Source organism: Streptomyces sp. NBC_00376 (genome assembly GCF_036077095.1).
Classification (GTDB): Bacteria; Actinomycetota; Actinomycetes; order Streptomycetales; family Streptomycetaceae; genus Streptomyces.
In genome coordinates this window covers 2816722-2932064 of record NZ_CP107960.1, presented here as the reverse complement: position 1 = coordinate 2932064, position 115343 = coordinate 2816722, and the positions used below count along the sequence as shown (strand labels likewise).

Below are 115343 nucleotides of genomic sequence, written 5' to 3'. Positions count from 1 at the left end.
GGGCGGGCGCCGACGCGCTGGCCGCCACCTGCCGCGCCTGCCCGCTGCTGACCGTCTGCGGCGGCGGCCACTACGCACACCGCTACCGCGCAGAGAACGGCTTCGCCAACCCGTCCGTCTACTGCGCCGACCTCGAACGGCTGGTACGCCATGTCGCCGCCCGGCTGTCCGACGCAACCGCAGGAGAACGCCGATGATCCCCCCACTCCCGGACCACATGCTGCGTCAACTCGGCCGCACCGAGGGCGATGCCGACACCCTCGGCGTGCTCGTACGCGATCAGGACACCCGACGGCTCCTCCTGCTGCGGGCCCTGCTCGACGCGGCCGGGGCGGCACCCGCCGACGTCCTCCCGCCCCAGGCGCTCGACCGCCTCCGTCAGGACTGGGCGCTGCTGGAGAGGGCCGAACGCGCCGACCGGACCGCCCTACGCACCGTCCTGCTGCACCCCCTCGTGGGCCCCTGGGCGCAGCGCTGCCTGCGCGGTCTCTCCAGCCCCGGACCCGCCACTGGCCCCGGTCCCGGCCCCGAACTCCGGGCCGACCTGGACCACTTGAGCGCCCTGGCCGCCGCGGCCGCGATCCGCGCCGGAATCCCGTTCACGACCCGGCTCACCGCGCACGGCGGGCTCCTGTCCCTGCCCACCCTGGGTGCCCTGCGCACGGAAACCGAAGCATCCGCGCCGGTCGACATCGCCTTCTCCGGCGACGAATTGACGATGCGTGAGACCGGGCAGGAATCCATATCGGCACACACCCACCCGGACGGCACGACCGGCTCGGGCGACCCGCGCTGGCTGCCGGTGCTCGCCCTGCCCGCCGTGCAGTCGGGCATCGGCCCCGTACCCCTGGACGACGTCGACCCGTACCGCACCGACGGCCGCGGACTCCAGCGGCACGGCCTGAGCGCCGCCACCCATATCGACGACCACGAACGCAAGGCCTGGGCCGAGTCCTGGGCCGGTGTGGCACCCCTGCTCGCCATCGGCGGCGAGCACCGCCTCACCGAGGCGGCGGTCCTGCTCCGCTGCCTCGTCCCGCTCGGCCCGCCACCCGGTTCCGGGCCCGCCGGCGAGGGCACGGCACACTGCAGCGGCACCAGGCGGGAAGCGTTCGGTGCCGTCCTCAGCAGCAGGCCGGCCACCCCCGCCTACTTCGCCTCCACCCTCGTCCACGAACTCCAGCACACCAAGCTGTCCGCGCTCTGCGCCCTCCTGCCGCTGCACCACGAGGACGCGACCCCACGCCACTTCGCCCCCTGGCGCTCCGACCCCCGCCCCTTCGACGGCCTCCTCCAAGGCGCCTACTCGCACATCGCGCTCGCCGATTACTGGCAGCGGTTCGCGCTCTCCGCGCGCCGCGTCACCCACCGCGACCTGGCCTGGGCCGAGCACGCCCGCTGCCGCGAACAGGTCGGAGCCGTACTCCCCGTGCTGGCCGGATCGGCGGAGCTGACCCGCGAGGGCCGGGTGCTGGTCAACGAGATGATCGCGCTCTACCACCGTCTGGACGATTGTCCGCCTCCTGCGGGGCACCTCGCGCGTGCGGAGGCATACGTGGCCACCGCGAAGGTGATATGGCAGCAGAGGAACGGCCCGCACAGGCCGTGAGAACCCCCGGGATTGTCCGCCGGAGCGACCAGGCTCCGGTGTATGTTGACAAGGCTCGAATCGAGGCAGGGAGACGGTTGAATGCCCGGAACGCGTAGGCAAGTTGGAGCAACCGGGGCGCAATCCGTCACCATCAGTTTCGCCGGTTTCAATCGCGCCTGGGCGACCTGGATCGGGGACCGCCTGGAGCGGCGCGGGGTGACGGTCGTCCAGCAGCGCTGGGACCCACCGGTGGAGGTGCCGCTCGAGGAGTCGCTGCGCGACCTGACGCTCTCCAGGGGCCGCGTCCTGCTGGTCCTCAGCGACTGGTACTTCCAGCTCGGCCCGCGCACGCACGACGAGTGGAACAGGGCGCTGCGCGAGGTCGTCGCCCCCGACCCCGACCGCTTCGCCGCCGTCAGCCTCACCACTTCGGCACTGCCCGGCGCCACCTCGGTCCTCGGCACCGCCGACCTCACCAACGTCGGTGCCGACGAGGCCGAGCGACGGCTCCTCGTCCGCCTCGGCCTGCCCACCGAACCGCTTCCCGAGCCGGTCGAGCACCGGCCGGGCCCCCGCTACCCGGCCGACACCCCCGAGGTGTGGGGCGGGGTACCGCGGCGCAACACCCGGTTCACCGGTCGTGAGGAACTGCTCAACAAGGCGTACCAGGCTCTCCAGGACGCCGGGTCGGGCGCCGGGGTCGTGGCGCTGTACGGCATGTCCGGTGTCGGCAAGACCCAGCTGGCCGCGGAGTACGTCTACCGCTTCGGTTCCGAGTACGACGTGGTCTGGTGGGTGCCCGCCGACCGGCGTGCGCTCTATCGCCAGCGGCTCGCCGAACTCGCCCCCGAACTGGGCCTGTCCACCGGTGTCGAGTACGGCGAGCGGCTGCGCGCGGTGCGGGACGCGCTGCGCCGCGGTGAACCGCACTCCCACTGGCTCCTCGTGCTCGACGGCGCCGACGAGCCCGAGAACATCTGGGACCTGGTGCCGACCGGCCCCGGACACGTCCTCATCACCTCGCGCAACCCGGAGTGGGGCGAGCACAACAGCAACCTCGTCGAGGTGCCCGTCTACAACCGGGACGAGTCGGTCGCCTTCGTCCGGCGCCGCGCACCGCGCCTGAGCCCCGCCGAAGCGGACCGGCTCGCCGAGGCGCTCGAAGACCTTCCGCTCCTCCTCGACCAGACCGCAGGCTGGCTGAACGACTCCGACCTGTCGGTCGAGGAGTACATCGAACTTCTCGAAGGCGGCATCGACCAGGACGTCGTCAAGGTCTCCGCCGACTTCCCGCTCGCCTTCCAGACCGCATGGTCGATACTGCTGAACAAGCTCAAGGACACGGTCCCCGAGTCCGTCGATCTGCTCCGCCTGTGCAGCTTCTTCGCGCCCGGCTCCATTCCGGTGCGGCTGCTGAAGGAAATGCCCGCGGGCGAGCTGCCGGAACAGGTGTCCGGCCTGATGAACGACCCGCTGCTGTGGAACAAGGCGATCGCACAGCTGCGCCAGTACTCCGTGGTCCGGCTGGAGTCCCACGAGTCGGTCCTCGACGAGGCGTCCCCCGGAGAATCGCTCTACATGCACCGGATGGTCCACCAGATCGTCGGCCACGACATGACCGAGCGGGACCGCCGGGAGTTCATCGACGTGGTTCGCCGGGCCCTCGCCGCCGCGGACCCCGGCAGGCCCAGCGACACCCGCCTGTGGCCCGCCTACGCCGAGATCACCCCGCACCTGAAATGGGCCGACGTGCTCAGGAGCACCGACCCGGCGGTGCAGTCCCTGGTGCTCAACTGCCTGCGCTACATGTACCTCTCCGGCGAGTACCGGGCCGGCATCAAGCTGGGCGAACGCGCCATGAAGGCCTGGCGGGAACTCCTCGGCGAGGACCACCCCAGGATCTGGGACCTCAGCTACCACTACGCCAACCTGCTGCGGGCCGTCGGCGACTACGCCGGTACGGAAGTGATCGAACGTGCCGCGGTGGACCATCTGCGCGCCGAGCGCGGCGTGCAGGATCTGGAGCATCTGCGCGCCGCCGGAGGCCTCGCCGCCGATCTGCGCGGGCTCGGCCGGTACGAAGAGGCGCTGGAGATGTCCGGCTGGGTCCTCGCCGCCTACCGCGAACTGCTGGGCGACCAGGACTCGCGCACGCTCAACGCGCAGAACAACCTGGCCGTCTCGCTGCGGCTCCTCGGCCGGTACCAGGAGTCCCTGGAGCTCAACCGGCGGACCCTGGAAGCCCGTCGGCAGTTCCTGGGCCAGCGGCACAACTGGACCCTGGCCTCCCAGACCAACTACGCCACCGACCTGCGCCTGCTCGGTCGCTACAGCGACGGGATGTCGCTCCAGAACCAGAGCGTCGGGGTGCACCGGCGGGTCCTCGGCAACGACAACCCGCAGACGCTGCGGGCCGAGTACAACCTCGCGCTGTGCCACTACCGCTCGGGAGATCGCGCCAAGGCCTCGACCCTGTTCACCCGGGTCCTGGAGCGGTGCGAGCGCGTGCTGGGCGAGGGCGACCCGCTGACCATGATGTTCGCGGCCGGGCAGAGCTGCTTCGCCCGCGAGCACGCGGACATCGACCAGGCCAGGGGCATAAGCGAGAAGGTCATCGACGGCTATCTGAGCATGCTCGGCGAGGAGCACCCCTTCGTGGCGGGAACGCGGGGCAACCACGCACTGATCCTGCGCAACGTGGGCGAGCGCGACCAGGCCCATACGCTCCTGGAAGGGGCCCTCGCCGCGTTGACACAGGCCGTCGGCGAGTACCACCCCTGGACCCTGGGGTGCGCCATCAACGCCTCGGCGCTGCGCAACCTGGTGGGAGACCCGGAATCCGCGGCCTCGCTGACGGCCGCGGTCATCGCCAGGGCCACCGAGACCCTCGGGCGGACCCACCCGCTGACCCTCTCCGCCCGGATCGCCCATGCCGCGGACCTGCGTGGCGTACGGGAGCGGCAGCGGGCCGAGAAGGTCGAGAACGAGGCGCTGGGCGACCTGGTGGCCACCCTCGGTGCCCAGCACGTCCATACGGTCTCGGCCCGCTCGCGCAACCGCCCGTACTGGGACTTCGAACCCCCGGTCGTCTAGCCGGCGCCCCGCACCACCGGCCACGAAAACCGAGGGGCCCGGCCCCGCGAGCAAGTCGCGGGGCCGGGCCCCTCGGTTCGTACGGCAGCGGGTCAGGCCTCGAAGACCTCGGCGACCAGCTGGGCCTGCTCGGCCTGGTGGCGCTTGGCCGAGCCGACCGCCGGGGACGAGCTGTGCGGACGCGAGATGCGGCGCAGGCGCTCACCGTGCGGGACGTCGGCGCCGACGGCCAGGTCCAGGTGGTCGATCAGGTTCAGGGCGATGAACGGCCAGGCGCCCTGGTTGGCCGGCTCCTCCTGGGTCCAGAGGTACTTCTCGGCGTTCGGGTACTTGGCGATCTCGGCCTGGATCTCGGCACCCGGCAGCGGGTACAGGCGCTCCAGACGGATAATCGCCGTGTTGGCAGCCTCAGCGTCCGTGGCGCCGCGCTTCGTACGCTCGGCCTCCAGGTCGTAGTAGACCTTGCCGGCGCAGAAGACGACCTTGCGGACCTCGGCCGGGTTCACCGAGTCGTCGCCGATCACCGGGCGGAAGCCGCCGGTGGTGAACTCCTCCACCTTCGACGCGGCCGCCTTGAGGCGGAGCATCGACTTCGGGGTGAAGACGATCAGCGGCTTGTGGTGCGGGTTGTGCACCTGCCACCGCAGGAGGTGGAAGTAGTTCGACGGCAGGGTCGGCATGGCGACCGTCATGTTGTTCTGCGCGCACAGCGTGAGGAAACGCTCCGGGCGGGCGGACGAGTGGTCCGGGCCCTGGCCCTCGTAGCCGTGCGGCAGCAGCAGCGTGACGCCGGAGGTCTGGCCCCACTTCTGCTCGGCCGAGGAGATGAACTCGTCGACGACGGTCTGCGCGCCGTTGACGAAGTCACCGAACTGGGCCTCCCAGACGACCAGCGACTCCGGGCGGGCCAGCGAGTAGCCGTACTCGAAGCCCATCGCCGCGTACTCGCTGAGCAGCGAGTCGTAGACGTTGTAACGGGCCTGGTCGTCGGAGAGGTAGAGCAGCGGGGTGTAGTCCTCGCCGGTCACCTGGTCGACGAGGACCGCGTGGCGCTGGCCGAAGGTGCCGCGGCGGGTGTCCTGGCCGGCGAGCCGGACCGGGGTGCCCTCCATCAGCAGCGAACCGATGGCCAGGGTCTCGCCCATGCCCCAGTCGATCGTGCCGTTCTCCACCGAGGCCGCGCGGCGCTGCATCTGCGGCATCAGGCGGGGGTGGACGGTGATCCGGTCGGGGATGTTGACCTGGGACTCCGCGATGACCTTGACGAACTCCGGGGAGATCGCGGTGGTCACGGCGACCGGGAACTCCGGCTGGACCTCGGGGGTGTGCGCCGGGGCCGGCAGCGAGGTGGCCTCGCGGACCTCGGCGAAGACCTTCTCCAGCTGGCCCTGGAAGTCCTGGAGCGCCTGCTCGGCCTCTTCCAGCGTGATGTCGCCGCGACCGATGAGGGACTCGGTGTAGAGCTTGCGCACCGAGCGCTTCTTGTCGATCAGGGTGTACATCTGCGGGTTGGTGAACTCCGGGTTGTCGCCCTCGTTGTGACCGCGGCGGCGGTAGCAGATGAGGTCGATCACGACGTCCTTGTTGAACGCCTGGCGGAACTCGAAGGCGAGCCGCGCGACCCGGACGACGGCCTCGGGGTCGTCGCCGTTGACGTGGATGATCGGCGCCTCGATCATGCGCGCCACGTCGGTGGCGTACATCGAGGAGCGCGAGGACTCCGGGGCGGCGGTGAAGCCGACCTGGTTGTTGATCACCACGTGCACGGTGCCGCCGGTGCGGTAGCCGCGCAGCTGCGACATGTTGAGCGTCTCGGCGACGACGCCCTGGCCCGCGAAGGCCGCGTCGCCGTGGAGCGCGATGGGCAGGACGGTGAAGTCCGTGCCGCCCTTGTTGATGATGTCCTGCTTGGCGCGGGCGATGCCCTCCAGGACCGGGTCGACCGCCTCCAGGTGCGAGGGGTTGGCGGCCAGCGAGACCTTGATCTGCTCGCCGTCCAGACCGGTGAAGGTGCCCTCGGCGCCCAGGTGGTACTTGACGTCGCCGGAGCCGTGCATCGACCGGGGGTCGAGGTTGCCCTCGAACTCGCGGAAGATCTGGGCGTACGACTTGCCCACGATGTTGGCGAGGACGTTGAGCCGGCCGCGGTGGGCCATGCCGATGACGACCTCGTCGAGGCGGGCCTCGGCGGCGGAGTCGATGACCGCGTCGAGCAGCGGGATGACGGACTCGCCGCCCTCCAGCGAGAACCGCTTCTGGCCGACGTACTTGGTCTGCAGGAACGTCTCGAACGCCTCGGCGGCGTTCAGCCGGCGCAGGATCCGCAGCTGCTCCTCGCGCTCGGGCTGCTGGGCGCGCGGGCGCTCCACCCGGTCCTGGAGCCACTTGCGCTGCTTCGGGTCCTGGATGTGCATGAACTCGATGCCGGTGGTGCGGCAGTACGACTCGCGCAGCACACCGAGGATGTCGCGGAGCTTCATCATCGACTTGCCGGCGAAACCGCCGACCGCGAAGTCCCGCTCCAGGTCCCACAGGGTGAGGCCGTGCTCGGTGATGTCCAGGTCGGGGTGCTTGCGCTGGCGGTACTCCAGCGGGTCGGTGTCGGCCATGACGTGGCCGCGGACCCGGTAGGAGTGGATCAGCTCGAAGACCCGCGCGGCCTTGGTGACGTCGCTGTCGTGCGAGGCGTCGATGTCCGTCAGCCAGCGGACCGGCTCGTACGGGATGCGCAGCGACTTGAAGATCTCGTCGTAGAACTCGTTCTCGCCGAGCAGCAGCTGGGCGACGATCCGCAGGAACTCGCCGGAGGCGGCGCCCTGGATGACCCGGTGGTCGTACGTCGAGGTCAGCGTCATGACCTTGGAGATGCCCAGCTTGTTCAGGGTGTCCTGGGAGGTGCCCTGGAACTCTGCCGGGTAGTCCATCGCGCCGACGCCCATGATGAGACCCTGACCGGGCATCAGGCGGGGCACGGAGTGGACGGTGCCGATGCCGCCGGGGTTGGTCAGCGAGGCGGTGACGCCGGTGAAGTCGTCCATGCCGAGCTTGCCGTTGCGGGCGCGGCGGACGATGTCCTCGTAGGCCTGCCAGAACTCGAAGAAGTTGAGCGTCTCGGCCTTCTTGATGGCCGCGACGACCAGCTGGCGGTCGCCGTTCGGCTTCACCAGGTCGATGGCCAGACCGAGGTTGACGTGGTCCGGCTTGACCAGGGTCGGCTTGCCGTCCTTCACCGCGAAGGAGTGGTTCATCGCCGGCATGGCCTTGAGGGCCTGCACCATCGCGTACCCGATGAGGTGCGTGAAGGAGATCTTCCCGCCCCGGGCGCGCTTGAGGTGGTTGTTGATGACGATGCGGTTGTCGAAGAGCAGCTTCACCGGGACGGCGCGGACGGACGTGGCCGTCGGCAGCTCCAGCGAGGCGTTCATGTTCTTCGCGACGGCGGCCGAGGGGCCACGCAGAGTGACGTACTCGGGTCCGGCCGGGGCCTCGGTGGCCGGCGCGGCCTTGGCCGGGGCGGGCTCGGCGGCCTTCGCGGCCGGAGCCGGGGCGGCCTTCGCCGGGGCTGCCGGAGCAGCGGCGGGGGCGGCCTGTGCGGGGGCCGGGGCCGCGGGGGCCGGAGCGGGTGCGGCCGGGGTGGCCGGCGCGGGCGCGGGCGGCGCGGCCGGGGTCACCGCGGCCGCTGCGGCCGGGACGCCGGGAACGGGCTTGTCCGCCGTGCCGGACGTACCCGGCTTGTAGTCGGCGAAGAAGTCCCACCAGGCGCGATCGACCGAATTGGGATCCTGGAGGTACTGCTGGTAGATCTCGTCGACGAGCCACTCATTGGGCCCGAAAGCAGCGGCCGGGTTCGAACCCGGGCTGGCTTGGTCGGTCGAGATGCTCGAGTTACTGGGGGACTGAGACGACACGGCGGCAACCGCCCTCTTCCGCTTCACAAGGTGATGGACAGCGGAAATCAAGGCTACGCCTCCCCGGCCGTTCCACGCAGGCCGGGCCGGTCTTCGTCGCGCAAGTCACATCGGAAGGCGGGTTTCGGTACGGGAATTGGCGGGAAACAAGCACGGTTCCGCTGCTTTTTGGGTACGTGGGACCGCGGCTACGGCCCCCTGGACCGCACCCCTTGAACGGAACACGCAGAACGCGCCCTTCCGGTTCGAACCCTATGTCAACCTCGCTGCTGAGGGATCCCCGGAAGAGTGACCTGAATGCGGCAGCCGCGAACGGATTCGGCCACGCCGATGCGTCCGCCGTGCAGATCCACCGCCCAGCGGGCGATCGCCAGCCCGAGGCCCGTGCCGCCGTCGCTGCCCGGACCGTGCGGGGAGGGCACCTCGCCGCGGTTGAAGCGCTCGAAGACCCGGTGCCGCTCGGACTCCGGAATGCCGGGACCCTCGTCCATGACTTCGAGGGTCAGGGACTCCGGGGCGGCCCCGCGCCGGGCCAGCACGGTGACCCGGCCGTGCGGCGGGCTGTGCTTGACGGCGTTGTCGATCAGATTGGCCACCACCTGGTGCAGTCGCTCCGCGTCCGCGTGCGCGGTCAGCTCCGGCGGCGACACGTCCAGGTGCAGATGGACGTCCTTGCGGGTGTGGTTCCCGGAACCGGACGGCAGCCGGCGGTGCCCCGCGGCGAGGTTCGCCTCCTTCAGCACGCCCGACAGATACGGCCACACCTCGAAACGGCGGGCCTTGAGCGTGACCACCCCGTTGTCCAGCCGGGACAGGTCCAGCAGCGTCTCCACCAGCCTGCCGAGCCGCTCGGTCTGCTTCAGCGCCGTGCGCATCGTCTCGGGATCGGCGGTGGACACCCCGTCCACGACGTTCTCCAGCACGGCTCTCAGCGCCGCGATGGGTGTTCGCAGTTCGTGCGAGACATTGGCGACCAGCTCCTTGCGGTGCCGGTCCACGGCCTCCAGATCGTCCGCCATGCGGTTGATCGTCTGGGCCAGGTCGCCGAGTTCGTCGCGCCGGTCGGCGCCGCTCACCCGTCTGGTGTAGTCGCCGTGCGATATCGACCGGGCCACCGTGGTCATCTCGTCCAGCGGCGAGGTCAGACCGTGCGCCACGAACTGGGTTATGAGCAGGGTCGCGATCACCGAGAACACCGTGATGAACCGCAACTCGGTCCTGGTGCGCACGGCCACCATCAGCAGCCCGGTGGTGATGAACACCGAGACCACGACGAGCGTGCTCATCTTGGCCTTGACCGAGAAGGGACGCAGTCCGGAACCGGGCCGGGTCATGGAGCCGGCGTCTCCAGGGCGTAACCGACACCGTGCACGGTACGGATCCGCTCCGCGCCGATCTTCCGGCGCAGCGCCTTGATGTGGCTGTCGACCGTACGGGTGCCGGAGGCGTCCGCCCAGTCCCAGACCTCCGCCAGCAGCTGCTCCCGGGAGAGCACCGCGCGCGGAGTATTGGCCAGACAGACCAGCAGGTCGAACTCGGTCGGCGTGAGGTGGACGTCGTCGGCGCGGACCCGGACCCGGCGCTGCGCGTGATCGATCTCCAGCTCGCCGAGGCGCAGTATCCCGCTGCGCGGCGTCACCGCGGCCAGCGCCGCGCGCTCGACCCGGCGCAGCAGGACATGGACCCGCGCCGCCAGCTCGCGCATCGAGAACGGCTTGGTCATGTAGTCGTCGGCGCCGACCCCGAGGCCGACCAGCATGTCCGTCTCGTCGTCCCTGGCGGTCAGCATCAGCACCGGCACCGGCCGCTGGGCCTGCACACGGCGGCAGACCTCCAGGCCGTCGAAGCCGGGAAGCATGATGTCGAGCACCATCAGATCGGGCTGCCACGCCTCGGCCGCGTCCACCGCCGCGGGACCGTCGAGTGCCGTCTGCACCAGAAAGCCCTCGGCCCGCAGCCGGGCGGAAATGGCATCGACGATCGTGGCGTCGTCCTCGACCACCAGCACCCGGCGCTGCGCGCCCGGGGTGGCCGCGACACCGTTGTGGGTGGTGTGTGTCTGTTCCATCGCCCCGCCCCTGCCCGTTCTCGCGGGGGCCATTCCCCCGGACGCACGGTCTTCGCTTGTGGATTTCGTCGGTGATCCCGTTACCGGTCAGCAGCGTAAAGGCAGCGGACTCCTCTCGGCTACGCAGGGTGTAACGCCTCGGACGCGAAGAGGTGGCGGAGTGTCGGTCTTGTGGCACTTGGCCCCCGGACTTCCGGGGGCCGGGGATACCCGGTGGGGGGTCTCAGCCTGTCCGAAGTGCGAGATGCACCACGTCGGGCACACCTCGGGCAACGCTTACCTCTTCGGTTCTTACCCCATCGAATCCGGCATTCCGCAGGGCCTGTTCGAAGTCGGCGGACGGCTGTGCGGACCACACTGCGAGAACGCCGCCCGGCGTCAGCCGCTCCCGGCAGTCCGCCAGACCGGCGGGGGAGTACAGGCTCGTGTTGTCCTCGGTGACGGTCCAGTCCGGCCCGTTGTCGATGTCCAGACACAGGGCGTCGTAACGGTCCGTAGTCGTACGCAGGTACTCGACGAGATCCGTCGTCAGGATCCCGGTCCGCGGATCGGCGAGCGCCGCACCGGAGATCGCGGCCAGCGGCCCCTGAAGATGCCAGTCCACGATCGCCTGCTCCCGCTCGGCCACGACGATCCGCCCCCACCTCGGCTCGGCGGCGGCCCGGACGAGCGAGAAACCGACGCCGAGACCGCCGATGAGCACCGACGGAGCGGTCCGGCCGGTCGGCAGCGCGGCCAGCGCCGCGTCGATCAGCAGCCGCTCGGAGCGCCCGTCCGAGGTGTCCATCAGGAAGCACCCGTTGGCGATGATCTCGAAGTCGTCACCCCGCCTCCGCAGCACGACCTCGCCGTACGGGCCTTCGCGGCGGTCGAGCGTGACGGGGGCGAGGGTGTCGGAGTGGTACGTGTCGGGCATGGCGCGGGTCTCCGGTGGATGGCGGGCGGGTTCCCCGCCATCCTGTCCGGTCGGCGCGGCCCGGGGCCAGTGGATTGCCGGATCCGCCCCGCGTGCCGGGAGGGCGACGGCGATTACCCGCGCTCCGGGCGTGCGCCGCGCACCGCGAGGAGCGCCGCCCCGGCCACGTACGCCGTCACGGCCACCGCCCACGCCGCACCCTGCGGACCCGGCTGCATGGGCCAGGCCCACACCGCCGCCGCGCCGCCCGGGGTGCGGGGCGCCGCCAGGTAGACGGCGCCGCCGTAGACCGTCATCGGCAGCCAGCTCAGCCGGGCACCGAGCAGCGCGACGGAGGCCGCGGCCACCCCCGTCGCACCGAGCACGTTGCGCACCATGGCCGGTACGCCGAACTCCTCAGGGTGACCCGGGACGGCTGCCGCGAGCGCCCCCGCCGTCACGGCGGTCAGCACCAGCAGATGCAGCAGCCGGCGCGGCCACCACCGGCCCACGGCGGTCCGGTCCAGCTCGTCGCTGTGCGAGTGCAGGCTGGTGCCGATCGCGGCGGAGGCGAGCAGCGGGGCCAGCACGACGACCGGGACGCGGGCGGTGTGGTCGAAGTACGGCCGGCTCTGCAGCCAGTGGGCGGCCCATGCCGCGACGAGCGTGATGCACGTCAGGGTGGTGGCGGTGAGGGGGAGGGCGCGGGAGCGGATGTAGAGGAGGGGGAGAGCGGCACGGGCCGGCTGAGAGCTCACAGGGCAGGCACCTCCGCGGCCGTGCAGCTCTCCAGCGTGGCCAGGAAGCGGCCGAGCCAGGCCCTGCGGTCGGCTTCGGGCATGGCATCGAGGCGGGCGACGAGGGGGCGGGCCTCCGGGTCCCAGGTGGAGTCGTCGCCGGCCAGCCAGGCGCGTACGGCGTCGTCCGTGAACTGCACCCGGTCGGCCGGCTTGCGGTCGCTCGTCCTCATGCCGTCCGGACAGTCGCGGTCCACCAGGCTCAGGGCGGTGTTCGAGGCATACGCCTGAGGGTCGGTCAGCTCGTTCCGGGTGAGGTTCCAGCCGCGCGTCGCCGAGCCGAGAGCGGCTTCGCCGTCCTTCGGGTCGAACCCGGAATCCACGTACCTGACCGGTGCGCCCGGTACGCCCTCCAGGCGCGAGAACATGCCGGCCAGGGCAGCGGACACGCTGGGCAGCGCCGGGGCGTCGGGCGCCTTCACGCAGAGCTGAGGCACGCCGGGTTCCGGTGCCGAGCAGACCTTGCGCGTCGCGTTCGGGTCGTCCCGGAACAGGCCGGCGCCCGTGTGCACGATCACCGCTCCGGCCGCTACCGCCAGCGCGAGCGGTACGACGGCCGGCAGGCGCCGCCGTGCCGCGTACGCCAGCAGCACGGTGGCGGCGATGCCGCCCGTCCAGGCCAGCAGGACCGGCGCGAACCACCACACCGGGACCCACGACGACAGCGCGTACTCCTCGCCGGGGCTCAGGAACCGGGCATCCGCCTCCATGTAGCCCGGGGCCCCCAGGAGCAGGTACAGCACGACCGCGAGCACCGGGGCGGTCAGCCGCCACCGCACCAGCCGCCCGGCCACGAAGCCGACGAAGCCGATGGACAGCAGGATCCCGAGGTCCGTGACGACGACCGAGAGGGACGGGGCGCCCGCCCCGGTGTACGGAGCCGTCGCCGCGAACACCACGGCCAGCGCTAGCAGGTACCCGGCCGCCGCCCACAGCGCGATCGGCGTCGCGGCCGTCGTCACCTGCGCCAACCGGCTGCGCGGCACCGAGAGCAGCAGTTCGGCGGTGCGCCGGCGGTGCTCCCGGCCGCCTTGCCAGCAGGCGGCCGCGGCGACGAGCGGGCCGCCGAGCAGCGCCGCCGCCGCGTGCAGCTGGGACTGTGTCTCGCCCCAGCTGCCCTGCCACTGTGCCGCCTTGCTCCAGAGCGGAACGAGGAGGGTGACGGCGACGGCGAGCCCCGTCCAGGGGGCGATCCCGCGCCGGAGTTCGATGCGCAGGGCGGTGTGGGCCGGGGGCTTCCCGGCCGTGGTCTTCCCGGATGCTGCGGATGCGGTCATCGGCTCGCCACCGCCGCCCGGTGCGCCCGCAGCGCGGCGGTGTAGCCGCGCTCGATCGGGTTTCCGTCCGGCCGCTCCGCTCCGCCGTCCCCGGCGTCGCCGAGCTCCGTCAGCTCCCGTGTCGTGCCCCGGTACGCGATCCGGCCCGACTCGATCAGCGTGACATCGGTGCAGGCGGCGGCGACGTCCTCGACCAGGTGGGTCGAGACGATCACGGTGGTGGTGCGGCCCAGCTCCCGTATCAGCGCCCGGAATTCGACCCGCTGCTCCGGGTCCAGGCCGGCGGTCGGCTCGTCGAGCAGCAGCAGGTCCGGATCGTTGACGATCGCCTGGGCGATGCCGACGCGCCGCACCATGCCGCCCGACAGGGTCTTCACCCGGGCGTCGATCCGGTCCGTCAGCCCCACCCGGTCCACCGCGCGTTCCACCGCCTCCGGGACCGCCGCCGCGTCCATCTCCTTGAGCCAGGCCACGTACGAGACGAACTCGCGGACCGTGAAGCCCGGGTAGTAGCCGAACTCCTGCGGCAGATAGCCGAGCCTGCGCCGGACCGCCGCCCGGCTGCGGTGGTCCGACCCGGCGCCGACCTCGCTGCCGAGCAGCTCCACCCGGCCGCCGGAGGGCGCGGCGACGGTGGCGAGCACCCGGATCAGCGAGGTCTTGCCCGCCCCGTTCGGCCCGAGCAGCCCGTGCACACCGGGCGCGAAGTCCAGGTCGACGGCGTCGAGCGCGGTCGTCCTGCGGTGCCGGACGGTCAGTGCCCTGACCTCGACCGTGTTCACGGCCTCGGTGCCGCTCATGCGTTCACGCTCACAACGTCTCCAGATGGTCGAAGGATCTACGGCGTACGGCGAGCAGCGCGGCGCACACCAGCGCGCCCGCCGCCCAGCCGGCCTGTGCGGCGGGGCCCGCGAAGTACCGGGCGGCCGAGGCCGCCGCGGCGACGGAGGCCGGGGGCGACGCGGCGAAGGCGGGCAGGACGACGGCGGCCGCCCAGGCCACGGCGACGGACGTGGCACCGGTGCGGCAGCCGACGTACGAACCGAGGGCGAGCGCCGCCAGCGTCATCGCGAGTCCGGGCAGCAGCCAGGCCGCCGCGCCGGGCCGTCCGGCGGAGGCCGGCAGCGCCGCCCCGGCGAGGGTGAGCGCCGGGATGCTCACGGCGAGCACCGCGGCGGTCCTGGTCAGCAGCAGCCGCACCCCGCCGGACGGGGTGGCGGCGGTGATCTCGTGCATCGGGTCCGCGTGCCGGCCGTAGGAGAGGGCCACCCCGGCGAGCGGCAGCACCGGCGCGACGACGAGGAGCAGCGGGCGGACGGCCTCACCGGCCCCGGCCCCCGCCCCGTACGCCAGCGCGACGGCCCCGACGGCCACCAGCACCAGCGCCAGCAGCCATGGCCCGCGCAGCGCGGGCCCGGCGGCCCACAGCAGCCGCCCGGCGCGGGTGGCGGCCCCGGGGGAGCGCCGCCGGACTCCGCGGGCAGGCTCCCTCGGGGACGCCCCTTCAGCCGAGACCTCTTCCTCCGAGACCCCTTCCGCCACCACCGCGGCCAGCACCCCCGCGCGTACCGCGTCCAGTGCCGCCCCCGCCTCCGGCCGTGCCCGTACCGCCGCCGAGAGCCGGGCAGCGCACCCCCCGCAAGCCTCCACGTGCTTCTCCACGGACCAGGCGTCCGTCTCCGGCACCGAACCGGCGGCGTACCGCCCGGCCAGCTCCTCGCTCACGTGCCAGTGGGGCATGCCGTCACCTCCCATCGTGGTCATGCCGTTCCTCCCAGCGGCCGGGCCGCCGGGGCCGGCAGCTCCAGCGCGGCCCGCAGTTCGCGTCTGGCACGCATCGCCCGGGTCTTGACCGTGCCCTCGGGTATGCCGAGGAGCCGGGCCGTCTCGCGGGTCGTCAGCCCGTCGATGACGGTGGCGCGCAGGACCTCGCGCAGCTCGGGCGAGATCCGGTCGAGCGCGGCGCCCACATCCCCGTACTCCAGCCCGGCGAGCACCCGCTCCTCGGCGGACGGCGCGGTGGCCGCCCACTCGTTGTTCCCGGTCCGCTCCGCCCGGTCGGCGAGATCGGTACGGGCACGGGCCCGCTGGGCGTCCACCAGCCGGCGCGAGGCGATCACCCACAGCCAGCCGCCGACCCTGGCCCCGCGGTGCGACGCGGCGGAGCGCCAGACCGTCACGAAGGTGTCCTGGAGGACCTCCCGTACGGTCTCGGCATCCGTGCACCGTCTGCTCAGCCGGGCCAGCAGCCAGCCGGCGTGCCGGTCGTAGAGCGTCGCCAGGGCCTGCGTATCGCCCTTCGCGACGGCACGCAGCAGGGCGTCGTCGTCGTCCGGGTCCTCCCCCGAGGGGCGCAACAGCTTCACACCTCTTCTATCGGGCGACGCGCCCCGACCGGTTCACGGGCGGCGTGTGTGGCTCACGCCATGGACGGCGCGGGGGATGATCACAGAGGGTAGGGCGTTGCTTCGGGGGGCTTGTCAGGGAAAGGGGCCTCGCGCGGTGCATCAGCGTACGGACCGGGCGGTCCGCGAAGAACCCTTCGCGGCTCCGCTGCTCGACGCCGTCCCGCGCCAGCCCGGCCCGGCCGCCCCGCCGCCGTCCCCGCCTCCGCACAGCGGGGCCCGCCGATGGCTGCGGCTGCTGCCGACACCCACCGGTACCCCGTTCACCTCCGGGTATCTGCTGGTGCTGGTCGGCACGTCCCTCTTCATGGAGTTCGCCGATCCCGCCACCGTCGCCGCCGTGCTGCGCGAATCGAGCACGGACGTCGCGCACCTCCGGGAGACCCCGCTGCTCGTCCTGACCGCCAGCGCCCTGTGGGCCGTCGGCGGGCTCGGCTCCCCGGTGGTCTTCGTCCTCGCGCTCGTACTGACCGCGCTGGAACGCCGCATCGGAGGGTGGCGGACCGCCGCGGTGTTCGTGCTCGGCCATGTCGTGGCGACGCTCGCCACGGAGATCCCGGTCGCGATCTCCGTGGTCGTCGGGCATCTGCCGGAGTCGTCGCTGCACCGTCTCGACTACGGCATCAGCTTCGGGCTGATGGCGAGCGTGGGCGCGCTCACCGGGCTGTTCACCCCGCTGCTCCGGACGCTGGTGCTCGGCGGACTGGGCGTGATGCTGGCGAGCGATCTGGTCGAGCTGAGCAACCCGCTCACCGACTGGGGCCATCCACTGGCGCTGCTGCTCGGCGTGGCCTGCTGGCCGCTGCTGCGCCGGGCCGGTGCGGTCAGGGACGCGGTGAGCAGGGGGGTGGCGGAGCGGGGCGAGGTGATCAGGGGCGCGGTGCCTTCTCGCCGTGCACCGCGAGATACTCGGCCGCCAGCCAGGGCGCGAGGTCCTCGATGAGCGTGGTGAGGACGGCAGGGTCGGCGGAGGGGCTGCGGCCGACGCGGGCGGCCAGCCGCATCTGCTCGATCCGCTCCGGACGGCCCGGGTAGTAGCGGGCGAACACCTCGGCGGACTCGGCCAGGTCGCTGGTCCAGCCGCGCCACCGCGGCATCACCAGGGTGAAGCCGGACCGGACGATCCGGCGGGCGGCCCCGCGGCAGAGGCTGCGGCGTTCGGCGTCCGTGGCCGCCTCGGCGGCCCTGCGCCGCCAGCGGGGCAGAGCCAGCACCAGGTCCCCGTTGGTCTCGCGGGCGAGCAGCGGGGTCGGGCGGTAGCGCGGCAGCCGCCCGGCGAGGTCCTCACCCAGCAGCGGGGTGCAGAGACAGGCGAGGAAGAAGCCGAGATCGTGCCGTTCGAGCTCGCTGGTGACGCTGTCGGTACTGGTCAGGAGGGCACCCACGCCGTCGATCTGCCCGAAGTCGGCGTCCAGACCGGCTTCGACGGCACGGGCCGCGGCCTCGTCGGCCCCGGTCGGCCGGGTACGCAGAACCAGCAGCAGATCCAGATCGGAGACACCGGGAACGGCCGTGCCGCGCGGAATGCTGCCGTAGACGTACGCGCTGTGCAGCCGCGTGCCGTCGAACGCCCCGGTGATCCGGGACCGGGCCGCCGCCACCACGGGGGCGAACGCCGCGGGCACCCGGCTCAGCGAGCCCTCCCGCCGGATCGTCCCGGCCCGGTTCAGCCCCCGGCCACCGCTGTCGTCGTCCATGGGGGCACTGTGCCCGCACTCGTGCGACGGGCCGAACGATTTTCGCGCCCGCCGAGGGCCACGGAGCACCCCCTCAGCTCTCCTGCTGCTGTCGGCGGCGCACCAGCTCGGCGATCCAGACCGGCGCGAACGGGGACGTGCAGTTAGGGGGAGTCGGGTAGTCCTTGAGCACTTCCAGGCGCTCGCCGATGCCGATCGCGCGGGCGCGGTACTCGGCGTGCTCGATCCCGATCTGCGCCAGACAGTGGTTCATCGCCCACTGCAGACGGTCCGGGGCGTCCTTCATCTCCGCCTCGATGACATCGAGCAGCCCCGCGATGTCGAGACCCTCGGGCTTCTTCGCCACCCGCTCGGTGGTCAGCGCCCAGCCGGCACTCGCGACCACCGGATCCGGGTCGGCGGCCCAGGCCAGGCGCAGCTCCTCGGCGTGCGGGCTCTTCTTCACCGCGTAGTTGACGAGCCAGTCGTGCACCTTGGGGGCGCGCGCCTCGCGCACCATGGCGTCCAGCTCCTCGCGCCCGAACGCCTTCGGGCGGCAGACCAGGATCGCCAGGAGCCTCGCCGCGGTGTCGCCCGTCGCCCAGAGCCCGCCCGCGAGCTCCTGCTGAGTCCCGAGCCGCTTCGCGAGCGCGCGCAGCTTGCCGAGGTTCACCCCGTGATCGTCGCCGCGCTTCTCGTTCACCTTGCGCGCCTTCGGGTCATCGAGCTCGGCGAGCTCGTCCATGACCTGCGCCACCGTCGTCGTCCCGGCCACCTCGGTCTCCTGCCCTTCGCGCGTGAGAATCCAGCGTACGGGCGACGGCCGCCGGCCCACGTGATCCGAAGTTGGCCGAATATCAAGGCGATGTGCAGGTATTGCCGCTTAGATCAGCGATCCCCGATCAAATGGAATGCCTGTCCGGCCATGGGCTGAAGGGGGGAGGGGTTTGCATATCGCACGGGAGGGCGGGGCGACAGCGTCTGACATGGGGAAGTCGTCCGTGCGTGGCCGGTTGGGCGCCGCGGGGTTCGGTGAGGCACAGCCTGTACGTAACCGCCGCCGCACAGCGCTGCCGACACCGGTTGCTGCAGCACCGCCCCCGTACGGATCGAGCCAGACCCACTGCACGCAGCAGCCATCGCCGCCGAACGCCGCACCACACAACGAGAACTGGTCGAATGGGAGCGCATGATGGCCTGGAACGAGTGGGAACAGGTCAAGGGCCGAAGCCGCTCAGCGGCAATCAGCTCAGATGCAGCTGAATCGAGCTGATGAAGGTCCTGGAGCTTCAGGCGGTGCGGCTGACCTGGTGGTGAACCAGGACGACCTCGGGGCGGTCGGACACGAGGCCTACCTGCTGCGCGGTCGGCTCTCCCGGGACGGTGACCACGCCCGTCCTGCCACCTTCGATGCGGCGATCGCCCTGACGAACAGCAACTTCACCAGCGGGCCGGTCGCGGCCGCCCCCGGGTGCGAGCGCTGCTTTGTATGATCGGCCGGTGAACGCCTCCTTCGTGCTCCGGGCTGCCGCGACGCCGACTGCTCCGGCTCTTGTCCTTCGCCCCTGGTCCGTGGAAGACATTGCTGCACTGGTCGAGGCCCACAAGGATCCCGATCTGCGTCGTTGGGCGAGCTCTCCGATGGACAGTGAGGCCGACGGCCTGCGATGGGTGCAGACGCATGAGCGGGGATGGGCAGCGGGTGACCGGTTCGGCTTTGCCGTCCTTGAAGCGGCCTCGGACGCGGCGCCGCCGCGGTTGGTGGGCAACGTGGTGCTCAAGGAAGTGGCTTCCGGCAAGCCCTCCGCCGAGGTCGGCTACTGGACGGCGGCATGGGCTCGCGGGCAGGGCGTGGCTCCCCGCGCCCTGGAGGTTCTCACCGCCTGGTCTCTCGACACTTTCCGGGCCGATGGCCTGGAAAGCCTCGAACTTCTCCATCAGGTGGACAACCTGGCGTCCTGCCGCGTTGCCGAGAAAAGCGGCTACGCGTTCGACAGGATCCTGCCGTCCGCGCCGCCTTCTTACCCTCTCGATGGTCATCTGCACATAAGGCGCACGGCTGTGTGACCCGGTCCCGTTCCGTCGTGGCCACGGCGAACGCGGCCTCGGTCACCGTCTCGTACAACCGCTCGGCCTCCCGGTCCCCGCCGTCCGGCTTTCGGCGGAGCTGCAACAGGGCCGTTGACCGGATGGTCCCGCCTCATGTGCTGCAGAACGGGAAGAGCCGCACATGTCCATGTGACGAGCTCCGGGTGAGGAAGCGGGTCAGGTGAGATCGGAGACGATCTGCGATGTGGCTTCGGCGATCAGGGAGTTCTTGGGCGGGGTGCGGTATCCGGGTCGGTCGGTCATGACGGCCACCACGAGCGGGGCGGTGCGGGGCGGCCAGATGACGGCGATGTCGTTGGCCCTGCCGTAGTTGCCGGTTCCGGTCTTGTCAGCCACCGGCCACCCGTGGGGAAGCCCGGCCCGGACGTTCGGCGCCGACGGCGGCGGCGTTGCGTCGGAGCCAGTCCTTGAGCAGCGCGCGTTTGTCGGCCGTCAGTGCGTCGCCAAGCACGAGCTTGTGGTAATCGTCGGCGATCGCCCGGGGAGTGGTGGTGTCGCGTGGGTCCTGCGGGCGGTCCTCGTTCAGCTCGGGCTCGTACTGGTCCATGCGGCTGACGGCGTCTCCGAGTCCGCGCAGATAGGCCGTCAGCTGGGCCACTTGACGCGGCTGCCCGCGACCTGGGCACGGTCCTCGGCTTCCGGGCTGCGGGCCCTGCCGCGCGCGTAGAGCTGCTCAACCCCCGCGAGGTACGCCTCGCGCTGGTCGCCGTCCCCCCGCACGGGGCCACCTGGGCCGTCCCCCTCGGAGTGGCCACCGCCCTCGGCACCGATACCCGGCCACTGCACATCGAGACGCTGCGTCCCCGTCAACCACAGCGCCCGTTCCAGCGGATCTGGATCCAACCGGAGGACGACCTGCCCCACATCCGGGACCGTCTGGAACAGCTCGGCCACCGCGCCGCCCTCCTGCCCGCGCAGATAACGGTCGCGGCCTCGCTGACCGCGGCTGTGTCCGAAACCCTGTGTACCGGGGCCCTGTTGCTCTGCTCGGCCACGCAGGCGGACGAACTGGACCTGTACTGGCGTGCGCTGGCAGGTACGCCCGTCGCCCGCGGGTACCACCTGCGCGCCGGCAGCGGCGACGACGCACGACGCGTGGGCGAAGGGCTCCGGGAGCCGATCGCGCGCTGCCTGGGTGTGCCGGCCGATGGGCAGGAGCGGCCATGAACGTCCAACGGGTCATCCGGGAGCTGCGGGCCATGCTCAAGGACGCGGGACTGTCCGGCTCGTTCCTGGTCCGGGACCTGGCCACCGGTGATGAACTCGGCATCAGCCCGGATGTCGAGTTACCGATCGCATCGCTGGTCAAAGTACCGCTCGCGGTAGCCGTGCTGGAGCGTATCCAGGACGGGCGGATCGACGGAGCCGACGTGATCGACCTGCCGCCCGGGCTCATCGCATCGGCAGGTCAGGTGGGACTGAGCAGGTTCCACCACCCGGCCCGGATCGCCGTCGAGGACCTGCTCTACCTCAGCACGGCGCTCAGCGACAATGCCGCGGCGGACGCCCTCTTCGGCCTCGTCCCACCCGCCGAGGTCAACCACGTGCTGGTGGACGCCGGTTGCACCGGTATCACCGTCCGCCACACGATGCGCGAGCTCACCCGGACCCCTGCGCGGCGTTTCGAGCCCCGCGAGGCCCATCTCGCCCACTCACTGGCGATCGGCTCCCGCACCGCGGGGCATGGGCACCCGATTCCTCAACTGGACGTCAGCCGCGCGAACTCCGGGACCGCCCGGGCCTGTGTCGACCTCCTCCAGGCCCTATGGCTTCCCGCGCGTATCCCGGTCGCCGTCGCCGCGCAGGTGCGCTCGCTCATGGGCGAGAACGTCATCCGGCACCGGCTCACCCCCTACTTCAGCTCGGATGCCTCACGGTGGTCGTCCAAGACCGGCACACTGCTCAATCTGCGCCACGAGATCGGGGTGGTCGAACACGAGGACGGCTCGAAGTACGCCATCGCGGCCCTGACGGAATCCACCGTGCCGGCAGCCGTCCAGCCGACGGCGGAGGCCGCGATGGCGCATGTGGCCCGAGCTCTGCACGATCAGCTGCGGGCGCGGTGAGCGAGGAGGACGGCGGGCCTCGGTCGACCGATCGCCCCTGCGTGGATCACGCATGAGCGCCTGGCCGATCCGGTCGGCCACCGGAAGGGGGCGCGGCATCGGAGCGTTCCATGGGCGACCTGTCACTCGCAGGGCAGATCTGCACGGGCACGGGTGAACGCGTCCGACGCGAGCCCGCACCCTGCATCCGCCGGGTCGCCGGAGGACGGACCGACAGGGCGCACGTCCAGGATCTCGCAGGCTTCAGCCGCATGCCCCGAGATCATTCGCACAGCAGCCCCGCACCTCGCAGGGCTCACCTGCACAGGGCAACAGTGTCCTTCCCGGGCCGAGCCCGCGCGCGGGGTGCCTGATGACCTGCGGCTCGCAGATTTCGTGCGGCCGGGCCGGAACCCGCACGGTTCACCGCTACGGGACAGCATCCGCGCGATCGCTCACAGCGAACACGCCCCGGGGAACAATGAACGGCTCAGGAGCATTGAGTCTGCATAGCTCAACTTGACTGCCGAAGGGGAGATCATGGCTACCGATTCCGATGCGGTCACTCCGCTCGCCCTGCCCGTGCTGCCGCTCGACGACGAGGTCGTGCTGCCCGGGATGGTGGTGCCTCTGGACCTGTCCGACACCGATGTACGTGCTGCCGTGGAGGCCGCGCAGGCCGCGGCCCGTGACGGTGGCGGCAAGCCCGAGGTGCTCCTGGTGCCGCGGATCGACGGTACGTACACCGGTACCGGTGTCATCGGCACCGTCGAGCAGGTCGGACGGCTTTCGGACGGGGATCCGGGCGCGCTCATCCGCGGCCGGGGCCGGGTGCGGATCGGGGCCGGGACCAGTGGGCCGGGCGGGGCGCTCTGGGTGGAGGGGACCCGGGTCGACGCGATCGTCCCCGATCCGCTCCCCGGAGCCGCCGCCGAGCTGGTCAAGGAGTACAAGGCGCTCGCCACCAGCTGGCTGAAGAAGCGCGGCGCCTGGCAGGTCGTGGACCGGGTCCAGCAGATCGAGGACATCTCCGCGCTCGCCGACAATTCCGGATACTCGCCCTTCCTCACCACCGCCCAGAAGGTGCAGCTCCTGGAGACCACGGACCCGGTCGCCCGGCTGAAGCTCGCCATCCAGTGGCTCGGCGAACACCTCGCCGAGCAGGACATCGCCGAGTCCATCGCCAAGGACGTCCAGGAGGGCGTCGACAAGCAGCAGCGTGAATTCCTGCTGCGGCGCCAGCTCGAAGCCGTCCGCAAGGAGCTCTCCGAACTCAACGGTGATCCGGAGGACGAGTCCGACGACTACCGGGCCCGCGTCGAGGCCGCCGACCTTCCCGAGCATGTCCGCGAGGCCGCGCTCAAGGAGGTCGACAAGCTGGAGCGCTCCTCCGACCAGAGCCCGGAGGGCTCCTGGATCAGGACCTGGCTCGACACCGTCCTCGAACTGCCGTGGAACGAACGGACCGAGGACGCGTACGACATCCGGGGCGCGCAGCAGGTGCTCGACGCCGAGCATGCGGGGCTCCAGGACGTGAAGGAGCGCATCACCGAGTACCTGGCCGTCCGCAAGCGGCGCTCCGACCGGGGGCTCGGCGTGGTCGGCGGGCGGCGCGGCGGTGCCGTGCTGGCGCTGGTGGGGCCTCCGGGCGTGGGCAAGACCTCGCTCGGCGAGTCCGTCGCGCACGCCATGGGCCGCAAGTTCGTCCGTGTCGCCCTCGGCGGTGTGCGGGACGAGGCGGAGATCCGGGGCCACCGGCGTACGTACGTGGGCGCCCTGCCGGGACGCATCGTGCGGGCCATCAAGGAGGCCGGCTCGATGAACCCGGTCGTCCTGCTCGACGAGATCGACAAGGTGGGATCCGACTTCCGGGGCGACCCGGCCGCCGCCCTCCTCGAAGTCCTCGACCCGGCGCAGAACCACACCTTCCGCGACCATTACCTGGAGGTCGAGCTCGACCTCAGCGACGTCGTCTTCCTGGCCACGGCCAATGTGCTCGAAGCCATCCCGGAGGCCCTGCTCGACCGCATGGAGCTGGTCAGGCTCGACGGCTACACCGAGGACGAGAAGGTCGTCATCGCCCGGGACTACCTGCTCCCGCGCCAGCTGGAGCGGGCCGGCCTGGAGAAGGACGAGGTGACGCTCGACGAGTCCGCGCTGCGCAAACTGGCCGGCGAGTACACCCGCGAGGCGGGCGTACGGAACCTGGAACGGGCCGTCGCCCGGCTGCTCCGCAAGGTCGCGGCCCAGCACGAACTGGGCGACCGGGAGCTGCCGTTCACGGTCACCGAGGCGGATCTGCGTGCTCTGATCGGGCGGCCGCACCATGTGCCCGAGTCCGCCCAGGACCCGGCCGAGCGCCGTACCTCGGTGCCCGGCGTGGCCACCGGACTCGCGGTGACCGGCGCGGGCGGCGACGTGCTGTTCGTGGAGGCGTCGCTGGCCGACCCGGAGACCGGGGCGTCCGGACTGACCCTCACCGGCCAGCTCGGCGACGTCATGAAGGAGTCCGCGCAGATCGCGCTGAGCTTCCTGCGGTCGTACGGCGCGGAGCTGGAGCTGCCGGTCGCGGACCTGAAGGACCGCGGCGTGCACATCCACTTCCCGGCGGGCGCGGTCCCGAAGGACGGCCCGAGCGCCGGCATCACCATGACGACGGCGCTGGCCTCGCTGCTCTCCGGGCGGCTGGTCCGTACGGACGTGGCGATGACCGGTGAGGTCTCGCTGACCGGCCGGGTGCTGCCGATCGGCGGCCTGAAGCAGAAGCTGCTGGCCGCGCACCGCGCCGGGATCACCACCGTGGTGATCCCGAAGCGGAACGAGGCCGACCTGGACGATGTCCCCGCCGAGGTCCTGGACACGCTGGAGGTCCACCCGGTGACCGATGTCCGCCAGGTCCTGGAGATCGCCCTCGCCCCGGCCGCCGCGGCCAGGCCCGAGGAGAGGATCCCGGCCGCGGCGTGATCGCCACGGCGTGACGGACGTGGCACCGCGTACGCGACCGGTACGGACGGCCCGCCTCCCCGGCAACGGGTGGGCGGGCCGTTCCGCGTCCGCGACACCGCGCGCCGGGGTCCCGCTGCGGCTCAGGGGCGGTAGATGGTCCCCGGGACCGGCTCGGCGGGCGCCATCAGCTGCGGGACGGTGACGAAGGTGTAGCCCTGCTTCTTCAGCTCGTCGATGATGCCCGGCACCGCGGGCACCGTGCCCTTGTAGATGTCGTGCAGCAGGATGACGCCGTCCTTGCTCGCCTGGTCCAGGATGCGCTTCTTGATCAGCGCCGAGTCGGTCGTGGAGTAGTCCTTCGCCGTGGCGCTCCACAGGATCTGGGAGAGCCCCAGGTCCTTGCTGATGTCCGAGACGGTGTCGTCGGTGCGGCCCTGCGGCGGGCGCATCAGGCGCGGCTTCTTGCCGGTTATCTCCGCTATCGCGTCCTGAGTCTTCTTCAGCTCGGCGCGTATGTCGGCCGGCTTGCGGTCCGTCAGGATCTGGTGCGTCCAGGTGTGGTTGGCCACCTCGTGTCCCTCGGCGGCGATCCTGCGCACGGTGTCGGGGTGCTTCTTGACGTGGTTCTTGCCCAGCAGGAAGAAGGTCGCGTGCACCTTCTTCTCCTTGAGTATGTCCAGCAGGTGCGGGGTGTCCTCGCCCGGTCCCGCGTCGAAGGTCAGCGCTATGCACTTCGCCTTGCGGCAGTCCACCGGGCCGAAGGAGCCCTTGGCGTCGGAGCCGGCGTCGCCGCGCGCCGAGGCGGGAGCCGTGGTCTGCATGGAGCACCCGCTCAGCGTGAGGGTGAGCGCCGTCACAAGGGCGGCGGCCAACCCCGTACCGATCGACTTCGTCTTCATGGACAAGGCGGGTCACTCCTCCGTTGCTGAACAGCTCGACACGGCGCACGGTGTGCGGCAGAGAAGGACTATACATAGCGTGTATACAGCGCGTTTATAGGGGGTCGTTCCGGGGGTGGAGGGCGGAAATCCCTGGTCGCGAGGGGTGAAGTCGCGGGGGCGGGGGACAGGCGAGAGCCCCGGCGGGTGACCAGCCGGGGCTCTGCGGTGTGAAGCGGTGGGCCGCGAGGACGCGGCGGGCGGACTCAGCCGTTGGCGAGGGCCTGTACGCGGTCGAGGGCGCCGTTGAAGCGGTCGTGGTCGCCGACCGTGGGGCCGGACGAGGTGTACTGCCACATCGTGTAGAAGCCCCAGCCGGCCGGGAGTTCGCCGACCGTGGAGGCGTAGCGGGCCACCCACAGCGGGTTGGTCGTGCCGAAGCTCGCGTTGTTGCCGGTGCAGGTCTTCCACCAGCTGGTCGCGGTGTAGATGACCGCGTCGCGTCCGGTGCGCGCCTTGTACGTGTTCACGAAGTCGCGGATCCACGAGACCATGCCGGCCGCGGTCTTGCCGAAGCACTGGTCGCCGTACGGGTTCCACTCGATGTCGAGCACGCCGGGCAGCGTCTTGCCGTCCCGCGACCAGCCGCCCCCGTTGTCCACGAAGTAGTTGGCCTGAGTGGCGCCGCTCGTGGTGTTCGGGGTGGCGAAGTGGTACGCGCCCCGGATCATGCCCACGTTGTAGGAGCCGTTGTACTGCTGGGCGAAGTACTCGTTCTTGTAGTACGTGCCCTCGGTGGCCTTGGTGTAGGCCCACTTCACCCCGCTGTTCCAGAGCGTCGACCAGGCGACGTTGCCCTGGTGGCCGGAGACGTCGACGCCTTCGGTCTGGACGGCGAGGGTTTCCCGCGGCATGCCGTCCTGGCCGTCATGGGCGATGACACCCATGCCCATCGTGGCCGTGCCGCGGGCGGGCTTCTTGGCGGCCGTCGCGTCCTGGCCGGCGGCGGCGCTCGCCGCGCCGGGCAGGGTGAGGAGCAGCGAGAGGGCTGCGAGCAGGGTCCCGGCCGCCGCGAAGCGGGAGCGGCGGGATGTCTTGGAAGTGGATCTGAGCACCGGCATGGGAGTGCCTCCGAGGACGTGGTGGGGGGACGTGCTGATCCCAGGGGGACGCGGAGCGCGCCCCTGTCGGCATGTAATGGTGTGAACATGCCAGGACTGACGCTACGCACGTAGACCCGTGCTGCGGAAGGGGGCCTGGTAGCTGCCGTTGGTCTACGCCTGCGAAATACTGGCGGAGCTGCGGCGATGACCAGCGGCGAAAGAAATTTTCAGCGACAGGAAAGCTCACGAGGGGTGTTGACGTGCACGGGAGCGAAAGCGGTAGTGAACCCGGCGCGACCGGCGGAAGTGGTGTGGACCACGCATTCCTCGCTCTGGAGCGGGAGTTGGCCGTCTTTCTGCGCCGGGCACGGTCCAATTCCGGCGAGATGGCTCGCGAGGTCCATCCGGATCTGGAGGCCGCCGCGTACGGACTGCTCGTCCGGCTGGAGTCGGCCGGGCAGCAGCGGGCCACCGATCTGGCAGCCTACTTCGGGGTGGGCAAGGCGACCATGAGCCGTCAACTGCGCGCCCTGGAAGACCTCGGACTGGTGGCCCGTGAACCCGATCCGGCCGACGGCCGCGCCTTCCTGGTCCGCCTCACCGCCGAGGGGCTGGCCCGCTACCGCAGCGTGCGCGACGCCCGCCGTGAGCGCTATGTCCGCAAGCTCGACGACTGGGACCGGGCCGAGGTGGCCGAACTGGCCCGGCTGTTGCACCACTTGAACGAGCGCGCCGAGGGCTGAGCGGGCTGGGGGGATGACGCGCGCCGAGGGCTGACTCGCGCCGGAGTGCGGCCTTTTGGTGCGCCGCCACAGCGCCGCGCAGGCCGCCGCCGGGGCGCCGCGCGGGCGCCCGTCACAGCACCGCGTAGACCGCCGTCGCGTCGTCGTGGGTCTTGCTGCGGCGCAGGTGCCTGCGCCCGGTGTCCGCGTCCTCCAGAGCCCTGACCCGGTCGATCAGCCCCTGCGTCCCGTCCTTGTGGAGAACCCCGAGGCAGTCCGCCCAGTCGCCCTCGTGGAACATCTCGGTCCAGCGGGACGCCCCGTCGGTCAGCGCGGCGATCGCCCGCACCCGATCGCGCGGGGTGCGCCCGGTGATCGCGCGGGCCGCCACGGAAGGGTCGGCGGCGGCGGTGAAGAAGCCGCCCTCCTTGTTCCGGAAGGAGTCGGCGAGCGCCTCGGTACGCAGCGAACCGGGCGGCAGGCGGTCGAGCCGGTCGTCGAGCAGGGGGCGCACGCTCCCGTCGTGCGACTCGAACAGGAGTACGGAGTCGGAGAGCACCAGATGCTCGACCCCGTGGTCGTCCCAGCGCGCCATGACGACCGTCGCCTGAGGTGTACGCACGTGAGAAAGGTCACACAGGGAACGGTGCGTGTCGGCGGTGCGTCGGATGGACGTCTCCAGGATCTCCTGAAGGGTCAGATCCCGCCGCGAACCGGACAGTTCGATCAGCGAGCCGCCCAGCCGGGCGGTGAACCAGGCGACCGAGTGCGCACAACCGTCGTCGCCCCGGGGTGGCGTCACCCCGTCGAGCACGACCAGTGCCCCACCCTGGCCGGAAGCGGGAAGCGAGGTGGCGGCCCAGTCCTCGTTCGGGCGTTCCGGGCTGCCGGCGGCGGTGGCCAGTTCGATGCGCATGCGACCAGTCTGCACGGCGCCTTCACGAGCCCTGCACCCGGCCGGAATTGGTTTGTACCAGCAGGTCAGGCGAGCGCCTTGAGCGGAAGGAGTGGCTCCGTTGGGCATGCGGGCGGGCATCCTGCCAAAGCCTGCGCGGAAGTTCCAGCCCAAGCGCCAGGTGTGGCCGAGGTGCCACCGGGGCAAACTTGTTCGCCAACTCTGGAGTGATGTTCACTCGTTCAGGTGGCGGAGTGGTTGATGCACGCCCCCCTCTCAAAAGCACTGGAATGGTCAGAAGCCGTACCAGGGGTCGGGGCGCTCGTTACATGTGACCGTGCGTCACCTCTGCTTCAAGGGCGGACGAGTCAAGATTGCGAGCACCGGTGCAGAAGAAGCGGCCTCGGAGCAAGGGCGGCAAGCAGAGCGGTTCCGGGGTGACGCCACCGGCACCTGCCGAGAGCGGGAGCACCCGGCGCCCCGTGCGGGTGCGTAGCCGGCTGGTCGCCGGTGTCGCGGTGGTCGGCATCACGGTCATCGCCGCGGGCACCCCCGCGATCCTCGCCGCCTCCTCCGAACTGAACGAATCGCAGCGGCTGGTCACCCTCGCCGAGCTGAACCAGCAGGCCATCGCCCTCGCCCACGCACTCGCGGACGAGCGCGACGAGGTCACCGCCCGGATCGCGTCCGGAAGTGACGAGGCGTCCGGCGGCAAGGGCGACTCCCGCAGCCGGAGCGCCCGCGTCGACCAGCAGGTCGACGAGATCCGGCCCACGGCCCCGGCCGCACTGCGCCGGGACCTCTCCACCATCCCGTCCCTGCGCCGCGACGCGCTCAGCGGCAAGGGCACGGCACTGGAGGCCCACCAGGCCTACTCCGAGGTCATCGCCAAGCTCCACGCGCTCGCGGACGAACTCGCCGAGAAGACCCCGCCGCGCGCGGCCGAGGCCACCCGCGCCCCGCTCGCCCTCGGCCAGGCCACCGAGCAGGCCTCCGCCACCCGCGGGCTGCTGATCGCCGCGCTCTCGGTACCCCGCAAGGTCACCGTCCCGCAGCTCGACCCGGTGACCGGACTGCCGGTGCCGCCCCAGGACGGCGGCAGCGACAAGGACGACCGCACCCGTGACGAGCTGAGCGCCGCCGCCCAGCAGACCCGGGTCCGCGAGCTCGCCGCCCTCGCCGACTTCGACCAGGCCGCCGGCTCCACCGCCCGCGACAAGCTGTCGTCCACCGTCACCGGGCCCGAGGTCAACAGCGCGGAGAAGTACCTCAACACCCTCACCGACCGCCCCGAGCTGTCCGACTCCGACCAGCGGACCAGCAGCAAGAAGGCCGACGCGGCGCTCTCCGCGCGGATCGACCGGATGCGGAGCGTCGAATCCGCCCTCGGCACCGAACAGATCCAGCGCCTGGAGCAGCTGCGCGACGACGACGTCACCGCGCTCGAACTGCGCATCGCGCTGCTCGGCGGCTGCCTGCTGATCGCCGTCGGCGTCTCCACCGCGGTGGCCCGCACCCTCACGCAGCCGCTCGCCGTGCTGCGGATCGGCGCCGCCCGCCTCGCCACCGAGCCCGACACCGCCGAGCCGATCCGCTACACCGGCCGCAACGACGAGTTCGCCCAGGTCGTACGGTCCCTCAACAGCCTGCACGGCAGGCTCCAGGGGCTCCTGACCGAGTTCAACGGCCGTTACGAGACCCTCCGGGCCGAGCACGGCGAGCTGCTCGCCGGGCGCGAGGCCCTCACCCTCCAGCGCGCCGAGCTCCAGGTCCTGGCCTCCGACCTCACCGCCCAGCTGGAGCGGCTGAAGAACACGGTCCACCACACCTTCGTCAACCTCTCGCTGCGCACCCTCGGCCTCGTCGAGCGCCAGCTCGGGGTCATCGAGAGCCTGGAGGAGCGCGAGCACGACCCGGAGCGGCTCGCCACCCTCTTCAAGCTCGACCACATGGCCACCGTCATGCGCAGGCACAGCGAGAACATGCTGGTCCTCGCGGGCGCCGAGCACGGCCACGGGCACGCGGGGCCGATCCCGCTGGTCGACGTGTTGCGCGCGGCCGTGTCGGAGATCGAGCGGTACGAGCGGGTCACCATCCAGTCCCTGCCGCCGCACGCCCAGATCGCCGGCTTCGCCGCCGACGACCTCAGCCACCTGGTCGCCGAACTCCTGGAGAACGCCACCTCCTTCTCACCGCCCGACTCCCACGTCCAGCTCTCGGGCTGGCTGCTGGAGAGCGGCGAGGTGATGCTCTCCGTCCAGGACGAGGGCATCGGGATGTCGACCGTACGGATGGGCGAGCTCAACACCCGCCTCGCCGACCCCAAGCTCTTCGAGGTGGGGGACCAGGGCGCGGACGGAGCGGGCCTGGGCCTCCAGGTCACCTCCCTGCTGGCCGCGCGCCACGGCGTCCGGGTCCAGCTGCGCGAGCACAAGGGCAGCGGGGTCACGGCGGTCGTCGTGCTGCCGCAGGCCCTGCTGCCGAAGGCGCCCCCGGTCGCCACCCCGCCGCCGGTGAAGGTCCCCGGGGACGCCCCCGCGCTGAACCTGCCGGGGTCGGTCGCCGAGGCCAACTCCAACGCGCTGCCGAGCCGTACCCTCGCGCTGCCCGACGACCCGCTGATCGCCGCCGCCGAGCAGACGATCCGCGAGGCGGAGGCCGAACCGGCCCCCGCCGCTCCCGAGCCCGCCGTCGCCCCCGAGCCCGCCCCGGCCCGGGCGCAGGCCCCGGCCGAGACGGAGGCCGAGGTCACGATGCAGGTCCGGCTCCCGGTGGTGCCGGAGTCCGCGGACGCCCCCCGGGCCCAGGCCCCCGACCCGTACGCCATCGGCCCCGACCACCACGAGCGCACCGCGGACGGCGCCCCGGAGCCGCCCCCCGCCGCCCCGGTGCACGCCCCCGTGGCCGACGCCCTGCCCGGCCCCCGGCAGCCGGAGCAGCAGTTCCAGCCCCAGCAGCCCGCCGAACGCATCACCGACAAGGGGCTGCCCAAGCGCACCCCCAAGGTCGTCAAGCCCACCACGGCACCCACCGCCGAGCGCAAGGGCAGCCTGGACAAGGAGGCGCTGCGCCGTCGACTCGGCGGCTTCCACCAGGGCGCGAAGGACGGCCGCCGGGACGTCGAGGTGGAGATCGCCGAGAGCACGGCCACCGGCACGTTCCCGGGAGCCGCGGTACCCCGTGCACGCCCCGCACAGACCGAACACAGTGAGGCGGCCGGCCTCCATGGCGGCCGGACCGATCGGACGGACGAGACGGGGGACACAGTCGAGGAGGCACGCAGTTGACTGCGCCCAGCACATTCGGGCTGAGTACCGAGGCCCGTAACCTTCACTGGTTGCTGAGCAATCTCGTGGAGGAGGTGCCAGGGGTCCACTCGGTCACCGTCGTCTCGTCCGACGGACTGATGCTGCTCTCCTCCGACCCCGGCCATCTGATCGCCCGGACCGGCAGCCAGGGCGGCCCCAGGGGCTCCAGCGCCGACCTGGCGACGATCGTCTCCGGCATCGGCAGCCTCACCATCGGCGCCGCCAAGCTGATGGACGGCGGCGGCGTCAAGCAGACGATGGTCGCCATGGACGAAGGCAGCGTCTTCGTCATGTCGATCAGCGACGGCTCGCTCCTCGGCGTGCACGCCACCCCGGACTGCGACATGAGCGTCATCGCCTACCACATGGCGCTCTTCGTCGGCCGGGCCGGACACGTACTCACCCCCGAACTCCGCAGTGAACTGCGCAAATCGATGGAGAGCACCCAGTGAAGCCCGCTGCTGAAACCGCCCGCAGGCTCCCCGTCCGCGGGGCCGACCGAAGGCCCGCACGGGTCCGTCCGTACTCGCTCACCGGCGGACGCACCCGGTTCGGCCACGTCCTGCTCGTCGAGACGTTCGTCGCCGCGCTCGAAGCGCCCGAGGAACGCCGCGAGCTGACCAACGGCAACCTGGGCCGCATCATGCCGGAGCTCCAGGCCATCGTCGAAATCTGCCGCCGGATGCGTACCGTCGCGGAGATCTCGGCCCTGTTGAAGATGCCGCTCGGCGTGGTCCGGGTACTGCTCAGCGACTTGGCCGATCAAGGAAAGATCCGCGTGTACGGGACCGGTCACGGCACCGGCCAGCCCGACCGCGCACTGCTCGAAAGGGTGCTCAATGGACTCCGCCGTCTCTGAGTCGCCGCTCTTCGCCCCGCGTCAGCCGGGCGCCAAGGACCAGGCCGAGGAATCGCTCCAGGCCTGGCAGCTGGATCACACCAGGGCTCCCATCGCCACGAAGATCGTGGTCGCGGGAGGCTTCGGCGTGGGCAAGACGACCTTCGTCGGGTCGGTCTCCGAGATCACCCCGCTGAAGACCGAAGCGATGATGACCCAGGCCAGCGAGGAGACCGACGATCTCTCCGCGACGCCCGACAAGGTCACCACGACCGTCGCGATGGACTTCGGCCGGCTCACGCTCGACGACGACCTCGTGCTGTACGTGTTCGGCACACCGGGCCAGCAGCGCTTCTGGTTCATGTGGGACGACCTGGTGCGCGGCGCGATCGGCGCCGTGGTGATGGCCGACACCCGCCGGCTCGCCGACTGCTTCCCCGCACTCGACTACTTCGAGAGCTGCGGGCTGCCGTACATCGTGGCCGTCAACCACTTCGAGGGAACGCCCGGATTCGAGGCCGAAGATGTCCGGGAGGCCCTGACCGTCCCCTCGCACGTACCTGTTGTGATCATGGACGCGCGCAACAGGATCACCGTCGTCGAGTCGTTGCTGGCCCTGGTCGGCCACGCCCTGGACGCCACCCCCGCCTAGGCCGGGTCGTCAGACTGCCGTCTGCCGCGCGGCGCCCGGCACGCACGCTGGCGACGTTGCCGAAATGCCCCAGTAGCTCCTTCCCCGAGTTCTCAACTGCGTTCGAGCAGGGGAGACCCGTCCGAGGACCTTCCGGCGCCTTGCGATCGCAGGCACCGCATGCCGCGCGGCTGCCCTTCGGGCGACGACGGCAGTCCGACGACCCGACCTAGCCACATACAACGGAGAACCGCGATGCGGAAGATACTCATAGTCGGAGCCGGCCAGTCCGGGCTCCAGCTGGCCCTCGGACTGCAGTCCAAGGGGTACGAAGTCACCCTGATGTCCAACCGCACCGCCGACGAGGTCCGCTCCGGCCGGGTCATGTCGACGCAGTGCATGTTCCACACCGCGCTCCAGCACGAGCGTGACTACCAGCTCAACTTCTGGGAGTCCCAGGCCCCGCGCATCGAGGGCCTCGGCGTCTCCGTCGCGGCGCCGGACTCCTCGCGCGCCGTCGACTGGGTCGGCAAGCTGGACGGCTTCGCCCAGTCCGTCGACCAGCGCGTGAAGATGGCCGGCTGGATGGAGACGTTCGCCCAGCGCGGCGGACAGCTCGTCATCCACGGCGCGGCGGTCTCGGACCTGGACTACTTCTCCCGCACCTACGACCTGGTGATGGTCTCCGCGGGCAAGGGCGAGCTGGTCTCCATGTTCGGCCGGGACGCCTCCCGTTCGCCGTTCGACGCCCCGCAGCGCGCCCTGGCCGTCGCGTACGTCCACGGCATGGGCCCGCGCCCGGAGCACCCCGACTTCGACGCGGTCCGCTGCAACCTGGTCCCCGGCGTCGGCGAGCTCTTCGTGATGCCGACCCTGACCACGTCCGGCCGTGCCGACATCCTGTTCTGGGAGGGCGTCCCGGGCGGCCCGCTCGACGTCTTCCAGGGCATCAAGGACCCCTCCGAGCACCTGGCGAAGTCGCTGGAGCTCATGGAGCGGTTCACGCCGTGGGAGTACGCCCGTGCCACCAAGGTCGAACTGACCGACGCCAATGGCACCCTGGCGGGCCGCTACGCGCCGACCGTCCGCAAGCCGATCGGCCGGCTGCCCAGCGGCGGTCTGGTCCTCGGCGTCGCGGACGTCGTCGTCGCCAACGACCCGATCACCGGCCAGGGCTCCAACTCGGCCTCCAAGTGCGCCAACGCGTACCTGGACTCGATCATCGAGCACGGTGACCGGGAGTTCGACGCGGACTGGATGCAGGCCACCTTCGACCGCTACTGGGAGACCGCCCAGCACGTCACGAAGTGGACCAACGCCATGCTCGGCGTTCCGCCGGAGCACGTGCTGAACCTGATCGGCGCCGCCGGCCAGCTCCAGCCGGTCGCCGACCGCTTCGCCAACGGCTTCAACAACCCGGCGGACTTCGAGAACTTCTTCTTCGACCCGGAGAAGACGAACGCGTACCTCGCCGAGGTCTCCGGCGCGGCGTAAGCGCCCGACCTGCCGGGCAGCGGTCGACGTTGGTCGACGCCGCCGTCCGTGGGCCGTCCTCGGACGGTCCTCGGACGGCCCGGCCGTCGATGCGGCCGACCGGCTGTCACGGAATCGCCCGGCGCTGTGCGGCCATCCCGGTAATATCACCGCTCCGACATGGCCAGGACGATCACAGCCGAGGTGGGCGGCATGCAGGAGGTCAGCGTTCCCGACGACAGTACGGCGGAGACGATGCGTTCGGTCGCCCGCGCCCGCGACTGGGGCTCGCCCCGGCACGCGGCCGGCGCCCGGGAACACCCCGGCTCCTGGGGACGGGCGCTGGTCACCGGGCTCTTCGCCATCCTGCTCGGCGGCCTCACCACCTGGGGGCTGGTCGCCGCCCGGGACGACCTCATAGCGCCCCTCGTCTTCGCCTTCTCCTTCGGCTACGTCCTCACCCTGATGCTGGTGTGGACCGCCGTGAGGCAGAAGCCGGGCCCGCCCCGTCCGGCACAGTGGATCGCCGTGTACGACGCCGGACTGGTGTACTGCGTGGCGGGCGCCGGACAGGCGCTGGCACTGCCGTGGGACGAGATCGAACGGGCCGAGCACAAGGTCGTCGAGGTGAAGGACCAGCTCGGCACGACATTCCGTACCGTGCACTCCCTGACGGTGCAGCCGCTGCCGAACCCCGTGCGGCGCGGGCCGATCGTTCTGCCGCCAGGTTTTCCGCGAGCGGAGACGATCGCCACCTCGTGACCGACCGGGCACGGGAGCGCCGAGGCCACTCCTGACCGCGGCTTGCCGCCTACTTCCCGGAGGCCGAGGGGGCCGACGAGGAGCTGTATCCCGCGTCCGAGCCCGCCGAGGCTCCCTGCGGGAGCTGCGGCGGCTTGTACGAGGACAGCGCCGCGTTCCGCGGATCGGGCCGTACGGCGCCGAGCAGCGGATTCGACGCGACTGGCGAGACCTTCACCTTCGAGCCCGGCCGGGGCGCCTGCACCACCAGGCCGTTGCCGATGTACAGCGCCACATGGGTGGCCTTCGGGAAGTAGATCACCAGGTCACCGGGGCGCAGCGCGTTCACCGGCACCTTCCGCAGCTGCCGCCACTGCTCCTGCGAGGTCCGCGGAATGACCTGGCCGGCCTTCGCCCAGGCCCGCGAGGTGAGCCCCGAGCAGTCGAACGAGTCGGGCCCCTCCCCGCCCCACACGTACGGCTTGCCGACCTGCGCGATCGCGTACTTGACCGCCTCCCCGCCCGCTTCGGACGGCGGCCGGGTCGAGGACAGGGCCCCCGAGGCGGCCAGGGCGCCCTGCGCCTTCTCCACGTTCCGCTGTTCGAGCCGGGACACCTCGGTGAGCTGCGAGCCGGAGAGCTTGGCCAGCATCGATTCGACGGCCTTCAGTCGCGCCCGGACCGTGTCCCGCTGCTTCTTCTGCTTCGCGGCCAGGACCTGCTGCCGGTCGAGCACCTTGCGGGACTCGGTGGCCAGTTCGTCGGCACGCTTCTCGGCCCCGGTGAGCCGCTTCACCGTCGCCGCCCGTGCGGTCGCCGCACGCCGGATCACATGTTCCTGGTCCAGCAGGTGTTCGGGATCCCGGGACAGCAGGAGCCGCATGTACGCGGAGAGGTCGGACCGCCCCTGATACTGCTCCCGGGCCAGCTGCCCGGCCTCGTCCTGGCTGTCGGCCAGCGCGGTCCGGGCGGCGACGAGCTCGGCGTCGAGCTTCTTGGCCTGCGCCGCGCGCTTCTTCAGCTCCGCGTTGGTCCCGTTGTACGTCTCGGTGGCCTCCTCGGCCTGCTGGTACAGCTTCCGCAGCTCGGACAGGAGCTGCGCGACGCTCCTGTTCGCACCCGCGGCCGGGCCCGGCGCCGGGGCCGCGGCGGCCGCCGGCGAGGCCGCGACGACTGCGGCCACGGCCGCGGTACAGACCGTACGCAGGACTCCGCCCGACACGACATCACCTCCGATGACGGGGCGACCATGGGACTACCCCATAAGTGAGCGCAACGGGACAATATGTTCACTCGGCGCCGGGAGATGCAAGAACTGCGTGGCGTGGCGGTGGCCGGGTTCGCCCGGACGCCCCACAGGGCGGCCCAGGGTCTTTCGTTTGGATCATGCCGGGCTCGCGTGCCCCGGTGCCGCGCCTCGCCGCGTTGTCGTCGGTCGTCGACGCCCCTTCCCCAAGCTCTCGGCTCCGCTCGAGCAGGGGAGACCCCATCCGACTCCCTCCTCCGCCTTGCGACGCACGGCATCGGACCCCGCTCCCTGATCCGGCCTGATCCAAACGAAAGACCCTAGGCGACCGGGAACGCGTAGAAGATCCGGTCGCGTTGTACGACGACGGTCCGGCCGGAGGCCAGTACCCGGTACGGGGCGGTGACCGTGGGGCCCTTCGGGTCCTGGGTGCCGATGTCCTGGAACTTCCACAGCCGCCGGCCGTCCTCGGCCGCGAACGCGGTGACCTGGGAGCCGTCCGAGGCCAGCAGCGTGCGGCCGGTCGTGCTGAGGGTGACGGCGGGCGCGGCGGTGCCGATCGCGGCCTCCGTCGAGCGGCGCCAGCGCAGCCGCCCGGTCTCCCGCTCGACCGCGCCGACTTCCTGGTTGCGGTTGGTGGTGTGCAGCACGGCGCCGGTGGCTACGGGGGTGCCGTACGGGGTCCCGCTGGTGCCGTTCAGCGTCCACTTCGGCTTGCCGGCCGGGGTCTCGAACGCCTGGAGATCGTCGCCCACCGCCGCGTACAGGAGGCCCTGGTCGTCGCCCATGGCCGCCGCGTCGGGGGCGACGGTGCCGAACTGCTTGGTCCACAGCGCCTTGCCGGTCTTGCGGTCGAAGCTCCGGAAGACGGCCTTGCCCTTCGCGGCCCGGACGTCGCCGGGGGTGAGGGTGGCCGGGCTCTGGCGTACCACCAGGTCGTTCCGGCCGACCGCGATCAGCCGGTGGACGGGGGTGCCGGGGGCGCGTCCGGCCGGCACCGGGGCCCGCCACAACTGCTCACGCCGCACGATGTCGTACGCGAAGAGATAGGCCCTGATCACCTGCTTGTCCTTGCCGCGCTTCTTGCCCTTCTTCGGCGGCGGGGCCTTGACGGTGACCGTCTCGGAGCCGGTGAACCAGATCACCGGCCCGGACGCGCCGACGAATGCCGGGGCCGACAGCTTCGGCATCTCGGGGGACAGTGCGGCGTGCTCCACCCGGTGCACGGTCTTCCCGTCCTTCGGCGACAGCCAGAGGAAGCCGGACGGAGCTGCGACGAAGCAGAGGTCCTTGCCGGCGGGGAGGGCGGCTTGTCCGTCGGCGGCGTCCGCGTTCTGCCAGGCACGGCGTCCGGTGCGCAGGTCCACGGCAGTCGCGCCGTTCTTGCCGGTCAGCACGAGCAGCCGGTCGTTCCAGACGGCGGCGGTGAGCGGTGCCGGTTCCGCCGTCGGGTGCGTGTAAACCCAGCGGGGCTGCGGCGGCAGTCCCGCGACGGTGGGACCGCTGTGGCTCGGCGAGGGCTTGGGGTCGTCGGCCGTCCCGTCGCCGCCGCCCAGGGCGAGGACACCGCCTCCGCCGACGACCAGTCCGGCGGCCCCGGCGGCGAGCCCGATGAGCAGGGTGCGCCGGCCGGCGGCGGGGGAGGCGGGTCGTGCGGCGGAGAGCGCGGAGCGCCCTGCGGGGATCGGCAGAGGGGCCGGAGCGACCATCGGCGGGGGCACGGCGGGCACCCCGCCGGGGAGAGCCGAGGTGGGTCCGGCGGGTCCGGAGGGGAGGGGCGCCGGGGCCGGGTCGGCCGGGCGGCCGGTGAGCTCGGGCGGGACGGAGAGCTGGGTCGTCGGCCGGTCGGTCCTGGGGGCCTGGCGCGCGAGGTTCCCGAACTGGGCGGTCCGCGTGTCCGGGAGCGGGAGCGGGAGCGGTTCGACGGCCTCGGCCCCGTCGGCCGGTGCGCCCGGCGGGGTGTCCACCGGCTCGCGGGGCGGGGCGTCCACCGGGGCGTCCACCGGGGTGTCCACGAGGCCTTCGGCCGGTCCTTCCACCGGTCCGCCGGCCGCGACCGTCTCCCGGGCCCGCGCCCCCTGCTCCGCCACCGCGGCCGCCAGCGCTTCCGGCAGCCAGCCGCCCTTCGCCAGGCCCGCCGCCCCCTCCAGGGCGAGTTCGGCCGCCACCGTCCCGGCGCTCGGCCGGTCGGCCGGGTCCTTCTCCAGGCAGCGGGCGATCAGGTCGCGCAACTCCTCCGGAACCGCGCCGAGTTCGGGTTCGGTGCGGGCGATCCGCTCGGCGCCCTCGGCGGCCGGGCCGTCGGCGAGCGGGGTCGTGCCGGTCGCCGCGTACGCCAGCAGCAGGCCCAGCACGAAGAGGTCGGAAGCCGGTCCGGGCTCCTCGCCCGTGACCTGTTCCGGGGTCAGATAGCCGAGCCGTACGGACAACTGGCCGCCGGACCGGGCCTCGGCGGCCGCCGCCGCGCCCAGCGGGCCGAACGCGGTGAGGCGCGGCCCGTCCCCGGCCAGCAGCACCGTCCGGGGGGCCAGGCCCTGGAGCACGGCTCCGGTGGCGTGGACCCGGGAGAGGGTCTCGGCGATGCCCGCGCCCAGTATCCGCACGGCACGTTCGGGAAGCGGTCCGGTGGCCTCGATCGCCTCGGCGAGCGTCAGCGCGGGCACGTACGGTCCCGCCGTCCACAGCAGGTCCTCGTCCGTGGCGTCGTCCGCGGCATCTTCCGGGCCGCCCAGCTGCGGCTGGACCCAGCCGCCGGTCAGCCGGTCCGCGGTGCGGGCCTCCGCCTGGAAACGGCGCCGGAAGGCGGGCAGCGCGGCGAGTTCGGGGCGGGCGGCGGTGATCACCACCGCGTCCTGCGAGGCCGCGACGTGCGCTAGGTACTGCACGGCGCTCGCGGTCTCGCGTACCCGTGCAAGCACGGTGTACGGGCCGAAGCGGCGTGGATCGTCCTGACGCAGCGCCTCCATGGCGCACCCCCTCGCTGACCGTGCCTGAGCACCAGAGCGTCGATCTTAGACCGAGCGACCGGTGCCCCGACGGACCGCATACCCTCAGTCCGGCTTCGACCAGGGCCACTTGGGGCTGTGCCGCTCACGGCCGCCGGGGGCGTACTCGTACACCCAGCCGCGCGGCAGCCCCAGCCGCTTGCTGTGGCCGGCCGGCACCCTGCGGTACGCGTACACGGTGGCGGGACCGCCGTCGGCGGCCGGTACCGGGACCTCGTACCACTTGGGCGGATGGCCGGTCGGGCCGACGAGTACGGGCAGTACCCGGCCGTCCAGGGGGCCGCCGGTGAAGGCGGTGTTCTCGCTTCGCACCGCCCCAGTCTGACCGATCAGCCGTCCTCGGGCAGCAGATGGGCCGCCTCGCCGAGGACCGGCACCAGCCGCTGTGCCAGCCGTCCGGCCGGACCCGCGGCGGTCTCCAGCGGCAGCAGCGCCGCCACCGCCGACGCGGTCTCCGGGTCCGTCGCCGCAGTGGCCGCCAGCAGCACCATCAACTGGTCGACCAGCCAGTCGCGCAGCTCGGCCGCGGCCGGCTGCTTCCCCTCGTCCAGCCAGATCAGCGATGCCGCCTCGACGGCCGCGATCCAGGTGCGCACCATCATCCGCAGCCTCGGGCCGGCCGCCGCGCCGCTGCCCAGGTGCTGCAGTATCTGCTCGGCCGCCGCCCGCCGTACCTCGTCGACGATCGCCGACGTACGGGAGGTCTCGACGACGCAGCCACCGCGCAGCAGCGCGCTGAAACCGGTGTCGTGCTCGTCGACGAAGGCGAGGTAGCGGTCGAGCACCCGGGTCACCCGCTCGGTGGGCGGACCCACCGGCGGCTCGGTGAAGCACAGGATCAGCTGCTCGGCGGCGGACCTCAGCGCCGCCTCGTACAACTGCTGCCGCCCGCCCGGGAAGTAGCGGTACACGAGCGGGCGGGACACCCCGGCGACCGTCGCGACCTCGTCGAGCGAGACCTCGTCGGGGGCCCGGTGGGCGAAGAGGGTGAGGGCCGCGCCGAGGAGCTGGGCGCGGCGCTCCTCGACGCCGAGCCTTCGGTACGCGCGGGCCGGCGGCGCGGTGGCGGCAGCAGGGGTCATATGCCGAAGCCTAGGCCCTTTCCCTCGTACCGGACCGGATCAGGCCAGCAGACCGGAGCTCTTCCACAGCCTGCGTCCCACCCCGTTCAGCACCCCGATGTCGTCGAAGAAGTCCGTCAGCCGCTTCGCGCCCGACTGCATGACCTCCGCCCGGTGGCCGCTCGCCTTCACCTGGGCGACCGCCTCGTGGCGGTCCAGGCCGACGTTCTCGTACACCCGGGGGTTGATGAAGCAGACGGAGAAGACACGGGCCGCCTCGCCGCAGCTCACCCGGGTCAGCTCGCGCTCCCAGCGCGGGGCGGTCACCATCTGGCGGCGCAGCTCCTCGCGGGCGTAGCGGACGTGCCGCGCCTCCTCGACCACATGGATGCGGGTCACGCCGCGTACCAGCGTCTGGACGCGCTCGTCCGGGAAGGTCAGCCGCTGCATCCAGTCCAGGATCTCCTCGCCGAGCAGGGTCGCGGCGAACGAACCAGGAGTGGTGGAGATGGTCTTCAGCACCCGCGCGAGGTTGTGATAGACGCGCGGCACCGGGTAGTCGGGCGACCCGCCCCACTCGATCATGCGGCCGAACATCATCGAGTGCCGGCACTCGTCGGCGATCTCGGTGAGCGCGTAGCGGACGTGATTGCTGGTCACCGGCCGGTCGTAGATGTGCCGGACCAGCAGCTGCATGAGGATGATCTCGAACCAGATGCCCAGCGAGGCGAGCGAGGCCGCCTCGTGCCTGGACAGCTCCATCCGCTGCTCCTCGGACATCTTCCGCCACAGCGGGGTGTCGTAGAGCGATACCAGCTCGGGCGGCCAGAACCACTTGCCGTCCTCGACCGGCGCGTCCCAGTCGAGTTCCTTGTCCGGGTCGAAGGAGTGCTTGGCCGAGGAGTCGAGCAGCCGCTCGGCGATCTGTTCGCGGTTCCGGAGCGGGCCGAGTGCGTCGCGAAGCAGCTGGACGTCGCGTTCGCTCACTGTGGTCATGCTGGGGGCACCTCGCACATGGGTTACCGGCGGTCACTCCTTATGAGACTCCTCGTCAGCAGGGCCGTCAATCCCTTGCGCGCGACTTGTTGACCCGGTGTCTACCAACGTGTGAACCTGCCAACTGAAGCAACTACCAAGGGAATTGCCGGAACACGCCAGGCGAAGGAGCCGTCCGTGTCGACACACGACCTCTACACCACCGCCCCCGCAGCACCGTCGTGGCAGGTGCCCGCCTCCGGCGCCGCCCGCTTCAGCTGGGACTACGACGACGGCCGCGAACGCCTGCTCGCCCTCTACCAGAAGGGCAAGGACAAGCAGTGGGACGGCAACAAGCGCATCGACTGGTCCCTGGAGGTCGACCCCACCGACCCGCTCGGCACCCCCGACGAGGTCCTCACCCTGTACGGCACCCCGCACTGGGCGAAGATGACCGAGAAGGACCGGGGCGAGCTGCGCAAGCACTACACCTCCTGGCAGTTCAGCCAGTTCCTCCACGGCGAGCAGGGCGCCATGATCTGCGCGGCCCGGATCGTGGAGTCCGTCCCCGACATGGACGCGAAGTTCTACTCCGCGACCCAGACCATGGACGAGGCGCGGCACGCGGAGATATACGGCCGGTTCCTGCACGAGAAGGTCGGGATGCTCTACCCGATCAACGACAACCTCCAGGGCCTGCTCGGCGACACCCTGCGCGACTCCCGCTGGGACATGCCCTACCTCGGCATGCAGGTCCTCATCGAGGGCCTCGCGCTGGCCGCGTTCGGCATGATCCGCGACACCACGACCAAGCCGCTGCCCAAGCAGATCCTCGCGTACGTCATGCAGGACGAGGCCCGGCACGTCGCGTTCGGGCGGATGGCGCTGCGCGACTACTACAAGCAGCTGAGCGACGCCGAACTGCGCGAGCGCGAGGAGTTCGTCATCGAGGGCTGCTACCTGATGCGGGACCGGCTCAGCGGCGTCGAGGTGCTGGAGAACTTCGGCATCGCCAAGCAGGAGGCCAAGGACCTCTCCGAGCACTCGGAGTTCCTCCAGCTCTTCCGGAAGCTGCTGTTCAGCCGGATAGTGCCGTGCGTCAAGGACATCGGCCTGTGGGGCGAACGGCTCCAGAAGGCCTACGTCGACATGGGCGTCTTCGACCTCGGCGACTCCAACCTGGACCTGCTGATGACCCAGGACGAGGAGATAGCCGAACAGCTGGACCGGGACCGCTTCGCGGCGGAGGAACAGGCCAGGGTCGCCGAGGTCGAGGAGGCGATAGCCCAGGGCGCCCCCGTCGAGTGACCGGAAGCGGCGCCTTCGCGGGGGCCGATCGTATGTACGCCATCGGCCCGTGCGGGGGAGTATGTCGGGCATGACGACCTCGACCCCGCACCCCGCCGCAGGCCCCGCGGCCGCCCGCCGGAGCCTCGAAGGACTGTCCCTGGGCGACGCGTTCGGAGAGCGGTGGTTCCCGCTCTTCCGCGAGCCCCGCCGGGCGTTCAACGAGATCAAGGCACGCCGCACCCCCGAGGAGCCGGTCTGGCACTGGACCGACGACACCGCGCTGGCTCGGGCCCTGATGCGCGTCGTCGAGGAGCACGGCCGGGTCGAGCAGGACCGCCTCGCGCTCTGCTTCGCCCTCGCCTTCGAGGCGGACCCGGCCCGTGGCTACGGCCACGGCATGCACATCCTGCTGCCCGAACTGCTGACCTCGCCGGCCGACTGGCGCACCCTGGCGCCCGAGCTCTTCGAGGGCGGCAGCCTCGGCAACGGCGCGGCGATGCGGGTCGCACCGCTCGGCGCCCACTTCCACCAGGACGTCGAACTCGCCGCCGCGCAGGCCGCACTCCAGGCGGCCGTCACCCACGCGCACCCGGAGGGGATCGCGGGCGCGGTGGCGGTCGCCGTCGCGGCGGCGCTCTCGGTCCGCGGCGAGTTCACCCTGGCCGCCGTCGCCGACCGGACCCCGGAAGGGCTCGTACGGGACGGGCTGCGCCGGGCCGTGGACGTACCCTTCGCCACCGAGCCGTGGAAGGCGGCCGATCTGCTGGGCAACGGACAGCGGATCCGCGCCGACGACACCGTCCCGTTCGCCCTGTGGACGGCGGCCCGGCACCCGGACGACCTGGAGGCGGCGCTCTGGGCGACGGCCGAGGGCCTCGGCGACGTCGACACCACCTGCGCCATCACCGGCGGCGTCGTAGGCGCGGCCACCGGGGTCGACGGGGTGCCCGAGCCCTGGCTGAAGCGCCGCGAACCACTGGACTGAGGCCGGGCGGTCCCCGCCGCCCGCGCACGACCCGGTCAGCCCTTCGTGGTCAGCACGTCCTCCACCGCACCGGCCACCCCGAGCAGCGGGACGTCGGCCCCGCGCTCCGCGACCAGCTGGAGCCCGACCGGGCAGCCGTCCGCCGTGAACCCGGCGGGCACACTGGCCGCCGGATGGCCGCTCAGGTTGAACGCCCAGGTCAGCGCGGTCGAGTAGAGCTCGCCCGGACCGTCGTGACCGTGCGGGCGGTTGGGCGTGACCGGCGTGAGCAGCAGCGGCGTACGGGCGAACAGGGCGTCCAGCACCGCGTCGTTCGCGTGCCTGATCTCCTCGGCGTGCGGCGACGGCGACCCGCCCCGGACCGACAACCACGCCTCGCACGGGTCGAGCAGCTCGCACGTACGGTCCACCAGACGCACCACCCCGGCCGCCACCAGCCGCCCCACCGCACCCCGGACGACCGCCGCGACCTCCGGGTCGACATCCGCGTACCCCGGACCGGGGCTGAAGACGGCCGGTACGGGGAGGACGGGCGGCACCGGCTCGTACACGTCCAGGACGGTGCGCAGATAGGTCCGGGCCCCGGCCACCGACCGGGTCAGCACCCCGGCGGAGGCCAGCCCGGTGCGGTCGGGGGAGGGCAGCAGACCGTTCGTCGTCTTCAGGCCGAACACCCCGCACCACGCCGCCGGGATCCGCACCGAACCCGCCCCGTCGCTGCCGGTCGCCAGCCCCACGAGGCCCGCCGCGACCGCGACCGCAGAACCCGCCGACGAGCCGCCGGGGGTGCGGTCGGGGCGCCAGGGGTTGACCGTACGGCCGTGGGCGCCAAGGCCCCAGGTCTGCCAGGGCGTGCCGGGTCCGGGCACCGACGTCGCGCCGACCGGCACCGCACCGGCCGCGATCAGCCGCCGGGCCGCGTACGACCGGATGCCGGTACGACCCTTGACCGCGAACGGCATCCCGGCCAGCGGCAGTCCACCGGCCCGCCCGGCGTCGGCGAGCGCCCGCTCGGGCCACACCTCGATGAAGGCGCACAGGCGGGGATCCTCCCGCGCGATGCGCGCCAACGCCCGGCCCGCCGCACTCGCTTCAGCCATCCGGTCAGTCTCGCAGGGCCGCCTCCATGACGGAACGGGCGATCGGGGCCGCGCTGCCGCCGCCGCTGATGTCCGCCCGGTTCGCCGCCGCGTCCTCGACGACCACCGCGACCGCGACCGCGGGCTGCGCGGAATCCGGTGCCTGCGCCCAGGAGATGAACCAGGCGTACGGCAGGCCCGAGTTGTCGACGCCGTGCTGTGCGGTGCCGGTCTTGCCGCCGACCGTCACCCCGTCGATCGCGGCGTTGGACCCGGTGCCGTTGTCCACGACGTCCACCATCATCTCCCGCAACTGCATCGCCGTGCGCGGGTTCATCGCCCGGTGGTAGGTGCGCGAACCGTTCTGGTGGACGGTCGAGCCGCTGCGGGTGGTCGTACGGTCGACCAGGTGCGGGTACCTGAGGTCACCGCCGTTGGCCACGGCGGACGCCACCATCGCCATCTGGAGCGGGGTCGCCGTCGTGTCGAACTGCCCGATCGACGAAAGCGCCAGCTGGTCCTTGGTCATGTCGGTGTCGAAGTTGCTCTTCGCCACCCCCGAGGGGATCCTCAGCCCGGTGTCGTTGAAGCCGAACTTCCGCACCGCGTCCACCATGCCGTCGAGCCCGACCCGGACCCCCAGGTCCGCCATCACGGTGTTGCAGGAGACCCGGATCGCCTCGGCGAGCGAGGCGTTCTCGCAGCCCCGCGCCTCGTTGGGCAGCGTGGTCGACGTACCCGGCAGCACATACGGGGACGGGGTGCCGGTCTCCGCGTCCGGATCGGTGACGACCCTCGCGTCGAGCGCCGCCGCCGCGGTCACGATCTTGAAGGTGGAGCCCGGCGGATAGGTCTGCCGGATCGCCCGGTTGAGCATCGGCAGGCTCTTCGCCGAGTTCAGCCGCGCCCAGGCGTCGGTGACGGACGAACCGGTGCCCGAGATCTGCCCGGGATCGTACGAGGGGGTCGAGACCAGCGCCAGGATCTTCCCGGTGGACGGTTCGACGGCGGCGACCGCGCCCCGCCGGCCGCCGAGCCCCTCGTACGCGGCGCGCTGCATCGAGTCCTTGATGGTCGTGACGACGTCACCGCCGGGCTGCTGGCTCCGGGTGATCTCGTTCCACAGCGGGAACGGGGCGAGCATCGAGTCGGTGCCGGAGAGGATGGAGTCCTCGGCGTTCTCGATCAGGGTCGTGCCGTACGTCTGCGAGGCGTAACCCGTCACCGGCGCGTACAGCGGGCCGTTGACGTAGGTGCGCTCGTACTTGAGCTGTTCGCCGGTGTTCTTCGACCCGGTCACGGACCTGCCGCCGATCAGGATGTTGCCGCGCGGCTGGTTGTAACGGGCGATGGTGAGGCGGCGGTTGGCGGGGTTGTTGTCCAGGCTGTCGGCGTCGAGGACCTGGATGCGGGCGGCGTTCAGCAGCAGCGCCACGAGCAGCAGCAGAAGGAGTCCGGCGGCCCGCCGGATGTAGCGGATCACCGCTCGTCCCGCGCGACCGGTGCGATGACCCCGGTCTCCGCCTGGCCGGGCTGAGGTCTGCGGGCCTGATCGCTGACCCGGATCAGCAGCGCCACGATGATCCAGTTGGTGACGACGGACGAACCGCCCTGGGCGAGGAAGGGCATCGCCATGCCGGTCAGCGGGATCAGCCCCATCACCCCGCCCGCGATCACGAACACCTGGAGCGCCAGGATCGAGGCGAGACCGATCGCGAGCAACCGCCCGAAGGGGTCGCGCAGGGCGAGCCCGGCCCGGTAGCCGCGCGCCACCAGCAGCGCGTACAGCAGGAAGATCGCGGTCAGCCCGGTCAGTCCGAGCTCCTCGCCCGCGGTCGCCAGGATGAAGTCGGACTTGGCGGCGAAGCCGATGAGGATGGAGTGGCCGAGGCCGAGTCCGGTGCCCAGCATCCCGCCCGCGGCGAACGCGAACAACGACTGGGCCAGCTGGCCGGGGCCCTGGCCGGCGTCGATGGAGGCGAACGGGTCGAGCCAGTCCTGGACCCGGCTGTGCACATGCGGTTCGAAGGAGCCGACGACGAACGCGCCGACCGCGGCGAGCAGCAGACCCACCGCGATCCACCCGGTCCGTCCGGTGGCCACGTACAGCATGATCACGAAGAGGCCGAAGAAGAGCAGAGAGGTGCCCAGGTCGCGTTCCAGGACCAGCACGCCGACGCTCAGCAGCCAGATCGCCACGATCGGGCCGAGCACCCGGCCGGTGGGGAGCTGGAGCTTCCAGATCTGGCGGCCGGTGTAGGCGAGCGCGTTGCGGTTCGCGGCGAGGTACGCGGCGAAGAACACCGCGAGCAGGATCTTGGCGAACTCGCCCGGCTGGAAGGAGAATCCGCCGACCCGGATCCAGATCTTGGCGCCGTTCACCGCGGGGAAGAAGATCGGCACGATCATCAGGACCAGCGCGGTGGCGACCGAGAGGTACGCGTACCGCTGGAGCACCCGGTGGTCGCGCAGCAGGACGACCACCGCGATGAACAGCGCCACCCCGAGCGTGGACCAGATCAGCTGGGTGGGGGCCGCCTGGTCCTTCGGCGTCTCCAGGTCGAGCCGGTAGATCAGCACCAGACCGAGCCCGTTGAGCAGTACGGCGATGGGCAGCAGCAGCGGATCGGCGTACGGGGCACGGAAGCGGACCGCGAGATGGGCGAGGAGGGCGAGCAGCCCCAGCCCCGCGCCGTAAGCGGCCACATCGGGCGGGACCGCGTTGCTCTTGGCCAGGCCGACGGCGGCGTAGCCGTAGACGGAGATGAGGACGGCCCCGATGAGGAGCAGCAGCTCGACTCCGCGCCGCTTGGGCAGACGTAGATCGGGCGGGGGTGCGTCCGCCGTCGTTGCGGTCATGCCAGGCAACGTAGCAAGAGCTGGTGAGTATTTCCCTTATGTCGTAGTAGGTATGTCCGAAGGTGCAGTGGTGGACGGCCGCCCGGTGGCGGCGGCGGTCGCAGTGCGCTCCTGCCGGCCGTCATTCCTCGTGACGGGGTGTGGACTTCGTGCTGGTCCCGTCGTCCGGCGTTTTGTCGTCCGGTCCGGTGTACTCGGGCAGTGTCACCCGGGCCACCGCCCCGCCGTCCGGGGCGTTGCGGAACTCCAGGCCGGCGCCGATCACCGCGGCCTGCCCGGCGGCGATGGTCAGCCCGAGGCCGTGGCCCTTGCCGCCGGCCTCGGTGCGGAACCGCTGCGGGCCGTCGGCGGGCAGGTAGTCCGGGAAACCCGGGCCGTGATCGCGTACGGTCACCACCGGTCCGTCGACCGTCAGCACCACCGGGGGCCGGCCGTGCCTGTGCGCGTTGGCGATCAGGTTGCCCAGCACCCGTTCCAGGCGCCGCCGGTCGGTCACGGTGCGCAGGTGCGCGGAGCCCTCCGGGTGTTCGATACGGATCGCGGTGGCCGTCCCGGACGCGTGCACCACTCGCTCCACGAGCGGCACCAGTTCGTACACATCGAGATCGACGGCTTCCGTGCGGGCGTCGAGCCGGGAGATCTCCAGCAGATCCTCCGTCAGCGCCCGCATCGCCCGGACCCGGTCCCGCACCAGCTCGGACGGCCGCCCCGGCGGCAGCAGCTCGGCGGCGGCCGAGAGACCGGTCAGCGGGGTGCGGAGCTCGTGCGCCACATCGGCGGTGAAGCGCTGCTCGGTCTGGAGCTTGCGCTGGAGCGTGGACGCCATCGTGTCCAGTGCCCCGGCGACGATCGCGACCTCGTCCTGCGGGCGCGAGGGGTCCGCCGTACGCGGGTCGCCGACGCGGGCGTCCAGGTCCCCGGCGCTGATCCGGCGCGCCACCCGGGCCGTCTGGTGCAGCCGCCGGGTGACCCGGGTGACCGAGAAGGCACCGACCAGCACGGTGGCGCCGATGGCCAGCAGGGAGGAGCCGAGGATCGCCCCGTCGAGGCTGTCGATGGTGCGGGCGCTCTGGGTGTAGTCCACCTGCGTGGCCAGCGCGCGGCCGTCCGCCGGGCCCGCCGCCCACATGGCCGGACGCCCGTCGTACTCACCGACGAGCGTGCCGCGATCGCCGTCGGCGGCCAGGGTGCGCAGTGCGGCGGGCAGTCCCGGGGGATCGATCCCGGCACCCGGCGGCAGCGCCTCGCCGGTCTCGTACGCGACGGTGACGTCCGCCAGCCGGGACAGGGCCTTCTCGCGGGCCCGGCCGACGGTCTGCCGGGTCACCTCGGTGTGGACCAGCGCGCCCAGCAGCGCGGCGAGCGCACAGCACATCACGGTGAGGAAGACGGTCGATTTCCAGGTGAGCGTCGCCGCCCAGGAAGGCACCCGGAGCCGACGCCGACGCCGCCGCGTGCGCGGCCCGCCCGCGCCGGGCCGGCTCACCGGCGCTCCGCGGAGACACCGTCGGAAGGCGTCGCGGTGGGGCTGACAGGGCTGACGGGGCCGGTGGGGGCGACGGGGGCGGCGCTCGGCGGGGCGGTCGTGAGCTGCGGGCGCGGCGCCCGGGACGACGGGATGCGCTGGATCTCGTCCTGCGTCGGCAGCATCGCCCGCTGCCGGGCGTCCCAGGACCAGACGGTGCGGTACTCGTACCCGGTGATCGCGGACGGCGCCCGCATGATCAGGTCCCGTCCGGCCAGCTCGACGCTGATCACGGCGTCCGAGGTCGACAGGATCCGGGTCAGCCCGCCCGCCTCCGGCATGTAGACCCGCACCGAGAGCTGGTGGTCGGGCAGCCGGATGCCGAGCACCAGATCGTCCCTGCCGTCGCCCGTCAGATCGCGGTAGTAGGGCCGGAGCACGGGACAGGCGGCCGGTTCGGTCCGGCAGGCGTTGATCTTCCGTACGGTGTCGGCGGGCAGGTCGGCCGTGCCGCTGGACCGGTTGGGCCGGGCCCGCAGGCCGGCCTGCACCACCGCCACCGGATCCAGCCGGTGCACATCGCCGTCCGGCAACTCGATCCCGGGGATGCGCGCGGTCTCGCCCTCGCCGTAGTCGTACGGCGCGGCGGAGGCGGGCGGCAGCTCGGGCCAGAGGTGGGCGGGACCGACGGCGGTCGGGGTCGATCCGGCGCTCCGCAGCCCGCCGCCGTTGCCGCAGCCGGCCAGCAGCGCCATACCGGCGACGGCCCCGAGGGCCGCCGCCGTGCGGCACCGCACCCCATGACGCGGACGCATGACTCCCTCCCTTCCCGAGGCCCAGGTCTCAAGACCTTATTCGGAAGGAAGTCCGTAATGCCTATTTAATACGGGCAAGAGCGTACGTTTTTCGTACCGGCAAGAGGCCTGCCGGCTCCGGTCAGCTCTGGTACGGGTTCTGTCCCTGCCCGTTCGGCGCGTACCCCGGCTGCCCCTGCGACTGCCCGTACGGATTGCCCTGCTGCGAGGCCGCGTGCTGGGCCAGCAGCTGTTCGGCCTGCTCCTTGGGGATCTGCTGCTCACCGCCGCAGAACGTGCACTGGGTCGCGAACTTCGTCGAGAACGGGAAGAGCGGCACGAAGAACAGCGTGAACTTCGTGACCCTCTTGCGCAGCGTGTGCGCGGCCGGGTTGCCGCACCACCCGCAGACCAGAGTCAGTATCGCCAATTGGTACAGATAGCCTCGCGTACCGAAAATGATCATGTTGCGGGTCCCTTCCCCGTATTTCCCGGAAGCGCTCGCCGGCAGAGCGCCAGCAGCTTCTCGTCCTCGTATGTGTCGTGGCTGCCGTACCCGCCGTCCATCGCGTTGTGACGGCGTACGGAGGTGAGTTCGGCGAGCAGCACATGTGCCGCTTCCGACCCTGCACCAGCGGCACCCATCCGCGCCAGGCCTTCCGCCACCCGGACGCGCACATGACGGTTCTGCTCCCAGGCCGCCAGGAGCACCGGCACGGACTCGTCGGCCCGCCCGGACACCTCCCACAGCGCGATCGCCGCGTCCACCCGCAGCCACAGCTCGTCGTGGGCCAGCAGCGCGCGCAGCCTCGGCGCGACCACCGAGGCCCGAGCCCCGAGCCGGCCCAGCGCGTCGACCGCGGACCGCAGCTCGTGCGCGCGCTCCGCCCGCAGGCCCTCGATGAGCACCGGCAGCACGGCCTCGGCGTCCCCCTCGACCGCCCACAGGGCCTTCGCGGCCTCGGTCGCCGAAGTGGCCCCCGGGCTCCGCAGCAGCGCACGCAGCTCCGGCAGGACGCCGCGCGCCGCCGGCCCGAACGAGCCGAGCGCCCGCAGCGCCTCCGTACGCACCCACTCGCCCCGGTACTCCGGCGCACCGTGCAGCACCCGCAGCACCTCGGGCAGCGCCTCGTCCGCCCGCAGCGCGGCCAGGCCGGTGAGCAGCGGGCCCGCCCGGTCGTGCACCCGCTCGTCGAGCGGGACCTCGCCTAGCCGGCGGCGCAGCGCCCCGGCCAGCGGGGCCGCCGCCGCCCCCAGGCAGTCGATCGCGAACCCCACGTCGTGCGGCACCTCGGGCCGCTCCAGCGCGGCGGCCAGCGCGGGCACGGCACGGGCGTCGCCCAGCCTGGCCAGCGCCTTCACCGCACTGCCCAGCGCCGGCGGCCCGCTCGGCCAGTCCCGCACCCAGGCCCCGGGATCCGCCGCCACCCGGGCCGCCAGCGCGTCCGCGGCGGGCGCGGCGAGCCCGAAGAGCTCCTCCAGCACGTGCGCGGCGGCCTCGGCCAGCCGTGGGTCGGGGGTGGCGAGCTGCTCACCGACCAGCCGGACGAGCTCCTCGTACGAGCCCCGCCAGGTCCGGATCAGCCCGCCGCACATCCGCAGCGCTTCGATCCGCTGGCAGCGGTCCGGGCTGCGCAGCTGATCCGTCAGCAGCGCCGTGCGCTCGGCGACCCGGTCGTCGAGCCCCACGTGCAGCGTGCGCAGCAGGTCCGCCGTCCAGGGCCCGGTGCGCACCGGCGCCTCCTCGTCGGACAGCGCCCGCAACTGGCTCACCCGGGCCGCCGGCTGGACCCGCTCCTCGGCGGGCGGCTCCCCGGCGGTGTCCGGGTAGGCGTCGACGGCCGCGACCGTCTCGCCCGCGGCAGCCGCACCGGCCGGCGCGTCGAGGGCGGGGGCCGTCCCGGACCGGCGTCCGGGTATCGAGCGCAGCTGCCGCAGCAGCCCCGTCACCACCCGTACGACATCGCCGGGCAGTGCGTCCGGTGCGCACCGGGCCAGCTGGGCCAGCGCGGCCAGCCGCAGCCCGGGCGGGAACCCTTCGCCCGTCAGCCGGCTCAGCCAGGCCGCCGCCTCCGCGGCCAGCAGCCGGTGGCGCAGGGCGACCCGTCCCGCGGCCTCGACCAGGGCGAGCCGCACCTCCTCGTCCGGCTCGATCGGCAGACGTTCCCGCAGTAACGCGAGGACCCTGTCCGGATGGCCGTGGAGCGCGGCGAGCGCCAGCGGCGCGCTGAGCCGTACCCCCGGGTCCTCGTCGGCCATCAGCTCGAAGAAGACCCCGGCGCCCGCCGTGACGGCGGTCGCCGCCATCGCGTAGTTGGCCGCGCCCTCGATCTCGTCCTCGTCGATCTCGGCCTCGTCGTCCTCGTCCAGATCGATACCGCCGATGCTGGTGAGCAGTTCGACGATGCTGCCCCGGTCCTGGATGCCCGGATCCACGACCAGCTCGAAGAGGAACGGAATACTGGCCAGCGTGCAGGCGTAGACGTCCCCCTGGTGGTGAACCGCCCCGTACATCCCGTCCAGCGCCGCCTCGCGCTCCGCCGGATCGGTGGACGCGAGACCCCGCAGCATCGCAGGCACATCACCGGCCGGCCCGTAGGCGTGCTCCATCGAGGCCCAGTCGACCTCGTCGATCCCTGCGAACACCCCATCGCCTCCCCACGCATTTCAACGAAGCAGTGTCTGCGAGGAGTGTGCACCACGGGTCGGACGATCCGCCCTCCACATGCGGTCTTTTCCTGGCGGGCATGACAAATGTCTGTGCCATGCGCTATCGGCGGACCGGCGAGAATCGGCCGCTTCGGGTATCGGCCGCTTCGGGTGACGGAGCGACACAAACGCTTCCGGCGGGGGAGCGGAAGGATCACGGCGGGGCGACGGGCCGGGGGAAGACCACGGGGCGACAGACCGGGGGCTACGGGGCGACAGGCAGGCGGCCGGCCCGGTCCGGGTCGGCCAGGGGGCCGAGCAGATCCCCGTACCGCTCCAGCCGCGCCCTCATCCCGTCCGGCAGGAAGACCAGCTCCCCGGGGGTCCGGCACCGCTCGATCTCCGCCCAGGTGACGGGCGCGGACACGGTCGGTTCGGGCCGGGCGCGCAGCGTGTAGGGGGTGGCGGTGGTCTTCGCCGCCGCGTTCTGGCTGAAGTCGACGAAGACCTTCCCCGGCCGCAGCGCCCGCTTCATCCGGTGCACGACCAGGTCCCCGAGCTCCTGCTCCGCCCGGAGGGCCAGCCCCTTCGCGTACGCCGACACCCGGGCGGAGGGCGTCGGCTCCAGCGGTACGAGCAGATGCAGCCCCTTCGAACCGGACGTCTTCCCGTACGCGCACAGCCCGTCCGCCGCCAGCCGCTCGCGCAGCCACAGCGCCACCGCACAGCACTCCACGACCGTCGCGGGCGGGCCGGGGTCCAGGTCGAGAACCATCCGGTCGGCGATCCCCGGAGCACCGGCCCGCCACTGCGGGGTGTGGAACTCCACCACCAGATTGGCCGCCCACATCAACGAGGCCAGATCCTCCACGACCACCTGTCTGGCCTTCTTGTCCTCGCGGTGCGGCACCGGAGTGGTCCGTACCCAGGACGGCGTACCGGGTGGCGGATTCTTGGTGAAGAAGCGCTGCCCGTCCGGCCCGTCCGGGTAGCGAAGGAAGGAGACGGGCCGGTCACGCAGATGGGTGAGCAGGGCCCCCGCGACGGTGGCCGCGTAGTAGTGCAGCACCTCGCCCTTGGTGGTCCCGGTGGCCGGATACAGCACCTTGTCGAGATTGCTGAGCGCCAGCCGTCGCCCCTCCACCTCTGTGATCGGCGTCATACGATAAGAATCACATGATTTGCGAACGTACTGGTATCCATGCGGACACAAGGGGTGAACGGTGAGGTCCATCTGGAACGGCGCCATCTCCTTCGGGCTGGTCAGCATCCCCATCAAGCTGGTCAACGCCACGGAGAACCACTCGATCTCCTTCCGCCAGATCCACCTCGCCGACGGTGGCCGGATCCGCTACCGGAAGGTCTGCGAGATCGACGAGGAGGAGGTCACCGCCGCCGAGATCGGGAAGGCGTACGAGGAGCCGGACGGTTCGATGATCCCGATCACCGACGAGGACCTCGGCTCGCTGCCGCTGCCCACGGCCAAGACGATCGAGATCGTGGCCTTCGTGCCGGCCGCCTCGATCGACCCGCTCCAGATGGACGCGGCGTACTACCTCTCCGCCAACGGGGTTCCGGCGGCCAAGCCGTACACCCTGCTCCGCGAGGCCCTGAAGCGGAGCCAGAAGGTCGCCCTGGCGAAGTACGCGCTGCGCGGCCGCGAGCGGCTGGGCATGCTGCGCGTGGTCGACGACGTGATCGCCATGCACGGCCTGCTCTGGCCGGACGAGATCCGCAGCCCGGAAGGCGTCGCCCCGGAGACCGACGTCAAGGTCCGGGAAGCCGAACTCGACCTGGCCGACGCGCTGATGGACACCCTCGGCGAGGTCGACATGGACTCGCTCCACGACGACTACCGCGAGGCGGTCGAGGAGCTCATCGCCGCGAAGGCGGAGGGCCGGACGCTGGAGCCGGCGGAGGCGGAGGACTCGGGCGGCAAGGTCATCGACCTGATCGCGGCCCTGGAGAGCAGCGTCCGGGCGGCGAAGGAGGCCCGGGGCGAGAAGCCGGAAGCCAGGGAGGAGAAGGAGGAGAAGGCGGACGCTCCCGTCGCCGAGGTCACCTCCCTCAGCGGCCGCAGGAAGTCCGGCGGCACCGGGGCGAAGAAGAAGGCCACGGCCGCCGCCAAGAAGACGGCCGCGACCACGAAGAAGAAGTCCGCACCGGGCAGGGCACCCGCCAAGAAGACCGCGGCGCGGTCGACGGCGAAGAAGACCACCAAGTCGACGGCGAAGAAGGCCACCGCGAAGTCGGACCCGAAGCCGGCGGCGAAGAAGGCGGCTCCCCGCAGACGGGCCTCGGCCTGAGCCCCCGGCACGCCCCCTCCGCACCCCCCTGCAAACGTGGCCGACGGCCGCCCCGGAGGCAGAGCCCCGGGACGGCCGTCGGTACCGGACCGATGCCGTCGGCACCGGACCGGTGGTGGCTCAGTGCCTGCGGAACGGGAAGCGGTACGAGTTCACGTAACCGGCCGCCGGAGTCCCGACCCCCGTCACGTCGTCGTATCCCTTGACCGCCTTCAGCGAGGCGTCCTTGCCGAGGCTGCGCAGCGAGGTCAGCAGACCGTCCGCCGCGTCCACGCCGTTGGCGTAGTCGACCCGGACCACCGCGAGATCGCGGTTCGCGCCCAGCGGGTGGTCGGTGACGTCGTGGTACGCCTTCGAGTCGTACCGGGCGTAGATCGCCGGGTTGGCGAAGCCGATCGGCAGCCCGTGCCGGGCCTGCTGCGCCAGCGCCTGGACACCGGCGATGACCGGCGCGGCCAGTGACGTACCGCCGATGCGGTACTCGTCGTAGCCGAGCGATCCGTCGGGCATCGTCTGGGTCTGGCCGACCAGGAAGCCGGTGTTCGGGTCGGCGACGGCCGCGATGTCCGGGGCCGTGCGCATCCGCTGCTTGCCGTTGGCCTGCGAGAGCGAGTCGGGCACGACACCGCGCTGGTAGAACGGCTGCTTCACGGACGAGCTGGTGCCGCCGCCCGCGCCGGAGGTGTACGCGCCGGGGAAGCCGGCCCAGCTCTTCCCGTCGTCGGCGAGGTTCGACTTGAGCGTGCCCCAGCCGGTCTCCCACTGGTACTTGTCGTTCTTGCCGACCGCCAGCGCGGTTCCGCCGACGGAGGTCACCCAGGCGGAGTTGGACGGCACGTCGATCTGCTTCGTGCCCGTCGACGCGACGTTGTCGCCGTCGTCGCCGGAGGAGAAGTAGAAGCCGATGCCCTCGACCGCGCCCATCTTGAAGACCTGGTCGTACGCGGCCGCGACGTCCGGGGTCTCGTTGGCCTCGATGTCGCCCCAGGAGTTGGAGACGATGTCGGCGAGCCGGTTGTCGACGATCTTGTTCAGCGAGTCCAGCAGATCGGCGTCGTAGCAGGAGGCGCCGCCCACGTAGACGATGTCGGCGGCGGGTGCGACCGCGTGCACGGCCTCAACGTCGAGGGTCTCCTCGCCGTACCAGCCGGAGGCACCGCACTCCTCGGTCCTCGTGTAGTCGTCCGGCAGCACCTGGGTCAGCTGGCCGCGACGGTAGGGCGCGTCGCCGTTGCGCTTGGCGTACTCGGCGGCGTCCTTCGCGATGGTCGGCGAGGCGTACGCGTCGGTGATCGCGACGGTGACACCCTTCCCGGTCCAGCTTCCGGCGCCGTAGGCGGCGCGCAGCTGCTTGCCGGTGTACCCCTTCACGGCGTACGGCGCCTTGGACCCGTAGGCGCTGGGCAGCGACGACGCGGTCTTCGAGCCGTAGTACGTGGAGAAGGGGCCGGAGTTGCGGAACACCCCGTCCGGCGGCGGCAGGGCCTCGTCGTGGCTCGACTTGTGCGGCGCGTTGTCCAGGCCGGAGACGGCGAGCACGACGTCGCTCAGGGCGGCGGGCACGGAGGCGGTGGAGGCCGGGGCGCGGTAGGTGCGTTTGCCCTTGCGGTAGTTGCGCAGCTGGGTGCCGAACGCCTTCTCGGCGGCGGCGACCTCACCGGTGGCCGAGACGTAGTGCTGGTTGGCGCCGGTGACGGTCAGCCCGTTCGACTTCAGCCACGTGCTGACCTGGTCGATCTGCTGCTGCGTCGCCCCGAACCGGGCCTGCGCCTGACCGGCGCTCAGATACTTCCCGTACGAGGCGGACTGCGGGTCGGAGACGGCGGCGGCGTAGGCGGCCAGCCCCTTCGCGTCCCGTCCGGCCAGATGGACCCGGACGCTGACCTTGCCACTGTCGGACGTGGCTCCCAGATCCGCCCCGGCGGTGGCCCAGGCGGGCTTGGTGCCCTGCAGCGCGTCCCGCCCGCCCGGCGCGGAGTCGGCGCTGGCGTTCGGTATCCCGAGGGCGAGCGCGCCGGCCAGCAGCGGCAGCGTCGCTGCCATGCTCAGCGCGGCGCGACTTCTCGCGCGGCTGGTTCTCATACAACCCCCTGCGATGTGGGTCTACGCGTGTGGATTACATGTGCCGGATGATGTGCACATGTAATGCGCCACTCTGGCGAGGAACGCCTCATGTAAGGGGCATGTACTGACCAAGAATCGACCAAGTGACCCAATGCGCAGGGCGGTTCGCCGAGAAATCCACGAAATGTGCTGTTGCTGAGCTTTCATCGGGGCGACCTCGTGCCCGACAAAGGGGGCGGTGCCGCGACCGGCGCGTACCCGGCTGCGGTCGCGCAGCGGATCGACCGGGCCGTCGAGGCCGCCCGCGCCGGGGGCGAGTCCGTGATCGCGGAGGTGTGCGCGGAGGTGAAGGAGTTGACGGACGGGTATCCGGCGCCGGGGCTGCCGGTGGGGTGACGGTCCCGCCGGGGCGGCCTTCGCTAGCACGTGCTGAACGCCCGCACAAATGTATTGGTGCGTCCTGTCATGATCGCGGTAACGTCTCGAACCGCATCCCGGCCAAAACGGTCGGGAAGGCTTCAACTCATGTACCCAACAAGGACGTTACCGCAATGAAGCAGAACCGGTTCCGTGCCCTCGCGGTGTCTGTCGCCGCCGTTGCCGCCGTCGCCTTCGGCCTCACCCATGCGCAGGGCGATGCGATGTCCGGTCTCCGGTCCGTGGCCGAACAGCCGAGGACCGGAGACACGTTCGTCGTGATCGCGCGTGCCGAGCCGGAGCAGTGGATGTGGACGAAGCAGTGGATGTGGTAGACGCCTGATGGTGGCCGGCCCCTGAGCCGGGGCTCAGGGGCCGGCCACCTCGGGGTGTTCCAGGAGGAGGCGGCGCAGGTCGTCCGCCTCCTCCCAGGCCTCCAGCCTCCGGTACAGCGCCACCGCCCGGGTGCCGTAGCGCCGGACCGGTCCCCAGCGGTGTGTGACCAGCGCCGTGCGGGCCAGTCCCGCGAGGGCCTGTGCCGCACCGAGCAGTGACCCTGTTCGTCTGGCCTGCGCCAGGCCCAGCTCGTAACTCTCCCAGGCCGCGGCGAACTGCCCCGAAACGCGAAGGGCGTCGGCCGCACCGAGCAGGGCCCGCATGTGCTCGTAACCGCTGTCGATCCGGCGGGCCACCTCCCCTGCCGTCCGGAAGTGCGTGAGCGCCTCGCCGGTGCGTCCCGTCTCCGCGTACATCGTCCCCATGCTGATCAAGGCGTTGGCCTCGCCCAGGGAATCCCCGTGGGCGCGATGGGACTCCAAGGCCCGCCGGAAGCAGACCAGGGCCCGTGCGGTCTGCCCGGTCGCCTGGTACACCGCCCCCATGTTCGTGTCCAGGATGTCCAGTTCCTGCCGGCCGCCGTGCCGTTCCGCCAGTGCCCGGGAGCGTTCGTAGTGGGCGAGGGCCTCCTCGTACTGCCCCTGGCTCTGATGGAACTCGCCCAGATTGTTCTGGGCGTGGATCTGCCCGAGCAGGTTTCCGGTCTCCTCGTAGATGCCGAGAATCGCCCGTGCCCTGGCCAGCGCCTCCCCGTAACGGCCCGCCTGGAAGAACGCCGCGCCCTGGACGTTCAGTGCGCCCGCCTCGCCCTCTCGGTCCCCGACCTGCCGGTACCCGGTCAGGGCCTCGTCGAGGACGCGCAGGGACGCCTCTCCGCGCCCCGCCGCCAGATGTGCCCTGCCCGCCTGGAAGAGGGCGTCCGCGCAGCCGTGCGGATGGCCGAGACCGCGGAAGAGTTCCAGCGCCTCGCCCGCGCAGTTCAACGCCTCGTCCGGAGCGGTCTGCGCCAGTACATCGGCGGCCTCGATCAGCGTCTGCGCGAGGGCGTACGGGGTACCGAGGGCGCGCAGGGCGTGAACGGCCGCTCCGTAGAGCTCGTTCGTGACGGCCCAGGTGCCCCAGTGCTTCAACACCGGCGCCAGCACGTGCGGGAAGAGGGCCGCGTACGCGGGAGCCTCGTCGGCGGCCGTACGGGCGACCGCGAGGAGGTTGGCGCGCTCCTGGGCCAGCCACGCCGAAGCGCTGTCGGCGTCGCCGAATCCGGTGGCGTAGGCCGAGGTGCACTCCGGCCCCGTGGGCAGTCTCCGGCGGTGCGGCCGGGTGTGCAGGTCGGCGTGGTGGGCCGTGGTGAGGTAGTGGCCGAACAGCCTGCCGACCGCCTGGGCCCGGGACTCCTCCGGCTCCGCCCGGCCGAACATGCGCAGCGCGAACGCCCTGGTGAGATCGTGCAGCCGGTACCGGCCCGGGGTGGGCTCCTCAAGGAGGTGGAAGTCGTGGAGTTCGTCCAGACCGCGGCGGATCCGGGCGCCGTCCTGGTCCGCGCCGACCAGTGCCGTGGCGGCGGCGACCGTGATGTCCGGGCCGGGATGAAGCGCCAGGTGACGGAGCAGCTTCTGTGTCGGGTCTGCCAGTTCGGTGTACGAGAAGCGGAACGCGGAGACGAGCTCGCCGTCGTCGAACTCGTCCAGCGGATCGGCCGCCTCGGCCAGCCGGTCCAGCAGATGGCGCAGGGTCCAGGACTCCCGGTGCCGGAAGCGGCTGGCGAACCAGTGGAGGAGGAGGGGGTGGCAGCCGGCGGCCCGGATCACGAGCGCGAGCGCCTCGGGGTCGGCCAAGACCCGGGCGGCGCCCGCGATCCGGGTGAAGAGGGCGGCGGCCTCCTCGTCGGACAGCCCCTCCACCAGGAGCGAGGAGGCACCGTCGAGCCCGGCGAGCCGGCTCCGGCTGGTCACGATCGCCCGGCAGGTCGCGGCGCCGGGCAACAGCGGACGCACCTGGGCGGCGTCCCGCGCGTTGTCGAGCACCACGAGCACCCGGTGGCGGGCCGTCCACTCGCGCCACCTCGCCGCCCGCGCGTCCAGCGAGTCCGGCAGGTCACCGCCGGCCCCGGCCGCGTGCAGCAGCACCGCGAGGGCCTCGGCGGGGGTCGTACGGCGCCTGCCCGCCGAACCCGTGCAGATCGACGTAGAGCCGGCCTCCCGGATAGGCGTCGTGGAGCCGGTGGGCGGCGTGCACCGCGAGCGTGGTCTTGCCGATGCCGGGCATGCCGTGGATGACGGTGAGCGGCATGGCGTACGTGGCGGAACCGTCCGGCTGCCCGGAACCGCGCGTGACGGAGCCCGTCGGCTGCCCGCGATCGCGTGCGGCGGAGCCGTCCGGCTGTGCCGATTCGCCCAGCAGCAGACGGAGTTCGGCGGCGCGGCCGGTGAAGTCGCGGCTGTCGCGCGGAAGGTTGCTGCGCGGCCCGGGGCCCGTCGGCCGGTCGACGCGTACCGCCGTCTCCAGGAGCGTACGGTCCTGCCCGAGGATGCGCCGGTGGAGCTCCTGCAGGTCCGAACCCGGTTCGATGCCGAGCTCCGTGCGCAGCCGGGTCCGCGTGGTGCGGAAGACGGCGAGCGCCTCGTCGTGCCGCCCGGACCGGTACAGCGCCAGCATCAGATCGGCGATCACCCGCTGGGCCAGCGGATTCTCCGAGGCCAGTCCCTGCAGTTCACCGACGAGATCGGCGTGCCGCCCCAACTCCAGCTCCAACCCGATGCGTTCCTCCCGCACCCGGCGCAGGTCCTCGGCCAGCCGGCCCCGTACCGAGGCGGCCCAGTCGCTCCTGGACTCGGGCAACGGCTCCCCGCGCCATCTGTCCTCGGCCGTGCGCAGCAGACCGATAGCCAGCTCCCGCTTGCCCTGCCCGGCCGCCGCGCGGGCCTCGTTGCGCAGCCGCTGGAAGTGCGAGACATCGACCTCGGTACGGGCGTCGATGCGGAGCTGGTACTGACGGGGCGACGGGCGCTCCACCTGGACGAGGTCGCCGACCGAGTCGTGCAGCAGCCTGCGCAGCTTCGATACATAGCTCTGCATGGTGTCCACCGGCGACTTGGGCTGCTCATCGCCCCAGACCCGGTCGATCAACGCGTTCATGGAGACCGGCTCACCGAGCGAATGCACCAGAACGGCCAGTACGCAGCGCGTTTTCACCGATCCGAGCCCGCACTGCTGTCCTTGATGCCATAGTTCAAGAGGTCCCAGAGCAAGAAGTTCCACATCGCCCCCGCTGGGTGCGCTGCTTCCTGCCGTCGACGGCAGAGCCCGCACCTGTGTGCAGGACCTTCCACTGTCACCCCGGGCGCGGGGAGCAGGCAGGGGCGCACGGGCGCGTACAGGGCGCACCTCCCCACCGCAGTTCCGAGCGCCCGAGAGCCGCTCGGGAGCCGTCAGCAACCGGCCCGGAGCCGATGGCAACCGGCCCCGAACCGGCTCGGAACCGCCCGCACCCGGAGTGCAGGATTCCTGCAAGCAACCCGTCAAACACGTCGGGCATGTCTTCGGCGTGCGCCGCGAAACGACGCGGCCGCCCCGGACGGGGTGCACCGGTCCGAGGACGAGGAATCGGGGGATCGATTCAATGACTCTGACAATGGCCGAAACGCATCGGCCGCACGTGCCGATGCGTCTGGACGTGGACCGCTGGGCCACCCGGCAGACCCGCCGGAGGGTGCTGGCAGTCGTGCATACGGTGACCGCCGGGCAGCGGCTGCTGGACGCGGTACGGCTGCTGGAGGGCGACGCCCGGGTGCAGCTGTTCTTCACAGCGGCCCCCGACGTGTTCAGCCACGGGGTGGACTCCTTCCTGGCGGAGCTCGGCGGCCTGGTCCTGCCCTGGCACCAGGCGGTCCAGATGCCCTTCGACCTGGCCCTGTCCGCGGCCCACGGCGGGCTGAACGACCTGCACGCCCCGGTGATCGTGCTGCCGCACGGAGCCGGACACAACAAGCTGGTCCCGGGCGGGCAGCGCGGACGCCAGGTCGCGGAACGCGGGGTGTACGGGCTGAACCGGCAGTGGCTCGTCCAGGACGGCAGGCTGGTGCCCGAGTCGATCGTGCTGGCGCACCACGAGGAGCTGACCCGGCTCGGCCGCGAGTGCCCCGAGGCGCTGCCCGCGGCGGAGGTGGTGGGCGACCCCTGCTACGACCGCATCGCCGCGAGCCTGCCGCTGCGGGCGCTCTACCGCGAGGCACTGCACACCAGGGCCCGGCAGCGGCTGGTGCTCGCCTGCTCCACCTGGGGACCGCGCTCCCTGTTCGGGCAGAGCCCGGAACTCCTGGAACGGCTGGTCACCGAACTGCCCCGGGACGACCACCGGGTCGCCGTCCTGCTCCACCCCAACATCTGGAACGCCCACGGGGAATGGCAGATCCGCAGCTGGCTGGCGACCCTGGGCAGGATGGGCCTGACCGTGATCAGCCAGCACGCGGACTGGGTCGGCGCCCTCGTCGCCGCCGACTACATCGTCGGTGACCACGGATCCGTCTCGCTCTACGGATCGATGACCGGCGTCCCCGTGCTGATGGCGGGCGCACCGGAGGCGGACGTGGACCCCGGTTCACCGGTGGCCGAACTGGCCTCGCTCGTCCCCAGGCTGCACGGCGACCGCCCGCTCGGCCGTCAGCTCGCCCGTTCCTCCGCGCTCTACCGACGGCAGCGGTACGAGCGGATCGCGGACCGCATCACCTCCGAACCAGGCCGGTTCGCCACCAGGATGCGCGCGCTGATCTACCGCAAGCTCCGGCTGCGCGCCCCCGCGGTGCGACTCGCGCCGGAACACGCACCGCTGCCGTTCGACGTGCGGTACGACGAGCGGGGCGGGGGAGTGCGATGACCGCGCTCACCATGGCGCTGTACGAGGACCCCTGGGCCCGGGGCCCGGTCCGCCGCACCGAGGTCACCCTGCTGCACCCGGACACCGGCGCCCCGGTCCTGGACGAGCACGTACGCGTCCGGCTGCCCGCCCCGTCCCCGCTGCCACTGCTCGCCGACGTGCTCGTGGCCCGAGGAGACGGGCCCCGGTCCGCGACGGCGCTGGCCGCCCGCCACCCCGGGGCCCTGGTGGTGGCCGTGCACCGAGGCCCCCGGTGCTGGCTGCTCCTCGGCAGGGAAGGCGCCCCGGCTGTACTGGACGGGCGCCGGCCGGGTACGCCGTGGGCGGTCTGGGCCTCGGCCGCCCACGCCTGGGTGGTGGCCGGGCTGCCCGTGGCGGAGTTCGGCACGACGGCGGTACGGGTCATCGGGAACGCGCGCACTCAGCCGGCGCCGGTCCCCGTGGTGCCGTTCCCCCCGGCCTCCGGTTCCAGTGCGCCCAGCCTGCCCCGCACCTCTCGCGCGTCGGCCGAGTCCGGCCCGCCGACGGCCGAGTACAGGATCAGCGCCTCCCGGTAGCACTGCCGGGCGAGTTCGGGCTGCCCGCGCCGTTCGGAGACCAGGGCCAGGCCTCCCAGCGCGCGGGCCGTCTCGTAGCCGGCGGACATGGGCCGAAGCGTGTCCAGCGCCGCCCGCAGACCGGCCTCGGCCCGGTCGAGCCGGCCAAGGCCGAGGTACGCCCGCCCGGCCAGCGCGTCGGCGCGGGCGGTGTTGTACGTGTCACCGGCCTCCCGCAACACGGCGCGGGCGGCCCCGGTTTCACGGGCGGCGTCCTCGTACAGCCCGCGCGACAGCGCGACATCCGCGAGGTTGAACCGCGCCAGCGCACCGGCCCTGCGGTCCCCGCAGTCCGGCAGCTCGGCGGCCGCCCGGCCGAAGAACTCGGCGGCCCGGTCCGGCTCACCGAGCCGCTGGTGGGCCAGGCCCCGGTAGTTGAGCGTCCGGGCGTGACCGAGCGTGTCCCCGGTGCGCAGGAAGGAATCGGCGGCCCGCTCGAACATCCCCAGCGCCTGCTCCGGGCAGTCCATGTCGAGTTCGCCCAGGCCGCCCGAGGTGAGCATCCGGCACACCGCCGCCGCGTCGCCGCACTCCTCGGCCGCGAGCAGCCCTTCCCGGTGCGCCTCGCGCCACTCCGGGTAGAACTTGCGCCGCAGGAACAGCGGCCACATGGCGTCGGCCAACTGCCAGCCCAGCGCCGGGATTCCGGCCGTACGGGCGAGCCGGAGCACCGCCATGAGGTTGGGCAGTTCGTGTTCGAGCCAGTCCAGCGCGGCGTCCGCCGCCCCCGCTCCGTCGCCGGTGCAGCCGTCACCGAAGCCCGCGTCCACGACCGGGCCGGGGCCGAAGTCCCGGGCCATGGTGCGGTGCTGCGGGTCGATGACCTCCTCCGCACGGGTGGCGTTAGCCAGGTAGTGGTAGCAGATGCGGCGCAGCGCCTCGGCCCGCTCCTCGGGGGACTCGTCCCGGTCCGTCTGCGCCAGCGCGTGCAGCCGTACCAGGTCGTGGAAGCGGTAGCGCTCGGCCCCGGCCGCCTGGCCGGCGTCGATGAGCAGGCTCGCGTCGTACAGCACATCGAGCGCGTCGGCGGCGTCCGATCCCAGCACCGCATCGGCCACCGGCCCGCCGAACTCCCGCCCGGGATGCAGCCCCAGCAGCCGGTAGAGGCGGGCGGCCCCGGCCGGAAGCCCCTGGTAGGAGAGGTCCAGCGCCGCCCGCACATCGTGGTCGCCGTCGATGGCCAACGCCTCCAGCCGGTCGCGTTCCTCGGCCAGTGCCCGGACCATCGTGGTGATGCCGTGGCGGGGGCGGGCCGCCAGCCGGGCACCGGCGATGCGCACCGCGAGCGGCAGCCCCGCACACAGATCCACCAGGGCCCGCGCCTCCTCGGGCTGCGCGGCCACCCGGCCGTCGGCCAGGGTGGAATCCAGCAGCTCCACCGCCGCCTCCGGCCCGAGCGGCTCCAGATGGATCACATGGCCCCCGTCGACGCTCAGCCCCGGCAGCCGCCGCCGGCTGGTCACCGCGGTCACACACTGACCCGCCGGTAACAGTGGCCGGACCTGCGCTGCGGTCGCCGCGTCGTCCAGCATGACCACGAGCCGCCGGTCCGCGGTCAACGACCGGTACAGCGCGATCCGTTCGGCGAGGACCGGGGGCACCTGCGGGGTCGGCACGCCCAGGGCCCGCAGGAACCGCCCGACCACTTCGCCCGGGTCCACCGGGCCGCCCGGCGACTGGGCCCCCAGATCCGCGTACAGCTGACCGCCGGGAAAGTGCGGGCGGATGGTGTGCAGCCAGGCCAGCGCGACCGCGGTCTTGCCGACACCTCCCAGCCCGCTGACCGCAGCCAGCGTCGGATGCCCCTCCCGGGTGGCACGGGCACGGTGCCCCTCCAGCGTGCGCACCTCCGCCGAACGGCCGGTGATCCGGATCGAGGGCGGGAGCTGCCAGGGCGGCTTCGGCCCGCGGGCCTCCGGGGCGGCCTCCGTATGGAAGTGGATGCCGCCGTACACCTTCCCCGACTGGATCGCGGGACCGTGCACCGTACCGCTCAAGTCGTTGTCACTGCGCTCGTGCCCCAGCACCGGTCCCCCTCCGGACGGCCATCCGGCAATCTCCTGGAGAACATCCTTTCCGCACAGGCGAGCGAAATATCCGGCTCGCCGGGGGTCGGACCCTCCCGCATGTCCTGATATTGCCCAGGGTCCCGCTACACGGAAGTGTCCGAGGCATATTCAAGACAGCCTGTGGCGGCCCCGAACCCGTGGCGAACTCCCCCGTCCGGCCCGGACCGCCGACGGGAAGGGCCGATTGATCACCGCCCGCACCGCTGCGCGCCTATGCTCGCCGGATGGAGCAGAGCGAAGTGGTGAAGCGGGTGGTGGGCATCCTCACGGAGGCGGGCGAGATCCGTCGGCTGCTCGAAGAGAACGTCGACCGCGACGACCTGGAGACCGATCCCAGCGTGGTGACCGTGCTCCTCAACGAGACGATGCCCCGGATCACCGTCCCCGAGGACGCCTCGATCGAGGAGGTCGCGACGCTGGTAGGCCGGGAGGTCGGCGGTGCGGTGGAGCAGCTGGTCGGCGCGTTCACCCTGGCCTTCGCGATGCTGGCCCAGGTGCACGACTCCGGGCAGACGGACGTGACCTCAGCCGACGTGCTCCAGGACCTGGCACTGCGGGCCGAACAGATCGGCTCCTCCGGCCCGGACGACACGGGACCGGAGGAAGCGGGCGCGTAAGGCCGCGGGGACCGCCCGGCGGCACCGGCCCTCGGGACACCGGCCCTCGGGGCGCCGGTCCTAGGGACACCGTCTACGACTCACCCGTCTACGACTCACCGGCACCCACCCGGGAACGAGCCACGTACGGCGCTCGTGCACGACGAAGGTGAGCATGGTCACGGCCGCCACGACGGCGGCGAGCCCCGGACCCGCCCCCCGAACCGTGCTCGCCGGACAGGAGCGCCCCGACGACCAGGGCGGCGATGCCCGCACTCAGCAGGACCGACCCCGTCATGTCCATCCGCCCGGCCCCGCGCTCCGGGTCACGGGGCAGGAACACGACGGCGAGCACCAGCCCGGCCACCCCCACCGGCACCGCGAGCAGAAAGATCCACCGCCAGCCCAGGGCCTCGGCGAGCAGCCCGCCGCAGACATTGCCGACCGCCGCGGCCAGCCCGGCCACGGCACCCCAGACGGCGAAGGCCCGGTGCTGTTCCCGCCCCTGGTACGACGACCTGATCAGCGGCAGCGTGGTCGCGAACATGGCCGCCCCGCCGACCCCCTGCGCACCCCGGAACGCGATGAGTTCCCGCACCCCGGGTGCCAGCCCGCAGGCCAGGGAGGCCAGCGTGAAGAACGCGAACCCGGCCAGGAAGACCCTGCGCCGGCCGATTGCGTCGCCCACCGCCCCGCAGACGATCAGGAGCGCCGCGAGCGCGAGCGTGTAGAGGTCCACGACCCACTGCAACGCCGCGAAATCGGTGTGCAGATCGGCGGCGATCGCCGGAATGGCCACTGTCACGACCGTGGCGTAGGCGAGCAGCAGAAACGTGGCCGTGCAGGCGACGATCAGGGGAGCGAAGTGGCGCAGCTTCACGGTTCAGTTCCTCCGGGCCGGTCGGTCGTACGTGTCCAGGCAGCGGTTGTGTTCATCGAGGTAGGCGATGGCGAGGCGGCCCGTCACCGGGTTGCGGTAGGTCTCGCACTCGACCTCGTACACCTCGTGGATGAGCTCTCGCGTGAGCACCTCGTCCGGCGGCCCGTGGGTCACCACGGCACCTTCCTTGAGGACGTACAACTCGTCGCAGTAGCTCGCCGCCATCGGCAGATCGTGCAGCGCGGCGAGCACTCCGATGCCGAGCTCCCTGACGATCGAGAAGATCTCCAACTGGTGCTTGATGTCGAGGTGGTTGGTGGGCTCTTCGAGGATGAGGAAGGCCGGCTCCTGGGCGAGCGCCCGCGCGAGCACCACGCGCTGGCGCTCGCCGCCGGACAGGGTCCGGAAGCTCCGTTGCGCGTACTCGTCCATGTGCACCCGGCGCAGCGCCCGCCGGGTGATCTCCCGGTCCCGTTCGCCGGTCGTCTCCAGCAGCCGCTTGTGCGGGGTGCGCCCCATCGCGACCATCTCCGCCACCGTGAAGTCGAAGCTCAGGTCGTTGAACTGGGCGACCACCGCGAGCCGGGTGAAGACCGCACCGGGACGGCTCGCGAGCAGGTCCAGTCCGTCGAGCACCGCGGTCCCGGAATCGGGAGTGACGACCTTGTAGATGCTCTTGAGGAAGGTGGATTTACCGCACCCGTTCGGCCCGACCACACCGACGAACCGGCCGTCGGCCACCTTCAGGCTCAGGTCGCGTACGACCCGGGCGCCGCCGAGCGTGACCGAGATGCGCTCCGCACTCAGCCCGCGGTTGCCCGATGCACCGTCATGTGCCCTCGTGGCACGGTCAGTTGTCACCGAACCCGTACTCCTTACGGATCAGCATGTGCAGGAAGAGAGGGGCGCCGAGCACGGACGTCACGATGCCGATCGGCAGCTCGGCGTTCGGGACCGCGACGCGTGCGGCCACATCCGCCCAGATCAGGAAGAGCGCTCCGGACAGCACCGCGACGGGGAGCAGCCCGCGATGGTCCGGCCCGATCACACTGCGCACCACATGCGGGACGATCAGGCCGACGAAGCCGATGATTCCGCAGGTGGCGACCAGCATTCCGGTGACCACGGCGGCCAGTACCAGGTGGATCCGCCGGTGCAGCCCGGGATCGATGCCCAGGGTGACCGCCGCCTCGTCGCCCATGAGCAACGCGTTCAGGACCCTGCTCCGGAAGAGGAAGAAGACCGTGGCGATCAGCACCACGACGCTCACGGCGGGCAGCGTGGCATTCCGCGGAGGCGAGGCTGCCCATGGTCCAGAACGTGACCGAGCGGACCCCCTCGGCGCTGCCGGCGAAGTAGACCAGCGCACTGGAGGCCGCACCGCACAGGGCGTTGACCGCGGTACCGGCGAGGATCAGCTTGACCGGCGACGTGCGTGACCCCGCGCTGCCCACTCCCAGGACCAGGACGGCGGCGGCCAGGGCCCCGGCGAACGCCCAGAACGGCACACCGAGTCCGGCGGCGGCCCCCACGGTCCCGGCCGCCCCGAACCCGGTCAGGATCGCGAACGCGGCGCTGAGGGACGCCCCGGAGGAGATGCCGAGCACGAAGGGGTCGGCGAGCGGGTTCTGCAGGGTCGACTGCATCACGGTGCCGCACAGCGCGAGTCCGGCACCGACGACCGCGGCCAGCAGGACCCGTGGGAGACGGATGCTCCGGATCACGTCCACGAACACGGGGTCACCGGGACCGCCGGTCCCGGTCAGCTCATGGAGCAGGATGCGCGAGGACTCACGCACCGGGACGTCGACCTGACCGATCGAGACCGACACGACGACCGAGCCGGCCAGCAGAAGCAGGAGGACGGCCACCAGGACGGGCGGCGCCACCCGCCGTGCCCTTCCGCCACGGCCCGCCCGCGTCGCCCGCCGCGCTTCCCGTTCCGACGCGAGCATGTCCCGGCTGCTCATGAGGCCGGGAAGAGGTCGGGATGGACGAACTCCGCGACGTCCTCGCACAGGTCGGCGAGCGCGAGCGAGCCCCGGATCGAGGTCGTGTAGTCGGCGATCATCACAGCGCCGTTCCGTATCGCGGTGACGTTCTTCAGACGCGGGTCGCGCAGCAGACGGTCACGCGACTTCACGCCGTCCGACTTCTGGAACTCGGTCACGATGATCTTGTCCGGATCGGCCGCCACGATCGATTCGAGGGAGAGCTGCGCGTAACTGTCGTCGGTCAGCTCCAGGTACGTCCCGCCGGCGCCGTTCACCATCTCGTCCACCAGGCCCAGGGAGGGCGCGTAGTAGTCGTACGTGTCGCGCCCGCCGCTGGCGACTAGGAGCACCTCGGGGGAGTCGGTGGCCTTCCTCGCCCTCCGCCCGATCGCCGCGATCCGGCTCTTCTGGTCCCGTGTGTAGGCCTCGGTCCGCTCCGTCCGGCCGAAGACCTCGCCCACGTGCCGGACGTCCTCGTAGTAGCTGTCCAGATCGCGGCCCGCGGTGTAGTTCACGGCCGGAAGCACATCCACTCCCCGCTCGTTCCAGAACGGGATCTCACCGATCTTGTCCGGCTTCAGCGCGAACGACATGGTGAGGACGAGGTCGGGTCGCAGGGCGAGGACCGCCTCCCTGGAGGGGAGCTGGTCGGAGATCTTCGGCAGCTTCGCGATCCGCTCCGCGTACTTCGAGTACGAGTTGTCGAGGGAGCCGACCCCCACGATCCGGTCGTCGAGCCCGAACTCGACCATCAGCTCGGCCAGGGCCTGCCCGATCACGACGACACGCTTCGGCTCTGCCCCGACGGTCTGCCTCAGCTTCTTGCCGGCGTCGTCCATGACGTCGACGGTGACCGGGTAGCGGCCCTGCCCGGACGCCTCGTCGCCACCGCGCACGGCGACGGGGTGCGCGGCGTTCGCACAGCCGGCGAGCAGGAGGGCCGAACCGGCGGCGAGAGCCGCGCGGACGCGTATCGGGATCCGGAGCGGGGAGGCGTTCACGATGTCCTTTCGGGGAAGGCGTGGCGTCGGCCACCCGGCCATCCTCGGAAGGAACACGGCGGGACATGTACGGAGAGCGGGACCGGGAAATGTGGAGCGGGCGCCCCCGAAGAGGACGCCCGCTCCACACTCCGCGACCCCGCGGGATCAGGAAACGGCCTCCCGGACACCGGCCACTGCCCGCCCCGCCCGGTACTGCCGGGGTGTCCGCCCGTAGTGCTTCTTGAACGCGTGGCAGAAGTTGCTGGGACTGGAGTAGCCGCACCTGAGCGCGACGGCGGCGACGCTGAGATCGGTCTCCACGAGCAGCAGCGAGGCCCGGCGCAGGCAGGCGTTGCGATGGTGGTTGAAGACGGTGTATGCAGTTAAGCCGTCAAGCCGAGGGCGGCGACGGCGCCCGTTCCGTACCCGGAATCGAGGTCGGATCGGGGCTTACGTAAGCTCTCGATCACAGAGACAGTGGGGGTGCCAGATGCGGTGGAAGCGACGCCACGACGAGAGCCCAGCAATGGAGCGGGAGCCGGAGTCATTGAATGAGCCCGGCCTGCTGACGCCGAAGCAGCGGGTCCGGGCCGTAGTCGATGCAATCACCGACGGCACCACAGCCCACCCCGATCAGCTTCAAGGCCTGCCAGCCGAGGTCGTCCTGGCTGTCGAGCGTGATCAACAAGCGCCGATGGCAGATGCCTACCGAGAGTTCCTTTCCCTGATCGGCGGTGGCGCCGGGCGCTTCATGCAGGGGGAGGACGTCTACCACCCCCGCGTCCTTGGCCTGGGGACGGCTGCCCGCGAGCTGCTTGAAGAGAACGAATCACCCTTCCTCTTCGAGCCCACCGACCGCGTCTTCTCCATGCACCAGGGCTATCAGTTCGACTTCATGCGAGGCACCGGACCTGATCCCGAGGTCTGGTCATACTCCGAAGGCGAGCACGCAGACGTTCCCGTCCGCAGTTACGCGTCCTTCACCGACTGGCTCCGTGCGACCGCCGAAGCAGAGATACCGGCCTGGAAGCATCACGTCGAGACAGTGCGCGAGGAGATCAACGCCGACGGCAGTATCACGTTGCACTGGTAGGCGGTCCCAGGGTCAGCTGATCACTTCCTTGCCTGGAGTGACAGGAAAGGCAACGGATTCGTCGAAGAAGACCCGGTTCCGGAGGCAGTGGTGGAGCTGGCCCAGCATCCGGTTGAACAGGTGCCGCAGGGCCTGCATGTGCCAGTCCCCTCCTGCTCGGCGGCGCCGGTAGTGGGCGTCCGCGCCGGCGGAGCCGCTGAGGGAGGCGAAGGCCCACAGGTGGCCGACGTGGTTGAGCCGGTTGTTCTTGACGAACCGGCGTCCGACGTAGCGGCGTTTGCCGGAGGCCCGCGTGATCGGGGCCGAGCCGGCGTACGCCTTCAGCCCTCCAGCCGTGGCGAACCGGGTCCTGTCGTCGCCGATCTCGCCCAGGATGCGGGCACCGACCTGGGGGCCGATCCCGGGGAAGCTCAGCATGATCGCTGCGTCCGGGTGTGAGCGAAAGGCCTCTTCGGTGGCCCGTGCCAGGTCATCGACCGCTTCGCAGGCCGCGTCCAGCTGCAGCAGCAGGGCAAGGGCCTGCTTGCCCATGGCGTCCTCGACCAGGGGCAGCTGCCGTGGGGCTTCCTGGCGGAAGAGCTGCTGGATTCGTTCAGCGTCCGCTTCGATGCCCCGGCGGCGGCCGGCCCGCCGAAGCATGGCGGTCAGCTTCCACATCGGCAGCTTGGCAGCCAAGGCAGGTGTGGGCGCGACGGCGAGGATGCGGCGGGCATCAGGGCGGGTCAGGGTTCCTGGCTTGTCCCTGAACGCCTCGATCATCGCCGGGAAGTACTCCCTCAGCAGGGACCGCAGCTGGTTGGCGACCTGCTGCCGGTTCCAGACCGCGTCCTGCTGTGCGCGGGCCAGGACGGCGACGGCTTGGGCCAGGTCGGTGTCGGCGGGCAGCGACCGATGCATCGGCGCGTCGGTGCGGATGATGTTGGCGAGGACCAGGGCGTCGCCCGGGTCGGACTTCTTGCGGCTGACTCCGTGGCGGTCGCGGTAGCGGGAGGCGGCCATTGGGTTGACCGCGTAGATCTTCCGAGGGCCCTGCCGCAGGGTGGCGACCAGCAGGCCGCGGCTGGTCTCGATGGCCACCGGGATCGGCGTCTCCGCGGTGTCGCCGTGTTCCCCCAGAAGGTCCAGCAGAAGCCGGTAGCCGTCCAGGTCGTCGTTGATCCGGCACTTGGCCAGCAGCTTGCCGCTGTCGTCGACGAGTGCGACGTCGTGGTGTCCCTCCGCCCAGTCGATCCCGCAGAACACGTCCATGGATCCCGCCCCTTCTCCGGTGCTGTTCTCGAAGGCGAGCACGCGGGGCCGCACGGCGCACTAATTCCAGGACTCTGTGGTCCGCCACCTCATCAGCCGTGCGCGGCGCCGCAAGGCCGCACGGGCGCGCGCCGTGTCCAGAGCTCGAAGCTCGTGAGGAAAAACGCGTCACCGTGCGGCAGCTCATCCATCGAGGATCCCGAACCCGACGGGCCCGTGGGGGCAGAACGTGCGAGGACCGGCCGGCGCCCAGCGCCACCAGTCTTTACCAAGACCTCGCACGGTCGGAGGTGTCGTAGGGGTCACCACGGCACCGACCGGACCACACACGTCCTGCCCCGGGCTGGACAACGCCGCCCCGGGCCCATCAGAGATCCAGAACCTCTAATTACTAACGAATTAGACGGTGTCGCCGTAGAGCTGTTTGAACCCCTCGTTCAGCCGCTTGGGAGTCATCCCCAGGGCTCGCGCCAGCGACTGCCCGGTGTGCTGCTCGTGCAGGTTCTCCATCAGCAGCTCCGGAACCCGCCGGATCCGCTCGATCTCGTACTCCGCCATGGGCGGCCGGACCGGGCCGCGCGGAGGCTCGGTGCCCGCGACGATCCGGGCGAGGATCTCCATGACCTTGGATTCCAGATACAGCGCCCGGAACCGGGCCGGCAGCGCACACGTGAACAAGTCGGCGAACGCGGCCGCGAGTTCGGGCGGAGCCTGCCGTCCGAGATAGTGCGCGTCGCGCAGCTCGGCCGGCATTCCCTCGACGCTCTCCTCCCAGGCCGCCGCTCCCAGACTTCCGAAGAAGACGGTGACCGCCTCCCGGCGGGCCGCGATCGACACACCCCGATAACGCTGCCCGGCAGGACGGACGAGACGCCCCGCCGAGGCCCGCGAATGCGATATCGACAGCTCGTTCGCCCCGAAGACCGTCGCCCCGGTCGCCCGCTCCTCCAGGTGCATCAGCCCGTCGACGCAGTACTCCAGCTCGAAGTAGTCGCCCGCGAGACCGAAGTCGAGGATCAACTCGTCGTGGAAACGTCAGGTCGTACAAGGTGAGCGTGACCCCGTGAAGCAGCTCATGGACGGTGACACTCCCGACCCCGGTCCCCGGCCGCAGGTCGTACACCCGGACCCCCTCCACGCCACCGCCGCGGCAGGTCCCGATCGCCGCGTAGAAGTCCCGGTACTGCCGTCCGAGATCCGCGTACCCATGCGCGGACGTGAGAGAGAAGCGCCTGGTCACACCGCCTCCAGAGAAGTGGGCATCGACACCCTTAGTGCCACTAAGGGTAACCTAAGTTCTCTTGTCGGGGCCGGGTCCCGGAGAGAGGCGGACGAAGCCGCCCGCGGCGGAGGGGAGGCGATGCCCGCGCTCCGGTTTCCGGCAAGTGAGTACGTCATCGGCTGTGTCGATGGAGGCCGGATCGACTTGCCTTCCGAGCACCGGATCTCGCAGACGCCTTCGCGCGTGCTCACCCAGCGATGCGGCGGCTCCTTCCGGATCCGCCATCCGGGCCGCGAGCATGGCCTGCGGATGCAGTGCTACGCGGCCTTCGACGTGTGCCTGTCCAGCGCGGCCTTGATCAGCCCGGGAGCCTCGTCGGAGTTCGGCTGTCGGGCCATTTCCGTCTCGCTTCTCCTGGATCTTGTGCGTCTGCGGCTGGGCGGCACGGCGCCACCGCAGTCCCCGGGGCCCGGAACCGCGTTCCACATGCCCCCGCAGGCTACGAAGCCTTGCTCGCCGGAGGGGGTGTCACGGACGGTTCGATGGTCGACCGGACGTAGATCCGCGTGGTGCCGGGCTCGAACTCGTGGGTGAAGAGGTCGACGCAGCGCTGGAGATACTTGCCTTCCGGGGTCGTGAGTTCATCGGGGCACAGGCTGATCCTCCGCAGCCCTTCGACGAACGTCTCCGGCTCGGGCAGCCCGAGGTGGCCGAAGGCAGCCGCAGGCCGGTAGTCCTTCTTCTCGGGATGGAAGTTCCCGATCATCTTGGTGTCGTTCCGGATTAGCCGGCCGGTGTACGTCTCCGCTTCGTCGCCGGGGAGGACGAAGGACAGCAGGCCGGTGTCGTAGCGCTGCCCGACTTTGTAACCCGCACGACGGTCCGATGCCGCCTCCGGAATGCGGATGCCCATCTGGCCGCTCATCCAGGCAGGCGTGGCTCCGTCCTCCCAGCAGCAGGTCAGCTCCTGGTCCGACAGGTCCGACGACACGTCGTCGGCGACGCAGGAGACCACGCCGATCGTGGTGGCGACGCAGGCGAGGAGCACCAGAACGACGACGACTGCGACCGGCACACGACGGCGACGCACGGGCTGCCCGCCGGCAGTGATCCTGCTGGAGCTCTCCATCGGTGAACCTCTACCGCCCTTCCTGCTGCTCGCGGCTCGGATCCGTGCGATCGCCCTCACGCCCGGGCTCGTCCGGCTGCGGCAGAGGATCGTGGTTCGGGGCGGATGCGCCCAGATCGTAGTGCTTGACGGAACTGCTGCCCGCCATGTCGAATTCCTGGGCGATGCCCGTGGTGTGGAGGCGGGCCATCTGACCGTCCGGAATGCTCATGTCGCTTCCCCCGGGAAGGCCGATGGTCACCCCTTTGTCCTGGTCCCAGTTGTAGCGGTCCCACGCGTTGGCCTGATAGTCGAGACCGACCTCGGGCTGGCCGCTGGAATCCGGCACGACGGTGACTACTCCGGTCACATTCGACCTGGTGGAACCGACCGCGTAGAACCAGTTCTCGTCGACGTCCTTGGTGAAGCTGAAGTCCCGGTTACCAGTTTCCACCGGTATCGAGACCGGCTGTCCGCCGTTCCTCTTGAACTCCGCGAGTGCCTGGTCGCGCCATGCGTCCTGGTGTTCCCTGATGCCGTCCTCGATGTGCGTACGGAAGCCGGGTACGTCCGACATCATCTTGTCGATGGGCAGCTCCATGTCCGTCCCGCTGTTCCCCAGGTAGTGCGCCATGTGCCGAGCCGCGTCGTTGTCGCCAGTCCAGTCGGCCGCCTCAGCGATCAGATTCATCTTCTCCCGGGTCCTGCGTTCCTCCGCTCCTGGTTCCTCGGCGCCGTGTGGCCCGGAACCCCGGTCGGGCGCGGCTTGTTTGATGGACGGAGCGAGCAGCCCGGCCGCGAGAAGGTCGTCCTTGTGTCCGGTCCACAACTCCGCACGGGCCTGTGGGCTCAGCGACGACCAGAGCCGCCGCAGCTCGGCCCGCTGCGTCGTGTTCGCGCCGTCACCGAGCGAGGCCAACTTCGTGGCACGGGGCAGTTGGTCCTCGTCCAGCGAGGTGTACGTCGCGTGCCCCGCGTTGTGCGGGTCGCCGCCATGGCTTCTCTTCAGGGCGCGGGTGATGGCCGCATCGATCTCTGCCGCGTGGGACACGAGTCCCGTGAGTGTGTCGGCATACCACTGCATCAGGTCCTTGGTCCGCTGGGAAGTCCCGTCCACGCCACAGAAAGCCTCTGTGACCTTCACCGTGCCGCTGGGGCCGTCCGTCACCAGCAGCCCCGGGTCCGGGCCTGCCTGCCGGGTGGGGTCACCCTTGCGGGCTTCCGCGGAGAGTTCCCTGGCCCGCTTCTGGACGTGCGTCAGTTCACCGTGGGCATCCTGGAGGACAGCCACGATGCTCTGAGCCTCCAGGTGGAGATCCGCGACCTCCTTGGCCGTCCTGCGGACGAAGTCCTTGGTGACAGCGGCGTTCAGGCCGGCCCAGTCGGCCCCGTCGGACAGCTGGAGGAGACCGCTGTAGACCTCGGTCCTCAGCTTCTCCAGCCCGGCCGCCGTCGCCGCCCAGTCATCGGCCGCCGCACCCAGCTTGCCCAGGTCCACTTCGATGAGATCCGTGTACGAGAACGCCCCCATGTTTCTTCGCCCCCGCTCACTTCACATACTTCAGCAGCTCCGACACCGGTACGGGAGAGCCGTCTCTTCGTGAGAGAGACGCGGCGATCTCCACCTCGTCGTTGGCGTGCAACTTCTTCGAGAAGTCCAGGTGGTTGGAGATGTGTGCGCACATCTGCAGGACCGTCTTCACCTGCGAACTCCAGACCTCCAGGGTGGTGTACAACTCACCGCCCGCGCTGAAGTTCCGGCCGTGCAACTCCGCTGCGGCCCGGGCAGTCGTCCCCGCGCCGTCCTTGTCGGCCCCGGCACCTGCGAGGTCGGCCCGCTTCCGCAGCTCGCCGTGGATCCGAAAGGCTTCATTGCCGACCGCACCGAGATCATCCTGGTGAACCACCAGGTCGGCATTGCCCCCGGACGCTGCGCCGTCAGCCTGAGGCCCAGCCGTGTTGAGCCTCATCTGCGCGGAATGCCGATCCTGCGCATCCGCCTTGAGTTGGGCCCACTCGTCGTCGAACGTCATGAGTCCCCCGGCCCTGTCCGATGTCAACGCGTCACCATAGCAACGAGGTTGCGACGTGATCACCCGGGTATCACCGTTATTTCGTATGAGCAGGTGCTGATACGAGTGGTCCTGGAGCGTCCGGAACCATCCGCGCATGATTGCCCGAGGTCGGACCAGCTCACTGACGAACGCGTGCCAGGCGCCGGGACCGAAGGCGATGACAGGGCCGGTGTGCTGCGGTGTGCGCTGTTCACTCGCATGGGCGCCACGAGAGAACGGCAGTACCTGGATAGTCACATGAGGATGCTCGGAACTGGCCAACACGTGTTCCAACTGTGCGTTCATGATGTGCGGGGCCGCCGACCCGCTGAAGAAGTACGGCCTCCGACACCTCGGCCCACAGCTGCAACGGGTTGTCGGAAAGTAGGAGCTCTTGCCGAGCCCTGGAGAGGCGGGCGTCGCGGCGGTCGCTGTTCGGTCGGGCCGGAGCATCCGGGTCCGCGGTACGTGGCGGACGGTCCGCAGCGTGCGGAGTGAGCGGTATGCCTCTGGAGGAGTGAGTCCCTGCGGTCGGGTTTCGTCGGCGCGGGTCCGGTATTGCTGCCTGGCGCGGAGCACCGGGCCGGCGTCCTACGAGGACGTGCCCGGCTGGTGCAGATCGTGTATGCGGAGAGCGAGATCCTCAGCAGGCTGCACGACAGGCTCCTGGGCAGCTTCCTCGACGGAGCACCCAACGTCGAAAGTGCTCGCTGACAGCTCTGAGATCAAGCCTGGCCCGAGTGCTTTGCAAGACATGAAAAAGACCCCCCGCTCAGCGTTTCCGCTGGCCAGAAGGTCTTTTTTGGCACTTCTTCCGAAGTGCCCTCGGCAGGATTCGAACCTGCGCACACGGCTCCGGAGGCCGATGCTCTATCCCCTGAGCTACGAGGGCGTATCGCTGTTTTGCTCGGCGACGGGTGAAACACTACCAGCTTCCGCGGGGTGTCCGTGAACAGGTATTTCCCGGCCCGCCGGAGGCGCGGTTCGGGGCCGGACGGAGGGGCGTGCGGTGTGTTCCGGATGCATCCGGCCACCCCTCGCGCCACCCGTCCGGGGGCGGAAGTGGGTAAAACCCGGACGCAGCCACGGAGCCGCCCCTACTCTCGGAGTGTGTCAGGGGCGTGTGGCCGCGTGCTTGTTGTCGACGACAACAAGGTCATCCGGCAGTTGATCAGGGTCAACCTCGAGCTTGAGGGCTTCGAGGTCGTGACCGCGGCCGACGGTGTCGAGTGTCTTGATCTGGTGCATCGGGTCCGCCCCGATGTGATCACGCTCGATGTCGTCATGCCCAGGCTGGACGGTCTGCAGACCGCCACCAGACTGCGCTCCGATCCCCGGACCAGACATCTGCCCGTGGCGATCATCAGCGCCTGCACGCCGTACGAGGTGGACAGCGGAGTGGCCGCGGGGGTCGACGCGTTCCTCGCGAAGCCCTTCGAGCCGACCGAGCTGGTGCGGCTCGTGCGGCAGTTGATGGAGCGGAAGGACCAGCCGTCGCTCGACGGCAGACGGAGCGCCGGGGCGGCGGAGCGCGCCGCGGGGTGACCGCATGGCGAAACAGGGGCGCGGGGTGCCCCCCTTCCTCCCATACGCTTGTCCTGTGACCCCCGCCGATCTCTCCAGGACCGTGCTGCACGCCGTGCGCCGCGCGGTCGACGAGGACGCCCTGCGCGCCCCCGTCCCCGCGCGTGTGCGGGTGGAGCGGACGCGACCCGGCGGGCGTGGGGACTACGCCTGTGCCGTCGCCCTCCAGCTGGCCGGGCCCGCCGCGCTGCCGGCCAGGGACGTGGCCGAGATCCTCCGGGAGCGAGTGCTGGGCGCGCCGGGGATCGGGGACGTCGAGGTCACCGGGCCGGGGTTCTTGAACTTCACGCTGGGAGCCGGGGCGCGCGGCCTCGGCGCGGTGGTGCGGAGCGTCGCCGAGCGCGGTACGGCGTACGGGCACGGGGACGCCCTCGCCGGTACGAAGGTCTCGTTCGCGCCCGTCGAGGAGGTCCGGGCCCGGGTCGTCACCGGGACCGTCGAGCGGCTGCTCCGGGCCCAGGGCGCCGAGGTCGGGGAGCGGACTGCGGGCGGGGAGGCCCTGCACGTGCTGCCGGTGCCGGCCGCCGACCGCGATCTCTTCGAGCGCCTCGGGAGCGACGCCGCGCGGTGGTCGCTGCTGCGGGCCGCTCCGCACGACCGGCCCCGGGGCACCGGGAGCGGTGAGCTGCTCGTACAGCGGGAGAGCAATCCGCTGTTCCGGGTGCGGTACGCGCACGCCCGGATCCGTGCGCTGGGCCGGAACGCCCGGCAGCTCGGGTTCGGTGCGGCGTACGAGGAGAGCGTGGACGCGCCCGTGCTCGGTGAGCTGCTCGCCGACCACCCCGGGGTGCTCGCCGCCGCCGCCCGGCACCGCGAGCCGGACCGGGTCGCCCGGCAGCTGGAAGCCCTCGCGCAGGCATTCTTCGACCTCCACGACAGCGCCTCGCCGCTGCCCGTCGGTGACGAGAAACCCTCGGCCGCCCACCGTTCCCGGCTCGCTCTTGCCGAAGCCGCCGGGACGGTGCTGGCCGGCGGCCTGTCCCTGCTCGGCGTCAGCGCACCCGAAGTCCTCTGAGAGATCCGAGAGAGCAGAGCAACACCATGAGCCGATCCGCACACCCCGCCGGGCCCCGTCACGCCGATGTCATGACGGAGGGGCACTACACCGCCCCGCCCGCCGATCTCAACGCCCTGGACGAGAAGGTCTGGGCCCGCACCGTCACCCGCGACGAGGACGGCGCGGTCACCGTCGGGGGCATCGAAGTGACGCGGCTGGCCGAGGAGTTCGGCACCCCCGCCTACTTCCTCGACGAGAGCGACTTCCGGGCCCGCTGCCGCGCCTGGGCCGACGCCTTCGGGCCGGACGCCGACGTGTTCTACGCCGGGAAGGCCTTCCTGTCGCGCGCCGTCGTGCGCTGGCTCCAGGAGGAGGGGCTCAACCTCGACGTCTGCTCCGGCGGTGAGCTGACCTGTGCGCTGGACGCCGGGATGCCGGCCGAGCGCATCGCCTTCCACGGCAACAACAAGAACGTCGCGGAGATCGAGCGGGCCGTCGAGGCCGGCGTCGGGCGGATCGTGCTCGACTCCTTCCAGGAGATCGCCCGGGTCGCGCACGTCGCGCAGCGGCTCGGCAGGCGGCAGCGCGTACAGATCCGGGTGACCGTCGGCGTCGAGGCGCACACCCACGAGTTCATCGCCACCGCGCACGAGGACCAGAAGTTCGGGATCGCGCTGGCCGGGGGACAGGCCGCCGAGGCGGTGCGCCGGGCGCTCACCCTCGACGGCCTGGAGCTCATCGGCATCCACTCGCACATCGGCTCGCAGATCTTCGACATGGCCGGCTTCGAGGTCTCCGCCCGCCGCGTGGTCCAGCTGCTCGCCGAGGTGCGTGACGAGCACGGGGTGCAGCTGCCCGAGATCGACCTCGGCGGCGGGCTCGGCATCGCGTACACCTCCGAGGACGACCCGCGCGAGCCGCACGAGATCGCCAAGGCGCTCGGCGACATCGTGACCCGCGAGTGCGAGGCCGCCGGGCTCGCCACCCCGCGGATCTCCGTCGAGCCGGGGCGCGCCATCGTCGGCCCGACCGCCTTCACGCTGTACGAGGTCGGCACCATCAAGCCCCTGGAGGGTCTGCGTACGTACGTCAGCGTCGACGGCGGCATGTCGGACAACATCCGCACCGCGCTGTACGACGCCGAGTACACCGTCGCGCTCGCCTCGCGCACCTCCGACGCCGAGCCGATGCTCGTCCGCGTCGTCGGAAAGCACTGCGAGAGCGGCGACATCGTGGTCAAGGACGCGTTCCTGCCGTCCGACCTCGCCCCCGGCGATCTGATCGCCGTGCCCGCCACCGGTGCGTACTGCCGTTCCATGGCGAGCAACTACAACCACGCCCTGCGTCCGCCGGTCGTCGCCGTGCGCGACGGACAGGCTCGTGTCATCGTCAGGCGCGAGACGGAGGAAGATCTCCTGCGTCTCGATGTCGGCTGATGAAATAGATGTCTCAGGATCCGGACGAGTGGCAGAAACTCCCGTCCGGTGAGTGAGACTGGTCCACACATCAGATGTAAAGGAAACGAGGTCGGATGATGCGTACGCGTCCGCTGAAGGTGGCGCTGCTGGGCTGTGGAGTGGTCGGCTCAGAGGTGGCGCGCATCATGACGACGCACGCCGACGACCTCGCCGCGCGCATCGGCGCGCCGGTCGAGCTCGCCGGTGTCGCCGTGCGCCGGCCCTCCAGGGTGCGCGAGGGCATCGACCCCGCACTGATCACCACCGATGCGACGGCCCTGGTCAAACGGGGCGACATCGACGTCGTCATCGAGGTCATCGGGGGCATCGAGCCCGCCCGTACGCTCATCACCACCGCCTTCGAGCACGGCGCGAGCGTCGTCTCCGCCAACAAGGCGCTGCTGGCCGAGGACGGCGCCGCGCTGCACGCCGCCGCCGAGCAGCACGGCCGGGACCTCTACTACGAGGCCGCCGTGGCCGGTGCCATCCCGCTCGTACGGCCGCTGCGCGAGTCGCTCGCCGGTGACAAGGTCAACCGGGTCCTCGGCATCGTGAACGGCACGACCAACTTCATCCTCGACAAGATGGACACGAGCGGAGCCGGGTACTCCGAGGCGCTCGACGAGGCCACCGCCCTCGGATACGCCGAGGCCGACCCGACCGCCGACGTGGAGGGCTTCGACGCCGCCGCCAAGGCCGCGATCCTCGCCGGCATCGCCTTCCACACCCGGGTGCGGATCGGCGACGTGCACCGCGAGGGCATCACCGAAGTCACCGCCGCCGACATCGCCTCCGCCCGCCGCATGGGCTGCACCGTCAAGCTCCTCGCCATCTGCGAGCGTGCCGCCGACGGGCAGTCGGTCACCGCCCGGGTCCACCCCGCAATGATCCCGCTGAGCCACCCGCTGGCCTCCGTCCGCGAGGCGTACAACGCGGTCTTCGTCGAGGCCGAGGCGGCCGGGCAGCTCATGTTCTACGGCCCCGGCGCCGGTGGCTCGCCGACCGCCTCCGCGGTCCTCGGCGACCTGGTCGCGGTCTGCCGCAACAAGCTCAACGAGGCCACCGGCCCCGGTGAGTCCGCGTACACGCGCCTGCCGGTCAGCCCCATGGGCGACGTGGTCACGCGGTACCACATCAGTCTCGACGTGGCCGACAAGCCTGGCGTGCTCGCCCAGGTCGCGACGGTCTTCGCCGAAAAGGGCGTATCGATCGATACCGTCCGCCAGCAGGGCAAGGATGGCGAGGCGTCCCTCGTCGTCGTCACCCACCGCGCGTCCGACGCCGCCCTCTCGGCGACCGTCGAGGCGCTGCGCAAGCTCGACACCGTGCGCGGTGTCGCCAGCATCATGCGTGTTGAAGGGGAGTAAGGACCCATGACCAGCAAGGGCACCCACCAGTGGCGCGGCATCATCGAGGAGTACCGGGACCGCCTTCCGGTCACGAGCACGACGCCGGTCGTCACGCTTCGTGAGGGCGGTACGCCGCTCGTACCCGCCCAGGTCCTCTCCGAGCGCACGGGCTGCGAGGTCCACCTCAAGGTCGAGGGCGCCAACCCCACCGGTTCCTTCAAGGACCGCGGCATGACGATGGCCATCACCCGGGCCAAGGAGGAGGGTGCGAAGGCGGTCATCTGCGCCTCCACCGGCAACACCTCCGCCTCCGCCGCCGCGTACGCGGTGCGGGCCGGCATGGTCTGCGCCGTCCTCGTGCCGCAGGGCAAGATCGCGCTCGGCAAGATGGGCCAGGCGCTGGTGCACGGCGCCAGGATCCTCCAGGTCGACGGCAACTTCGACGACTGCCTGACGCTGGCCCGTTCGCTCTCGGACAACTACCCGGTGGCGCTGGTCAATTCGGTCAACCCGGTCCGTATCGAGGGCCAGAAGACCGCCGCGTTCGAGATCGTCGACGCGCTCGGCGACGCCCCGGACATCCACGTCCTCCCCGTCGGCAACGCGGGCAACATCACCGCGTACTGGAAGGGTTACAAGGAGTACGCGGGCGACGGCCTCGCCACGCACACTCCGCGCATGTGGGGCTTCCAGGCCTCCGGCTCCGCGCCCATCGTGCGCGGCGAGATCGTCAAGGACCCGTCGACCGTCGCCACCGCGATCCGGATCGGCAATCCGGCCTCCTGGCAGTACGCGCTGGACGCCCGGGACGAATCGGGCGGTTTCATCGATGAGGTGACGGACCGACAGATTCTGTCCGCCTACCGGCTGTTGGCCTCCCAGGAGGGCGTCTTCGTCGAGCCCGCCTCGGCCGCCTCCGTCGCCGGCCTGCTGAAGGCCGCCGAGGAGGGCAAGGTCGACCGCGGCCAGAAGATCGTCTGCACGGTCACCGGCAACGGCCTCAAGGACCCCGACTGGGCCGTCGCGGGCGCACCGCAGCCGGTCACGGTCCCGGTCGACGCGGCCACCGCCGCCGAGAAGCTGGGCCTGGTCTAGGGCCCGCTCAGGGCCTGCCCCGGCCCGTCGGCCGTGCCCGACGGGCCGGGCAAGAACCCAGCTCAACCGCCCCTTTTCGGGGCGGAGAGCGCATAGGAGGCGTGCGACACGCATCGTGCGCCTCCTGTGCGCCCTATGTCGCCACAGAACCTTCCTTCGATAAGCTGTACCCAACCCGCCCCGCCGCATCTGCCGCGGTGCATGGGCCGTTGTGGCCGTCGGGTTCCCCGGAATTCCACTCCCCGCCGCGCCACGACCTCCCGCCACCACGAAACCGCTTCACCACCCCCGCTGCCTCACAAGGAGAGTCCTCCAACCGATGGCCGGTCCCGCTTTCCGAGCCGCCGCCGTCCGGGTGCGCGTCCCCGCGACCAGCGCCAACCTGGGCCCGGGTTTCGACGCCTTCGGCCTGTCGCTGGGGCTGTACGACGACGTCGTCGTCCGCGTCGCCGATTCCGGACTGCACATCGACATCGCGGGTGAGGGTGCGGACACGCTGCCCCGCGACGAGCGCCACCTCCTTGTACGTTCCCTGCGCACGGCCTTCGACCTGCTCGGCGGACAGCCCCGGGGCCTGGAGATCGTCTGCGCCAACCGGATCCCGCACGGACGCGGCCTCGGTTCCTCCTCGGCCGCCATCTGCGCCGGAATCGTCGCCGCCCGCGCCGTGACGACCGGCGGCGACGCCCGGCTCGACGAAGCGGCGCTGCTGGAGCTCGCCACCGAGATCGAGGGCCACCCCGACAACGTCGCGGCATGCCTGCTCGGCGGGTTCACCCTCGCCTGGATGGACGGCGGAACGGCACGCGCGATCAGGATGGATCCCGCAGAATCCATCGTTCCGGTGGTTTTCGTACCGGGCAAGCCGGTCCTCACCGAGACCGCCCGCGGACTGCTCCCGCGCACGGTCCCGCACGTCGACGCCGCCTTCAACGCCGGCCGTGCCGCGCTCCTCGTCGAGGCCATGACCAGGCGCCCCGAGCTGCTGCTCACCGCCACCGAGGACCGGATCCACCAGGAGTACCGCGCCCCGGCGATGCCCGAGAGCGTGGAACTCGTCAACCGACTGCGCGCGGACGGCGTCCCCGCGGTCATCTCCGGTGCCGGGCCGACCGTGCTCGCACTGGCCGAGGACGGTGCGGCCGACAAGGTCGCACAGCTGGCGGGCGAGGGGTGGGCGGCCAATCGCCTCGCTCTCGACGCCCCGGGCGCGAGTGTGCTGCCGCTCGCCCCGTAGCCGAGAAGTGATTGCCGGTGAGTGAGAGGGGGAATGTTTGTTGGAGCCGGTAGTGTTAACCTCAAGTCTGCAACCGACGTCTATGTGGCGCGTTGCTTCGTGTCCCTTTCCGGGACCACCAATTCTTCCGGGAGCCTCCCCAACTGCCTGAGCAGCCTGCCTGAGCAGTTTCGTGCACGCTCCGGAACCGGCACGACACCCCTCGCTTGTCCAGGAGTGGGCCGAGCAGGGGGATGCTCGCGCCGGGCCCATGCACACCTCCATCTCTCCGCCGTACCCGGCGGACCACCGCCCCGGCACGGTCCGCAAGAAATAGACCGCAGTCGGACAGCACAACCGGTCGCCGAGCCAGAAGGCCGACGTCCGCTCCAGGGAAGGACCCTTCGTGAGCGACACCACCGATCTGATGGGCGTGACTGCCGACAAGAGCGTCGACAGCGCCGCGCCCGCCGAAGGTGCTGCCACTGGCACCACCGCACGGCGCCGCCGCTCCGGCACCGGCCTTGACGGCATGGTCCTGGCCGAGCTGCAGCAGGTCGCGTCCGGCCTCGGCATCAAGGGCACTGCGCGGATGCGCAAGGGCCAGCTGATCGAGGTCATCAAGGAGGCGCAGGCCGGTAGCTCCGCCGCGCCCAAGGCCGCCGCGCCCGCCGCGACGTCCGAGACCAAGCCGAAGCGCCGTGCCACCTCCAAGGCGCGCACCGGGGACGAGCCCGCCGCCGAGGCACCCGCCGAGAAGGCCGCGGCCCAGCAGCAGATCGACATCCCCGGCCAGCCGGCCAGCGACGACCAGCCCGCGGGCGAGCGCCGTCGGCGCCGTGCGACCGCGCAGGCGGGCAGCCCGGAGACCAAGGCGGACAGCAAGCCCGCCGAGGCCAAGGTGGACACGCAGGCCGAGCCCAAGGGCGACGACCGCGCCGACGCCAAGGCCGAAGCCGCCGCCGACACGGCCGAGGGCCGCCGTGGCGACCGCCAGGACCGCGGTCAGCGCGGCGACCGGGGCGACCGCCAGGAGCGTGGCGAGCGCGGGGAGCGCCGTGACCGTCAGCGCGACCGCCGGGGCAAGGGCGACGAGCAGGGCGGTGGCCAGGGCCAGCAGCAGGGCGGCCAGCGCCAGCAGCGCCAGGGCCAGCAGCAGGGCGGCGGCCCGCAGGACGACGGTTACGACGACGAGGCCGGTGGCCGCCGTGGCCGTCGCGGCCGCTACCGCGACCGCCGTGGCCGCCGTGGCCGCGAGGACTTCGCCAGCGAGGTCCCCGTCTCCGACGACGACGTCCTGATCCCCGTCGCGGGCATCCTGGACATCCTGGACAACTACGCGTTCATCCGGACCTCCGGCTACCTGCCGGGCCCGAACGACGTGTACGTCTCGCTCGCCCAGGTCCGCAAGAACGGCCTGCGCAAGGGTGACCACGTCACCGGTGCGGTGCGCCAGCCCAAGGACGGCGAGCGCCGGGAGAAGTTCAACGCCCTGGTCCGCCTCGACTCGGTGAACGGCATGGCGCCCGAAACCGGCCGCGGCCGCCCGGAGTTCCAGAAGCTGACCCCGCTCTACCCGCAGGACCGGCTCCGTCTGGAGACCGACTCCAACGTCCTGACGACGCGGATCATCGACCTGGTCGCCCCGATCGGCAAGGGCCAGCGAGGGCTGATCGTGGCCCCGCCGAAGACCGGCAAGACCATGATCCTGCAGGCGATCGCCAACGCGATCACCGTCAACAGCCCCGAGTGCCACCTGATGGTCGTCCTGGTCGACGAGCGTCCGGAAGAGGTCACCGACATGCAGCGGTCGGTGAAGGGCGAGGTCATCTCCTCGACCTTCGACCGCCCCGCCGAGGACCACACCACGGTCGCCGAGCTGGCCATCGAGCGCGCCAAGCGTCTCGTCGAGCTGGGTCACGACGTGGTCGTCCTGCTGGACTCCATCACCCGTCTGGGACGCGCGTACAACCTCGCGGCCCCCGCCTCCGGCCGCATCCTGTCCGGTGGTGTCGACTCGACCGCGCTGTACCCGCCGAAGCGCTTCTTCGGTGCCGCGCGCAACATCGAGGACGGCGGTTCGCTGACCATCCTGGCCACCGCGCTCGTCGAGACCGGCTCGCGCATGGACGAGGTGATCTTCGAGGAGTTCAAGGGCACCGGCAACATGGAGCTCAAGCTCGACCGGAAGCTCTCGGACAAGCGCATCTTCCCGGCGGTGGACGTCGACGCGTCCAGCACCCGTAAGGAAGAAATCCTGCTCGGCAGCGACGAGTTGGCCATCGTCTGGAAGCTGCGCCGGGTGCTGCACGCGCTCGACCAGCAGCAGGCGATCGAGCTGCTCCTGGACCGGATGAAGAAGACCCAGTCCAACGCGGAGTTCCTGCTCCAGATCCAGAAGACGACGCCGGCCCCGGGCAACGGCAACGACTGACGTCGCCCCGGACCGGCCGAACCACAGGGCCGCCCCCGTCACTTCGGTGACGGGGGCGGCCCTGTGTCATGGGCGGCGCGGGTGTGACGCAGCCGACCCGGCACCCGTGGCCGTTTCGAGACCTTTGCCACATGCCGGGCCCCCGCGGGCAGCGAGGCGATGGCTGTACCGGGCAAGAAACCGCAGGTGAGCGCGGGGTCACCGGCTGTTGGGCCCGGGTGTTGTCCGTTTCGTCCCTCACGCGGAAACGACAGGTGGCTGTGCAACCCTTCTTCGTGCCACGGCGTCGTACGCGGTACCGACATGTCGACGTTGCAATGCCCGAACACCGCTGCTTGGGGGCCGGACAGGGCCGAGCCGGGAAAAGCTGACGACCGAAGGAGACCCATGACCGAGCAGAACGGGAGCGGGGGCCGAATACGCCCCACCGGCAAGCGCCGGAAGAAGCCCTCCCGTCGCCGCAGGGCGACCGTGATCGCCGCCTGGACCCTGGCCGGCGCGGTCGTCGTCGGTGGTGCCGGACTGGGATACGCCTACTTCAAGCTCAACGGCAATCTCAAGGCCGTCGACATCAACGCGGCGCTCGGCAAGGACCGCCCCGACAACATCGACAACGGCTCCCAGGACATTCTCGTGCTCGGCTCGGACTCCCGGTCCGGCGCGAACTCCGAGTACGGCGCCGACGAGGGCACGGCCCGCTCCGACACCGCGATGGTCGTGCACATCAACAAGGGCCACAAGACGGCCTCCGTCGTCTCCATCCCGCGCGACACCCTCGTCACCCGCCCCGACTGCACCAGCGACACGAACGGGCAGACCGTCGCGGGCCAGCAGCGCGCGATGTTCAACACGGCGTACGAGGTCGGCGGGCCGGCCTGTGCGGTCAAGACCGTCGAGGCCATGTCCGGCATCCGCATGGACCACTATCTCGAAGTCGACTTCACCGGGTTCAAGAAGCTCATCGACGAGCTGGGCGGCGTCGAGATCACCACCACCGCGGCGATCGACGACCCCAAGAGCCATCTGAAGCTCGAACCCGGCACCCACACCCTGGACGGCGAGCAGTCGCTGGGCCTGGTCCGTACCCGCAAGAGCGTCGGCGACGGCAGCGACCTCGGCCGCATCCAGCTCCAGCAGGCGTTCATCAAGGCGCTGATGGAGCAGGTCAAGACCGTCGGGGTGTTCTCGAACCCGAAGACCCTGTACGACCTCGCGGACACGGCCACCAAGACCGTCACCACCGACTCCGACCTGGGCTCGGTCTCGGAGCTCACCTCCTTCGCCAACGGCCTCAAGGGGCTCGGCTCGAAGAACGTCCACATGGTCACCCTGCCCGTGGAGTACGACCCGGCCGACCCGAACCGCGTCGTACCGCTGGAGGAGTCCGCGCGGCAGGTCTGGTCCGCGCTCGCACACGACAAGGCCATCCCCGCCTCCGCCACCGAGAAGTCGGCGGGCGACAAGGGCGAAGCCGGCAGCGTCGTGCGGTGACGTGGCGGGCCGGGAATAGTTGCGGCCCGCCCCCGGTTTTGGGAGATACGGCCGGTCCTGGCAGACTGGTACGTCGGCCCCGGTTCACGGACGCGCAATCCGCGCGTACGACCCGGCGCCCTCCCGAACCTAGGAGAAACCCTTGAAGCGCGACATCCACCCCGAGTACGTCGAGACGCAGGTCAGCTGCACCTGTGGCGCGTCGTTCACGACCCGGAGCACCATCGACAACGGCACCATCCGTGCCGACGTCTGCTCCGAGTGCCACCCGTTCTACACGGGCAAGCAGAAGATCCTCGACACCGGTGGCCGCGTGGCCCGCTTCGAGGCCCGCTTCGGCAAGGCTGCCGGCTCCGCCAGCAAGTAGCGAGCCACTGCGCCGGTTCTCGGCGCCCTCTTGCGGGGGCGTCGGGACCGGCGTTTTTTCCGGCCGGGGGTACGCGGCCCCGTTCCGTACCCCCGTCCGGCCGGCATCACGCCGTCCAGCAGGCACGCACGAGTGAAGAAACCAGGAGCCCGAAGATGTTCGAGGCGGTCGAGGAACTGATCGGCGAGCAGACCGATCTGGAGAAGAAGCTCGCGGACCCGGCGGTCCACGCCGACCAGGCCAACGCGCGCAAGCTCAACAAGCGCTACGCCGAGCTGGCCCCGATCGTCGCGACGTACCGCTCCTGGAAGCAGACCGGCGACGACATCGAGACGGCCCGCGAGCTCGCCGCCGACGACCCCGACTTCGCCGCCGAGGTCAAGGACCTGGACAAGCAGCGCGAAGAGCTCACCGAGAAGCTCCGCCTCCTCCTGGTCCCGCGCGACCCCAGCGACGACAAGGACGTGCTCCTGGAGATCAAGGCCGGCGCGGGCGGCGACGAGTCCGCGCTGTTCGCCGGCGATCTGCTGCGCATGTACCTGCGCTACGCCGAGCGCGTCGGCTGGAAGACCGAGATCATCGACTCCACCGAGTCCGAGCTCGGCGGCTACAAGGACGTCCAGGTCGCCGTGAAGACCAAGGGCGGCAACGGCGCCACCGAGCCCGGCCAGGGCGTGTGGGCCCGGCTGAAGTACGAGGGCGGCGTGCACCGCGTGCAGCGCGTCCCGTCCACCGAGTCGCAGGGCCGCATCCACACCTCCGCCGCCGGTGTGCTCGTCACGCCCGAGGCCGAGGAGGTCGACGTCGAGATCCACGCCAACGACCTCCGCATCGACGTCTACCGCTCCTCGGGCCCCGGCGGCCAGTCCGTCAACACCACGGACTCCGCCGTCCGCATCACCCATCTGCCGACCGGCGTCGTCGCCTCCTGCCAGAACGAGAAGAGCCAGCTCCAGAACAAGGAGCAGGCCATGCGCATCCTGCGTTCGCGACTGCTCGCCGCCGCCCAGGAAGCCGCCGAGCAGGAGGCTTCGGACGTACGGCGCAGCCAGGTGCGTACGGTCGACCGTTCCGAGAAGATCCGTACGTACAACTTCCCGGAAAACCGGATCTCGGACCACCGAGTCGGCTTCAAGGCGTACAACTTGGACCAGGTGCTCGACGGCGACCTGGATTCCGTGATCCAGGCGTGTGTCGACGCCGACTCCGCCGCGAAGCTCGCCGCCGCTTAAGCAAAGCCCGCCCAGCCCGTAAACCGTACGGAGAACCGCGATGAACCTGCTGCTCGCCGAGGTGGCCCAGGCCACCCAGCGGCTGGCCGACGCCGGTGTGCCCTCGCCGCGATTCGACGCGGAGGAACTCGCCGCGTTCGTCCACGGCGTCAAGCGGGGCGAGCTGCACCGGGTGCCGGACGCGGACTTCGACGCCCGCTACTGGGAGACCATCGCCCGCCGCGAGGCCCGCGAACCGCTCCAGCACATCACCGGCCGCGCCTTCTTCCGCTACCTGGAGCTCCAGGTCGGACCCGGTGTCTTCGTCCCCCGCCCGGAGACCGAATCGGTCGTCGGCTGGGCGATAGACGCGGTGCGCGCGATGGACGTCGTCGAGCCGACCGTCGTCGACCTGTGCAGCGGATCGGGCGCCATCGCCCTGGCCATGGCCCAGGAGGTGCCGCGCTCGCGGGTGCACGCGGTCGAGCTCTCCGACGACGCCATCGAGTGGACGAGGAAGAACGCCGACGGCTCCCGGGTCACCGTCCACCAGGGAGACGCGCTGACCGCCCTCCCCGAGCTGGACGGCCAGGTCGACCTGGTCATCTCCAACCCGCCGTACATCCCGCTCACCGAGTGGGAGTACGTGGCGCCCGAGGCCCGCGACCACGACCCGGAGATGGCCCTCTTCTCCGGCGAGGACGGCCTCGACACCATCCGCGGCATCGAACGCACCGCGCACCGCCTGCTGCGCCCCGGCGGCCTCGTCGTCATCGAGCACGCCGACACCCAGGGCGGCCAGGTGCCGTGGATCTTCACCGAGGAGCGCGGCTGGGCGGACGCGGCCGACCACCCCGACCTGAACAACCGGCCCCGGTTCGCCACGGCCCGCAAGGCCATGCCGTGACCGGCGGCCACCACCCGCACGACCCGTACCCGCGACACCCGTACACGCTTGAGGAGGCCGGCTGATGGCACGGCGATACGACTGCAACGACGCGACCGACCGTACGACGGGTCTGCGTGAGGCCGCGTCGGCCGTCCGCCGCGGCGAACTGGTCGTGCTGCCCACCGACACCGTGTACGGCATCGGTGCGGACGCCTTCAGCTCCGAGGGCGTCGCCGACCTGCTGGACGCCAAGGGCCGCGGCCGCAACATGCCGACGCCCGTCCTGATCGGCTCCCCGAACACCCTGCACGGCCTGGTCACCGACTTCTCCGAGCAGGCCTGGGAGCTCGTCGACGCCTTCTGGCCCGGCGCCCTCACGCTCGTCGCCAAGCACCAGCCGTCGCTCCAGTGGGACCTCGGGGACACCCGTGGCACCGTCGCCATCCGGATGCCGCTGCACCCGGTCGCCATCGAGCTGCTCACGGAGGTCGGCCCGATGGCCGTCTCCAGCGCCAACCTCACCGGCCACCCGTCCCCGGAGGACTGCGACGCGGCCCAGGAGATGCTCGGCGACTCCGTCTCCGTCTACCTGGACGGCGGCCCGACGCCCGGCATCGTGCCCTCGTCGATCGTCGACGTGACCGGCAAGGTCCCCGTGCTGCTGCGGGCCGGCGCGCTCTCCGTCGAGGAGCTCCGCAAGGTGGTACCCGACCTCGAGGTGGCCAATTGACCGCCCCTGAGGGGCGTGGCATAGCGGGGCGGGCCGACACTTTCCGCATCCTCCACGTCAGCACCGGCAACGTCTGCCGCTCGCCCATCACCGAGCGGCTGACCCGCCATGCCCTGGTGGACCGCCTCGGCGATCCGCTCAGCGGCGGACTGATCGTGGAGAGCGCGGGCACCTGGGGCCACGAAGGCGCCCCCATGGAGGCCAACGCCGAGACCGTCCTCGCCGACTTCGGCGCCGACACCACCGGCTTCGTCGGCCGGGAACTGCTCGACGAGCACGTGATCCGCGCCGACCTGGTGCTCACCGCCACCCGCGACCACCGCGCGCAGGTGATCTCGATGGGTCACTCGGCCGGCCTGCGCACGTTCACCCTCAAGGAATTCACCCGGCTGGTCCGGGCGATAGACCCGGCCACGCTCCCCGATCCGCGGGACGAGGGCGTCGTCGAGCGCGCCCGCGCGCTGGTCCGCGCCGCCGCCGCGCTGCGCGGCTGGCTGCTGGCCCCCACCGCCGAGGCGGACGAGGTGTACGACCCGTACGGCGCCCCGATCACGTTCTTCCGCTCCGTCGGCGACGAGATCAACCAGGCCCTCGACCCGGTCGTCACCGCGCTGACGGGCGTCGCGACCCACCGCTGAGGCCGCGGCCCTGCCGCCCGCCCGACGGCCGGAGGCCGGCGCAGCGCCCCGAAGCCCGGGAGGCCCGCTGGGGCCGAGCGGTGCGAGGGACGCGTCGGAAATGGTGCTCAACCAGGCCCTCGACCCGGTCGTCACCGCGCTCACCGGCGTATCCGTGGAGCACGGACGGGCGGGCCGTCCACGCCACCCTGACGGGCGTACGCACCGTCCGGGTACGGGGGGGGCCGGGCGGGTGCACGACGGCGCCGCACAGCGGGCAGGAGGCCCGTCGCGGGCCTACATTGGATCTGACGCCAGCGCACCCCATCTCCAGGCCCGGAGCCCATCGATGCCGGTCACCACTCCAGCCGCACCGCCCTCCGTCCCCCAGGCCGCCCTGCCGCAGGACTTCGATGCCCTGCTCCGGGAGGATCCGGAGGTCGCCGCCGTGCTGCTGGGAGAACTGCACCGCCAGTCCAGCACCCTGCAGCTGACCGCCGCCGAGAACTTCACCTCGCCCGCGGTTCTCGCCGCCCTCGGCTCACCCCTCGCCAACAAGTACGCCGAGGGCTATCCCGGCGCCCGCCACCACGGCGGCTGCGAACAGGCCGACGCCGCCGAACGCATCGCCTGCCGCCGCGCCACCTCGCTCTTCGGCGCCGAGCACGCCAACGTCCAGGCGCACTCCGGCTCCTCCGCGGTCCTCGCCGCCTACGCCGCCCTGCTCCGTCCCGGCGACACGGTGCTCGCGATGGGACTCCCGTACGGCGGACACCTCACCCACGGTTCGCCCGCCAACTTCTCCGGCCGCTGGTTCGAGTTCATCGGCTACGGGGTGGACCCGGAGAGCGGCCTGATCGACTACGAGCAGGTCCGCGCGCTGGCCCGCGCCCACCGCCCCAAGGCGATCGTGAGCGGCTCCATCTCGTACCCCCGCCATCCCGACTACGAGCTGTTCCGGGAGATCGCCGACGAGGCGGGCGCGTATCTCATCGCCGACTCCGCGCACCCGATGGGGCTGATCGCCGGGGGAGCGGCGCCCAGCCCGGTGCCGTACGCCGATGTGGTCTGCGCGACCACGCACAAGGTGCTGCGCGGGCCGCGCGGCGGGATGATCCTGTGCGGCGCGGAGCTGGCGGAGCGGATCGACCGGGCGGTCTTCCCGTTCACCCAGGGCGGTGCCCAGATGCACACCGTCGCCGCGAAGGCCGTCGCGTTCGGTGAGGCGGCCACCCCGGCGTTCACGACGTACGCGCACCGGGTGGTGGCCCATGCCCGGGTACTGGCGGCCGGTCTGGAGGCGGAGGGCTTCGAGGTCACCACCGGCGGCACGGACACCCACCTGATCGTCGCGGACCCGGCCCCGCTGGGCGTCGACGGGCGGACCGCCCGCGCCCGGCTGGCGGCGGCGGGCCTGGTGCTGGACACCTGCGCGCTGCCGTACGGGGACGCCCGGGGTATCCGGCTGGGCACCGCGGCCGTCACCACCCAGGGCATGGACGACGCCGACATGGCCCGGCTGGCGGCGCTTTTCGGAACGGCGGTGCGTGAGGAGGACGACGTACGCGCGGAGGTGCGCGAACTGGCGGAGAGCCATCCGCCTTACCCGGGGTAGCCGTCCGATGCGGAACCGATGGACCCGATCGCTGTGTCCTCGGTCATGAGGCCCGTGCAGCGCGGCCGTCCCTGATGCCCGGACGGTTTAGGGTGTGGGCTGAGATGGCCGGCGAAATCTATGGGGCAGCCCGTGCGTGATTACCTGCTGACGCTCTGTGTCACGGCCGCGGTGACCTATCTGCTGACCGGTCCGGTGCGTAAGTTCGCCATCGCGATCGGGGCGATGCCCGCGATCCGTGCGCGTGACGTCCACCGAGAACCGACACCGAGGCTCGGTGGCATCGCCATGTTCGGCGGGCTGTGCGCCGGACTGATCGTCGCGGCCCATCTCCACAACCTCGACTGGGTCTTCCAGCTCTCCACCGAGCCGCGGGCGCTGCTCTCCGGCGCCGCGCTGATCTGGCTGATCGGTGTCCTGGACGACAAGTTCGAGATCGACGCGCTGATCAAGCTCGGCGGGCAGATGATCGCCGCCGCGGTCATGGTCATCCAGGGTCTGACGATCCTGTGGCTGCCGATCCCCGGTGTGGGCACCGTCGCGCTCACCCAGTGGCAGGGCACGCTGCTCACGGTCGCCCTGGTCGTCATCACCATCAACGCGGTCAACTTCGTCGACGGCCTGGACGGTCTCGCGGCGGGCATGGTGTGCATCGCCGCCGCCGCGTTCTTCCTGTACACCTACCGGCTCTGGTACGGGCACATGATCGAGGCGGCGGCCCCGGCGGCGCTCTTCACGGTGATCCTTATGGGCATGTGCCTGGGCTTCCTGCCGCACAACATGCATCCCGCGCGGATCTTCATGGGCGACTCGGGTTCGATGCTGATCGGCCTGGTGCTCGCGGCCGGTGCGATTTCGGTGACGGGCCGGGTCGACCCGGACACGATGAGGCTCTTCGCCGGCAGTGAGCGCGAGGCCACCCACGCGATGCTGCCGGTCTTCATCCCGCTGCTGCTGCCGCTGACGATCATCGCGATCCCGGCCGCCGACCTGGTGCTGGCGATCGTGCGGCGGACGTGGAACGGGCAGTCGCCGTTCGCGGCGGACCGCGGCCATCTGCACCACCGGCTGCTGGAGATCGGCCACTCGCACAGCAGGGCAGTGCTGATCATGTACTTCTGGTCGGCCCTGATCGCCTTCGGCGCGGTCGGCTACTCCGTGCACTCGACGTCCCTGTGGATCGTGCTGGTGATCATGGGGATGAGCGCGCTGGGTCTCGTGCTCCTGCTGCTGCCCCGCTTCACGCCGAGGGCCCCGTACTGGGCGGAACGCTTCGTACCGCCCCGCTACCGCCGGATCCGGGACAAGGGCGAGGCGGCGGAAGGGACGGCCCCCTCGTCCGGGGCCGGGGCCCAACAGGGGCCCCTGGAGGCGCCGATGGGGCAGAAGGAGCCCGAGTCACAGGAGCGCACTCCGGTGGTAGTGGGGGTGTCCGGCGTCAACGGGGCGACCGCCATCGGCCCTCGTTCGCGTTTTTCGGACAGAGACAGGGCTGAATCCACGCGCTGAGAATTCGGGCACCGCGGGGCAATACCAGACAAGTAATTGAGTTGCCTTGCTCACATGCGCGAATTCACTCTCACGTGTGACTGTAAGCACACTTTCTTGGTAAAGACCTCATCAAATAGTTTGTGATACCGTTCACGAAGCCCGGTGACGGAGCCGAAGGACTTGAGTAGCACGGTCCATTGGCGCGAGGCATCGACTCGGACCGGGCCTACGCTCGTCCATGACGACACACTGCCCACCCCCTGCAAGCGGAGCTGCCGCCATGCCGTCCAACGACGCCCGGACTCTCCTTCAAGCCGCTGTACCCACCGCTGTCGCCGGTGCTGTCGCCGTCGCCGTCAGTGGTGGCGTGGCCGGCGGCAAGGGAGCCCTGGGTGCGGCCGTTGCGACGATCGTGGTGATCGTCTTCATGGGGATCGGACTCGTGGTCCTGCAGCGGACCGCGCGGTCCCTGCCCCATCTGTTCCAGGCGATGGGGCTGATGCTCTATGCGGCTCAGCTTCTCCTGATGTTCATCTTCGTCGCCGCGTTCAAGAACACGACGATGTTCAACCCGAGGGCTTTCGCGATCACTCTGGTCGCCACGACTCTCGTGTGGATCGGCGCACAGACGCGTGCACACATGAAGGCCAAGATCCTTTACGTCGAACCCGAGTCCGACAAGGCGGAAAAGCCCAAGAACACGGGCTCGAAGTCGTGAAGGGTAGGGGCGGGATAAGTGCAGGTTCAAGACCCTGCTATCGTCCGGTTCCAACTGCGGCACTGCGGGCGCGGGCATGTGAGCTGACGCCTGCTCGATCGCGAGGCTCAATGCCTGACTGCCGCTCACACATCCGTAACACCAGTCCAGTGCCGAACCGCGGCTGCGCGCCGCGCCGACACAACGAGGTTGCCGTACCTATGCGCCACGCTGAAGGAGCCCGCGGTGAGTGCTGACCCGACACAGGTGCTCGCCTTCGAGACCGATTGCCACATCTTCTCCGGTTGTGGTTTCCCGGGTCCTGGCTTGCACTCTTTCCTGTTCGAGCCGATCTTCGGTGACGCGGACAGCAACATCTACTTCAACAAGACGATGCTGCTGGCGCTCCTCGGTACGGTCATCATCGTCGGCTTCTTCTGGGCCGCCTTCCGCAAGCCGAAGGTCGTTCCGGGCAAGCTGCAGATGGTCGCCGAGGCCGGCTACGACTTCGTACGCCGCGGAATCGTCTACGAGACGCTCGGCAAGCGCGAGGGCGAGAAGTACGTCCCGCTGATGGTGTCGATCTTCTTCTTCGTGTGGATGATGAACCTCTGGTCGATCATCCCGCTCGCCCAGTTCCCGGTGACGTCGATCATCGCGTACCCGGCCGCTCTGGCCCTGATCGTCTACGTCCTCTGGATGAGCGTCACCTTCAAGAGGCACGGCTTCGTCGGCGGCCTCAAGAACCTGACGGGCTACGACAAGTCGCTCGGCGGGGTTCTGCCGCTGATCATGGTCATCGAGTTCTTCTCGAACGTCCTGGTCCGGCCCTTCACGCACGCGGTCCGACTCTTCGCGAACATGTTCGCCGGTCACACGCTGCTGCTGCTCTTCACCATCGCCAGCTGGTACCTGCTCAACGGCATCGGTATCGCCTATGCGGGCGTCTCGTTCGTGATGGTCATCGTGATGACGGCCTTCGAGCTCTTCATCCAGGCTGTTCAGGCGTACGTCTTCGTGCTCCTGGCGTGCACCTTCATCCAGGGCGCTGTCGCCGAGCACCACTGATCGCGCCTCCCATACCCCCAGTCGTCCGGTGGCCAACCCCCGCCGGTCCGTGAAAGAGAAGGAAGAACTGGCATGTCCCAGACCCTTGCCGCCGTCACCGGTTCCCTCAGCTCCGTCGGTTATGGCCTGTCCGCCATCGGCCCCGGCGTCGGCGTCGGCATCATCTTCGGTAACGGCACCCAGGCTCTCGCCCGTCAGCCCGAGGCTGCCGGCCTGATCCGCGCCAACCAGATCCTCGGCTTCGCCTTCTGTGAGGCGCTTGCCCTGATCGGTCTGGTCATGCCGTTCGTGTACCCGACCTCCTGACGGGTCGCGAACAGACCATTCGACGGAAGGCACTGACTTGAACCCCCTGGTTCAGCTCGCGGCGGAGAAGCCGGAAAACCCGCTCATCCCGCCGATTCCTGAGCTCGTCATTGGCTTCATCGCCTTCGTCATCGTCTTCGGCTTCCTCGCCAAGAAGCTCCTCCCGAACATCAACAAGGTTCTGGAAGAGCGTCGCGAGGCCATCGAAGGCGGTATCGAGAAGGCCGATGCGGCCCAGACCGAGGCCCAGAGCGTCCTTGAGCAGTACAAGGCCCAGCTCGCCGAGGCCCGCCACGAAGCCGCGCGTCTGCGCCAGGAGGCGCAGGAGCAGGGCGCTGTGATCCTGCAGGAGATGCGGGCGGAAGGCCAGCGGCAGCGCGAGGAGATCATCGCTGCCGGTCACGCCCAGATCGAGGCCGACCGCAAGGCCGCGGCCTCCGCGCTGCGTCAGGACGTGGGCAAACTCGCCACCGACCTGGCCGGCAAGCTCGTCGGCGAGTCCCTCGAGGACCACGCCCGGCAGAGCGGCACCGTCGACCGTTTCCTCGACGAGCTCGAGGCGAAGGCCGAGGCTGTCCGATGAACGGCGCGAGCCGCGAGGCACTGGCTGCCGCACGTGAGTCGCTCGACGCGCTGACCGACAACACGTCGGTCGACGCGGCGAAGCTCGCCGAGGAGCTGGCCGCCGTGACGGCGCTGCTCCAGCGCGAGGTCTCACTGCGGCGGGTCCTGACCGACCCGTCGCAGGCCGGCGAGGCCCGGGCGGAGCTGGCCGGACGACTGCTGCGCGGTCAGGTGGGCGGCGAGACCGTCGACCTGGTCTCCGGCATGGTCCGCTCCCGCTGGTCGCAGTCGCGCGACCTGGTCGACTCGGTCGAGGAACTGGCGAACATCGCAGACCTCACCGCCGCCCAGCGCAGCGGAGACCTCGACGACGTCGAGGACGAGCTGTTCAGGTTCGGCCGGATCGTCGCCTCCGACAAGGGGCTGCGCGCCGCGCTCACCGAACGGTCCGCGTCCGCGTCCGCCAAGAGGCAGCTGCTGCACAGCCTGCTCGGCGGCAAGGCACGGCCCGCCACCGAGCGCCTCATCACGCGTCTTGTCACCCAGCCGCGTGGACGTAGCCTGGAAGAGGGACTCGAGTCCCTCTCCAAGCTGGCCGCGGAGCGCCGGGAGCGCATGGTCGCCGTGGTCACCTCGGCAGTGCCGCTCAGTGATCGGCAGAAGCAGCGCCTCGGCGCCGCGCTGGCGAAGATCTACGGCCGCCCGATGCACCTGAACCTCGATGTGGACCCCACGGTCCTCGGCGGGATCGCGGTGCGGGTCGGCGACGAGGTCATCAACGGCACCATCTCGGAGCGCCTCGAAGAGGCGACCCGACGCATGGCCGGCTGACCGACGCAGCGCAGCAACAGAACAGAGCAAGACCAGCGGCCCGGTTGGGCCGTGCAGAAATTGCAGAAGATTCCTGGGGGTCGGCCCCCAGACCCCCTTAAGAAACTTCGGGCCCAACAAGGAGAGCAGGGAACCCAGATGGCGGAGCTCACGATCCGGCCGGAGGAGATCCGGGACGCGCTGGAGAACTTTGTCCAGTCGTACAAGCCGGACGCGGCCTCGCGCGAGGAGGTCGGTACGGTCAGCGTTGCCGGCGACGGCATCGCGAAGGTCGAGGGTCTTCCCTCGGCCATGGCGAACGAGCTGCTGAAGTTCGAGGACGGCACCCTCGGTCTCGCCCTCAACCTCGAGGAGCGCGAGATCGGTGCGATCGTCCTCGGCGAGTTCAGCGGCATCGAAGAGGGCCAGCCGGTGCAGCGCACCGGTGAGGTGCTCTCCGTCGGCGTCGGCGAGGGTTACCTCGGCCGCGTCGTCGACCCGCTCGGCAACCCGATCGACGGTCTCGGCGAGATCGCGACCGACAGCCGCCGCGCCCTCGAGCTGCAGGCCCCTGGCGTCATGGTCCGTAAGTCGGTGCACGAGCCGATGCAGACCGGCTACAAGGCCGTCGACGCCATGGTGCCGATCGGCCGCGGCCAGCGTCAGCTGATCATTGGTGACCGTCAGACGGGTAAGACCGCTCTGGCCGTCGACACGATCATCAACCAGCGCGACAACTGGCGCTCGGGCGACGTGAACAAGCAGGTGCGCTGCATCTACGTCGCCATCGGTCAGAAGGGCTCCACCATCGCCTCCGTGCGCGGTGCCCTCGAAGAGGCCGGCGCGCTCGAGTACACGACCATCGTCGCCGCCCCGGCGTCCGACCCGGCCGGCTTCAAGTACCTTGCGCCGTACACCGGTTCGGCCATCGGTCAGCACTGGATGTACCAGGGCAAGCACGTCCTGATCATCTTCGACGACCTCTCGAAGCAGGCCGACGCCTACCGCGCCGTGTCGCTTCTGCTGCGCCGTCCGCCGGGCCGTGAGGCCTACCCGGGCGACGTCTTCTACCTCCACTCGCGTCTGCTGGAGCGCTGCGCGAAGCTCTCCGACGACATGGGTGCCGGTTCGATGACGGGCCTCCCGATCGTCGAGACCAAGGCGAACGACGTGTCGGCGTTCATCCCGACCAACGTCATCTCCATCACCGACGGCCAGTGCTTCCTGGAGTCCGACCTGTTCAACGCCGGCCAGCGTCCGGCCCTGAACGTCGGTATCTCGGTCTCCCGCGTCGGTGGCTCCGCCCAGCACAAGGCGATGCGCCAGGTCTCCGGCCGTCTCCGCGTGGACCTCGCCCAGTACCGCGAGCTGGAGGCGTTCGCCGCCTTCGGTTCCGACCTGGACGCGGCCTCGAAGGCGTCGCTGGAGCGCGGTAAGCGCATGGTCGAGCTGCTGAAGCAGCCGCAGTACTCCCCGTACCCGGTCGAGGAGCAGGTCGTCTCCATCTGGGCCGGCACCACCGGCAAGATGGACGACGTCCCGGTCGAGGACATCCGTCGCTTCGAGAGCGAGCTGCTGGAGTACCTGCGCCGTGAGCGCAAGGACCTCCTGACCAGCATCGCCGAGGGCGCCAAGATGTCGGACGACACGCTGCAGTCGGTCGCCGACGCCGTCGCCGCCTTCAAGCAGCAGTTCGAGACCTCGGACGGCAAGCTCCTGGGCGAGGGCTGATCGATGGGCGCTCAGCTTCGCGTTTACAAGCGCCGCATCCGCTCCGTCACCGCCACGAAGAAGATCACCAAGGCGATGGAGATGATCGCCGCCTCGCGCATCGTCAAGGCGCAGCGCCAGGTGGCGGCGTCGACGCCGTACGCGACCGAGCTCACCCGTGCGGTGACCGCGGTGGCGACCGGCTCCACCACCAAGCACCCGCTGACCACCGAGGCCGAGACCCCGGCACGGGCCGCGATCCTGCTCATCACGAGCGACCGCGGTCTGGCCGGCGGTTACTCCTCCAACGCCATCAAGGCCGCGGAGCGACTGACCGAGCGGCTCCGGGGCGAGGGCAAGGAGGTCGTCACCTATGTGATCGGCCGCAAGGGTGTCGCCTACTACGGCTTCCGTGAGCGCAAGCTCGCGGACTCGTGGACCGGCTTCACCGACAGCCCGACGTACGCGGATGCGAAGCGGGCTGCGGCCCCGCTGATCGAGGCGGTCACCCAGGAGACCGCCGAGGGCGGCGTGGACGAGCTGCACATCGTCTTCACGGAGTTCGTGTCGATGATGACGCAGAACCCGGTCGACGACCGGATGCTGCCGCTCAGCCTCGATGCCACGAAGGACGACGCCGGCAAGGGAGAGATCCTGCCGCTGTTCGACTTCGAGCCGTCGGCGGAGGACGTCCTCGACGCCCTGCTTCCGCGGTACGTCGAGAGCCGGATCTACAACGCGCTGCTGCAGGCCGCTGCTTCCGAGCACGCCGCCCGCCGCCGCGCGATGAAGTCGGCCACCGACAACGCCGGTGAGCTCATCAAGACGCTCTCCAGGCTTGCCAACGCGGCCCGCCAGGCCGAAATCACCCAGGAAATCAGCGAGATCGTCGGTGGTGCCAGTGCGCTGGCCGACGCGACCGCGGGGAGTGACAAGTAATGACGACCACAGTTGAGACGGCCGTTGCCACGGGCCGCGTCGCCCGGGTCATCGGCCCGGTCGTCGACGTGGAGTTCCCCGTCGACGCGATGCCGGAGATCTACAACGCGCTGACCGTCGAGGTGGCCGACCCGGCCGAGGACGGCAAGCTCAAGACGCTGACCCTCGAGGTCGCCCAGCACCTGGGCGACGGCGTGGTCCGCGCGATCTCGATGCAGCCCACCGACGGTCTGGTCCGCCAGGCCGCGGTGACCGACACGGGCACCGGCATCACGGTCCCCGTCGGCGACATCACCAAGGGCAAGGTGTTCAACACCCTCGGTGAGATCCTGAACAAGCCCGAGGCGAACGCCGAGGTCACCGAGCGCTGGCCGATCCACCGCAAGGCGCCCAACTTCGACCAGCTCGAGTCCAAGACCGAGATGTTCGAGACCGGCGTCAAGGTCATCGACCTGCTCACCCCGTACGTCAAGGGTGGAAAGATCGGTCTGTTCGGTGGTGCCGGTGTCGGCAAGACCGTTCTGATCCAGGAAATGATCTACCGCGTGGCCAACAACCACGACGGTGTGTCGGTGTTCGCCGGTGTCGGTGAGCGCACCCGTGAGGGCAACGACCTCATCGAGGAAATGGCCGACTCGGGCGTCATCGACAAGACGGCGCTTGTCTTCGGTCAGATGGACGAGCCGCCGGGCACGCGTCTCCGCGTCGCGCTGGCCGGTCTGACCATGGCGGAGTACTTCCGCGATGTGCAGAAGCAGGACGTGCTCTTCTTCATCGACAACATCTTCCGGTACACCCAGGCCGGCTCCGAGGTGTCCACCCTGCTCGGCCGTATGCCGTCCGCGGTGGGTTACCAGCCGAACCTGGCCGACGAGATGGGTCTGCTGCAGGAGCGCATCACGTCGACCCGTGGTCACTCGATCACCTCGATGCAGGCGATCTACGTCCCCGCGGACGACCTGACCGACCCGGCCCCGGCCACCACGTTCGCCCACCTCGACGCGACGACGGTTCTCTCCCGTCCGATCTCCGAGAAGGGCATCTACCCGGCCGTGGACCCGCTGGACTCCACGTCCCGCATCCTGGACCCCCGCTACATCGCGGAGGACCACTACGCGGCGGCCATGCGTGTCAAGGGGATCCTCCAGAAGTACAAGGACCTCCAGGACATCATCGCGATCCTCGGTATCGACGAGCTGGGCGAGGAGGACAAGCTCGTTGTCCACCGTGCCCGTCGTGTCGAGCGCTTCCTGTCGCAGAACACCCACGTCGCCAAGCAGTTCACCGGCGTGGAAGGTTCGGACGTGCCGCTCGACGAGTCGATCGCCGCGTTCAACGCGATCTGCGACGGCGAGTACGACCACTTCCCCGAGCAGGCGTTCTTCATGTGCGGTGGCATCGAGGATCTGAAGGCCAACGCCAAGGAGCTCGGCGTCTCCTGAGCCCCTGGCTCACCGAGGGGGGCGGGTGTGTCCCGTCCCCCTCACCACGCCCCGTAGAATTGACCCAACACCCGGCTCGAACGGCCGGGTGGTGACCCGAGGAGCCACCCTTGGCTGCTGAGCTGCACGTCGAGCTGGTCGCCGCGGACCGCAGTGTCTGGTCCGGCGAGGCCACCCTGGTCGTCGCGCGCACCACGTCCGGCGACATCGGCGTCATGCCCGGTCACCAGCCGCTTCTGGGTGTGCTGGAATCGGGCCCGGTGACGATCCGTACGAGCGACGGCCGGACCGTGGTCGCCGCTGTGCACGGCGGTTTCATCTCGTTCGCGGACGACAAGCTCTCGCTGCTCGCCGAGATCGCGGAGCTGGCGGACGAGATCGATGTCCAGCGCGCCGAGCGTGCGCTGGAGCGCGCGAAGTCGGACACGGACGCTGCCTCCGAGCGGCGCGCCGAAGTCCGACTGCGTGCGGTGGCGGTGCGCTAGCGCACCGCTACCACGTAGCTTTACCCTCAGCCGCGGCCCGAGCTGGAGACCACTCCAGACCGTGTCGCGGCTGAGGCGATGCAGGTGCGGTTGTAGTTCTGGTGGTATCCGTTACTCGACGACGCGAGGAGGTCGGTGGAGATGTTCCTCGCGCTGTGGGTGGGCGGGCTGCTCGTCGCACTGGTCCTGATCGGACTCTTCTTCTTCGGTCTGCGCCGGCGGCTGATTCAGCGCTCCGGCGGGACCTTCGACTGCAGCCTGCGATGGAACGTGTCCGAGGAGCCCGATCTCTCGGGCAAGGGCTGGGTCTACGGGGTCGCCCGGTACAGCGAGGACCGGATCAACTGGTTCCGCGTCTTCTCCTACGCTCCTCGACCCCGCCGGGTCCTGGAGCGTTCCGCGATCGAGGTGGTTGCCCGGCGGCTGCCCGAGGGCGAGGAGGAGCTGGCGCTGCTCTCCGACGCCGTGGTGCTCGGCTGTCTCCACGGGGAGACCCGCCTGGAGCTGGCCATGAGCGACGACGCGCTGACCGGATTCCTCGCCTGGCTGGAGGCGGCTCCGCCCGGCCAGCGGGTCAACGTGGCTTAGGACGAGCGCTCAGCGCGGCCCAGAACACGGAAAACCGGGGAGACGGGGGGCGGACCCGTCTCCCCGGCTGCTTTCCGGGGTGGTGCGTGGTGCTGGTGGGGGGTTGCCTCAGACCGTGAGGGCTACTTCAGACCGCTGTTGATGGCGCCGACGAGTTCACCGTTGGCGGTGTCGCCGCTGAACTCCCAGAAGAACGCGCCTCCCAGGCCCTGGCTCTTCGCCCAGCTCATCTTGGACGTGATGGTGGCCGGGGTGTCGTAGCTCCACCAGTTGGTGCCGCAGTGGGCGTACGCGGTGCCGGCGACGGTGCCGGTGGCCGGGCAGCTGTTCTTGAGGACCTTGTAGTCCTCGATGCCCGCCTCGTAGGTGCCGGGTGCGGCGCCGGTGGCGGTGGAGCCGGGTGCGTCCTGGGTGACGCCGGTCCAGCCGCGGCCGTAGAAGCCGATGCCGAGGAGCAGCTTGGACGCGGGGACGCCCTGGGCCTTCAGCTTGGCGATGGCGTCGGCGGAGTTGAAGCCGGCCTGCGGGATGCCGTTGTACGAGGTGAGCGGGGAGTGCGGGGCGGTCGGGCCCTTGGCCGCCCAGGCGCCGAAGAAGTCGTACGTCATCACGTTGTACCAGTCCAGGGACTGGGCGGCGCCGGCGTAGTCGGCGGCGTCGATCTTGCCGCCCTCGGATCCGTCGGCGGTGATGGCGGCCGTCACCAGGTTGTTGCTGCCGAACTTCGAGCGCAGCGCGGTGGTGAGGCCCTTCAGCGCGGCCGGGCCGCTGGTGTCACAGGTCAGACCGCAGGCGTTGGGGTACTCCCAGTCGATGTCGATGCCGTCGAAGACATCGGCCCAGCGGGGGTCCTCCACCAGCTTGTAGCAGGAGTCGGCGAACGCGGCCGGGTTCTTCGCGGCCTCGCCGAAGCCACCGGACCAGGTCCAGCCGCCGAAGGACCACAGCACCTTGATGTGCGGGTACTTCGCCTTGAGCTTGCGCAGCTGGTTGAAGCTGCCGCGCAGCGGCTGGTCCCAGGTGTCGGCGACGCCGTCGACGGACTTGTCGGCGGTGTACGCCATGTCGTAGTCGGCGTAGGAGTCACCGATCGTGCACTTGCCGCCCTGGACGTTGCCGAAGGCGTAGTTGATGTGCGTGATCTTCGCGGCGGAACCCGAGGTGTCCAGGTTCTTGACGTGGTAGTTCCGGCCGTAGACGCCCCAGTCGGTGAAGTAACCGAGGTTGACCTTGCCGCCGGTGCCGGGGTCGGGGTTGCCGCCGCCACCGGTGGTGTGGACCTTCACCGCACCGCTGACCGGACCGGTCTGGTCGGCGGTGTCACGGGCCCGCACGGTGTACGAGTAGTCGGTGCCGGCCTTGAGGCCGGAGTCCGTGTACGTCGTGCCGGTGACGGTCGAGACGACCGTGCCGTCCCGCAGCACGTCGTAGTTCTTGATGCCGTTGTCGTCGGTCGCGGCGGACCAGCTCAGCTTGGCCGAGGTGTCGGTGACGGCGCTCGCGGTGGGGGTGCCCGGTGCCGAGGGGGCGTTGTCGCCGGGGACGCTGCCGCCGTCGCAGGAGGCGCCGTTCAGCTTGCAGCCGGTGGGGGCGCCGGGGCCGGTGCCGTTGAAGCCGAAGCTGACGGAGGCGCCGGGGGCTACCGAACCGTTCCAGCCGAGGTTCTTCGCGGTCCAGTGGGTTCCGGAGCTGGTGACGGTGGCGTCCCAGGCGGAGCCGACCGCGGTGCCGGAGGGGAAGTCCCACTCGATGGTCCAGGAGGACAGGGCGGTGGTGCCGGTGTTCTTCACTGTCCACTGGCCCTCGAAGCCGCTGCCCCAGTCGGACTTCTTGACGAAGGAGGCGGTCGCCGAGGTGGCGGCCTCGGCGGGGGAGGCCAGGCCGACCATCGCGGCGAGTGGAAGCAGCAGCGCGGTGACACCGGCGACTGCTCTGGATCTGGTGGCTCTTCCGGTCCCGAGTCTGAATCGGGTCCGGCGTAGGGGGGTTTCAGTGCTCAACGGTGCTCCTCGGGTGAGGTCCGGACAATCGGGGGTGGTCCGTGGACTGCAAACCCTGCGCCGCCCTGAGCCCGCCTTGTCATGGCGTGCTCACCGCAGTGTGTTCGGTGAGATTAGGAAGGTCTGGACCAATCGTCAAGAGGTCTGGACCAAAGTTCGCGACTAAACCTTCAGACTCCCAATTCCTGTGCGAGCACCGCCGCCTGGACCCGGCTGCGCAGTTCCAGCTTGCCCAGCAGCCTGCTCACATGGGTCTTCACCGTCGCCTCCGCCACGGAGAGCCGGACCGCGATCTCGGCGTTCGACAGGCCCTCGCCGAGGCAGCCCAGAACCTCCCGCTCCCGCCGGGTGAGCGCGTCCAGCACCGCGGGGTCGGGCGCGTTCGCCGGCCGTACGGGAGAAGCCCCGGCGAACTCGGCGATCAGCCTGCGCGTCACGGCCGGGGCGATCAGCCCCTCGCCGCGTGCCACCGTCCGTACGGCGTCGAGCAGATCGCGCGCGTCGGTGTTCTTCAGCAGGAAGCCCGCGGCCCCCGCCCGCAGCGCCCCGAAGACGTACTCGTCCAGATCGAACGTGGTCAGCACCAGCACGTCCGCGAGCCGTTCGGCCACCACCTGCCCGGTCGCCGACACCCCGTCCAGCCGCGGCATCTGAATATCCATCAGCACCAGGTCCGGCCGCAGCTCGCGGGCCAGGCGCACCGCCTCCTCGCCGTCCCCGGCCTCGCCCACGACCTCGATGTCGGGGGCGCTGCGCAGAATCAGCACCAGCCCCGCCCGGACGGCCGACTGGTCCTCGGCGACCACAACCCGGATCGTCATGTCCTCGACGCCCCTTCCTCCACGGGCAGTTCGGCCCGTACCCGCCAGATCTTCGTACCGTCGCCGGTGGTTGACGGACCGGCCTCGATCGCGCCGCCCAGCAGCGCCACCCGCTCCCGCATCCCCACCAGACCGGCCCCCGAGCCGGGTGCGCGCGGCCCGGGACGGTCCCCGAACACACTGCTGACCTCCACCGTGAGCAGCTGCCCGGACTGCCCGAGCCGCACCGTGACCGGGCCGGGCGCGGCATGCTTGAGCGCGTTCGTCAGGGACTCCTGGACGATCCGGTACGCGGCCAGCTCGACCGGCGTGGGCAGAGCGCCGCCCTCGCCCCGCTCGTCCTCGAACGTACAGGTCAGGCCGCTCGACGCGGCGTTCGTACGGGTCTGCTCCAGCAGGGCGTCCAGCGAGGCGAGGGTGGGCGAGGCGGACGGTTCCAGGGTGCCGCCGCCGGTACGCAGCAGCCCGATCAGCCTCCGCATCTCGGCGAGCCCGTCGACGCTGTTCTCCCGGATCACCCCCAGCGCGTCGCGGGAGGTGGCCGGGTCGTCGATGGAGAGCGCGGCGGTGGAGTGGATGGCGATCGCGGACAGGTGGTTGGCCACCATGTCGTGGAGTTCGCGGGCCATTCGGGTGCGCTCGGCGGTCACCGCCTGGGCCCGGTCCATCTCGGCCAGCAGCGCGGTCTGTTCGGCGTGCAGCCGGGCCGTCTCGGCGGCGTCGCGGTGGTTGCGGACGCTGACCCCGGTGATGGCGGGCAGGAACGAGACCATGGCGGTGACGACGCCGATGAGCAGTGCCTGGGCGTCGCGGAACCAGGCCAGGAACCCGATGGTGACCGCGATCGTGATCAGGAACGTGGTCACCGGGATGCGGCGGGCGGCGGACGGCTTCCCGTACAGCACGGCCGCGTACATCAGGTCCGTGAACATCAGCACCGTCGCCAGGTTCCCGACCGTGAACTGATCCGCGACCAGTGCGAGCGTGCCGATGACCAGGGCGGTCTGCGGGGCGGTCCGGCGGACCAGTTCGAGCGCCGACACGACGGCGAGCGGCAGCAGGGACACCCACGGGGCGACGAAGGTCCGGTCGCCCTGGATGTTCAGGCCGAGCGTCCACAGGACGAGGCCGCCGAAGAGGCCGATGACCGCCAGGAGCACGTCGTGGCGGTGCGGCCGGGGAAGCGAGAGCACCCTCCCATCCAACACGGCGGCCCGCGCCCGGACCTCCGTACCAGGGGCGAGGTGCCAGTACATCGAAGGATGCAGTCGTGGTTCGTCATCGCAGACGACGAATCCGGGCCGGGCGGCCGGGAGGCTGGGGGAGACGGAAAGGAGAGGGCCGTGATCGTCACACTGATCGTGCTCTGCGAAGTCGCCTTCTGGGTGCTGCTGGCCGCGGGGCTCGCGCTGCGGTACCTGGCGAAGAAACCGAGGCTGGGTGCGGCCGTGCTGCTGTGCGAGCCGCTGCTGGAGGTCGTACTGCTGGTGGTGACCGCCATCGACCTGAAGAACGGGGCTCAGCCCGACTGGAAGCACGGGCTCGCCGCGGTCTACATCGGCTTCACGGTGGGGCTCGGCCACTCCACGATCCGCTGGGTCGACGCCCGGGTCGCGCACCGCTTCGCGGGCGGCCCGCCGCCGGTGAAGCCGCCGAAGTACGGCATGGCGCGCGCGGTGCACGAGTGGAAGGTCGCGGCGCGCTGGACGGTCGCGGCGGTGACCGCGCTGGCGCTGCTCCAGGCGGCCGTCTGGTACGTGGGCGGGGACGGCGACGTGTCGTCGTTGCAGGCGTGGCAGCAGAAGATGCTGTTCGTGATCGGGCTCAACGTGGTCATCGCGGGGAGCTACACGCTGTTCCCGAAGACGGCGCCGAAGACGGCGCCGGGGCCGTCGAGGTGACCCCGGCCCGTCCCGGTCCGCGGACCGGGACGGCTACCGCTCGCCGCCCGGCACCCACAGCACGTCGCCGACCTCCTTGTTCGCCGTCCTGGCGAGGATGAACAGCAGGTCGGAGAGCCGGTTGAGATACGTCGCGGTCAGCGCGTTCATCACCTCGCCGTGCACCTCCAGCGCCGCCCAGGTGGACCGCTCCGCGCGCCGGACCACCGTGCACGCCTGGTGCAGCAGCGCCGCCCCGGGGGTGCCGCCCGGCAGGATGAAGCTGCGCAGCTTCTCCAGCTGCTCTAGGAAGTGGTCGCAGTCCGCCTCCAGCTTGTCGACGTAACTCTGCTCCACCCGCAGCGGCGGGACCATTTTCTTTAGAAGCGCCGGGTCCTCGACGACCGGGGTCGACAGGTCCGCGCCCACGTCGAACAGGTCGTTCTGCACACGGACGAGGACCTTCACGACGTCCTCGGGGAGCTGCCCGAGCGCGATCGCGGTACCGATGACGGCATTGGCCTCATTGGCGTCGGCGTACGCGGAGATCCGCAGATCGGTCTTGGCGGTCCGGCTCATGTCGCCGAGGGCGGTGGTGCCCTGGTCGCCGGTGCGCGTGTAGATACGTGTCAGATTGACCATGCGGTCAGCCTAAGGGCTGTCCCGTGATCCCTGGTGGGTCAGCGTGCGGCGTCAGACGCGGTGCATCGCAAGGCGGAGGGACGCCCGAATACTGGGTGTATTCGGGCGTTCCGACAACGCGGCGAGGTGCCGAGGCTGTCGTCGCACGCCCGCCAGGGATCACGGGACAGCCCTCAGTCAGGCACCCGCCCGCCGGAAGACGCGTGTGCGCGCCCTCGGACACCCGATCCGGCGTCGGACGCCACCGCCCCCACACGACCGGAGTGATCGTGCGGGGCATCGGACCGCCCAGGCCGGACCAGGCACCCGGGGACGTGACGGAACCCGCCCACCCGCCACGGACCACGCCCCAAGAGGCGTGCCGCCGAACGGGACGAGAAAGCGGCGACCCAGCGCATCCAACACCGTTCGGGATACGCCCAGCACACATCGGTGGGTCCAGGACCCACTCATGTGCACTGGCTAGAAACGGTTACGAGCGCTTCATGCGGGTCATCGAGGGCGCGGACGGCCTCAAGGCCCGCCTCTGGCACGTGCAGCAGGAGGCCCTTCAGCATCTGGAGACGACGCTCCAGGAGGAGTGCGGGACGGAGCCCGGGGACCCGGCACCGGTCCTGGCGGCGGGTCAGCTCTCCTGGGTGCACAGCACGCTCATGGCGTACATCGGCCGCGAGATGGTGGCCGGCCGCAAGGCGGGCGAGGTGTCCCGGGACGCGCTCGTCCTGCTCGACGACATCGAGGACCTGCTCGGCGAAAAGGTCCTCAACTACGCCCGGCGCGCCGCTGAATGAGGGGTCCCGGTGTGATGTCCGTCATGTGAGACGTGACGCGCATCTCTTCACGGCCCCAGGGCCCCCCAACGGTACTAATCTCCGCCGGAGAGCATGTGAAGAACCGTCGAGACCCGGCCGTGCAGGGACCAACTGCAGAGGCGGGCAGAAACCAAGGGGTGCAGACGTGGCCAGGAAGCTTGCCGTCATCGGAGCCGGACTCATGGGGTCCGGCATCGCGCAGGTCTCCGCCCAGGCGGGCTGGGACGTGGTGCTGCGCGATGTCACCGACGAGGCCCTGGCCCGTGGACGTGACGGCATCAAGGCGTCGTACGACAAGTTCGTCTCCAAGGGCAAGCTGGACGCCGCCGACGCCGAGGCCGCGCTCGCCCGCATCACGACCACCACCGACCTCGACGCGGTCGCCGACGCGGATGTCGTCGTCGAGGCCGTCTTCGAGAAGCTGGAGGTCAAGCACGAGATCTTCCGGGCGCTCGACAAGATCGTCCGGGACGACACGGTGCTCGCCTCCAACACCTCCGCCATCCCGATCACCAAGATCGCGGCCGTGACGGAGCGCCCCGAGCGCGTCGTCGGTGTGCACTTCTTCTCGCCGGTCCCGATGATGCAGCTCTGCGAACTCGTACGGGGCTACAAGACCAGCGACGAAACCCTCGCCACCGCGCGGGAGTTCGCCGAGTCCGTCGGCAAGACCTGCATCGTCGTCAACCGCGACGTCGCCGGCTTCGTCACGACCCGGCTGATCTCGGCGCTCGTCGTCGAGGCCGCCAAGCTGTACGAGTCGGGCGTCGCCTCGGCCGAGGACATCGACATCGCCTGCAAGCTGGGCTTCGGCCACGCCATGGGCCCGCTCGCCACGGCGGACCTGACCGGCGTCGACATCCTGCTGCACGCCACGAGCAACATCTACACCGAGTCGCAGGACGAGAAGTTCGCCGCGCCGGAGCTGATGCGCCGGATGGTGGATGCAGGTGACATCGGCCGCAAGAGCGGGCAGGGCTTCTACACGTACTGATCGTTTTCGGTCTCCGGTTGCCTGATCTGCCGTCGGTCAGGCCCGGAGATCCGGGGGAGTCTCCCGGAATCAGCGGGTCCGAGCGGGCCCCCGCCGTGCCTCGGTCACTCCACGGGGTGAATTCGGTATCGGTTCGCTTACAGACGGCAACTTCCCTGTCGCTGCCGCAGTCAGTTGTGGGAGAGACAGAACAGACAGACGAACTTTGCCACGGAGCATTCCAGGGGAGCGCATATGCACATCAGGGGCGACCACGCCGAGCTGGTCGTCGGGGGCCGCCTCGACGTCCGAAGCGCGGCGGACGCCCGTACGGCCCTGCACTCGGCCCTCGACGACGGCGTCGGCGACCTGGTGCTCGACCTGACCGAGCTGGATTCCTGGGACGCCACCGGACTCGGCGTCATCATGGGCGCACACCGCCGGGCCGGACGGGCCGGGCGGCGGCTGGTGCTCCGCGGCGTGCCGCCGCAGATGCAGCGCCTGCTGGTGGCGACCCGGCTGCACCGCATCCTGGCCATCGAAGGCGGAATCGCCGCGGACTCGCTGCCGCGCGTGTAGCGGCGTACGCCGGGGTGCGCGCCCTGGTCGTCCGGCGGGGCCAAAAGCGCACAATCCGCGCGAGAATGTGCGCTTCGGGCGGCGTGACCCCCCGACTGTGCGGGGACCCGGCGCGACGGTCTAGGGTTCGCCCGTCCGCCGATTGACGAACCCACCGGGCGGACACCGGACCGGAAGCGACAGCGGGGCGTGCGAGGCCGGAGGGGCAATCGTGCGCGACGCGTCTGGGGGCTTTGGCGATGGACCCGACACACCGGGGACCGGAAGAGTACGGCCGGGACAACGGCGGCTTCGGCGAGGGGCCCGGCCGCAGACGGCCGGCCCGTGACCAGCTGACCCCGGAGCCCGGCCAGCCGACGCCGCAGGCACGCGTCGTCCGGCTCATAGCGGGCGACTACCTCCTCACCGTCAACCCGATCGACGGCAGCGAGGTCGAGCTGTGCCCGCCGGGGGAGCAACCCGGCCCGCCCGCCCGGCGCACCGCGACCGGCCGCGCCGACCGCGAACGCGCCACCGCGCCGCCCGTACCACCCGGCCCGCCCGCCCCCCAACTGCCGCTCCTGGAGCGCGCGCAGGAGCGCGAACGGCTGGTGCGCCTGCTGGCCCAGGGCCGCTCGGTGCGGCTCACCGGACCCGCCGGATCGGGCCGTACGGCACTGCTCGACGCCGTCGCGGCCGACTGCGCGGACCTCGCACCGGACGGAGTCGTACGGCTCAGCGGCTACAAGCGGAGCGCCACCGACCTGCTGTACGGGCTCTTCGAGGCCGTCCACGACGCGCCGCTGCACCGCCCCGACCGTGACCGGCTGCTCGAACGGGTCCGGGGCATCGGCGCCGTCGTGCTGCTCGACGACCTGGAGTTCGGCGGGGCCGCGCTGGAGGAACTGCTCGACGCGACACCGGAGTGCGCCTTCCTGTTCGCGACGGTTCCGGACGTCGCCGCGCCCACCACGGACTCGCACCTCGAAGAGGTCTTCCTCGCGGGCCTCGGCCGCAGCGCCGCGGTCGACCTGCTGGAGCGGGCCGTCGAGCGCCCGCTCACCGACGAGGAGGCGAACTGGGCGGGAGACCTCTGGTTCGAGTCCGAGGGGCTGCCGCTGCGCTTCGTCCAGGCGGCCGCCCTGCTGCGCCAGCGCGATCTGCTGCGCACCGACCCCGAGGCGTACGGCGAGTACGGCGGCCGCGACGGCCTGCCCGCGGACGCCCCCTTCGGGCACGACCAGGCCGTCGACGGGGTCCACATACCGCTGCCCAGCCTCGGGGAGGGGGCGGCGCCCGCCGCGCTGCTCGCCTCGCGGCTGAGCGGGCCCGCCCGCGACACCCTGCGCTTCGCGGTGGCCCTGGGCGGCGAGGTGCCGCACCAGGCGCATCTGCCGGCGCTCATCGGGGACACCCACGCGGACGCCGCACTCGGCGAACTGGCCGGCTGCGGGCTGCTCTCCCCGGCCGGTTCGCGCTACCGGCTCGCCGCCGGTGTCGTCACCCAGCTGGAGGCCGCCGGATACGGCGAGGACGCCACCGAGCGGGCCCGTACCGCGGCCCAGCACTACGCCTGGTGGGCCGGTCACCCCTCGGTCACCCCCGAGCGGGTGACGGCCGAGGGCGACGCCGTCATCGCGGCGATGGCGCAGCTGGTGCCCGGCGACGGGGCGGGGCAGACCAGCGTGGCCGTGCTGCTGGCCCGCAGTGCCACCCCGGCCTTCGCGGCGGGCCTGCACTGGGGAGCCTGGGAGAAGGCGTTGCGGATCGGCCAGGAGGCGGCCCGGATCGCCGGGGAGATCGCCGAAGAGGCCTACTTCCACCACGAGTTGGGCGTACTCGCGCTCCTGGCCGGAAATCCGGACCGGGCCAGGGCCGAGCTGGAGACCTCGATCGGCATGCGCGGGGCGCTCGCCGACAAGTCCGGGGCGGTGGCCGGGCGGCGCGCGCTCGCCCTGGTCGCGGACCGTTCCGGCGGCCCGCTGCCCATCGTCCTCACCCCGCCCGGGGACGAGCTGCCGGTTTCGCGGGCCGAGGAGCCTGCGACGCCGCCCGCCGGTACGAGGCCGTCCATGACGCAGACGCCGCCGAGGCCGTACGAGGGTGCCACCGCGGTGATCTCGCGGCAGAGCGCGCCCAAGGCTGCCGGGGGCGCGCGGGGAGGCCGCTTCGGGCTGCTCGCCGGGGCCCGGCGCAATCTGGTCGCGACGGCCGCGGGCGTCCTCCTGACCGGTGTGCTCGGCACGGTGGTCGGGCTGGGGCTGACCTCCGGCGACGACGACGTCCAGGGGAACCAGGACGTCACGACCGAACAGTCGCAGAGCCAGGACGGCGGCGAGGACGAACTGCCGGCCGACGGCCCGGCGGACGGTTCGACGTCCACCGACCCGGCTTCCAGCGGCAGTCCGGCGACGCCCGGTCCGTCGGGCAGCGAGATCACGCCGAGCGGCAGCGGCACACCGTCCACGGGCCCGACGGAACCGAGCGGCAGCCCGTCCTCGGACACGTCGTCCAGCAGCAGGCCGCCGTCGCACAAGCCGACCACGCCGCCCACCACGACGAAGTCGCCCAAGCCGACGAAGACCTCCAGCCCGACCGCCAGCCCGACGGAGACCGAGTCCCCGAGCCCGACGGACACGGCCACCGAACCCGAGCCGTCCTCGCCCGACACCTCCGACTCGGCGAGCGGCCCCTCCTCGTCGTCGGCGGCGAGCGCGGACAGCGGTCCGGCCATCGCCTGAACCGCCCCGGAACCGACGAACGCCGGACGTGACGGGCACGTCCGGCGTCGGGGACCGGAAAGGAAGCAGGAGCAGGGGCAGCGGGGCGGGTCAGAACAGCCGGAGCTTGTCGTCCTCGATGCCGCGCATCGCGTCGTAGTCGAGCACGACACAGCCGATCCCGCGGTCCGTCGCCAGCACCCGGGCCTGGGGCTTGATCTCCTGGGCCGCGAAGACGCCCTTCACCGGGGCGAGGTGCGGATCGCGGTTGAGCAGCTCCAGATAGCGGGTCAGCTGCTCCACGCCGTCGATGTCGCCGCGCCGCTTCAGCTCCACGGCGACGGTCTGGCCGTCGGCGTCCCGGCACAGGATGTCGACCGGCCCGATGGCGGTGAAGTACTCGCGGCGGATCAGGGTGTAGCCCTCGCCGAGGATCTCGATCCGGTCGGCGAGCAGTTCCTGCAGGTGCGCTTCGACGCCGTCCTTGATCAGACCCGGGTCGACGCCCAGCTCGTGGGACGAGTCGTGGAGGATTTCCTCCATCGTGATGATGAGTTTCTCGCCCGCTTTGTTCACCACGGTCCAGACGTCCGCGGTGTCGCCGGTGCCCTCCTTCAGAGTGCAGGGCGGTGACATCCAGTTGAGAGGTTTGTACGCCCTGTCGTCGGCGTGGATCGACACGCTCCCGTCCGCCTTCACCAGGATCAGACGGGGAGCGGAGGGCAGGTGGGCCGTGAGCCGGCCGGCGTAGTCCACGGAGCAGCGGGCGATGACGAGACGCATGGTCGGCAACGCTACTCGACGAGGGGTGTTCCACGCGATTCTCCCCCTGCCACTCCCGTCACCCCGCTTTCGTCCAAGGGGCGCAGTCGGGGCTTGCCCCTCTTTGCGCCCCTTCGTTATTGGCCGGTTGTGTTCCCAATCTCCTGGTGCGGCCCGGACCGCACCCTTACGGTGTAAGCAGGAGGTCGCCGTCTGTGTACGCTGCGTCGCCGTCCTCCTTCCCTGCCCGTAAGGCCCCGGCCCGGCGTCGGGGTCGCGAGAGGAGAACCCATGTCGCTCGACGTCTCACCGGCGCTGTTGGAACAGGCCGAGCGAGGCGAGGTCGACGAAGCCGACTTCGTCGACTGCGTCCGGAC

The 115343-nt window shown here is 71.0% G+C and carries 100 protein-coding genes, 1 tRNA gene and 5 pseudogenes (2 of these 106 only partly in view); 55 read left to right on the top strand and 51 right to left on the bottom strand.

Annotated elements, in window-relative coordinates; translation table 11 throughout:
* From OG842_RS12910 to fxsT, 3 genes are all read left to right on the top strand, one after another.
* A protein-coding gene (locus OG842_RS12910; RefSeq protein ID WP_266733557.1) for an FxsB family cyclophane-forming radical SAM/SPASM peptide maturase crosses the window boundary here: on the top strand, window positions 1-197 show its 3' end. Its footprint begins 928 nt before the window's first position; 197 of the gene's 1125 nt are visible here — the last part of the coding sequence; its start codon lies off the left edge, out of view; it ends in the stop codon at window positions 195-197.
* Entirely contained in the window at window positions 194-1609 is a 1416-nt protein-coding gene (locus tag OG842_RS12905) for an aKG-HExxH-type peptide beta-hydroxylase (protein ID WP_266729746.1), read from the top strand. The genes OG842_RS12910 and OG842_RS12905 overlap by 4 nt, the downstream gene beginning before the upstream one ends.
* An 81-nt stretch (window positions 1610-1690) precedes the next feature.
* Window positions 1691-4684, top strand: a complete 2994-nt coding sequence (gene fxsT / locus OG842_RS12900; protein ID WP_266729745.1) for an FxSxx-COOH system tetratricopeptide repeat protein — start codon at window positions 1691-1693, stop codon at window positions 4682-4684.
* Window positions 4685-4776: 92 nt separating this feature from the next.
* Here fxsT and OG842_RS12895 read toward each other — a convergent pair whose 3' ends face one another.
* The 9 genes from OG842_RS12895 to OG842_RS12855 form a co-directional block, all read right to left on the bottom strand.
* The gene (locus OG842_RS12895; RefSeq protein ID WP_266729744.1) at window positions 4777-8592 is read right to left on the bottom strand and encodes a multifunctional oxoglutarate decarboxylase/oxoglutarate dehydrogenase thiamine pyrophosphate-binding subunit/dihydrolipoyllysine-residue succinyltransferase subunit; all 3816 of its coding nucleotides are present in this window, start codon (window positions 8590-8592) and stop codon (window positions 4777-4779) included.
* Window positions 8593-8849: 257 nt separating this feature from the next.
* A complete protein-coding gene (locus OG842_RS12890) occupies window positions 8850-9926 on the bottom strand; it encodes a HAMP domain-containing sensor histidine kinase (RefSeq protein ID WP_266729743.1) in 1077 nt (358 codons plus the stop codon).
* Entirely contained in the window at window positions 9923-10660 is a 738-nt protein-coding gene (locus tag OG842_RS12885; protein WP_014154105.1) for a response regulator transcription factor, read from the bottom strand. Before OG842_RS12885 ends, OG842_RS12890 begins: the two co-directional genes overlap by 4 nt.
* Window positions 10661-10883: 223 nt before the next feature.
* Window positions 10884-11576 carry a spermidine synthase gene (locus OG842_RS12880; protein WP_266729742.1) on the bottom strand — a complete coding sequence of 231 codons (693 nt, stop codon included), beginning with the start codon at window positions 11574-11576 and terminating at the stop codon, window positions 10884-10886.
* A 113-nt stretch (window positions 11577-11689) separates the two neighbouring features.
* Window positions 11690-12313, bottom strand: coding sequence for a hypothetical protein (locus OG842_RS12875; RefSeq protein ID WP_266729741.1), 624 nt, complete (start codon window positions 12311-12313; stop codon window positions 11690-11692).
* Window positions 12310-13629 carry a hypothetical protein gene (locus tag OG842_RS12870; RefSeq protein ID WP_266729740.1) on the bottom strand — a complete coding sequence of 440 codons (1320 nt, stop codon included), beginning with the start codon at window positions 13627-13629 and terminating at the stop codon, window positions 12310-12312. The genes OG842_RS12875 and OG842_RS12870 overlap by 4 nt, the downstream gene beginning before the upstream one ends.
* Window positions 13626-14429, bottom strand: a complete 804-nt coding sequence (locus OG842_RS12865) for an ABC transporter ATP-binding protein (protein ID WP_266729739.1) — start codon at window positions 14427-14429, stop codon at window positions 13626-13628. Before OG842_RS12865 ends, OG842_RS12870 begins: the two co-directional genes overlap by 4 nt.
* Before the next feature lie 10 nt (window positions 14430-14439).
* Entirely contained in the window at window positions 14440-15393 is a 954-nt protein-coding gene (locus tag OG842_RS12860; RefSeq protein WP_266729738.1) for a zf-HC2 domain-containing protein, read from the bottom strand.
* A complete protein-coding gene (locus OG842_RS12855; protein WP_266729737.1) occupies window positions 15390-15995 on the bottom strand; it encodes an RNA polymerase sigma factor in 606 nt (201 codons plus the stop codon). The genes OG842_RS12860 and OG842_RS12855 overlap by 4 nt, the downstream gene beginning before the upstream one ends.
* A gap of 136 nt (window positions 15996-16131) precedes the next feature.
* Between OG842_RS12855 and OG842_RS12850 the strand changes: the two genes are divergently transcribed.
* Window positions 16132-16977, top strand: coding sequence for a rhomboid-like protein (locus OG842_RS12850; RefSeq protein WP_266729736.1), 846 nt, complete (start codon window positions 16132-16134; stop codon window positions 16975-16977).
* On the opposite strand, the gene OG842_RS12845 is transcribed toward OG842_RS12850, so the two are convergent.
* Together OG842_RS12845 and OG842_RS12840 are read right to left on the bottom strand one after the other, a co-directional pair.
* Entirely contained in the window at window positions 16904-17731 is an 828-nt protein-coding gene (locus tag OG842_RS12845) for a nucleotidyltransferase (RefSeq protein WP_266729735.1), read from the bottom strand. The two genes, OG842_RS12850 and OG842_RS12845, sit on opposite strands and share 74 nt — an antisense overlap.
* Window positions 17732-17804: 73 nt before the next feature.
* Window positions 17805-18455, bottom strand: coding sequence for a DNA alkylation repair protein (locus tag OG842_RS12840; RefSeq protein WP_443064059.1), 651 nt, complete (start codon window positions 18453-18455; stop codon window positions 17805-17807).
* 508 nt (window positions 18456-18963) lie between these two features.
* On the opposite strand from OG842_RS12840, the pseudogene OG842_RS12835 reads away from it, so the two are divergent.
* Window positions 18964-19161, top strand: a pseudogene (locus OG842_RS12835) (hypothetical protein); the annotation flags it as partial.
* 49 nt (window positions 19162-19210) lie between these two features.
* Entirely contained in the window at window positions 19211-19777 is a 567-nt protein-coding gene (locus tag OG842_RS12830) for a GNAT family N-acetyltransferase (RefSeq protein WP_266729733.1), read from the top strand.
* A 198-nt stretch (window positions 19778-19975) separates the two neighbouring features.
* Here the strand turns inward: OG842_RS12830 and OG842_RS45195 are convergent.
* Both OG842_RS45195 and OG842_RS12815 read right to left on the bottom strand, forming a co-directional pair.
* Window positions 19976-20441, bottom strand: a pseudogene (locus OG842_RS45195) (serine hydrolase); the annotation flags it as partial.
* Window positions 20405-20539 carry a hypothetical protein gene (locus OG842_RS12815; protein ID WP_266729730.1) on the bottom strand — a complete coding sequence of 45 codons (135 nt, stop codon included), beginning with the start codon at window positions 20537-20539 and terminating at the stop codon, window positions 20405-20407. The gene OG842_RS12815 and the pseudogene OG842_RS45195, both read right to left, overlap by 37 nt.
* Before the next feature lie 27 nt (window positions 20540-20566).
* On the opposite strand from OG842_RS12815, the gene OG842_RS12810 reads away from it, so the two are divergent.
* The 3 genes from OG842_RS12810 to lon all read left to right on the top strand — a co-directional run bounded on the left by OG842_RS12810 (window position 20567) and on the right by lon (window position 24828).
* Window positions 20567-20986, top strand: a complete 420-nt coding sequence (locus OG842_RS12810) for a hypothetical protein (protein WP_266729729.1) — start codon at window positions 20567-20569, stop codon at window positions 20984-20986.
* Entirely contained in the window at window positions 20983-21885 is a 903-nt protein-coding gene (locus tag OG842_RS12805) for a serine hydrolase (protein WP_266729728.1), read from the top strand. The genes OG842_RS12810 and OG842_RS12805 overlap by 4 nt, the downstream gene beginning before the upstream one ends.
* 519 nt (window positions 21886-22404) lie before the next feature.
* Entirely contained in the window at window positions 22405-24828 is a 2424-nt protein-coding gene (lon, locus tag OG842_RS12800; RefSeq protein ID WP_266729727.1) for an endopeptidase La, read from the top strand.
* A gap of 122 nt (window positions 24829-24950) precedes the next feature.
* Here lon and OG842_RS12795 read toward each other — a convergent pair whose 3' ends face one another.
* Both OG842_RS12795 and OG842_RS12790 read right to left on the bottom strand, forming a co-directional pair.
* On the bottom strand, window positions 24951-25709 hold the full coding sequence (locus OG842_RS12795; RefSeq protein WP_266733555.1) for a polysaccharide deacetylase family protein: 759 nt from the start codon (window positions 25707-25709) through the stop codon (window positions 24951-24953).
* 245 nt (window positions 25710-25954) lie between these two features.
* Window positions 25955-26809 carry a lysozyme gene (locus OG842_RS12790; protein WP_266729726.1) on the bottom strand — a complete coding sequence of 285 codons (855 nt, stop codon included), beginning with the start codon at window positions 26807-26809 and terminating at the stop codon, window positions 25955-25957.
* A 242-nt stretch (window positions 26810-27051) separates the two neighbouring features.
* On the opposite strand from OG842_RS12790, the gene OG842_RS12785 reads away from it, so the two are divergent.
* Window positions 27052-27534, top strand: coding sequence for a MarR family winged helix-turn-helix transcriptional regulator (locus OG842_RS12785; protein ID WP_266729725.1), 483 nt, complete (start codon window positions 27052-27054; stop codon window positions 27532-27534).
* Between the two features lie 112 nt (window positions 27535-27646).
* Here the strand turns inward: OG842_RS12785 and OG842_RS12780 are convergent, their stop codons facing one another.
* On the bottom strand, window positions 27647-28429 hold the full coding sequence (locus OG842_RS12780) for a protein phosphatase 2C domain-containing protein (RefSeq protein WP_266729724.1): 783 nt from the start codon (window positions 28427-28429) through the stop codon (window positions 27647-27649).
* A 365-nt stretch (window positions 28430-28794) separates the two neighbouring features.
* Here OG842_RS12780 and OG842_RS12775 point away from each other — a divergent pair, with 365 nt between their 5' ends.
* The 6 genes from OG842_RS12775 to OG842_RS12750 all read left to right on the top strand — a co-directional run bounded on the left by OG842_RS12775 (window position 28795) and on the right by OG842_RS12750 (window position 35420).
* A complete protein-coding gene (locus tag OG842_RS12775) occupies window positions 28795-31695 on the top strand; it encodes a sensor histidine kinase (protein ID WP_266729723.1) in 2901 nt (966 codons plus the stop codon).
* Window positions 31692-32168 carry a roadblock/LC7 domain-containing protein gene (locus tag OG842_RS12770; protein WP_266729722.1) on the top strand — a complete coding sequence of 159 codons (477 nt, stop codon included), beginning with the start codon at window positions 31692-31694 and terminating at the stop codon, window positions 32166-32168. The genes OG842_RS12775 and OG842_RS12770 overlap by 4 nt, the downstream gene beginning before the upstream one ends.
* Window positions 32165-32575: a DUF742 domain-containing protein gene (locus OG842_RS12765; protein ID WP_266729721.1), complete on the top strand. Its 411-nt coding sequence runs from the start codon at window positions 32165-32167 to the stop codon at window positions 32573-32575. Before OG842_RS12770 ends, OG842_RS12765 begins: the two co-directional genes overlap by 4 nt.
* Complete coding sequence (locus OG842_RS12760) at window positions 32556-33206, top strand: GTP-binding protein (protein WP_266729720.1); 651 nt, start codon at window positions 32556-32558, stop codon at window positions 33204-33206. Before OG842_RS12765 ends, OG842_RS12760 begins: the two co-directional genes overlap by 20 nt.
* 234 nt (window positions 33207-33440) lie before the next feature.
* Window positions 33441-34679, top strand: a complete 1239-nt coding sequence (locus tag OG842_RS12755; RefSeq protein ID WP_266729719.1) for a styrene monooxygenase/indole monooxygenase family protein — start codon at window positions 33441-33443, stop codon at window positions 34677-34679.
* A gap of 159 nt (window positions 34680-34838) precedes the next feature.
* Complete coding sequence (locus OG842_RS12750) at window positions 34839-35420, top strand: hypothetical protein (RefSeq protein ID WP_266729718.1); 582 nt, start codon at window positions 34839-34841, stop codon at window positions 35418-35420.
* 49 nt (window positions 35421-35469) lie between these two features.
* Here OG842_RS12750 and OG842_RS12745 read toward each other — a convergent pair whose 3' ends face one another.
* From OG842_RS12745 to OG842_RS12725, 5 genes are all read right to left on the bottom strand, one after another.
* A complete protein-coding gene (locus OG842_RS12745; protein ID WP_266729717.1) occupies window positions 35470-36621 on the bottom strand; it encodes a C40 family peptidase in 1152 nt (383 codons plus the stop codon).
* 344 nt (window positions 36622-36965) lie between these two features.
* A complete protein-coding gene (locus OG842_RS12740; protein ID WP_266729716.1) occupies window positions 36966-39611 on the bottom strand; it encodes an outer membrane protein assembly factor BamB family protein in 2646 nt (881 codons plus the stop codon).
* A gap of 84 nt (window positions 39612-39695) precedes the next feature.
* Window positions 39696-39962: a hypothetical protein gene (locus OG842_RS12735; protein WP_189542227.1), complete on the bottom strand. Its 267-nt coding sequence runs from the start codon at window positions 39960-39962 to the stop codon at window positions 39696-39698.
* Window positions 39963-39979: 17 nt separating this feature from the next.
* On the bottom strand, window positions 39980-40732 hold the full coding sequence (locus OG842_RS12730) for a TetR/AcrR family transcriptional regulator (protein WP_266729715.1): 753 nt from the start codon (window positions 40730-40732) through the stop codon (window positions 39980-39982).
* A gap of 39 nt (window positions 40733-40771) precedes the next feature.
* Window positions 40772-41707: an AurF N-oxygenase family protein gene (locus tag OG842_RS12725; RefSeq protein WP_266729714.1), complete on the bottom strand. Its 936-nt coding sequence runs from the start codon at window positions 41705-41707 to the stop codon at window positions 40772-40774.
* Window positions 41708-41884: 177 nt separating this feature from the next.
* Between OG842_RS12725 and OG842_RS12720 the strand changes: the two genes are divergently transcribed.
* Together OG842_RS12720 and OG842_RS12715 are read left to right on the top strand one after the other, a co-directional pair.
* Window positions 41885-42994 carry a ferritin-like domain-containing protein gene (locus OG842_RS12720; protein WP_266729713.1) on the top strand — a complete coding sequence of 370 codons (1110 nt, stop codon included), beginning with the start codon at window positions 41885-41887 and terminating at the stop codon, window positions 42992-42994.
* A gap of 70 nt (window positions 42995-43064) precedes the next feature.
* Window positions 43065-43961 (top strand): ADP-ribosylglycohydrolase family protein, encoded by an 897-nt coding sequence (locus tag OG842_RS12715; RefSeq protein ID WP_266729712.1) that lies wholly within the window; start codon window positions 43065-43067, stop codon window positions 43959-43961.
* A gap of 35 nt (window positions 43962-43996) precedes the next feature.
* Here the strand turns inward: OG842_RS12715 and OG842_RS12710 are convergent, their stop codons facing one another.
* From OG842_RS12710 to ligD, 8 genes are all read right to left on the bottom strand, one after another.
* A complete protein-coding gene (locus OG842_RS12710) occupies window positions 43997-45061 on the bottom strand; it encodes an amidase family protein (RefSeq protein ID WP_266729711.1) in 1065 nt (354 codons plus the stop codon).
* 4 nt (window positions 45062-45065) lie between these two features.
* The gene (locus OG842_RS12705; protein WP_266729710.1) at window positions 45066-46523 is read right to left on the bottom strand and encodes a peptidoglycan D,D-transpeptidase FtsI family protein; all 1458 of its coding nucleotides are present in this window, start codon (window positions 46521-46523) and stop codon (window positions 45066-45068) included.
* Complete coding sequence (locus tag OG842_RS12700; protein ID WP_266729709.1) at window positions 46520-47899, bottom strand: FtsW/RodA/SpoVE family cell cycle protein; 1380 nt, start codon at window positions 47897-47899, stop codon at window positions 46520-46522. The genes OG842_RS12705 and OG842_RS12700 overlap by 4 nt, the downstream gene beginning before the upstream one ends.
* 121 nt (window positions 47900-48020) lie before the next feature.
* Complete coding sequence (locus OG842_RS12695; RefSeq protein ID WP_328512216.1) at window positions 48021-49385, bottom strand: HAMP domain-containing sensor histidine kinase; 1365 nt, start codon at window positions 49383-49385, stop codon at window positions 48021-48023.
* Complete coding sequence (locus OG842_RS12690; RefSeq protein ID WP_328512215.1) at window positions 49382-50179, bottom strand: hypothetical protein; 798 nt, start codon at window positions 50177-50179, stop codon at window positions 49382-49384. The genes OG842_RS12695 and OG842_RS12690 overlap by 4 nt, the downstream gene beginning before the upstream one ends.
* Before the next feature lie 121 nt (window positions 50180-50300).
* Complete coding sequence (locus OG842_RS12685) at window positions 50301-50624, bottom strand: zinc-ribbon domain-containing protein (protein ID WP_266729706.1); 324 nt, start codon at window positions 50622-50624, stop codon at window positions 50301-50303.
* Entirely contained in the window at window positions 50621-52804 is a 2184-nt protein-coding gene (locus tag OG842_RS12680; RefSeq protein WP_328512214.1) for a HEAT repeat domain-containing protein, read from the bottom strand. The genes OG842_RS12685 and OG842_RS12680 overlap by 4 nt, the downstream gene beginning before the upstream one ends.
* A 268-nt stretch (window positions 52805-53072) precedes the next feature.
* Window positions 53073-53969 carry a non-homologous end-joining DNA ligase gene (gene ligD, locus OG842_RS12675; protein WP_266729704.1) on the bottom strand — a complete coding sequence of 299 codons (897 nt, stop codon included), beginning with the start codon at window positions 53967-53969 and terminating at the stop codon, window positions 53073-53075.
* Window positions 53970-54030: 61 nt separating this feature from the next.
* On the opposite strand from ligD, the gene ku reads away from it, so the two are divergent.
* Window positions 54031-55113, top strand: coding sequence for a non-homologous end joining protein Ku (ku, locus tag OG842_RS12670; RefSeq protein WP_266729703.1), 1083 nt, complete (start codon window positions 54031-54033; stop codon window positions 55111-55113).
* Window positions 55114-55233: 120 nt separating this feature from the next.
* Here the strand turns inward: ku and OG842_RS12665 are convergent, their stop codons facing one another.
* Window positions 55234-57195, bottom strand: a complete 1962-nt coding sequence (locus OG842_RS12665) for a S53 family peptidase (protein WP_266729702.1) — start codon at window positions 57193-57195, stop codon at window positions 55234-55236.
* A 201-nt stretch (window positions 57196-57396) separates the two neighbouring features.
* Between OG842_RS12665 and OG842_RS12660 the strand changes: the two genes are divergently transcribed.
* Window positions 57397-57573 (top strand): hypothetical protein, encoded by a 177-nt coding sequence (locus tag OG842_RS12660; protein WP_266729701.1) that lies wholly within the window; start codon window positions 57397-57399, stop codon window positions 57571-57573.
* 155 nt (window positions 57574-57728) lie between these two features.
* Window positions 57729-57929 (top strand): hypothetical protein, encoded by a 201-nt coding sequence (locus OG842_RS12655; RefSeq protein WP_266729700.1) that lies wholly within the window; start codon window positions 57729-57731, stop codon window positions 57927-57929.
* A gap of 33 nt (window positions 57930-57962) precedes the next feature.
* Here OG842_RS12655 and OG842_RS12650 read toward each other — a convergent pair whose 3' ends face one another.
* Both OG842_RS12650 and OG842_RS12645 read right to left on the bottom strand, forming a co-directional pair.
* A complete protein-coding gene (locus tag OG842_RS12650; RefSeq protein ID WP_323185730.1) occupies window positions 57963-60056 on the bottom strand; it encodes a tetratricopeptide repeat protein in 2094 nt (697 codons plus the stop codon).
* Window positions 60025-61122 (bottom strand): AfsR/SARP family transcriptional regulator, encoded by a 1098-nt coding sequence (locus tag OG842_RS12645; RefSeq protein WP_323185729.1) that lies wholly within the window; start codon window positions 61120-61122, stop codon window positions 60025-60027. Before OG842_RS12645 ends, OG842_RS12650 begins: the two co-directional genes overlap by 32 nt.
* A gap of 427 nt (window positions 61123-61549) precedes the next feature.
* Between OG842_RS12645 and OG842_RS12640 the strand changes: the two genes are divergently transcribed.
* Entirely contained in the window at window positions 61550-62803 is a 1254-nt protein-coding gene (locus OG842_RS12640) for a hypothetical protein (protein WP_266729699.1), read from the top strand.
* A 421-nt stretch (window positions 62804-63224) separates the two neighbouring features.
* Here the strand turns inward: OG842_RS12640 and OG842_RS12635 are convergent, their stop codons facing one another.
* Window positions 63225-65426 (bottom strand): ATP-binding protein, encoded by a 2202-nt coding sequence (locus OG842_RS12635; protein ID WP_266729698.1) that lies wholly within the window; start codon window positions 65424-65426, stop codon window positions 63225-63227.
* 266 nt (window positions 65427-65692) lie between these two features.
* Here OG842_RS12635 and OG842_RS12630 point away from each other — a divergent pair, with 266 nt between their 5' ends.
* The gene (locus OG842_RS12630; protein WP_266729697.1) at window positions 65693-66085 is read left to right on the top strand and encodes a hypothetical protein; all 393 of its coding nucleotides are present in this window, start codon (window positions 65693-65695) and stop codon (window positions 66083-66085) included.
* A gap of 88 nt (window positions 66086-66173) precedes the next feature.
* Here the strand turns inward: OG842_RS12630 and OG842_RS12625 are convergent, their stop codons facing one another.
* From OG842_RS12625 to OG842_RS12605, 6 genes and pseudogenes are all read right to left on the bottom strand, one after another.
* Window positions 66174-66944 carry an MFS transporter gene (locus OG842_RS12625; RefSeq protein ID WP_266729696.1) on the bottom strand — a complete coding sequence of 257 codons (771 nt, stop codon included), beginning with the start codon at window positions 66942-66944 and terminating at the stop codon, window positions 66174-66176.
* 3 nt (window positions 66945-66947) lie between these two features.
* Window positions 66948-67805 (bottom strand): ABC transporter ATP-binding protein, encoded by an 858-nt coding sequence (locus tag OG842_RS12620; RefSeq protein ID WP_266729695.1) that lies wholly within the window; start codon window positions 67803-67805, stop codon window positions 66948-66950.
* The gene (locus tag OG842_RS12615) at window positions 67795-68214 is read right to left on the bottom strand and encodes a FecCD family ABC transporter permease (protein ID WP_266729694.1); all 420 of its coding nucleotides are present in this window, start codon (window positions 68212-68214) and stop codon (window positions 67795-67797) included. The genes OG842_RS12620 and OG842_RS12615 overlap by 11 nt, the downstream gene beginning before the upstream one ends.
* Before the next feature lie 28 nt (window positions 68215-68242).
* Window positions 68243-68899, bottom strand: a pseudogene (locus OG842_RS45190) (FecCD family ABC transporter permease); the annotation flags it as partial.
* 11 nt (window positions 68900-68910) lie between these two features.
* Window positions 68911-69939 carry an ABC transporter substrate-binding protein gene (locus tag OG842_RS12610; protein ID WP_266729693.1) on the bottom strand — a complete coding sequence of 343 codons (1029 nt, stop codon included), beginning with the start codon at window positions 69937-69939 and terminating at the stop codon, window positions 68911-68913.
* 147 nt (window positions 69940-70086) lie between these two features.
* A complete protein-coding gene (locus OG842_RS12605) occupies window positions 70087-70365 on the bottom strand; it encodes a helix-turn-helix transcriptional regulator (protein WP_266733554.1) in 279 nt (92 codons plus the stop codon).
* A gap of 82 nt (window positions 70366-70447) precedes the next feature.
* Here OG842_RS12605 and OG842_RS12600 point away from each other — a divergent pair, with 82 nt between their 5' ends.
* Entirely contained in the window at window positions 70448-71014 is a 567-nt protein-coding gene (locus OG842_RS12600) for a hypothetical protein (protein ID WP_266729692.1), read from the top strand.
* A gap of 12 nt (window positions 71015-71026) precedes the next feature.
* Here OG842_RS12600 and OG842_RS12595 read toward each other — a convergent pair whose 3' ends face one another.
* From OG842_RS12595 to OG842_RS12565, 7 genes and pseudogenes are all read right to left on the bottom strand, one after another.
* A complete protein-coding gene (locus OG842_RS12595; RefSeq protein WP_266729691.1) occupies window positions 71027-72262 on the bottom strand; it encodes an IS110 family transposase in 1236 nt (411 codons plus the stop codon).
* Between the two features lie 399 nt (window positions 72263-72661).
* Window positions 72662-73282: a hypothetical protein gene (locus OG842_RS12590; protein ID WP_266729690.1), complete on the bottom strand. Its 621-nt coding sequence runs from the start codon at window positions 73280-73282 to the stop codon at window positions 72662-72664.
* Between the two features lie 701 nt (window positions 73283-73983).
* Window positions 73984-74613, bottom strand: coding sequence for a hypothetical protein (locus OG842_RS12585; RefSeq protein WP_328512213.1), 630 nt, complete (start codon window positions 74611-74613; stop codon window positions 73984-73986).
* Between the two features lie 10 nt (window positions 74614-74623).
* The gene (locus OG842_RS12580; protein WP_266729688.1) at window positions 74624-76123 is read right to left on the bottom strand and encodes a hypothetical protein; all 1500 of its coding nucleotides are present in this window, start codon (window positions 76121-76123) and stop codon (window positions 74624-74626) included.
* A gap of 16 nt (window positions 76124-76139) precedes the next feature.
* Entirely contained in the window at window positions 76140-76625 is a 486-nt protein-coding gene (locus OG842_RS12575) for a hypothetical protein (protein WP_266733553.1), read from the bottom strand.
* Between the two features lie 282 nt (window positions 76626-76907).
* Window positions 76908-76952, bottom strand: a pseudogene (locus tag OG842_RS12570) (hypothetical protein); the annotation flags it as partial.
* Between the two features lie 514 nt (window positions 76953-77466).
* Window positions 77467-77538, bottom strand: a tRNA-Arg gene (locus OG842_RS12565).
* A gap of 239 nt (window positions 77539-77777) precedes the next feature.
* Between OG842_RS12565 and OG842_RS12560 the strand changes: the two genes are divergently transcribed.
* The 25 genes from OG842_RS12560 to OG842_RS12440 all read left to right on the top strand — a co-directional run bounded on the left by OG842_RS12560 (window position 77778) and on the right by OG842_RS12440 (window position 103798).
* Window positions 77778-78191 (top strand): response regulator, encoded by a 414-nt coding sequence (locus tag OG842_RS12560; RefSeq protein WP_266729687.1) that lies wholly within the window; start codon window positions 77778-77780, stop codon window positions 78189-78191.
* Between the two features lie 55 nt (window positions 78192-78246).
* Window positions 78247-79245, top strand: a complete 999-nt coding sequence (nrtL, locus tag OG842_RS12555) for an ArgS-related anticodon-binding protein NrtL (protein ID WP_266729686.1) — start codon at window positions 78247-78249, stop codon at window positions 79243-79245.
* Between the two features lie 26 nt (window positions 79246-79271).
* Entirely contained in the window at window positions 79272-80663 is a 1392-nt protein-coding gene (lysA, locus tag OG842_RS12550; RefSeq protein ID WP_266729685.1) for a diaminopimelate decarboxylase, read from the top strand.
* 95 nt (window positions 80664-80758) lie between these two features.
* Entirely contained in the window at window positions 80759-82051 is a 1293-nt protein-coding gene (locus OG842_RS12545) for a homoserine dehydrogenase (RefSeq protein ID WP_266729684.1), read from the top strand.
* 6 nt (window positions 82052-82057) lie between these two features.
* Window positions 82058-83128, top strand: a complete 1071-nt coding sequence (gene thrC, locus OG842_RS12540; protein WP_266729683.1) for a threonine synthase — start codon at window positions 82058-82060, stop codon at window positions 83126-83128.
* A gap of 319 nt (window positions 83129-83447) precedes the next feature.
* Window positions 83448-84365, top strand: coding sequence for a homoserine kinase (gene thrB, locus OG842_RS12535; protein ID WP_266729682.1), 918 nt, complete (start codon window positions 83448-83450; stop codon window positions 84363-84365).
* Between the two features lie 385 nt (window positions 84366-84750).
* A complete protein-coding gene (rho, locus tag OG842_RS12530; protein ID WP_266729681.1) occupies window positions 84751-86778 on the top strand; it encodes a transcription termination factor Rho in 2028 nt (675 codons plus the stop codon).
* Between the two features lie 387 nt (window positions 86779-87165).
* Window positions 87166-88269 carry an LCP family protein gene (locus OG842_RS12525; protein ID WP_266729680.1) on the top strand — a complete coding sequence of 368 codons (1104 nt, stop codon included), beginning with the start codon at window positions 87166-87168 and terminating at the stop codon, window positions 88267-88269.
* A 142-nt stretch (window positions 88270-88411) separates the two neighbouring features.
* Window positions 88412-88636: a 50S ribosomal protein L31 gene (gene rpmE / locus OG842_RS12520; RefSeq protein ID WP_003966263.1), complete on the top strand. Its 225-nt coding sequence runs from the start codon at window positions 88412-88414 to the stop codon at window positions 88634-88636.
* Window positions 88637-88791: 155 nt separating this feature from the next.
* A complete protein-coding gene (gene prfA / locus OG842_RS12515; RefSeq protein ID WP_266729679.1) occupies window positions 88792-89868 on the top strand; it encodes a peptide chain release factor 1 in 1077 nt (358 codons plus the stop codon).
* 40 nt (window positions 89869-89908) lie between these two features.
* A complete protein-coding gene (gene prmC, locus OG842_RS12510) occupies window positions 89909-90754 on the top strand; it encodes a peptide chain release factor N(5)-glutamine methyltransferase (RefSeq protein ID WP_266729678.1) in 846 nt (281 codons plus the stop codon).
* 64 nt (window positions 90755-90818) lie between these two features.
* Window positions 90819-91466 (top strand): L-threonylcarbamoyladenylate synthase, encoded by a 648-nt coding sequence (locus OG842_RS12505; RefSeq protein ID WP_266729677.1) that lies wholly within the window; start codon window positions 90819-90821, stop codon window positions 91464-91466.
* Complete coding sequence (locus OG842_RS12500) at window positions 91463-92104, top strand: arsenate reductase/protein-tyrosine-phosphatase family protein (RefSeq protein WP_266729676.1); 642 nt, start codon at window positions 91463-91465, stop codon at window positions 92102-92104. Before OG842_RS12505 ends, OG842_RS12500 begins: the two co-directional genes overlap by 4 nt.
* Window positions 92105-92432: 328 nt before the next feature.
* Window positions 92433-93698: a serine hydroxymethyltransferase gene (gene glyA, locus OG842_RS12495; protein ID WP_266729675.1), complete on the top strand. Its 1266-nt coding sequence runs from the start codon at window positions 92433-92435 to the stop codon at window positions 93696-93698.
* A gap of 120 nt (window positions 93699-93818) precedes the next feature.
* Entirely contained in the window at window positions 93819-95207 is a 1389-nt protein-coding gene (locus OG842_RS12490; protein WP_266729674.1) for an MraY family glycosyltransferase, read from the top strand.
* Between the two features lie 262 nt (window positions 95208-95469).
* Window positions 95470-95907 (top strand): hypothetical protein, encoded by a 438-nt coding sequence (locus tag OG842_RS12485; protein WP_266729673.1) that lies wholly within the window; start codon window positions 95470-95472, stop codon window positions 95905-95907.
* 210 nt (window positions 95908-96117) lie between these two features.
* The gene (gene atpB, locus OG842_RS12480) at window positions 96118-96954 is read left to right on the top strand and encodes a F0F1 ATP synthase subunit A (RefSeq protein ID WP_072484168.1); all 837 of its coding nucleotides are present in this window, start codon (window positions 96118-96120) and stop codon (window positions 96952-96954) included.
* Between the two features lie 72 nt (window positions 96955-97026).
* A complete protein-coding gene (locus OG842_RS12475) occupies window positions 97027-97260 on the top strand; it encodes a F0F1 ATP synthase subunit C (RefSeq protein WP_072483720.1) in 234 nt (77 codons plus the stop codon).
* Between the two features lie 37 nt (window positions 97261-97297).
* Window positions 97298-97843 carry a F0F1 ATP synthase subunit B gene (locus tag OG842_RS12470; protein ID WP_124716364.1) on the top strand — a complete coding sequence of 182 codons (546 nt, stop codon included), beginning with the start codon at window positions 97298-97300 and terminating at the stop codon, window positions 97841-97843.
* Window positions 97840-98655 (top strand): F0F1 ATP synthase subunit delta, encoded by an 816-nt coding sequence (locus tag OG842_RS12465; RefSeq protein ID WP_266729672.1) that lies wholly within the window; start codon window positions 97840-97842, stop codon window positions 98653-98655. Before OG842_RS12470 ends, OG842_RS12465 begins: the two co-directional genes overlap by 4 nt.
* 138 nt (window positions 98656-98793) lie before the next feature.
* Window positions 98794-100365 (top strand): F0F1 ATP synthase subunit alpha, encoded by a 1572-nt coding sequence (atpA, locus tag OG842_RS12460; protein WP_093543999.1) that lies wholly within the window; start codon window positions 98794-98796, stop codon window positions 100363-100365.
* A gap of 3 nt (window positions 100366-100368) precedes the next feature.
* Window positions 100369-101283 (top strand): F0F1 ATP synthase subunit gamma, encoded by a 915-nt coding sequence (locus OG842_RS12455; protein WP_266729671.1) that lies wholly within the window; start codon window positions 100369-100371, stop codon window positions 101281-101283.
* Window positions 101283-102725: a F0F1 ATP synthase subunit beta gene (gene atpD / locus OG842_RS12450; protein WP_266729670.1), complete on the top strand. Its 1443-nt coding sequence runs from the start codon at window positions 101283-101285 to the stop codon at window positions 102723-102725. Before OG842_RS12455 ends, atpD begins: the two co-directional genes overlap by 1 nt.
* A 110-nt stretch (window positions 102726-102835) precedes the next feature.
* Complete coding sequence (locus OG842_RS12445) at window positions 102836-103210, top strand: F0F1 ATP synthase subunit epsilon (protein WP_148839239.1); 375 nt, start codon at window positions 102836-102838, stop codon at window positions 103208-103210.
* A 141-nt stretch (window positions 103211-103351) separates the two neighbouring features.
* Window positions 103352-103798, top strand: coding sequence for a DUF2550 domain-containing protein (locus OG842_RS12440; RefSeq protein WP_266733551.1), 447 nt, complete (start codon window positions 103352-103354; stop codon window positions 103796-103798).
* Between the two features lie 122 nt (window positions 103799-103920).
* Here the strand turns inward: OG842_RS12440 and OG842_RS12435 are convergent, their stop codons facing one another.
* The 3 genes from OG842_RS12435 to OG842_RS12425 form a co-directional block, all read right to left on the bottom strand.
* Window positions 103921-105798 carry a glycoside hydrolase family 18 chitinase gene (locus OG842_RS12435; protein WP_266729669.1) on the bottom strand — a complete coding sequence of 626 codons (1878 nt, stop codon included), beginning with the start codon at window positions 105796-105798 and terminating at the stop codon, window positions 103921-103923.
* 170 nt (window positions 105799-105968) lie between these two features.
* Window positions 105969-106619, bottom strand: a complete 651-nt coding sequence (locus tag OG842_RS12430; protein ID WP_266729668.1) for a response regulator — start codon at window positions 106617-106619, stop codon at window positions 105969-105971.
* The gene (locus OG842_RS12425) at window positions 106616-107812 is read right to left on the bottom strand and encodes a sensor histidine kinase (RefSeq protein WP_266729667.1); all 1197 of its coding nucleotides are present in this window, start codon (window positions 107810-107812) and stop codon (window positions 106616-106618) included. The genes OG842_RS12430 and OG842_RS12425 overlap by 4 nt, the downstream gene beginning before the upstream one ends.
* 150 nt (window positions 107813-107962) lie before the next feature.
* Here OG842_RS12425 and OG842_RS12420 point away from each other — a divergent pair, with 150 nt between their 5' ends.
* Window positions 107963-108520, top strand: a complete 558-nt coding sequence (locus OG842_RS12420) for a hypothetical protein (protein ID WP_266729666.1) — start codon at window positions 107963-107965, stop codon at window positions 108518-108520.
* A gap of 33 nt (window positions 108521-108553) precedes the next feature.
* On the opposite strand, the gene OG842_RS12415 is transcribed toward OG842_RS12420, so the two are convergent.
* A complete protein-coding gene (locus OG842_RS12415; protein WP_266729665.1) occupies window positions 108554-109141 on the bottom strand; it encodes a cob(I)yrinic acid a,c-diamide adenosyltransferase in 588 nt (195 codons plus the stop codon).
* Window positions 109142-109611: 470 nt separating this feature from the next.
* Between OG842_RS12415 and OG842_RS12410 the strand changes: the two are divergent.
* The 4 genes and pseudogenes from OG842_RS12410 to OG842_RS12395 all read left to right on the top strand — a co-directional run.
* Window positions 109612-109932, top strand: a pseudogene (locus OG842_RS12410) (TetR/AcrR family transcriptional regulator); the annotation flags it as partial.
* Window positions 109933-110098: 166 nt separating this feature from the next.
* The gene (locus OG842_RS12405; protein WP_072486731.1) at window positions 110099-110947 is read left to right on the top strand and encodes a 3-hydroxyacyl-CoA dehydrogenase family protein; all 849 of its coding nucleotides are present in this window, start codon (window positions 110099-110101) and stop codon (window positions 110945-110947) included.
* A 234-nt stretch (window positions 110948-111181) separates the two neighbouring features.
* The gene (locus tag OG842_RS12400) at window positions 111182-111505 is read left to right on the top strand and encodes an STAS domain-containing protein (protein ID WP_072486732.1); all 324 of its coding nucleotides are present in this window, start codon (window positions 111182-111184) and stop codon (window positions 111503-111505) included.
* Window positions 111506-111744: 239 nt separating this feature from the next.
* Complete coding sequence (locus OG842_RS12395) at window positions 111745-114225, top strand: ATP-binding protein (RefSeq protein WP_266729664.1); 2481 nt, start codon at window positions 111745-111747, stop codon at window positions 114223-114225.
* Between the two features lie 90 nt (window positions 114226-114315).
* On the opposite strand, the gene nucS is transcribed toward OG842_RS12395, so the two are convergent.
* On the bottom strand, window positions 114316-114987 hold the full coding sequence (nucS, locus tag OG842_RS12390; protein WP_259931854.1) for an endonuclease NucS: 672 nt from the start codon (window positions 114985-114987) through the stop codon (window positions 114316-114318).
* 270 nt (window positions 114988-115257) lie between these two features.
* Here nucS and OG842_RS12385 point away from each other — a divergent pair, with 270 nt between their 5' ends.
* Window positions 115258-115343, top strand: partial view of an SCO5389 family protein gene (locus OG842_RS12385; RefSeq protein WP_124716348.1) — the start only. It continues 307 nt past the right edge of the window; only the first 86 of its 393 coding nucleotides appear in the window; the start codon lies at window positions 115258-115260; its stop codon lies off the right edge, out of view.

What these genes read in the sequence shown, in the direction of transcription:
- OG842_RS12905 (WP_266729746.1), top strand. Translation starts at nt 194, where the DNA reads ATGATCCCCCCACTCCCGGACCACATGCTGCGTCAACTCGGCCGCACC.
- fxsT (WP_266729745.1), top strand. Translation starts at nt 1,691, where the DNA reads ATGCCCGGAACGCGTAGGCAAGTTGGAGCAACCGGGGCGCAATCCGTC.
- OG842_RS12890 (WP_266729743.1), bottom strand. Translation starts at nt 9,926, where the DNA reads ATGACCCGGCCCGGTTCCGGACTGCGTCCCTTCTCGGTCAAGGCCAAG.
- OG842_RS12885 (WP_014154105.1), bottom strand. Translation starts at nt 10,660, where the DNA reads ATGGAACAGACACACACCACCCACAACGGTGTCGCGGCCACCCCGGGC.
- OG842_RS12880 (WP_266729742.1), bottom strand. Translation starts at nt 11,576, where the DNA reads ATGCCCGACACGTACCACTCCGACACCCTCGCCCCCGTCACGCTCGAC.
- OG842_RS12870 (WP_266729740.1), bottom strand. Translation starts at nt 13,629, where the DNA reads ATGACCGCATCCGCAGCATCCGGGAAGACCACGGCCGGGAAGCCCCCG.
- OG842_RS12865 (WP_266729739.1), bottom strand. Translation starts at nt 14,429, where the DNA reads ATGAGCGGCACCGAGGCCGTGAACACGGTCGAGGTCAGGGCACTGACC.
- OG842_RS12860 (WP_266729738.1), bottom strand. Translation starts at nt 15,393, where the DNA reads ATGACCACGATGGGAGGTGACGGCATGCCCCACTGGCACGTGAGCGAG.
- OG842_RS12845 (WP_266729735.1), bottom strand. Translation starts at nt 17,731, where the DNA reads ATGGACGACGACAGCGGTGGCCGGGGGCTGAACCGGGCCGGGACGATC.
- OG842_RS12840 (WP_443064059.1), bottom strand. Translation starts at nt 18,455, where the DNA reads ATGGACGAGCTCGCCGAGCTCGATGACCCGAAGGCGCGCAAGGTGAAC.
- OG842_RS12805 (WP_266729728.1), top strand. Translation starts at nt 20,983, where the DNA reads ATGAACGTCCAACGGGTCATCCGGGAGCTGCGGGCCATGCTCAAGGAC.
- lon (WP_266729727.1), top strand. Translation starts at nt 22,405, where the DNA reads ATGGCTACCGATTCCGATGCGGTCACTCCGCTCGCCCTGCCCGTGCTG.
- OG842_RS12795 (WP_266733555.1), bottom strand. Translation starts at nt 25,709, where the DNA reads ATGAAGACGAAGTCGATCGGTACGGGGTTGGCCGCCGCCCTTGTGACG.
- OG842_RS12790 (WP_266729726.1), bottom strand. Translation starts at nt 26,809, where the DNA reads ATGCCGGTGCTCAGATCCACTTCCAAGACATCCCGCCGCTCCCGCTTC.
- OG842_RS12780 (WP_266729724.1), bottom strand. Translation starts at nt 28,429, where the DNA reads ATGCGCATCGAACTGGCCACCGCCGCCGGCAGCCCGGAACGCCCGAAC.
- OG842_RS12760 (WP_266729720.1), top strand. Translation starts at nt 32,556, where the DNA reads ATGGACTCCGCCGTCTCTGAGTCGCCGCTCTTCGCCCCGCGTCAGCCG.
- OG842_RS12755 (WP_266729719.1), top strand. Translation starts at nt 33,441, where the DNA reads ATGCGGAAGATACTCATAGTCGGAGCCGGCCAGTCCGGGCTCCAGCTG.
- OG842_RS12750 (WP_266729718.1), top strand. Translation starts at nt 34,839, where the DNA reads ATGGCCAGGACGATCACAGCCGAGGTGGGCGGCATGCAGGAGGTCAGC.
- OG842_RS12740 (WP_266729716.1), bottom strand. Translation starts at nt 39,611, where the DNA reads ATGGAGGCGCTGCGTCAGGACGATCCACGCCGCTTCGGCCCGTACACC.
- OG842_RS12730 (WP_266729715.1), bottom strand. Translation starts at nt 40,732, where the DNA reads ATGACCCCTGCTGCCGCCACCGCGCCGCCGGCCCGCGCGTACCGAAGG.
- OG842_RS12725 (WP_266729714.1), bottom strand. Translation starts at nt 41,707, where the DNA reads ATGACCACAGTGAGCGAACGCGACGTCCAGCTGCTTCGCGACGCACTC.
- OG842_RS12715 (WP_266729712.1), top strand. Translation starts at nt 43,065, where the DNA reads ATGACGACCTCGACCCCGCACCCCGCCGCAGGCCCCGCGGCCGCCCGC.
- OG842_RS12710 (WP_266729711.1), bottom strand. Translation starts at nt 45,061, where the DNA reads ATGGCTGAAGCGAGTGCGGCGGGCCGGGCGTTGGCGCGCATCGCGCGG.
- OG842_RS12700 (WP_266729709.1), bottom strand. Translation starts at nt 47,899, where the DNA reads ATGACCGCAACGACGGCGGACGCACCCCCGCCCGATCTACGTCTGCCC.
- OG842_RS12690 (WP_328512215.1), bottom strand. Translation starts at nt 50,179, where the DNA reads ATGCGTCCGCGTCATGGGGTGCGGTGCCGCACGGCGGCGGCCCTCGGG.
- OG842_RS12685 (WP_266729706.1), bottom strand. Translation starts at nt 50,624, where the DNA reads ATGATCATTTTCGGTACGCGAGGCTATCTGTACCAATTGGCGATACTG.
- ligD (WP_266729704.1), bottom strand. Translation starts at nt 53,969, where the DNA reads ATGACGCCGATCACAGAGGTGGAGGGGCGACGGCTGGCGCTCAGCAAT.
- OG842_RS12665 (WP_266729702.1), bottom strand. Translation starts at nt 57,195, where the DNA reads ATGAGAACCAGCCGCGCGAGAAGTCGCGCCGCGCTGAGCATGGCAGCG.
- OG842_RS12655 (WP_266729700.1), top strand. Translation starts at nt 57,729, where the DNA reads ATGAAGCAGAACCGGTTCCGTGCCCTCGCGGTGTCTGTCGCCGCCGTT.
- OG842_RS12640 (WP_266729699.1), top strand. Translation starts at nt 61,550, where the DNA reads ATGACTCTGACAATGGCCGAAACGCATCGGCCGCACGTGCCGATGCGT.
- OG842_RS12630 (WP_266729697.1), top strand. Translation starts at nt 65,693, where the DNA reads ATGGAGCAGAGCGAAGTGGTGAAGCGGGTGGTGGGCATCCTCACGGAG.
- OG842_RS12600 (WP_266729692.1), top strand. Translation starts at nt 70,448, where the DNA reads ATGGAGCGGGAGCCGGAGTCATTGAATGAGCCCGGCCTGCTGACGCCG.
- OG842_RS12595 (WP_266729691.1), bottom strand. Translation starts at nt 72,262, where the DNA reads ATGGACGTGTTCTGCGGGATCGACTGGGCGGAGGGACACCACGACGTC.
- OG842_RS12585 (WP_328512213.1), bottom strand. Translation starts at nt 74,613, where the DNA reads ATGGAGAGCTCCAGCAGGATCACTGCCGGCGGGCAGCCCGTGCGTCGC.
- OG842_RS12580 (WP_266729688.1), bottom strand. Translation starts at nt 76,123, where the DNA reads ATGGGGGCGTTCTCGTACACGGATCTCATCGAAGTGGACCTGGGCAAG.
- OG842_RS12575 (WP_266733553.1), bottom strand. Translation starts at nt 76,625, where the DNA reads ATGACGTTCGACGACGAGTGGGCCCAACTCAAGGCGGATGCGCAGGAT.
- lysA (WP_266729685.1), top strand. Translation starts at nt 79,272, where the DNA reads ATGAGCCGATCCGCACACCCCGCCGGGCCCCGTCACGCCGATGTCATG.
- OG842_RS12545 (WP_266729684.1), top strand. Translation starts at nt 80,759, where the DNA reads ATGATGCGTACGCGTCCGCTGAAGGTGGCGCTGCTGGGCTGTGGAGTG.
- thrC (WP_266729683.1), top strand. Translation starts at nt 82,058, where the DNA reads ATGACCAGCAAGGGCACCCACCAGTGGCGCGGCATCATCGAGGAGTAC.
- thrB (WP_266729682.1), top strand. Translation starts at nt 83,448, where the DNA reads ATGGCCGGTCCCGCTTTCCGAGCCGCCGCCGTCCGGGTGCGCGTCCCC.
- OG842_RS12525 (WP_266729680.1), top strand. Translation starts at nt 87,166, where the DNA reads ATGACCGAGCAGAACGGGAGCGGGGGCCGAATACGCCCCACCGGCAAG.
- prfA (WP_266729679.1), top strand. Translation starts at nt 88,792, where the DNA reads ATGTTCGAGGCGGTCGAGGAACTGATCGGCGAGCAGACCGATCTGGAG.
- prmC (WP_266729678.1), top strand. Translation starts at nt 89,909, where the DNA reads ATGAACCTGCTGCTCGCCGAGGTGGCCCAGGCCACCCAGCGGCTGGCC.
- OG842_RS12505 (WP_266729677.1), top strand. Translation starts at nt 90,819, where the DNA reads ATGGCACGGCGATACGACTGCAACGACGCGACCGACCGTACGACGGGT.
- glyA (WP_266729675.1), top strand. Translation starts at nt 92,433, where the DNA reads ATGCCGGTCACCACTCCAGCCGCACCGCCCTCCGTCCCCCAGGCCGCC.
- OG842_RS12490 (WP_266729674.1), top strand. Translation starts at nt 93,819, where the DNA reads ATGGGGCAGCCCGTGCGTGATTACCTGCTGACGCTCTGTGTCACGGCC.
- OG842_RS12485 (WP_266729673.1), top strand. Translation starts at nt 95,470, where the DNA reads ATGCCGTCCAACGACGCCCGGACTCTCCTTCAAGCCGCTGTACCCACC.
- OG842_RS12475 (WP_072483720.1), top strand. Translation starts at nt 97,027, where the DNA reads ATGTCCCAGACCCTTGCCGCCGTCACCGGTTCCCTCAGCTCCGTCGGT.
- OG842_RS12465 (WP_266729672.1), top strand. Translation starts at nt 97,840, where the DNA reads ATGAACGGCGCGAGCCGCGAGGCACTGGCTGCCGCACGTGAGTCGCTC.
- atpA (WP_093543999.1), top strand. Translation starts at nt 98,794, where the DNA reads ATGGCGGAGCTCACGATCCGGCCGGAGGAGATCCGGGACGCGCTGGAG.
- OG842_RS12455 (WP_266729671.1), top strand. Translation starts at nt 100,369, where the DNA reads ATGGGCGCTCAGCTTCGCGTTTACAAGCGCCGCATCCGCTCCGTCACC.
- atpD (WP_266729670.1), top strand. Translation starts at nt 101,283, where the DNA reads ATGACGACCACAGTTGAGACGGCCGTTGCCACGGGCCGCGTCGCCCGG.
- OG842_RS12440 (WP_266733551.1), top strand. Translation starts at nt 103,352, where the DNA reads ATGTTCCTCGCGCTGTGGGTGGGCGGGCTGCTCGTCGCACTGGTCCTG.
- OG842_RS12430 (WP_266729668.1), bottom strand. Translation starts at nt 106,619, where the DNA reads ATGACGATCCGGGTTGTGGTCGCCGAGGACCAGTCGGCCGTCCGGGCG.
- OG842_RS12415 (WP_266729665.1), bottom strand. Translation starts at nt 109,141, where the DNA reads ATGGTCAATCTGACACGTATCTACACGCGCACCGGCGACCAGGGCACC.
- OG842_RS12400 (WP_072486732.1), top strand. Translation starts at nt 111,182, where the DNA reads ATGCACATCAGGGGCGACCACGCCGAGCTGGTCGTCGGGGGCCGCCTC.
- OG842_RS12395 (WP_266729664.1), top strand. Translation starts at nt 111,745, where the DNA reads ATGGACCCGACACACCGGGGACCGGAAGAGTACGGCCGGGACAACGGC.
- nucS (WP_259931854.1), bottom strand. Translation starts at nt 114,987, where the DNA reads ATGCGTCTCGTCATCGCCCGCTGCTCCGTGGACTACGCCGGCCGGCTC.